The sequence below is a fragment of the Mesorhizobium erdmanii USDA 3471 genome, from assembly GCF_000472705.1.
GTDB lineage: Bacteria > Pseudomonadota > Alphaproteobacteria > Rhizobiales > Rhizobiaceae > Mesorhizobium > Mesorhizobium erdmanii.
The window spans coordinates 1-113,255 of the sequence record NZ_KI421453.1 but is presented as its reverse complement, the minus strand read 5'-3'; the positions used below and the strand labels follow the sequence as shown (position 1 = coordinate 113,255).

At 62.9% G+C, this 113,255-nt stretch carries 108 protein-coding genes (1 of these 108 running past the window's edge); 45 read left to right on the top strand and 63 right to left on the bottom strand.

Annotated elements, in window-relative coordinates:
• On the bottom strand, positions 1-167 hold the beginning of the coding sequence (locus tag A3AU_RS0127990; protein ID WP_027055819.1) for a sugar-binding transcriptional regulator. It extends 799 nt beyond the left edge of the window; the window shows 167 of its 966 coding nt (coding positions 1-167); its start codon is at positions 165-167; the stop codon falls past the left edge of the window.
• A 201-nt stretch (positions 168-368) separates the two neighbouring features.
• Between A3AU_RS0127990 and A3AU_RS0127985 the strand changes: the two genes are divergently transcribed.
• From A3AU_RS0127985 to A3AU_RS0127970, 4 genes are all read left to right on the top strand, one after another.
• The gene (locus tag A3AU_RS0127985) at positions 369-2,009 is read left to right on the top strand and encodes an acyl-CoA synthetase (RefSeq protein ID WP_027055818.1); all 1,641 of its coding nucleotides are present in this window, start codon (positions 369-371) and stop codon (positions 2,007-2,009) included.
• Between the two features lie 435 nt (positions 2,010-2,444).
• On the top strand, positions 2,445-3,050 hold the full coding sequence (locus A3AU_RS0127980) for a TetR/AcrR family transcriptional regulator (RefSeq protein WP_027055817.1): 606 nt from the start codon (positions 2,445-2,447) through the stop codon (positions 3,048-3,050).
• Positions 3,051-3,098: 48 nt separating this feature from the next.
• Positions 3,099-4,241: an efflux RND transporter periplasmic adaptor subunit gene (locus A3AU_RS0127975; protein ID WP_027055816.1), complete on the top strand. Its 1,143-nt coding sequence runs from the start codon at positions 3,099-3,101 to the stop codon at positions 4,239-4,241.
• Positions 4,242-4,484: 243 nt separating this feature from the next.
• A complete protein-coding gene (locus A3AU_RS0127970; protein WP_027055815.1) occupies positions 4,485-7,625 on the top strand; it encodes an efflux RND transporter permease subunit in 3,141 nt (1,046 codons plus the stop codon).
• Between the two features lie 233 nt (positions 7,626-7,858).
• Here A3AU_RS0127970 and A3AU_RS0127965 read toward each other — a convergent pair whose 3' ends face one another.
• From A3AU_RS0127965 to A3AU_RS0127890, 16 genes are all read right to left on the bottom strand, one after another.
• Positions 7,859-9,568, bottom strand: a complete 1,710-nt coding sequence (locus tag A3AU_RS0127965) for an APC family permease (RefSeq protein WP_027055814.1) — start codon at positions 9,566-9,568, stop codon at positions 7,859-7,861.
• Between the two features lie 254 nt (positions 9,569-9,822).
• The gene (locus A3AU_RS0127960; RefSeq protein WP_027055813.1) at positions 9,823-12,192 is read right to left on the bottom strand and encodes a DUF1989 domain-containing protein; all 2,370 of its coding nucleotides are present in this window, start codon (positions 12,190-12,192) and stop codon (positions 9,823-9,825) included.
• 283 nt (positions 12,193-12,475) lie between these two features.
• Entirely contained in the window at positions 12,476-13,099 is a 624-nt protein-coding gene (locus A3AU_RS0127955) for a sarcosine oxidase subunit gamma (RefSeq protein WP_027055812.1), read from the bottom strand.
• Positions 13,092-16,073: a sarcosine oxidase subunit alpha gene (locus A3AU_RS0127950; RefSeq protein ID WP_027055811.1), complete on the bottom strand. Its 2,982-nt coding sequence runs from the start codon at positions 16,071-16,073 to the stop codon at positions 13,092-13,094. Before A3AU_RS0127950 ends, A3AU_RS0127955 begins: the two co-directional genes overlap by 8 nt.
• On the bottom strand, positions 16,073-16,348 hold the full coding sequence (locus A3AU_RS0127945) for a sarcosine oxidase subunit delta family protein (protein ID WP_027055810.1): 276 nt from the start codon (positions 16,346-16,348) through the stop codon (positions 16,073-16,075). The genes A3AU_RS0127950 and A3AU_RS0127945 overlap by 1 nt, the downstream gene beginning before the upstream one ends.
• A 9-nt stretch (positions 16,349-16,357) precedes the next feature.
• Entirely contained in the window at positions 16,358-17,611 is a 1,254-nt protein-coding gene (locus A3AU_RS0127940) for a sarcosine oxidase subunit beta family protein (protein ID WP_027055809.1), read from the bottom strand.
• Between the two features lie 37 nt (positions 17,612-17,648).
• Positions 17,649-18,956, bottom strand: coding sequence for a type III glutamate--ammonia ligase (gene glnT / locus A3AU_RS0127935; RefSeq protein ID WP_027055808.1), 1,308 nt, complete (start codon positions 18,954-18,956; stop codon positions 17,649-17,651).
• Between the two features lie 33 nt (positions 18,957-18,989).
• Positions 18,990-20,318: an FMN-binding glutamate synthase family protein gene (locus A3AU_RS0127930; protein ID WP_027055807.1), complete on the bottom strand. Its 1,329-nt coding sequence runs from the start codon at positions 20,316-20,318 to the stop codon at positions 18,990-18,992.
• Between the two features lie 6 nt (positions 20,319-20,324).
• Positions 20,325-21,047, bottom strand: a complete 723-nt coding sequence (locus A3AU_RS0127925) for a GltB/FmdC/FwdC-like GXGXG domain-containing protein (RefSeq protein WP_027055806.1) — start codon at positions 21,045-21,047, stop codon at positions 20,325-20,327.
• A gap of 5 nt (positions 21,048-21,052) precedes the next feature.
• Positions 21,053-21,949, bottom strand: coding sequence for a class II glutamine amidotransferase (locus tag A3AU_RS0127920; RefSeq protein ID WP_027055805.1), 897 nt, complete (start codon positions 21,947-21,949; stop codon positions 21,053-21,055).
• 103 nt (positions 21,950-22,052) lie between these two features.
• A complete protein-coding gene (locus A3AU_RS0127915) occupies positions 22,053-22,382 on the bottom strand; it encodes a hypothetical protein (RefSeq protein ID WP_027055804.1) in 330 nt (109 codons plus the stop codon).
• On the bottom strand, positions 22,379-23,068 hold the full coding sequence (locus A3AU_RS0127910) for a hypothetical protein (protein WP_027055803.1): 690 nt from the start codon (positions 23,066-23,068) through the stop codon (positions 22,379-22,381). The genes A3AU_RS0127915 and A3AU_RS0127910 overlap by 4 nt, the downstream gene beginning before the upstream one ends.
• Before the next feature lie 45 nt (positions 23,069-23,113).
• Complete coding sequence (locus A3AU_RS0127905; protein ID WP_027055802.1) at positions 23,114-24,508, bottom strand: APC family permease; 1,395 nt, start codon at positions 24,506-24,508, stop codon at positions 23,114-23,116.
• A gap of 14 nt (positions 24,509-24,522) precedes the next feature.
• Positions 24,523-24,684 carry a hypothetical protein gene (locus A3AU_RS1000000139995; RefSeq protein WP_027055801.1) on the bottom strand — a complete coding sequence of 54 codons (162 nt, stop codon included), beginning with the start codon at positions 24,682-24,684 and terminating at the stop codon, positions 24,523-24,525.
• A 15-nt stretch (positions 24,685-24,699) separates the two neighbouring features.
• Positions 24,700-25,077: a hypothetical protein gene (locus A3AU_RS0127895; RefSeq protein WP_027055800.1), complete on the bottom strand. Its 378-nt coding sequence runs from the start codon at positions 25,075-25,077 to the stop codon at positions 24,700-24,702.
• Positions 25,078-25,088: 11 nt separating this feature from the next.
• Complete coding sequence (locus A3AU_RS0127890) at positions 25,089-25,376, bottom strand: hypothetical protein (RefSeq protein WP_027055799.1); 288 nt, start codon at positions 25,374-25,376, stop codon at positions 25,089-25,091.
• Positions 25,377-25,664: 288 nt separating this feature from the next.
• Here A3AU_RS0127890 and A3AU_RS0127885 point away from each other — a divergent pair, with 288 nt between their 5' ends.
• The 4 genes from A3AU_RS0127885 to A3AU_RS0127870 are packed head-to-tail and all read left to right on the top strand — an operon-like array spanning position 25,665 to position 29,448.
• Positions 25,665-26,798, top strand: a complete 1,134-nt coding sequence (locus tag A3AU_RS0127885; protein ID WP_027055798.1) for an aminomethyl transferase family protein — start codon at positions 25,665-25,667, stop codon at positions 26,796-26,798.
• Between the two features lie 41 nt (positions 26,799-26,839).
• On the top strand, positions 26,840-27,436 hold the full coding sequence (locus tag A3AU_RS0127880; RefSeq protein ID WP_027055797.1) for a dimethylamine monooxygenase subunit DmmA family protein: 597 nt from the start codon (positions 26,840-26,842) through the stop codon (positions 27,434-27,436).
• A complete protein-coding gene (locus A3AU_RS0127875; RefSeq protein WP_027055796.1) occupies positions 27,433-28,398 on the top strand; it encodes a PDR/VanB family oxidoreductase in 966 nt (321 codons plus the stop codon). The genes A3AU_RS0127880 and A3AU_RS0127875 overlap by 4 nt, the downstream gene beginning before the upstream one ends.
• Before the next feature lie 9 nt (positions 28,399-28,407).
• Positions 28,408-29,448, top strand: a complete 1,041-nt coding sequence (locus A3AU_RS0127870; RefSeq protein ID WP_027055795.1) for a heme-dependent oxidative N-demethylase family protein — start codon at positions 28,408-28,410, stop codon at positions 29,446-29,448.
• A gap of 344 nt (positions 29,449-29,792) precedes the next feature.
• Here A3AU_RS0127870 and A3AU_RS0127865 read toward each other — a convergent pair whose 3' ends face one another.
• Positions 29,793-30,512, bottom strand: coding sequence for a helix-turn-helix domain-containing protein (locus A3AU_RS0127865; protein ID WP_027055794.1), 720 nt, complete (start codon positions 30,510-30,512; stop codon positions 29,793-29,795).
• A gap of 263 nt (positions 30,513-30,775) precedes the next feature.
• Between A3AU_RS0127865 and A3AU_RS0127860 the strand changes: the two genes are divergently transcribed.
• The gene (locus A3AU_RS0127860) at positions 30,776-32,134 is read left to right on the top strand and encodes an NAD(P)-binding domain-containing protein (RefSeq protein ID WP_027055793.1); all 1,359 of its coding nucleotides are present in this window, start codon (positions 30,776-30,778) and stop codon (positions 32,132-32,134) included.
• Positions 32,135-32,146: 12 nt separating this feature from the next.
• Here the strand turns inward: A3AU_RS0127860 and A3AU_RS0127855 are convergent, their stop codons facing one another.
• The 7 genes from A3AU_RS0127855 to A3AU_RS0127820 all read right to left on the bottom strand — a co-directional run bounded on the left by A3AU_RS0127855 (position 32,147) and on the right by A3AU_RS0127820 (position 40,743).
• Positions 32,147-34,126 carry an ABC transporter permease gene (locus A3AU_RS0127855; RefSeq protein ID WP_027055792.1) on the bottom strand — a complete coding sequence of 660 codons (1,980 nt, stop codon included), beginning with the start codon at positions 34,124-34,126 and terminating at the stop codon, positions 32,147-32,149.
• Complete coding sequence (locus A3AU_RS0127850) at positions 34,123-35,202, bottom strand: quaternary amine ABC transporter ATP-binding protein (protein WP_027055791.1); 1,080 nt, start codon at positions 35,200-35,202, stop codon at positions 34,123-34,125. The genes A3AU_RS0127855 and A3AU_RS0127850 overlap by 4 nt, the downstream gene beginning before the upstream one ends.
• 77 nt (positions 35,203-35,279) lie before the next feature.
• The gene (locus tag A3AU_RS0127845; protein WP_027055790.1) at positions 35,280-36,254 is read right to left on the bottom strand and encodes an ABC transporter substrate-binding protein; all 975 of its coding nucleotides are present in this window, start codon (positions 36,252-36,254) and stop codon (positions 35,280-35,282) included.
• 441 nt (positions 36,255-36,695) lie between these two features.
• A complete protein-coding gene (locus tag A3AU_RS0127835) occupies positions 36,696-37,460 on the bottom strand; it encodes an SDR family oxidoreductase (RefSeq protein ID WP_027055789.1) in 765 nt (254 codons plus the stop codon).
• A 50-nt stretch (positions 37,461-37,510) separates the two neighbouring features.
• On the bottom strand, positions 37,511-38,056 hold the full coding sequence (locus tag A3AU_RS0127830) for a hypothetical protein (RefSeq protein ID WP_154674687.1): 546 nt from the start codon (positions 38,054-38,056) through the stop codon (positions 37,511-37,513).
• Positions 38,057-38,199: 143 nt separating this feature from the next.
• Positions 38,200-38,997, bottom strand: a complete 798-nt coding sequence (locus A3AU_RS0127825; protein ID WP_027055787.1) for a DUF427 domain-containing protein — start codon at positions 38,995-38,997, stop codon at positions 38,200-38,202.
• Positions 38,998-39,087: 90 nt separating this feature from the next.
• Positions 39,088-40,743: an ABC transporter substrate-binding protein gene (locus A3AU_RS0127820; RefSeq protein ID WP_027055786.1), complete on the bottom strand. Its 1,656-nt coding sequence runs from the start codon at positions 40,741-40,743 to the stop codon at positions 39,088-39,090.
• A 116-nt stretch (positions 40,744-40,859) separates the two neighbouring features.
• Here A3AU_RS0127820 and A3AU_RS0127815 point away from each other — a divergent pair, with 116 nt between their 5' ends.
• Positions 40,860-41,759 carry a LysR family transcriptional regulator gene (locus A3AU_RS0127815; RefSeq protein WP_027055785.1) on the top strand — a complete coding sequence of 300 codons (900 nt, stop codon included), beginning with the start codon at positions 40,860-40,862 and terminating at the stop codon, positions 41,757-41,759.
• A gap of 18 nt (positions 41,760-41,777) precedes the next feature.
• On the opposite strand, the gene A3AU_RS0127810 is transcribed toward A3AU_RS0127815, so the two are convergent.
• The 8 genes from A3AU_RS0127810 to A3AU_RS0127775 form a co-directional block, all read right to left on the bottom strand.
• Positions 41,778-43,835, bottom strand: a complete 2,058-nt coding sequence (locus A3AU_RS0127810; protein ID WP_027055784.1) for an ABC transporter ATP-binding protein — start codon at positions 43,833-43,835, stop codon at positions 41,778-41,780.
• Positions 43,828-44,706, bottom strand: coding sequence for an ABC transporter permease (locus A3AU_RS0127805; RefSeq protein WP_027055783.1), 879 nt, complete (start codon positions 44,704-44,706; stop codon positions 43,828-43,830). Before A3AU_RS0127805 ends, A3AU_RS0127810 begins: the two co-directional genes overlap by 8 nt.
• Complete coding sequence (locus A3AU_RS0127800; RefSeq protein WP_081709697.1) at positions 44,703-45,656, bottom strand: ABC transporter permease; 954 nt, start codon at positions 45,654-45,656, stop codon at positions 44,703-44,705. The genes A3AU_RS0127805 and A3AU_RS0127800 overlap by 4 nt, the downstream gene beginning before the upstream one ends.
• 71 nt (positions 45,657-45,727) lie before the next feature.
• On the bottom strand, positions 45,728-47,392 hold the full coding sequence (locus A3AU_RS0127795; protein WP_027055781.1) for an ABC transporter substrate-binding protein: 1,665 nt from the start codon (positions 47,390-47,392) through the stop codon (positions 45,728-45,730).
• 267 nt (positions 47,393-47,659) lie between these two features.
• Entirely contained in the window at positions 47,660-48,844 is a 1,185-nt protein-coding gene (locus tag A3AU_RS0127790) for a mandelate racemase/muconate lactonizing enzyme family protein (protein WP_027055780.1), read from the bottom strand.
• Position 48,845: 1 nt separating this feature from the next.
• Positions 48,846-49,952 (bottom strand): mandelate racemase/muconate lactonizing enzyme family protein, encoded by a 1,107-nt coding sequence (locus tag A3AU_RS0127785; RefSeq protein WP_027055779.1) that lies wholly within the window; start codon positions 49,950-49,952, stop codon positions 48,846-48,848.
• Positions 49,953-49,987: 35 nt separating this feature from the next.
• Positions 49,988-50,680, bottom strand: a complete 693-nt coding sequence (locus A3AU_RS0127780) for a GntR family transcriptional regulator (RefSeq protein ID WP_027055778.1) — start codon at positions 50,678-50,680, stop codon at positions 49,988-49,990.
• Positions 50,681-50,799: 119 nt separating this feature from the next.
• Entirely contained in the window at positions 50,800-51,588 is a 789-nt protein-coding gene (locus A3AU_RS0127775) for a HalD/BesD family halogenase (RefSeq protein ID WP_027055777.1), read from the bottom strand.
• A 91-nt stretch (positions 51,589-51,679) separates the two neighbouring features.
• Between A3AU_RS0127775 and A3AU_RS0127770 the strand changes: the two genes are divergently transcribed.
• Positions 51,680-52,600, top strand: coding sequence for a LysR substrate-binding domain-containing protein (locus tag A3AU_RS0127770; RefSeq protein ID WP_027055776.1), 921 nt, complete (start codon positions 51,680-51,682; stop codon positions 52,598-52,600).
• A 44-nt stretch (positions 52,601-52,644) separates the two neighbouring features.
• Here A3AU_RS0127770 and A3AU_RS0127765 read toward each other — a convergent pair whose 3' ends face one another.
• Together A3AU_RS0127765 and A3AU_RS0127760 are read right to left on the bottom strand one after the other, a co-directional pair.
• Positions 52,645-53,799: an efflux RND transporter periplasmic adaptor subunit gene (locus A3AU_RS0127765; RefSeq protein WP_027055775.1), complete on the bottom strand. Its 1,155-nt coding sequence runs from the start codon at positions 53,797-53,799 to the stop codon at positions 52,645-52,647.
• A 15-nt stretch (positions 53,800-53,814) separates the two neighbouring features.
• Positions 53,815-57,000: an efflux RND transporter permease subunit gene (locus A3AU_RS0127760; protein ID WP_209444675.1), complete on the bottom strand. Its 3,186-nt coding sequence runs from the start codon at positions 56,998-57,000 to the stop codon at positions 53,815-53,817.
• A gap of 474 nt (positions 57,001-57,474) precedes the next feature.
• Here A3AU_RS0127760 and A3AU_RS0127745 point away from each other — a divergent pair, with 474 nt between their 5' ends.
• The gene (locus A3AU_RS0127745) at positions 57,475-58,065 is read left to right on the top strand and encodes a TetR/AcrR family transcriptional regulator (protein ID WP_027055772.1); all 591 of its coding nucleotides are present in this window, start codon (positions 57,475-57,477) and stop codon (positions 58,063-58,065) included.
• A 331-nt stretch (positions 58,066-58,396) separates the two neighbouring features.
• Here A3AU_RS0127745 and A3AU_RS0127740 read toward each other — a convergent pair whose 3' ends face one another.
• The 5 genes from A3AU_RS0127740 to A3AU_RS0127720 form a co-directional block, all read right to left on the bottom strand.
• A complete protein-coding gene (locus A3AU_RS0127740) occupies positions 58,397-59,419 on the bottom strand; it encodes a LacI family DNA-binding transcriptional regulator (RefSeq protein ID WP_027055771.1) in 1,023 nt (340 codons plus the stop codon).
• A gap of 149 nt (positions 59,420-59,568) precedes the next feature.
• A complete protein-coding gene (locus A3AU_RS0127735) occupies positions 59,569-60,360 on the bottom strand; it encodes an ATP-binding cassette domain-containing protein (protein WP_027055770.1) in 792 nt (263 codons plus the stop codon).
• Positions 60,361-60,363: 3 nt separating this feature from the next.
• On the bottom strand, positions 60,364-61,350 hold the full coding sequence (locus tag A3AU_RS0127730; RefSeq protein WP_027055769.1) for an ABC transporter permease: 987 nt from the start codon (positions 61,348-61,350) through the stop codon (positions 60,364-60,366).
• A 117-nt stretch (positions 61,351-61,467) separates the two neighbouring features.
• Entirely contained in the window at positions 61,468-62,403 is a 936-nt protein-coding gene (locus A3AU_RS0127725) for a substrate-binding domain-containing protein (RefSeq protein WP_027055768.1), read from the bottom strand.
• Between the two features lie 275 nt (positions 62,404-62,678).
• The gene (locus A3AU_RS0127720; RefSeq protein WP_027055767.1) at positions 62,679-63,830 is read right to left on the bottom strand and encodes a fumarylacetoacetate hydrolase family protein; all 1,152 of its coding nucleotides are present in this window, start codon (positions 63,828-63,830) and stop codon (positions 62,679-62,681) included.
• Positions 63,831-64,163: 333 nt separating this feature from the next.
• Between A3AU_RS0127720 and A3AU_RS0127715 the strand changes: the two genes are divergently transcribed.
• The 6 genes from A3AU_RS0127715 to A3AU_RS0127690 all read left to right on the top strand — a co-directional run bounded on the left by A3AU_RS0127715 (position 64,164) and on the right by A3AU_RS0127690 (position 69,490).
• Positions 64,164-65,048: an ABC transporter permease gene (locus tag A3AU_RS0127715; protein WP_051355490.1), complete on the top strand. Its 885-nt coding sequence runs from the start codon at positions 64,164-64,166 to the stop codon at positions 65,046-65,048.
• A complete protein-coding gene (locus A3AU_RS0127710; protein WP_027055765.1) occupies positions 65,045-65,866 on the top strand; it encodes an ABC transporter permease in 822 nt (273 codons plus the stop codon). Before A3AU_RS0127715 ends, A3AU_RS0127710 begins: the two co-directional genes overlap by 4 nt.
• 28 nt (positions 65,867-65,894) lie before the next feature.
• Complete coding sequence (locus A3AU_RS0127705; protein ID WP_027055764.1) at positions 65,895-66,965, top strand: ABC transporter substrate-binding protein; 1,071 nt, start codon at positions 65,895-65,897, stop codon at positions 66,963-66,965.
• A gap of 176 nt (positions 66,966-67,141) precedes the next feature.
• Positions 67,142-67,750 carry a cupin domain-containing protein gene (locus tag A3AU_RS0127700; protein WP_027055763.1) on the top strand — a complete coding sequence of 203 codons (609 nt, stop codon included), beginning with the start codon at positions 67,142-67,144 and terminating at the stop codon, positions 67,748-67,750.
• Positions 67,740-68,825 (top strand): ABC transporter ATP-binding protein, encoded by a 1,086-nt coding sequence (locus A3AU_RS0127695; protein ID WP_027055762.1) that lies wholly within the window; start codon positions 67,740-67,742, stop codon positions 68,823-68,825. Before A3AU_RS0127700 ends, A3AU_RS0127695 begins: the two co-directional genes overlap by 11 nt.
• Positions 68,826-69,136: 311 nt before the next feature.
• Positions 69,137-69,490, top strand: a complete 354-nt coding sequence (locus A3AU_RS0127690) for a SnoaL-like domain-containing protein (RefSeq protein WP_027055761.1) — start codon at positions 69,137-69,139, stop codon at positions 69,488-69,490.
• 99 nt (positions 69,491-69,589) lie between these two features.
• On the opposite strand, the gene A3AU_RS0127685 is transcribed toward A3AU_RS0127690, so the two are convergent.
• Genes A3AU_RS0127685 through A3AU_RS0127675 form a run of 3 tightly spaced genes read right to left on the bottom strand, consistent with a single transcriptional unit; the run spans position 69,590 to position 70,997 of the window.
• A complete protein-coding gene (locus A3AU_RS0127685) occupies positions 69,590-70,069 on the bottom strand; it encodes an SRPBCC family protein (RefSeq protein ID WP_027055760.1) in 480 nt (159 codons plus the stop codon).
• Complete coding sequence (locus tag A3AU_RS0127680) at positions 70,066-70,419, bottom strand: ArsR/SmtB family transcription factor (protein ID WP_027055759.1); 354 nt, start codon at positions 70,417-70,419, stop codon at positions 70,066-70,068. The genes A3AU_RS0127685 and A3AU_RS0127680 overlap by 4 nt, the downstream gene beginning before the upstream one ends.
• Positions 70,420-70,421: 2 nt before the next feature.
• Entirely contained in the window at positions 70,422-70,997 is a 576-nt protein-coding gene (locus A3AU_RS0127675) for a dihydrofolate reductase family protein (RefSeq protein WP_027055758.1), read from the bottom strand.
• A 160-nt stretch (positions 70,998-71,157) separates the two neighbouring features.
• Here A3AU_RS0127675 and A3AU_RS0127670 point away from each other — a divergent pair, with 160 nt between their 5' ends.
• Entirely contained in the window at positions 71,158-71,505 is a 348-nt protein-coding gene (locus A3AU_RS0127670; protein ID WP_027055757.1) for an ArsC family reductase, read from the top strand.
• A gap of 261 nt (positions 71,506-71,766) precedes the next feature.
• Here A3AU_RS0127670 and A3AU_RS0127665 read toward each other — a convergent pair whose 3' ends face one another.
• Genes A3AU_RS0127665 through A3AU_RS0127655 form a run of 3 tightly spaced genes read right to left on the bottom strand, consistent with a single transcriptional unit; the run spans position 71,767 to position 74,392 of the window.
• Positions 71,767-72,123, bottom strand: coding sequence for a DUF488 domain-containing protein (locus A3AU_RS0127665; protein ID WP_027055756.1), 357 nt, complete (start codon positions 72,121-72,123; stop codon positions 71,767-71,769).
• A gap of 23 nt (positions 72,124-72,146) precedes the next feature.
• A complete protein-coding gene (locus A3AU_RS0127660; RefSeq protein ID WP_027055755.1) occupies positions 72,147-73,403 on the bottom strand; it encodes an aminopeptidase in 1,257 nt (418 codons plus the stop codon).
• Positions 73,400-74,392, bottom strand: a complete 993-nt coding sequence (locus A3AU_RS0127655; protein ID WP_027055754.1) for a LysR substrate-binding domain-containing protein — start codon at positions 74,390-74,392, stop codon at positions 73,400-73,402. Before A3AU_RS0127655 ends, A3AU_RS0127660 begins: the two co-directional genes overlap by 4 nt.
• 96 nt (positions 74,393-74,488) lie before the next feature.
• Here A3AU_RS0127655 and A3AU_RS0127650 point away from each other — a divergent pair, with 96 nt between their 5' ends.
• From A3AU_RS0127650 to sbmA, 3 genes are all read left to right on the top strand, one after another.
• Positions 74,489-74,713, top strand: coding sequence for a hypothetical protein (locus A3AU_RS0127650; protein ID WP_027055753.1), 225 nt, complete (start codon positions 74,489-74,491; stop codon positions 74,711-74,713).
• A gap of 118 nt (positions 74,714-74,831) precedes the next feature.
• Complete coding sequence (locus A3AU_RS0127645; protein ID WP_027055752.1) at positions 74,832-75,989, top strand: YbfB/YjiJ family MFS transporter; 1,158 nt, start codon at positions 74,832-74,834, stop codon at positions 75,987-75,989.
• A gap of 114 nt (positions 75,990-76,103) precedes the next feature.
• A complete protein-coding gene (sbmA, locus tag A3AU_RS0127640) occupies positions 76,104-77,363 on the top strand; it encodes a peptide antibiotic transporter SbmA (protein ID WP_027055751.1) in 1,260 nt (419 codons plus the stop codon).
• Between the two features lie 36 nt (positions 77,364-77,399).
• Here the strand turns inward: sbmA and A3AU_RS0127635 are convergent, their stop codons facing one another.
• Positions 77,400-78,401, bottom strand: a complete 1,002-nt coding sequence (locus A3AU_RS0127635; protein WP_027055750.1) for a polysaccharide deacetylase family protein — start codon at positions 78,399-78,401, stop codon at positions 77,400-77,402.
• Positions 78,402-78,616: 215 nt separating this feature from the next.
• Between A3AU_RS0127635 and A3AU_RS0127630 the strand changes: the two genes are divergently transcribed.
• Positions 78,617-79,282 (top strand): tetratricopeptide repeat protein, encoded by a 666-nt coding sequence (locus A3AU_RS0127630; protein ID WP_027055749.1) that lies wholly within the window; start codon positions 78,617-78,619, stop codon positions 79,280-79,282.
• Positions 79,283-79,345: 63 nt separating this feature from the next.
• Positions 79,346-80,785 carry a ribosome biogenesis GTPase Der gene (gene der / locus A3AU_RS0127625; protein WP_027055748.1) on the top strand — a complete coding sequence of 480 codons (1,440 nt, stop codon included), beginning with the start codon at positions 79,346-79,348 and terminating at the stop codon, positions 80,783-80,785.
• 18 nt (positions 80,786-80,803) lie between these two features.
• On the opposite strand, the gene A3AU_RS0127620 is transcribed toward der, so the two are convergent.
• Entirely contained in the window at positions 80,804-81,721 is a 918-nt protein-coding gene (locus A3AU_RS0127620; RefSeq protein ID WP_027055747.1) for a LysR substrate-binding domain-containing protein, read from the bottom strand.
• 119 nt (positions 81,722-81,840) lie between these two features.
• Between A3AU_RS0127620 and A3AU_RS0127615 the strand changes: the two genes are divergently transcribed.
• The 7 genes from A3AU_RS0127615 to A3AU_RS0127585 all read left to right on the top strand — a co-directional run bounded on the left by A3AU_RS0127615 (position 81,841) and on the right by A3AU_RS0127585 (position 87,369).
• Positions 81,841-83,124: an MFS transporter gene (locus A3AU_RS0127615; protein WP_027055746.1), complete on the top strand. Its 1,284-nt coding sequence runs from the start codon at positions 81,841-81,843 to the stop codon at positions 83,122-83,124.
• A 145-nt stretch (positions 83,125-83,269) separates the two neighbouring features.
• Positions 83,270-84,454, top strand: coding sequence for a cell wall hydrolase (locus A3AU_RS0127610; protein WP_027055745.1), 1,185 nt, complete (start codon positions 83,270-83,272; stop codon positions 84,452-84,454).
• Positions 84,455-84,710: 256 nt separating this feature from the next.
• A complete protein-coding gene (locus A3AU_RS0127605; protein ID WP_027055744.1) occupies positions 84,711-85,118 on the top strand; it encodes an AtpZ/AtpI family protein in 408 nt (135 codons plus the stop codon).
• A 57-nt stretch (positions 85,119-85,175) separates the two neighbouring features.
• Entirely contained in the window at positions 85,176-85,934 is a 759-nt protein-coding gene (locus tag A3AU_RS0127600; protein WP_027055743.1) for a F0F1 ATP synthase subunit A, read from the top strand.
• A 61-nt stretch (positions 85,935-85,995) separates the two neighbouring features.
• On the top strand, positions 85,996-86,220 hold the full coding sequence (locus A3AU_RS0127595) for a F0F1 ATP synthase subunit C (protein ID WP_010914827.1): 225 nt from the start codon (positions 85,996-85,998) through the stop codon (positions 86,218-86,220).
• Between the two features lie 62 nt (positions 86,221-86,282).
• On the top strand, positions 86,283-86,867 hold the full coding sequence (locus A3AU_RS0127590; RefSeq protein WP_027055742.1) for a F0F1 ATP synthase subunit B: 585 nt from the start codon (positions 86,283-86,285) through the stop codon (positions 86,865-86,867).
• 10 nt (positions 86,868-86,877) lie between these two features.
• Positions 86,878-87,369, top strand: coding sequence for a F0F1 ATP synthase subunit B (locus tag A3AU_RS0127585; RefSeq protein WP_027055741.1), 492 nt, complete (start codon positions 86,878-86,880; stop codon positions 87,367-87,369).
• A gap of 143 nt (positions 87,370-87,512) precedes the next feature.
• Here A3AU_RS0127585 and A3AU_RS0127580 read toward each other — a convergent pair whose 3' ends face one another.
• Positions 87,513-88,208, bottom strand: coding sequence for a ribonuclease HII (locus A3AU_RS0127580; RefSeq protein WP_027055740.1), 696 nt, complete (start codon positions 88,206-88,208; stop codon positions 87,513-87,515).
• 154 nt (positions 88,209-88,362) lie between these two features.
• Positions 88,363-89,517 carry a PA0069 family radical SAM protein gene (locus A3AU_RS0127575; protein ID WP_027055739.1) on the bottom strand — a complete coding sequence of 385 codons (1,155 nt, stop codon included), beginning with the start codon at positions 89,515-89,517 and terminating at the stop codon, positions 88,363-88,365.
• 150 nt (positions 89,518-89,667) lie between these two features.
• Here A3AU_RS0127575 and A3AU_RS0127570 point away from each other — a divergent pair, with 150 nt between their 5' ends.
• Both A3AU_RS0127570 and A3AU_RS0127565 read left to right on the top strand, forming a co-directional pair.
• Positions 89,668-90,195: a glycosyltransferase gene (locus A3AU_RS0127570; RefSeq protein ID WP_027055738.1), complete on the top strand. Its 528-nt coding sequence runs from the start codon at positions 89,668-89,670 to the stop codon at positions 90,193-90,195.
• Positions 90,196-90,342: 147 nt separating this feature from the next.
• The gene (locus A3AU_RS0127565) at positions 90,343-91,317 is read left to right on the top strand and encodes a hypothetical protein (RefSeq protein ID WP_027055737.1); all 975 of its coding nucleotides are present in this window, start codon (positions 90,343-90,345) and stop codon (positions 91,315-91,317) included.
• Positions 91,318-91,321: 4 nt separating this feature from the next.
• On the opposite strand, the gene A3AU_RS01000000136240 is transcribed toward A3AU_RS0127565, so the two are convergent.
• The 7 genes from A3AU_RS01000000136240 to A3AU_RS0127525 all read right to left on the bottom strand — a co-directional run bounded on the left by A3AU_RS01000000136240 (position 91,322) and on the right by A3AU_RS0127525 (position 95,638).
• Complete coding sequence (locus A3AU_RS01000000136240; RefSeq protein WP_081709695.1) at positions 91,322-91,798, bottom strand: GFA family protein; 477 nt, start codon at positions 91,796-91,798, stop codon at positions 91,322-91,324.
• Between the two features lie 82 nt (positions 91,799-91,880).
• Positions 91,881-92,435: a molybdenum cofactor biosynthesis protein B gene (gene moaB / locus A3AU_RS0127555; RefSeq protein WP_027055736.1), complete on the bottom strand. Its 555-nt coding sequence runs from the start codon at positions 92,433-92,435 to the stop codon at positions 91,881-91,883.
• 1 nt (position 92,436) lies between these two features.
• The gene (locus A3AU_RS0127550) at positions 92,437-93,345 is read right to left on the bottom strand and encodes a 4-(cytidine 5'-diphospho)-2-C-methyl-D-erythritol kinase (protein WP_032918288.1); all 909 of its coding nucleotides are present in this window, start codon (positions 93,343-93,345) and stop codon (positions 92,437-92,439) included.
• Between the two features lie 5 nt (positions 93,346-93,350).
• Positions 93,351-93,536: a membrane protein gene (locus A3AU_RS0127540; RefSeq protein ID WP_027055734.1), complete on the bottom strand. Its 186-nt coding sequence runs from the start codon at positions 93,534-93,536 to the stop codon at positions 93,351-93,353.
• Positions 93,537-93,676: 140 nt separating this feature from the next.
• On the bottom strand, positions 93,677-94,537 hold the full coding sequence (locus tag A3AU_RS0127535) for a S49 family peptidase (protein ID WP_027055733.1): 861 nt from the start codon (positions 94,535-94,537) through the stop codon (positions 93,677-93,679).
• A gap of 79 nt (positions 94,538-94,616) precedes the next feature.
• Entirely contained in the window at positions 94,617-95,414 is a 798-nt protein-coding gene (locus tag A3AU_RS0127530; protein ID WP_027055732.1) for a tRNA1(Val) (adenine(37)-N6)-methyltransferase, read from the bottom strand.
• On the bottom strand, positions 95,414-95,638 hold the full coding sequence (locus tag A3AU_RS0127525) for a putative signal transducing protein (protein ID WP_027055731.1): 225 nt from the start codon (positions 95,636-95,638) through the stop codon (positions 95,414-95,416). The genes A3AU_RS0127530 and A3AU_RS0127525 overlap by 1 nt, the downstream gene beginning before the upstream one ends.
• Before the next feature lie 200 nt (positions 95,639-95,838).
• Here A3AU_RS0127525 and A3AU_RS0127520 point away from each other — a divergent pair, with 200 nt between their 5' ends.
• The gene (locus tag A3AU_RS0127520) at positions 95,839-96,855 is read left to right on the top strand and encodes a polyprenyl synthetase family protein (RefSeq protein WP_019856937.1); all 1,017 of its coding nucleotides are present in this window, start codon (positions 95,839-95,841) and stop codon (positions 96,853-96,855) included.
• Between the two features lie 43 nt (positions 96,856-96,898).
• Here A3AU_RS0127520 and A3AU_RS0127515 read toward each other — a convergent pair whose 3' ends face one another.
• Together A3AU_RS0127515 and A3AU_RS1000000139215 are read right to left on the bottom strand one after the other, a co-directional pair.
• Complete coding sequence (locus A3AU_RS0127515; RefSeq protein ID WP_161633543.1) at positions 96,899-98,797, bottom strand: caspase family protein; 1,899 nt, start codon at positions 98,795-98,797, stop codon at positions 96,899-96,901.
• A complete protein-coding gene (locus tag A3AU_RS1000000139215) occupies positions 98,794-99,408 on the bottom strand; it encodes a hypothetical protein (protein WP_154674684.1) in 615 nt (204 codons plus the stop codon). The genes A3AU_RS0127515 and A3AU_RS1000000139215 overlap by 4 nt, the downstream gene beginning before the upstream one ends.
• Before the next feature lie 161 nt (positions 99,409-99,569).
• Between A3AU_RS1000000139215 and A3AU_RS0127510 the strand changes: the two genes are divergently transcribed.
• From A3AU_RS0127510 to A3AU_RS0127495, 4 genes are all read left to right on the top strand, one after another.
• Positions 99,570-100,238: a GntR family transcriptional regulator gene (locus A3AU_RS0127510; RefSeq protein WP_027055729.1), complete on the top strand. Its 669-nt coding sequence runs from the start codon at positions 99,570-99,572 to the stop codon at positions 100,236-100,238.
• 318 nt (positions 100,239-100,556) lie between these two features.
• Entirely contained in the window at positions 100,557-101,150 is a 594-nt protein-coding gene (locus A3AU_RS0127505) for a biotin transporter BioY (protein WP_027055728.1), read from the top strand.
• The gene (locus A3AU_RS0127500; protein WP_027055727.1) at positions 101,147-101,572 is read left to right on the top strand and encodes a DUF1284 domain-containing protein; all 426 of its coding nucleotides are present in this window, start codon (positions 101,147-101,149) and stop codon (positions 101,570-101,572) included. The genes A3AU_RS0127505 and A3AU_RS0127500 overlap by 4 nt, the downstream gene beginning before the upstream one ends.
• A gap of 192 nt (positions 101,573-101,764) precedes the next feature.
• Positions 101,765-103,540 (top strand): tetratricopeptide repeat protein, encoded by a 1,776-nt coding sequence (locus A3AU_RS0127495; protein WP_027055726.1) that lies wholly within the window; start codon positions 101,765-101,767, stop codon positions 103,538-103,540.
• Positions 103,541-103,633: 93 nt separating this feature from the next.
• On the opposite strand, the gene A3AU_RS0127490 is transcribed toward A3AU_RS0127495, so the two are convergent.
• Positions 103,634-104,095: a GNAT family N-acetyltransferase gene (locus tag A3AU_RS0127490; RefSeq protein ID WP_027055725.1), complete on the bottom strand. Its 462-nt coding sequence runs from the start codon at positions 104,093-104,095 to the stop codon at positions 103,634-103,636.
• 201 nt (positions 104,096-104,296) lie between these two features.
• Here A3AU_RS0127490 and A3AU_RS0127485 point away from each other — a divergent pair, with 201 nt between their 5' ends.
• Positions 104,297-105,241 (top strand): glycine--tRNA ligase subunit alpha, encoded by a 945-nt coding sequence (locus A3AU_RS0127485; RefSeq protein WP_027055724.1) that lies wholly within the window; start codon positions 104,297-104,299, stop codon positions 105,239-105,241.
• Positions 105,242-105,304: 63 nt separating this feature from the next.
• On the opposite strand, the gene A3AU_RS1000000139990 is transcribed toward A3AU_RS0127485, so the two are convergent.
• On the bottom strand, positions 105,305-105,481 hold the full coding sequence (locus tag A3AU_RS1000000139990) for a hypothetical protein (RefSeq protein ID WP_167335252.1): 177 nt from the start codon (positions 105,479-105,481) through the stop codon (positions 105,305-105,307).
• 225 nt (positions 105,482-105,706) lie between these two features.
• On the opposite strand from A3AU_RS1000000139990, the gene glyS reads away from it, so the two are divergent.
• A complete protein-coding gene (gene glyS, locus A3AU_RS0127475) occupies positions 105,707-108,085 on the top strand; it encodes a glycine--tRNA ligase subunit beta (RefSeq protein ID WP_027055723.1) in 2,379 nt (792 codons plus the stop codon).
• A 110-nt stretch (positions 108,086-108,195) separates the two neighbouring features.
• Positions 108,196-108,483 (top strand): hypothetical protein, encoded by a 288-nt coding sequence (locus A3AU_RS0127470; protein ID WP_027055722.1) that lies wholly within the window; start codon positions 108,196-108,198, stop codon positions 108,481-108,483.
• A 79-nt stretch (positions 108,484-108,562) separates the two neighbouring features.
• Here the strand turns inward: A3AU_RS0127470 and A3AU_RS0127465 are convergent, their stop codons facing one another.
• On the bottom strand, positions 108,563-108,952 hold the full coding sequence (locus A3AU_RS0127465) for a hypothetical protein (protein ID WP_027055721.1): 390 nt from the start codon (positions 108,950-108,952) through the stop codon (positions 108,563-108,565).
• 180 nt (positions 108,953-109,132) lie between these two features.
• Positions 109,133-109,696 carry a hypothetical protein gene (locus tag A3AU_RS0127460; RefSeq protein WP_245235588.1) on the bottom strand — a complete coding sequence of 188 codons (564 nt, stop codon included), beginning with the start codon at positions 109,694-109,696 and terminating at the stop codon, positions 109,133-109,135.
• 77 nt (positions 109,697-109,773) lie between these two features.
• Here A3AU_RS0127460 and A3AU_RS0127455 point away from each other — a divergent pair, with 77 nt between their 5' ends.
• The 4 genes from A3AU_RS0127455 to A3AU_RS1000000140540 form a co-directional block, all read left to right on the top strand.
• Positions 109,774-110,748, top strand: a complete 975-nt coding sequence (locus A3AU_RS0127455; RefSeq protein WP_027055719.1) for an L-threonylcarbamoyladenylate synthase — start codon at positions 109,774-109,776, stop codon at positions 110,746-110,748.
• Between the two features lie 9 nt (positions 110,749-110,757).
• On the top strand, positions 110,758-112,188 hold the full coding sequence (locus A3AU_RS0127450) for an FAD-binding oxidoreductase (protein WP_027055718.1): 1,431 nt from the start codon (positions 110,758-110,760) through the stop codon (positions 112,186-112,188).
• Between the two features lie 184 nt (positions 112,189-112,372).
• Positions 112,373-112,939: a DUF6101 family protein gene (locus A3AU_RS0127445; RefSeq protein WP_027055717.1), complete on the top strand. Its 567-nt coding sequence runs from the start codon at positions 112,373-112,375 to the stop codon at positions 112,937-112,939.
• Between the two features lie 117 nt (positions 112,940-113,056).
• Positions 113,057-113,255: helix-turn-helix domain-containing protein (locus A3AU_RS1000000140540; RefSeq protein WP_154674610.1), on the top strand; the 199-nt coding region annotated here is incomplete at its 3' end.

The window sequence follows — 113,255 nt, the reverse complement described above, 5'->3', positions numbered from 1 at the left end:
GAGGTCGAGATGTTGACGATGCCGGTCTCGCGCGCCTTGCGCAGATACATGGCCACCGAAGCACGCGAAATGTTAAGCTGACTTGCAACCTGGTCCTGCCGCAGGCCATGCGCATAATAGAGCCATGCGGCTTTGTGAATGAGCTGTTCTGCCGGTCGGATCGCCATGCCGTCTCCTCGGCTGACATTAGTCACGGCTCTCGACAAAAGTCAAATTGACACGTTTGGGCGTGATCGGCTCTCAGCGAGGCTTATTCGGGATCGTCGTTCTATAAAGCCTGAACACCATGGCATGTTCGACCATTCGGGGGGATGGCCTGACGAGAGGCCTAAGGTTAGAAAGTCGAAAAGGACTTTGGGGAGAACGGGATGGGCAATCCTTACGAACAGGATCTCGACAGGAATGCGGCCAACCATCAGCCGCTGACACCGCTCACCTATCTGGAGCGCGCCGCCAAGACCTATCCCGAGCACATCGCCATCATCCATGGCGGCCAGCGCATCCCCTACCATGATTTCTGGCGCCGCTCGCTGAAGCTTGCCTCGACGCTGCAAAAGCGCGGCATCGGCAAGGGCAATACGGTGACCGTGATGCTGTCCAACACCCCGCCGATGCTGGAGGCGCATTTCGGCGTGCCGATGACCAAGGCGGTGCTGCACTCGCTCAACACGCGCCTCGATGCCGCGGTCATCGCCTTCCAACTCGACCATGCCGAGACCAAGGTGCTCATCGTCGATCGGGAATTCTCCGGCGTTGTCAGGCAGGCATTGGAATTGGCCAAGGTCAAGCCGCTGGTCATCGACTATGACGATCCCGACTATGCCGCCGACGCGCCCTATCCGAAAGGCGAGCGGATCGGCTCGATCGACTATGAGGATTTTGTCGCCGGCGGCGACGAGGCGTTCGCCTGGTCGATGCCCGACGACGAATGGGACGCCATCTCGCTCAACTACACATCCGGCACGACGGGTAACCCGAAGGGCGTCGTCTACCACCATCGCGGTGCCGCGCTGATGGCCTACACCAACACCATCCATGCCGGCATGGCCAAGCATCCGGTCTATCTGTGGACGCTGCCGATGTTCCACTGCAATGGCTGGTGCTTTCCGTGGACGCTGGCCGTCCAGGCCGGCACCCATGTCTGCCTGCGCTGGGTGCGGCCAAAGCCGATCTACGATGCCATCGCCGACCATGGCGTCACCCATCTTTGCGGCGCGCCGGTCGTGATGTCGGTGCTGATCAACGCCAGGGATGAGGACAAGCGCGATTTTCCGCAGACCGTGACCTTCAACACCGCGGCCGCCCCGCCGCCGGAAGCCGTGCTGTCGGGCATGGCCGACGCCGGCTTTGCCGTCACCCATCTCTACGGCCTGACCGAGACCTATGGTCCTGCCGTCGTCAACGAATGGCATGGCGAATGGGACAGTCTCGCGAAAGGTGAGCGCAGCGCCAGGAAGGCACGCCAGGGCGTGCGCTATGCAGCGCTCGAAGGCCTGACCGTCATGGACCCGGAGACCATGCAGGCAACGCCGACCGACGGCGAGACCATCGGCGAGGTGATGTTCCGTGGCAACATCGTCATGAAGGGCTACCTCAAGAACCGCAAGGCGAGCGACGAAGCCTTTGCCGGCGGCTGGTTCCACTCCGGCGATCTCGGCGTCATGCATCCTGACGGCTACATCCAGCTCAAGGACCGTTCCAAGGACATCATCATCTCGGGCGGCGAGAATATTTCCTCGATCGAGGTCGAGGATGCGCTCTACAAGCACCCGGCCGTGGCGTCATGTGGTGTGGTTGCCCGCGCGGACGACAAATGGGGCGAGGTGCCGGTTGCCTATGTCGAGTTGAAGCCGGGCAAGGCGGCGAGCGAGGTCGAGATCATCGAGCACTGCCGGGCGCTGCTTGCCCGCTTCAAAGTGCCGAAAGCCGTGATTTTCGCTGAGATTCCGAAGACCTCGACCGGCAAGATCCAGAAGTTCCGGCTGCGGGAAATGGCTAAGGGGGCGTAGCTGCACCGCATTCTTGCTATGGCCTCGACAATTTGCCGCGGACCTGCCTGACTTCGTCATCCTAGGGTGGAGCAGTCGCAAAGCGACGTCGCGGAAACCCTAGGATCCATTCCGCGACCGCACGCCCGTGCTCCAACGGCTCTTTGCAGGCTGTCGGTGCTGATCCGCGTAACGCTTTGATCCGGCTCATTCTTTGGCCGACGCAACGGAATGGATCATCGGGTCTGCGCGCGTCGCTTCGCTCCTTGCTTCGCCCGTGCACGCCGACGGAATAGGCGCAAACGGCCAATCGCCGTGCCGCTTATCGCGCGCCCCTTCAACTGTCACCATATGTCACTAACTTATACGTGTACGTCGATTTCGCGTTGACATGGCTCACTCTTCAATTTACGACTGACGAAAATTGAAATTCGTCACTTGTCAAACGAAAGAGCCATGTCCGAAGCCGCCAACATGATGGCCGATGCCGCCAGGCAGGAGAATGTGACGCGCATTCTCGACTGCGCCGAGCGCCTGTTCCGGCACTATGGCTACGGCAAGACCAATGTCGCCGACATTGCCCGCGAGCTCGGCATGTCGCCGGCCAATATCTACCGTTTCTTTGCCTCCAAGGTTGAAATCCACCAGGCGGTCTGCGGCCGCATGCTCGGCGCCAGCTACAAGATGGCCTACGAGATCATGCACCTGCCGATCAGTGCCGAGGAGCGGCTGCGGCGCTACATCCATGCGCAATACAAGATGACGCTGGAGGTCATGCTCGACGAGCAGAAGGTCCACGAGATGGTCATCGTCGCGCTGGAGCGCGACTGGGGCGTCATCGACAAGCACGTCAACAGCATTCACGACCTGTTTGCCGAGGTGATCCGCGAGGGCGTCGAGACCGGGGAGTTCAGGCAGCAGGATCCCGAAGCCGCCTCGCGCTGCTTCGGCGCCGCCACCGTTATCCTTTGCCATCCGCAAATGGTGGCGCAGTGCCTTGCCAAGACCAACCGGGCAATGCCCGACGAACTTATCGACTACGCCATCAGAGCCTTGAAATAGCCGCCGGCCGCCGGTTTCGACAGTCCGCCTCCAGTCTGGAGTACCACGATGTCTTTGTCCCATTCCATCACTCGCCGGCTGCCCGCCGTCGGCCTCGTCGTTGCGGCGCTCGCGCTTGCCGGCTGCAGCCAGGAGAAGGCCGAGGTCAAGGAGATCATCCGCCCGGTCAAGGTCGTCGAGATCGCCCAGGCACATGACACCCGCATGCTCTCCTATTCCGGTTCGGTGCGGGCCCGCACCGAAAGCGCCCTGGCTTTCCGCGTCAACGGCAAGATCACCGAGCGTCTGGTCGACATCGGTCAGCATGTGGCGCCGGGAGATGTGCTCGCTCGCATCGATCCCACCGACTATGACCTCTCGGTCAAAAGTGCCCAGGCAGCCCTCGATGCCGCCGAACGGCAGGTCGAGACCGTGGAGCTTGCACGCAAGCGTGCCGAACAGCTTTTCGCCAAGAACTTCGCGCCGAAATCGCAGCTTGAACAGGCGACGCTGACCTATGATCAGGCGGTCGCCACGCGCGACTCCGCCCGCTCGTCGCTCGACCAGGCCAAGAACCAGGTCGGCTATACCGACCTCAGGGCGGACAAGGACGGCATTGTCACCGCTGTCAACGCCGATGTCGGCCAGGTTGTCGGCTCCGGCACGCCCGTGGTCACTGTCGCGGTCGACGGCGAAAAGGAAGTGCTGATCGCGGTCCCGGAAATGGAAATCGCCGAATTCAAGCCGGGCAAATCGGTCAAGGCCGGCTTCTGGTCCGACAATGGGCTGATGCTCGACGGCAAGGTCCGCGAAGTCGCCGGCAGCGCCGATACGCAGTCGCGTACCTTCGCCGTCCGTGTCAGCCTGCCCAACGACCCGCGTGTGCTTCTCGGCATGACCGCCAATATCGAAGCGTCGGCGGCCAACGAAAAGCAGCTCGTATCGATCCCGCTGAGCGCACTGGCCAAGCAAGACAGCCAAGCGATCGTCTGGACCGTCGATCGTGGCGCCGACACCGTTCATGCCCGCCCGGTCAAGGTCGCCGAGTTCGCCGCCGATGGCGTGCGTGTCGCCGAAGGATTGAAGCCCGGCGATATCGTGGTCGCCGCCGGCACGCAGTTCATGACCGAGAATCTGAAGGTCAAGCTCGCCGGTGGCATGGCGCAGCAATCCGCTTCCGCCGAGGGCGAAGACGCCAGCCAGCTGCGCTGACGACAGACAAATCGGCCGCGCGTTCCCGCGGCCGCAGGTTTCCGGGCGGCGTGCGCCCGAAGGTCGAGACGTCGAGGCCGATGTACCCCCGCATCGATCCTAGCGTCCCACCGCGATGAGTGTCTCTCCCCTCGGAAAGCCTCGCCGCCCGGAAGCCAGATCGAGCATGGATGAATTCGTTTCGCGCGCCGCGCTTCTTCGAAGCTCCAGGCGCCGGCAAACAAGCAAAGTGGACGAGTAGCGATGACCAATTCCACTGAAGAAAAGCGGCCCTTCAACCTGTCGCGCTGGGCCATTGGCCATCCCTCCATCGCGCGCTTCCTGTTCGGGCTGATCATCATCGCCGGTGCGCTCGGCTTGATGCGCATGGGCCAGAAGGAAGACCCCGACTTCACCTTCCGGGTCATGGTCGTGCAGGCGATCTGGCCGGGGTCCTCGATCCAGGAGATGGAGGACCAGGTCGTCAACAAGATCGAGCGCAAGCTGCAGGAAACGCCGCATCTCGACTTCGTGCGCTCCTTCACCCGCGCCGGCAGCGCCATCATCACCGTGCAGATCAAGGGCGACACCAACGCCGCCGAGGTGACGGATGCCTTCTATCAGGTGCGCAAGAAGGTCGGCGATATCTCCGGTGACCTGCCGAAGGGCCTGCTCGGCCCCTATTTCAACGACGAGTTCGGCGACACCTTCATCACCCTGCATTCGATCAGTGGCGACGGCTTCTCCTATCCGGAGCTGAAGAAATTCGCCATTCAGGCGCGCGACATGCTGTTGACGACACCCGGCGTCGAGAAGGCCGTCATCATCGGCGACCAACCGGAAAAACTCTATATCGACGTCTCGTCCAAGGCGCTGGCCGAGCGCGGCCTGACGCTGACCGACCTGCAGAACGCGATCAAGGGCCAGAACAATGTCGATCCGGCCGGTGCCGTCGACACCGGCGCCAATTCGGTGCGCATCTCCGTCGAAGGCGACGTGACCAAGGCCGCCGATATCAGGGAATTGCGCCTGCGCGCCGGCGGGCAGGTCACCCGTCTCGGCGACATCGCCACCGTGACCTCCGGGCTCGAAGATCCCTTCCAGCGCAAGTATCGCTTCAACGGTCATGACAGCGTGCAGCTTGGCGTCGTCATGGCCAAGGGGTTCAAAGTCACCGATGTCGGCAAGGACGTCGAGGCGACCTACAAGCGCTTCGAGGAGGCGCTGCCTTATGGCGTGTCGGTCGACCAGATTTCCGACCAGCCGGGCGTCGTCACTGATGCGGTCGCCGAATTCATGCACGCGCTCGGCGAAGCGCTGCTGATCGTGCTTGTCGTCTCGTTCCTGTCGATCGGCTGGCGTTCCGGCCTGGTCATCGCCATCGCCATTCCGCTGGTCCTGGCCGCCACCTTCGCCATCATGTACGAGCTCGGCATCGACCTGCAGCGCATTTCGCTTGGCGCGCTGATCATCGCGCTTGGCCTGCTCGTCGACGACGCCATGATCGTCGTCGAGATGATGGAGCGCAAGCTGGAGGAGGGGCTGGTCAAGGTCGAAGCGGCGAGCTTCGCTTATTCCTCGACCGCTTTCCCGATGTTGACCGGCACGCTGATCACCACCGCCGGCTTCATCCCGGTCGGCTTTGCCGCCTCCACGGCCGGCGAATATGTGCGCACGCTGTTCTATGTCGTCGGCATCGCGCTCATCGTGTCGTGGTTCGTCGCCGTCTATTTCACGCCGTGGCTCGGCAACATGATCTTGAAGCAGCGCAAGCATGCCGGCACCCATCATGATGCGTTCGACACGCGCTTCTACCGGCGGCTTCGTTCGACTGTCGGCTGGGCGGTGCGCCATCGCATCATCGTGCTGGTGATGACGCTGGTGACCTTCGCCACCAGCCTGTGGGCATTTCAGTTCATTCCGCAGAACTTCTTCCCGCAATCGTCGCGGCCCGAAATCCTGGTCGACCTCTGGCTGCCGGAAGGCACCTCGATCAAGGAGGTCGAGACGCAGGCCAAGGCGCTCGAAGCCAAGATGATGGACGACAAGGACAAGCGCTTCATCGCCACCTATATCGGCGAAGGCGCTCCCCGTTTCTTCCTGCCGCTCGACCAGCAGCTCGCCAATCCGAACTTCGCCCAGATGCTGGTGATGGCCAATGACGAGCCGGCGCGTGAAAGGCTGATCGTCAAGCTGCGCACGGTTCTGGCCGAGGATTTTCCCTCGATCCGCGCCAAGGTCGATCGCCTGTTCCTCGGTCCGCCGACCGGCTGGCCCGTGCAGATGCGCATCATGGGTCCGGATCGCCAGGAAGTGCGCCGCATCGCCGACCAGGTGAAGGCGAAGTTCCGCGCGGATCCGCTGCTTGGCGCGGTCCATGACGATTGGCTCGAACCGGTGCCGGCAATGAAGCTGGTCATCGACCAGGATCGCGCCCGTGCGCTCGGCGTCACCTCGCAGCGCATCCGCCAGATGTTGCAGGCGACGATGTCCGGCGCGCCGCTCGACGACTTCCGCGATGGCGAGGAGACGGTGTCCATCGTCGCCCGTGAGCCGGATGCCAGCCGCAGCCTGCTGTCCTCGGTCGACTCGGTCTACATCCCGACCGATTTCGGCGGCTTCGTACCGCTGTCGCAGGTGGCCAAGGTGGTTCCTGTATTGGAACAGGGCATCGAGTGGCGTCGCGACCGTCTGCCGACCATCAGCGTGCGGGCAACATTGCCTGACGGCGTGCAGTCGAACGACGTCGTCACCAAGATGTACAAGGATATGCAGGGCCTGCGTGACGGCCTGGCGCCAGGCTATAAGATCGAGATCCAGGGCGGTGCCGAGGATTCGGCCGAAAGCCAGGCTTCCATTGCCGCCAAGGCGCCGATCATGCTTGCCATCATCGTCGTGCTCTTGATGATCCAGTTGCAGAATTTCGGCAAGGCGATGCTGGTGCTGGCCACCGGTCCGCTCGGCATCATCGGTGCGGCCGCGGCACTCCTGATCAGTGGCGCCCCGTTCGGCTTCGTCGCCATTCTCGGCGTCATCGCGCTGCTCGGCATCATCATGCGCAATTCGATCATCCTGGTCGACCAGATCGACCAGGATATCGCCAGGGGCATGGAGCGCTCGGAGGCCATCATCGGCTCGGCTGTGCGCCGTTTCCGGCCGATCGTGCTGACGGCGATGACGGCGGTGCTGGCGCTGATCCCGATCTCGCGCGCCGTGTTCTGGGGGCCGCTGGCCTATGCAATGATGGGCGGCATCGTGGTCGCCACCGTGCTGACCATCCTGGTGCTGCCGGCAGGCTACGCTCTGTTCTTCGGCCGCGAGCCGAAGAAGGTGGTGAACAGCGAGCAAGCGCCGGAGCCGGAGCTGCCCGCCGAGCGGCCGCAACTGGCTCTCGCGGCGGAATAGAGCGGTTTCATCGCATCATCCGCCGTCGGCGCCGGCGGATGACGCGGCGTGACGCCTGATCCGATCCACGCTGCGCGAGAATCTCGGCCTGAAGCGGCCGCCCGATTGGTCCTTCGAAGAGATGACAATCCGCAAGGCTGGTTGACGGGAGGCTCCGGCTGGTGACCAAAAAGGATCGGGCGCGCCGGAGCGCGCCCGATGTCTGACAAGTCGCCGTGTCAGATGACCAACAGTCAGATGACGAACAGCCAGTTGGCGATCAGCATCACCGCCACGCCGGCGACCAGGGTCAAGTATGGCAGCATGCCTGCTTTCTTCACCGCGAGGTCGGCTCCGGTCATGCCGAGATCGGCCAGCATGTGGTCGGGGAACTTGCCCTTGTCCTGGATGTAGTGGCGGAAGCAGAACACCGGGATGATCAGGGCGGCGGTGATCAGGCCGGCCCACAGCGCCATCGGGTTCCAGACCTTGGCGCCGGCGCCCATGAAGATCGCATTGACATAGGCGAAGATCGCCCCGATCCCGAGCAGCCAGCTCGGCGCGCGCCATGGCCGCGCTATATGGCCGTTGTCGATGCGGTGAATCCAGCCGGCATTGAGGTTGAGGAAGTTGAAGATGATGTAGCCGCAGTTCGACACGGCGAGGATGAAGAAGAAGCTCGTCGCGTCGGCCGAGGCGATGGCCAGCACGATCAGGTTGAAGCAGAGGTCGGTCCACATGGCCCGGGTAGGCGCGCCGTGCTCGTTGACGTGGCTGAGATAGCGCGGCAGCCAGCCGTCGACCGAGCCCTGATAGAGCGTGCGCGAGGAGCCGGCCATCGCCGTCATGATGCACAGCACCAGCGCCAGGATCATCAGCATCACCAGCAGGCTGTGGATGAGCTTGCCGCCTCCGACCATGCCGGCCAGCGCGTCGGCGACGCCCGAGCCGTCGACGATCGGTGTCGCCAGCATGCCGTTCAGGCCGAGCACGCCCTGGAAGGTGAAGGGCACCAGGATGAACAGCAACATGCAGAGCAGGCCGGAATAGAAGATCGCCTTGAATGTGTCGGTACCGGGGTTCTTGAACTCGGAAGTGTAGCAGACGGCGGTCTCGAAACCGTAGGTCGACCAGGCGGCGATGAACATGCCGCCGAGCACCAGCGTCCAGCCGGCGATATTCCAGGAGCCCGGTTCCGGCGCGTATGCGGCGGCCAGCGGCACCAGCGGCGAGAAGTTCGCCCAGTTGATCTGGCCGGTGAAGATCGGCACGACGCCGACGATCAGCATCGGGATGATGACCAGCAGGCCGATATATTTCTGCACATTGGCGGTGCCGAGAATGCCGCGATGCTGGATCGAGAAGATGATCAGCATCAGCACGGCGCCGATGAAGAAGGTCGCGTTGAAGGTGAAAGAGACCGGACCAAGCGTGTGGCTGTACAGCGTCCAGTTGCGGATCGCCGGTGTCGCTGCCGCGGTCACCGCCGTGATGGCGTCCGCGGGCGCCGTTCCGGCGTGTGCCGCTATATAGGCGACGACTTCCGCCGAGGTTTCGGTGAACAGCGGCACCGGCGCCAGTGCGTTGAGGATATAGGCGGCGGCGATCGAGCAGCCGAGCGACAGCACCGGCGACCAGGCGAACCAGTTGCACCACACCGACAGCGGCGCGATGAATTTGGAATAGCGCAGCCAGGCGGTGGCGCCGTAGATCGAGGCGCCTCCCGACTTGTTCGGGAACAGGCCGGCGATCTCGGCATAGGTGAAGGATTGCAGGAAGCCCATGATCATGGACACCGTCCAGATCAGGAAGGCCAGCGTTCCCGTCGTGCCGGCGATGCCGCCGATCGAGAACAGGACCAGTGCCGGAACGCCGCTCGCCACCCAGAAGGCGCCGCGCCAGTCGATATGCCTGAGCAGCTTGCTTTCGGCAGGCTGCTCGAGGGCCGTGCTTATGGTGCTCATGTCAGTGACTTCCCCTTTTTTCGATGTTCCCCGCCGGCGATGCCTCGGCTTTGCGAAGCTTGCTCCCCGGCACGTGACCGAACGACTCCGATGTTTCCACTCAGTCGTATTTTTTTCTTAAGAGTGAAGATTGATCCGGCGCGCTTTCACGTCAAGCGTTTTGTGAAACCATGCACATCACGCTTGCGCGCGTATGCAAGAATACGCCTCGCAGCGCTGCTGATGCGCGGTTCTGCCGGTCCGGAAAGCGGCACTCAGGAACGCGGTTTGGTCTTCTGCGGATCGTAATGGGCGAAGGCGACGACTCGCGCTGGCAGCCGTTTGGCATGGCCGTCGAGCTTGCCGATCTCGACCTCCGTGCCGATGGCGGCATGGGTGACGTCGAGCCTTGCCAGCGCGATGTTCTTGTTCAGCACCGGCGAGCGCATGCCCGAGGTGACGACGCCGATCTGGGCGCGACCGACATGCACGCAGTCGCCATGGCCGACCGCGACATTGCTGTCGATGTCGAGCCCGACCAGTTTCGTCTGCGGATGCTCCTTGCGCCGGATCAGCACCTCGCGGCCGATGAAATCGTCGGCCTTGGTCTTCAGTGGCACGGTGAAGCCGATGCCGGCCTCGAACGGATCGGTCTGGTCGGAAAATTCGTAACCGGCGAAGATCAGCCCGGCCTCGATACGCACCATGTCGAGCGCTTGCAGGCCCATTGGCTTCAGCCCATGCGGCTGGCCGGCCTCCCAGATGGCGTCGAACACCTTTTCGGCGTCGCGCGGATGGCACCAGATCTCGTAGCCGAGCTCGCCGGTATAGCCGGTGCGCGAGACGACGACCGGAATGCCGTTGCCGCCGCCGATGCGGGCGACCGAGAAGCGGAACCATTCGAGCTCGTCCATCGACGGCTGCAGCGGCGAGGTCCAGATCACGTCTCTGAGGATGTCACGGCTCTTTGGCCCTTGCACCGCGATGTTGTGCATCTGGTCGGTGGAGGAGCGCACCAGCACATTGAGGCCGAGCTTCTTGGCCGTCTCGCGCAGCCATTCGCCGGACAGATCGTCGCCGCCGACCCAGCGGAAATTATCATTGCCGAGCCTGAGCAGCGTGCCGTCATCGATCATGCCGCCGTGCTCGTAGCACATGGCGGAGTAGACGACCTGACCGACACCGAGCTTCTTCACGTCGCGGGTCAGCGTGTATTGCAGCAGCGCTTCCGAATCCGGGCCGGTGACCTCGAATTTTCTGAGCGGCGACAGGTCCATGATCACCGCGTCCTGCCGGCAGGCCCAGTACTCGGCGATGGCGCCTTCCCTGGCGAAGGAATTGGCCAGCCAGTAGCCCCTGTATTCGGCGAAGTTGCGCGTGTGCTTGGCGAAGGACGAATGAAAGGAGGTCTCGCGGGTCATTTTCGGTTCCGAATCGGGCGTCATGCGTCTGGCGATCGCTCGCGAGAATTTGTGCTGGCCGGAATAGGTCCGCACATGGACGTCGGTGAGATCCCAGCCATTGGCCGGCGTCGTGTCGTCGGGGCAGGCGGAGGAAACACAGACAATGTCGGTGAGCGCGCGCAGCAGCACATAGTCGCCGGCACGCGACCACGGCTCGTCCGATACCATGACGCCATGCGCGTCGATCGCCGTGTTGAAGAAGAAGTTGATCGCCATCCACCCCGCACGGGGGGTGACGCCCTTGCCGGAAAGCACGCCGTTGAAGTTCTCCGAGCAGTTGGTGTGGCCGGGATAGCCGATGTCGTCATAGTACTTGGCGGCACAGGCAAGCGCGAAGGCGTCGTGCCGGCCGCATGTGTCCTGGATAACCTCGACCAGAGGTTCCATGTCCTGGTCGTAGTATTTCGAATGCAGGCCGGGCATCGGATAGCTGGCGCCCATCAGCGTGCGCGTCGTGGTCACGTCGAGCGGATGGTCGAGCCCCTTGTCCAGCTTGCGCGCCGAAAAGCACTGGAAGTCGGTGCACTGGCGGCCATCGACATCAATGATCTGCAGATAGTCTCCGGCCTTGACGAAGTAGGATTGGGCGGTCGCCGATTTCACCCGCAGATCGAGCAAAGGATCGGCGAGCGGATCGGCAAGCTGGCCTCTCGCCTTCAGCCGGACCGTGGCGCGGCGCACGATGACGGTGAGCGGCGTCGCCGTGTCATGGCCGTCGACCAGCATCGGCCCGCCGGGCGCGGCAACGAGCAGCGCGCCGTCGCGCGCGATGCTGAATGGCTGCTCGGTTCCGGCCGGCGTGGCGCCGCCGAACACACGCACCGCCTTTGGCTCATCAAGCTGCACCTGGCGGCGCTCCAGTCCACGCCGCACGGAAGCGAGGCTGTCATCGTCGTCGATCAACAGTGCCTTGATGCCGGCGGCATTGCTGTTGGTCTTTTCGCCGAGAATGCCAGGATCGCTGGCGCCCGACTTGTCCCAGGCCAGAAGTTCGCAGGCCTGGCCGCCCTCGACGTTGTGCACCGTGATCGTGTCGCCGGCCTCGACGTCGATCAGCACCGCGCCATTGCCCTGGATTGTATAGCGCTCCATCCCAGGTGGCAACGCGATCTGACCGGGCCTCAAGATCAGGCTCGGGCGCGGCGGTCCGGCTGTGACTGTGGGGTAGGGCGACTGGCTCATCTCAGCCTTGCGGTTCGAGAAACAAGTTTGCCTGTGTGTAAAGTTATTTTCGCTGAGAGAATAGCAGGGGAGGCGCATTTGGCAAGGCGGAGATGGTATTCTTGAAGCGGTTGCCAAGGTTAAACCTTACCGATCAAACCTATCTTCCGAACGTCGGCGCCGCCCCTCATCTGGCTGCCGCCATCTTCTCCCCGTAAACGGGGCGAAGGACGCTGTCGTCGCCGATCACGCCAATCGCCAACGTTGCGGAACGAGCGCCGGGGGCGCGGCCAGCTTCTTTCGCCTAAAGCTCCTCGGAATGGCTGATCGTCACGCCATATTCGGCGGCCGAATCAAGCACCGTGTGCCACAGGCTTTCGGCAAAGGTCGCGAACGCAAGCAGGTTGAATACCGCCTGCCCATCCGGTCGATCGTTCCCACGCCAAAGCGTAACGCTGGTATGGTCCATCGACGTGGCAGCCGCCGAGCCGACCGCAAACACATCCGGGTGCAAATCGATCGACGACAGTTTGGCCAGCATCGTACGCGCCTTGGTACCGGCGATGCTGATCAGCACCCGCGCATGCGATTGGTCGGACAGCGAGGCAGAGGAAGCAAACGCTTGGCCAAGCGCCTCAATCCCGTGCTTGCCGCCCTTCGACAGCACCATGAACTGATCAGGTCCCGACCAGATCAGCATGGCATCCGCCGCGCCGACCGCCTTTGGCGTTTCCGGAGCAGCAACGCCGAAGCGTGCCTTGGCGGCCTTGGCCACATCAGCCGCCTTGCCGCGCCGCGCCATCACCTGGACGAGGTCGAAATTGCGGATCTCGGTCAGCGACACGCCGGCATCGCCGCGCGCGCCATGAGGCCCGGCAACGAGCGCGCGATCGAGCGGACTGCGGATGTCCCAGGAAAACTCAGCCACGCTGGCGACCTCCATCCGGATCGTAGAAGACGGGATTACAGAGTTCGACGTCATAGTCTTCGCCGCGTATCGGGTCATGCGCATGGACGATCTCGCCGATGCGTTCGCGGCCGCGCTCGACAAGCGCCAACCCGATCCACTGGTCCGATGTCGGCGAGAAGCAAACCGAGGTGACATAGCCCTGGTCGTTACCTGGTCCGGGTGTCTGCCCTTTCGGGATGATGTGCGCGCCCGAGCGCAGGCGGCGTGCTCTGTCCGTCGGCTTGATGCCAACCACGACCTGCCGGTCCGGCGCGACCAGCGCCTCGCGGCCGGCCATGACGCGGCCGATATAGTCTTTCTTGGTCGACATCATCTTGCCGAGGCCGAGGTCAGCGGCCGTCGTCGTACCGCTCAGTTCCGGCCCGGCGACATGGCCCTTTTCGATGCGCATGACACCGAGCGCCTCGGTGCCGTAAGGCGTGACCCCGAACTGTTTGCCGGCCAGCATCAGATTGCGAGCCATCGCCTCGCCATAGCGCGCCGGCACGGAGATCTCGAACGCCATCTCGCCCGAGAAGGAGATGCGGAACAATCGCGCCTTGATGCCGCCGCGCAGCGCCACTTCGCGCGCGCCCATGAAGGGGAAGCCTTCGTTGGAGAGATCCTCCGTGGGATCGACGATCTCCTTCAGCAGATCGCGTGTCTTGGGGCCGGCGATGGAGAATTGCGCCCATTGGTCGGAGACCGAGGTCAACTGCACGTCGAGTTCGGGAAAGAGCACCTGCCGGCAGAATTCCAGATGCTGCATCACCAGCCCGGCCTTGGCCGTGGTGGTGGTGAGGAAATAATGATCCTCGGCCAGTCGCGACGTCGTGCCGTCATCATAGACGATGCCGTCCTCGCGCAGCATCAGCCCGTAACGCGCCTTGCCCACCGCAAGGTTGGAGAAGGTGTTGATGTAGACGCGGTCGAGGAAGGCGCCGGCATCGGGGCCATGCACGTCGATCTTGCCGAGGGTCGAGACATCGCAGAAGCCGACGCCGCTTCGCACCGCCTTGACCTCGCGCGTCACCGATTCCAGCCAGTCCTTCTCGCCGGCGCGGGGGTACCACTGCGCCCGTTTCCAAAGCCCGGTGTCGACGAAGATCGCACCCTGTTCGGCGGCCCAGTGATGCGACGGCGTCAGCCTTGTCGCATGAAACGTCTCGTCGCGATGATGGCCGGCGAAGGCGCCGATGGCGACGGGCACATAGGGCGGCCGGTAGATGGTGGTGCCGGTCTCTGGAATGGATCTTCCGGTCACAGCCGCCATGATGGCGAGGCCGGCGACATTGGAGGTCTTGCCCTGGTCGGTCGCCATGCCGAGCGTGGTGTAGCGCTTCAGATGCTCGACCGATTCAAAACCCTCGCGCTGCGCCAGTTCGATGTCGGAAGCGGTGACATCGTGTTGCTGGTCGACGAAGGCCTTGCCCTTGCCGGCGATGTGCCAGAGCGGCGTCAGCGAGAACGCCTGGTCATCGGCCACCGGCACCGAACCTGCCGTGCCGCTTCGTCCGGCATCGCGCGCGGCTACAGCACCGGCATCGAATCCTTCCCGCAGGCAGGCGCCGAGCCCAAAGGCGCCATTGGCGGCGCCGGCGGCGACCATGCCGGGAGGCGCACCGTCCGGCACGAAGGCGGCGATGTCGTCTCGCCATTTTGGCCGGCCGCGATGGTAGGAGGTCAATCCGACCGTCGGGTTCCAGCCGCCGGAAACGGCGAGCCCGTCAGTCTCGACCTCGGCGCGCGCACCGCCGGTCAGCGATACCGCGATTTTTCTCACCCCATCCTTGCCGCCGTCAATGCCGCTGACGGCGCCGTGCAGCACCGGGAAGCCGCCCTTGGAGGCGAGCGAACGATGGGCTGGGGAGATATCGGCCCGCGCGTCGATCACGGCGGCAATCTGCAATCCGGCTGCGAGCGCGGTCTCGACCGTTCGCCAGCCGTCCTCGTTGTTGGTGAACAGCGCCATGCGCTTTGCCGGAGTTGCCGCATAGCGGCTGATGTAGCTGCGCATGGCAGACGCCATCATCACGCCGGGCGTGTCGTTGCCGGCAAAGACGATCGGCCGTTCGATGGCGCCGGCCGCGACCACGCAGCGTTTGGCCACGATCCGCCACAGCCGTTGCCGCACCTGATGTTCGGGCGGCGAGGGCAAATGGTCGTTGACCCGCTCCAGCGCGCCATAGGTGCCGCCGTCGTAGACGCCGAACAGCGTCGTGCGAGTCATGATGCGGACATCGGGCATTGCCGCCAGCTCGGCCAGTGTCCGCGACAGCCACTCGGAAGCCGGCAGGCCATCGACCGTGCCGCCATCCGACAGCAGGCGACCGCCGAGCGTAAAATCCTCTTCGCAGACAATAACGCGGGCGCCGCTGCGGCCAGCGGCCAGAGCTGCCGACAGGCCGGCCGGACCGGAGCCGGCGATCAGCACATCGCAATGCGCCCAGGCCTTGTCGTAGTGGTCGGGATCGGCAACGCCTGCCGCGCGGCCAAGGCCGGCGGCGCGGCGGATCGCCGGCTCGTAGATCGCTTCCCAGAATTTGGCCGGCCACATGAAGGTCTTGTAGTAGAAGCCGGCGACGAAGATCGGCGAAAACAGCTGGTTGACCGACATCACGTCGAAGGCGAGCGACGGCCAGCGGTTCTGGCTCGCGGCCTCGAGCCCCTCATAGAGCTCCGCCGTCGTCGCCTTGGTGTTCGGCTCGCGCCGGGCTCCCGTCCGCAGTTCGACCAGGGCATTCGGTTCTTCCGAGCCTGCCGTCAGAATGCCGCGCGGGCGATGGTATTTGAACGAGCGGCCGACCAGCTTGACGCCGTTGGCAACGAGCGCCGACGCCAGCGTGTCGCCCTGGAAGCCGGAAAAGCTCTTGCCGTCGAAGCGGAAGTTCAGCGGCGCCGAACGGTCGATGAGGCCGCCCTTGTCGAGCCGGTTTGTCTGCGCGCCGGCCATTATGCGCCAACCTTCGCCGCACCGGCGCCAGCCGCCGGCTCGACGGCTGAAATCTCGTGCGTCAGCGTGTTGCGGGTGACCTTCAGCCACGCCCGGCAGCCGCCGCCATGGTACCAGTTTTCGCTCATTACGCCGGCGATGTTGTCGCGCAGATAGACATAGTCGTAGACGGCGTCCTCGCCGGCATCCGCCGCCGGCCGCACCGGTTTGGCATCACCGAGATAGGTGAACTCGCCGAGTTCGCGTTCGCCGCAGAAGGGACAGGTGATGCGCATACTGGGCCTTCAGTGCAGGTTCGGTTGGGCGCCCTGGCCCTTTTCGTCGATCATGGCGCCAGTCCGGAAGCGGTCGAGGCGGAACCGTGCGGCTTCTTCGTGCGGCGTGTCGCGGGCCAGCAGATGCGCAAAGACGAAACCGGACCCCGGCGTCGCCTTGAAGCCGCCATAACACCAGCCGGCGTTGATGTAGAGCCCGTCGACCGGTGTCTTGTCGATGATCGGCGAGCCATCCATCGACATGTCCATGATGCCGCCCCACTGGCGCAGCAGCCGTACGCGGCCGATCATCGGCATCAGTGCCATGCCGCCCTCGCAAACATCCTCCATCACAGGCAGATTGCCGCGTTGGGCGTAGGAATTATAGCCGTCGATGTCGCCGCCGAAGACCAGGCCGCCCTTGTCGGACTGGCTGACATAGAAATGCCCGGCGCCGAAGGTCATGACCCCGGGGATCAGCGGCTTGATCGCCTCGGAGACGAAGGCCTGCAGCACATGGCTTTCGATCGGCAGGCGCAGGCCAGCCATATCGGCGACGCGTGAGGAGGAGCCGGCGACGGCCATGCCGACCTTGCCGGCGCCGATCCTGCCGCGCGAGGTCTCGACGCCGGTCACTTTGCCGTTGACGTCCCGGATGAAGCCTGTGACTTCGCAGTTCTGGATGATGTCGACGCCGAGCCCGCTCGCCGCATGCGCGTAGCCCCAGACCACGGCATCGTGCCGCGCCGTGCCGCCGCGCCGCTGCAAGAGCCCGCCTTGCACGGGAAAACGCGCATTGTCGTAGTTCAGGAACGGCATCATCTTCTTGACTGCTGCGAGATCGAGCAGTTCGGCATCGATGCCGTTGATGCGCATCGTGTTGCCGCGCCGCGCATAAGCGTCGCGCTGCGCGTCCGAATGATAGAGGTTGATGACGCCGCGCTGGCTGACCATCGAGTTGTAGTTGAGGTCCTGCTCCATCCGCTCCCACAGCTTCATCGACAATTCGTAGAAGCCGGTATTGCCGGGCAGGCCGTAATTGGAACGGATGATGGTGGTGTTGCGGCCGGCATTGCCGGAGCCGATCCAGCCCTTTTCCAGCACGGCGACATTTTTGATGCCGTACTCGCTGGCGAGGAACCAGGCGGTGGCCAGGCCATGGCCGCCACCGCCGATGATCACGACGTCGTAGCGGTCCTTCGGGGTGGCGTCGCGCCAGGTGCGCTGCCAGTTCTTGTGGCCGGAAAGGGCAGCGCGTGCGAGCGAGAAGATCGAGTATTTCATTCAGTTCATTCCGAGGTCGCCCGCACTGCCGGGATGGCTAGATATCCAGCGTGTGGTCGCGCTCCCATTGCGTGAAGTGCGAAGCATAGGAATTCCATTCCTGGTGCTTCAGCTTTAGATAAGCCGACGAGAATTCCTCACCCAGCGCCGTCTTCAGCGATTTGTCCTTGTCGAACTCGCGCAGTGCGTCGAGCAGGTTGAGTGGCAGTTTTGGCGCCCCCTTCACTGTATGCCCGTGCTGGTACATGTCGATGTCGTAGCGCTTGCCGGGATCGGCCTTGGAGCGGATGCCATCGAGGCCAGCGGCTATGATCACGGCCTGCAGCAGGTAAGGATTGACCGCGCCGTCGGGCAGGCGCAGCTCGAAGCGGCCGGGGCCAGGCACACGCACCATGTGCGTGCGGTTGTTGCCGGTCCATGTCACCGTGTTCGGTGCCCAGGTCGCGCCGGAGATCGTTCGCGGCGCGTTGATGCGCTTGTAGGAATTGACCGTCGGGTTGGTGATCGCGGCGAGCGCCGAGGCATGCTTCATGATGCCGCCGAGAAAATTCTTGCCCTTGGCCGACAGGCCGAGCTCCATCGAATTGTCGGCAAAGACGTTGGTCTTGCCTGACTTGTCCCACACCGAGATGTGGGCATGACAACCATTGCCGGTCAGGCCCTGGAAGGGTTTTGGCATGAAGGTGGCCCGCAGGCCGTGCTTCTCGGCCACCGACTTGACCATGAACTTGAAGAAGGAGTGCTTGTCGGCGGTCGCCAGCGCGTCGTCGAAGGCCCAGTTCATCTCGAACTGTCCGTTGGCGTCCTCATGGTCGTTCTGGTAGGCGCCCCAGCCGAGCGCCAGCATGTGGTCGCAAATCTCGGCAATGACGTCGTAGCGGCGCATCACCGCCTGCTGGTCGTAACAGGGCTTCGAGGCCGTATCGTATTCGTCGGAGATCGCCTTGCCGTCCGGCGAGATCAGGAAGAATTCCGCCTCGACGCCGGTCTTGACGTGCATGCCCTCGCTGGCGGCCTCGGCGATAAGCCTGTTCAGCGTGTTGCGCGGCGCCTGCTCGACATCCTTGTCGTCCATGATGCAGTTGGCGGCGACCCAGGCGACTTCCGGTTTCCAGGGCAGCTGGATGACCGCATTGGGATCCGGCACCGCCAGCATGTCGGGATGCGCCGGCGTCAGGTCCAGCCAGGTCGCGAAGCCGGCAAAGCCAGCGCCGTCCTTCTGCATGTCCGCGATCGCCTGTGCCGGCACCAGCTTGGCGCGCTGGCCGCCGAACAGGTCGGTGTAGGAAATCATGAAATACTTTACGCCCTTGTTTTTGGCGAAAGCGGCGAGATCGTTCCCCATTATAGTTCCTCGCTTTATTGGCAGGCTGAAGGCTTAGAAGGTGTTCTTTCCCGGTATCCAGTTGGTGCCGGCCAGCGGCACCCCGGCCATGGCGGCTGCCTCGATCGTCAACGCGACGAGGTCCTCGGGTTCGAGATTGTGCAGGCTGTTCTTGCCGCACGCGCGGGCAATCGTTTGCGCTTCCAGCGTCATCACCTTGAGGTAATTCGCCAGTCGCCGTCCGGCCGCGATCGGGTCGACCCGTTTCATCAGTTCGGGGTCCTGCGTGGTGATGCCTGCGGGGTCGCGGCCCTCGTGCCAGTCGTCATAGGCGCCGGAGGTGGTGCCGAGTTCGTTATACTCCGCCTCCCAGCGGGGATCGTTGTCGCCGAGCGCGACCAGCGCCGCCGTGCCGATCGAGACGGCGTCGACGCCAAGCGCCAGCGCCTTGGCGACGTCGGCGCCGTTGCGGATGCCGCCCGAGACGATCAGCTGCACCTTGCGGTGCATGCCGAGATCCTGCAGCGCCTGCACCGCCGGCCTGATGCAGGCGAGTGTTGGCTGGCCGACATTCTCGATGAACACTTCCTGCGTGGCCGCGGTGCCGCCCTGCATGCCGTCGACGACGACGACATCGGCGCCGGCCTTCACCGCAAGTGCTGTGTCGTAATAGGGGCGGGCACCACCGACCTTGACGTAGATCGGCTTCTCCCAGTCGGTGATCTCGCGCAGTTCGAGGATCTTGATCTCGAGATCGTCCGGGCCGGTCCAGTCGGGATGGCGCGATGCGGAGCGCTGGTCGATGCCTTTGGGCAGGGTACGCATCTCGGCCACGCGGTCGGAAATCTTCTGGCCGAGCAGCATGCCGCCGCCGCCCGGCTTGGCGCCCTGGCCGACAACGACCTCGATGGCATCGGCACGGCGCAAATCGCGCGGGTTCATGCCATAGCGGGATGGCAGGTACTGATAGACCAGCGTCTTGGAGTGGCCACGCTCTTCCTCGGTCATGCCGCCATCGCCCGTCGTGGTCGAGGTGCCGGCCAGCGTCGCGCCTCGGCCGAGCGCTTCTTTCGCTGGGCCGGACAATGAGCCAAAGCTCATCCCCGCGATGGTGATCGGGATCTTCAGTTCGATCGGCTTCTTGGCATGGCGGGAGCCGAGCACGACTGATGTGTCGCAGCGCTCGCGATAGCCTTCGAGTGGATAGCGCGAGATCGAGGCGCCGAGGAACAGGAGGTCGTCGAAATGCGGCAGCTTGCGTTTGGCGCCGCCGCCACGGATGTCATAGATGCCGGTCGCCGCGGCGCGGCGGATTTCGGAAAGCGTGTAGTCGTCGAAAGTCGCGGATTTGCGCGGCGTGGTGGGCGGGTTGCGATAGGTCATGCTGCCTCAATACGCGTCGGCGTTGTCGATATTGAAATTGTAGAGGGTACGCGCGGAGCCGTAGCGCTTGAACTCCGACGGCTTGACGCCGGTGATGCCGGCGCGGTCAAGCAGGCCCTGCAGCAATTCCAGATGTTCGGGCCGCATCTCCTTGGCGATGCAGTCGGCGCCGAGGCTGTCGACCTTGCCGCGCACGAACAGCCGCGCTTCGTAAATGGAATCGCCCAGCGCATCGCCGGCATCGCCTAGCACCACCAGATTGCCGGACTGCGCCATGAAGGCCGACATATGGCCGATATTGCCGTGCACGACGATGTCGATGCCCTTCATCGAGATGCCGCAACGCGATGACGCATTGCCCTCGATGACCAGCAGGCCGCCCTTGCCGGTGGCGCCGGCATATTGGCTGGCGTCGCCTTTGACCGTTATGGAGCCCGACATCATGTTTTCGCCGACGCCGGGTCCGGCCGAGCCATGCACGGTGATCGCGCTGCCGGAATTCATGCCGCCGCAATAGTAGCCGACGCTGCCGCGCACATCGATGCTGACGGGCTGGTCGACACCGACGGCGACCGAATGGCTGCCCTTCGGGTGCAGCACTTCCCATGCCGTCTCATTGGAACCTGGCGCCAGATTGTGAAGCGCCTGGTTTAGCTCGCGCAGCGACGACACATCGAGATCGAAGACGCGCGCATGGCTTTCGCGCGTTGCCTTGGAGGTTGCCGGCATGAAACTCAATGCTCCCAGAAATAGACGGTTGCGGGCTCCGGTTCCCAGACCCTCGCATTGTCTATGCCGGGCAGCTTGGTCAGCGCGCGATACTCCGAGCCGAAGGCGACATACTGGTCGGTCTCGGCCATGACGGCGGGCTTGCAGGCGATCGGGTCGCGCACCACGCCAAACCCATTCTTGGTGCCGACGACGAAGGTGAAGAAACCGTCGAGATCGGACAGCGTGCCTTCCAGGGCTTCGCCGAGATTCTTGCCATGCGCCATCTGCGAGGAGAGATAGGCGGCGGCGACTTCTGTGTCGTTCTCAGTCTCGAATTTCATGCCCTCGCGCACCAGTTCGCGCCGCACATTGTTGTGGTTGGAAAGCGAGCCATTGTGCACCAGGCACTGGTCGGCGCCGGTCGAGAACGGATGCGCGCCCATCGTCGTCACCGCCGATTCCGTCGCCATGCGGGTGTGGCCGATACCATGCGTGCCGGTCATCTTGCGGACGTCGAAGCGATCGACGACCGCCTCTGGCAGGCCCACTTCCTTGTAGATCTCGACGACGTCGCCGGCGCCCATGATCCGGATGTCGGGACGCAGCGCCTGTATCGCCTCGCGCGCTTCGTCGATCTTGGCGGGCGTTGTCCTGACGACGGCATGGGTCGACTTCACCGCGATCGTCACCGGCGCGCCAATGGCCTTGGCAAGCTCGGTGTCGAGGTTGCCAAAATCGCGCGCCGGCTTGGCTGACTGGATGGTGATCTTGGCTTCATTGCTGGAGGGTGCGCCATAGATGGCGATGCCGGCACTGTCCGGGCCGCGATCGCTGAGCGACACCAGCATCTCCGACAGCATCGCGCCGAGCTTCGGCTCCAGCGACTTGTCCTTCAAAAACAGTCCGACAATTCCACACATGTCAGCCTCCAGGCATTTGTAGCTAAGAGATCGTTTGTAGCTGAGAGATGATGTATCGAATGCGTTACTCGAATTCAATGGTATGAAAAAAATTTTCCTCTGGTTACGTATGCGGCGCAATGCCGCCCTGCGAATTATCGCTGTCCGGCGCGGCCTTGTGAACCCACAGGACGTGGCGGATACGGGCGAGTTTGTAGGCGTCGAGGATCGACAGCGCATAGATCAGGAAGCCGCCGGCATGACGGCCGATGAAACTGGCGTCCGGTGGCGCTACCTTGGCGGTCACCCAGGCCAGGATAACCATGAAGAAAAGGAACTGCAGCCCGCGCACCGGCACGCCCAGAATGACATGGCCGCTCGCCGGCAGCACGATCGCCGCGCCTAGCACGAGATAGGGATTCGGCGGCGCCGGCCGTGTATCTGAACTGGTCATGCGGCTTGCCGTTCGCTTCTGTTGATGGCGTCGCGCAGCCCCGAGAGGGAGGTGAGCAGCCGTTCAACCAACGCCGGATCGATCGGCGCCTCGCCGAACGCGGCCTGCCGGAAAACGCCGTAGCGTGCCCGCTCGGCTTCGGCATGCAGCCAGACGATGCGCACCCCGTTGGGCGTGATCAGCAGTTCCTTGGCGCGCCCTTCCGAAAAGAGCTCCAGATGGTCGGCAATGATGCCTTGCGGAAAACGTGTGCCTCTACGATCCGTTCGCAGCACCGCCTCGGCGGGGAATCCCGGAGCCTTCGGCAGCGTATGCTGGAGATGGTCGAAATTGGAGAAGGTGGTCGGCGAGCCCGGCCGCATCATCATGTCGAACGTCGCTGGCACGGCGACCTTTTCGGTGATCGAAACGCTGAGCCAGCGTGCCGGGAGTTTCCGCGTCGCCAGCGTATCGACGATGGTGCGCAGCTGAACGCGCTGGCCGTTCCACGTGCCTTCCCAGGTGAGGACACCGGCGCTGCCGTCGGAAACATTGGCAGCGTCGGCGATGACGGTGCGAATGCTGGCCTCGTCGGCGGCGAGCGCCGCCAAACCCCTGTTGCGGCCACGCCGCGCCAGCCACGCAAGATGGAGGACGACAGCCAGGACTATGGCCCCGGCGAGCAGTGCTGATGTCACTTCGGACATTTTATCTTGTCCGGCCCGCCAATGATCGGGGCGGGCCGTCTCCCATCAATAGCCCTGCGGTTTCGGCCACGGCATGGTGAACTGGTCGCCACGGCGCACGAATTTGTAGCGGTAGAAATGGAACCACACAGAGATCAGGAAATAGAAGATGGTCATCGCGATCAGTTGCGAGCCGAAGCCGAGGAAGATGGCGAAAAAGGTCACCACGCACAGGCAGAACAGCACGATTGCCGGCAGCGGATGGAACGGGTGCGTGTAACCCCGGCGGATGGTGCCAAGCGGCCATTTCTTGCGGAACATCATGATGTTGATGCTCATGAAGGTGTATTGCAGCACGCCCGACAGGATCGAGAAGGTGATCGCCTGGTTGAGGTCGGCGATGAAGGCGAAGGCGAGCGCGATCGGCAGCAGGAACAGGATCGAACGGTAGGGTGTTCGATACCTCGGATGCACGGCCGAGAACCAGCTCGGCAGATACCGGTCGCGTCCAAGCGAGAACCAGGCGCGCGCCGCGTCGTTGATGCAGCCATTGGCCGAGGCAAGCGCCGCAAGCAGCGTCGCGACGAACAAGAGGTTCTCGAGCAGCGGGCTGCCGGTCAGCTTGCCGGCGTCCCACAGCGGATAATAGGTGATGCCGAGATATTCCCATGGCATCAGGGAAGCGCAGACATACCAGGTCATGGCGGCGGCGATCAGCAGCGTGATCATGCCGGCCATGGTGCCGTAGGGCAGGGAGCGCGCCGGAGAGCGCACTTCCTCGGCGGCCTGCGTGGTGCCTTCGATGCCGAGATAGTACCAGATGCCGAACTGGAAGGCGGCGATGACGCCGATCCAGCCATAGGGGAGCGCGTTGCCCGGCGTCACCAGCTCGTTGAGCTTCAGCACCGCGCCTTGCGTCCATGGACTGACCGAGAAGAACAGGATGACGATCGAGATGTAGGCGATTGCCGTGATGACGAAGTTGACGTTGAGCGTCATCAGCACGCCGCGATAGTTGAGCCAGGCCAGCACCACGATGGTGGCGGCGATGAAGGAATTGTGGGTGAGCCCGTCGACGCCGGCCTTGGCGACGATGGTGTCGCCGAGCAGGATGGCGTCCGATACTTCCAGCATCGTGTAGGCAAAGACCAGGAACAGCGCGACGTTGAAGGCCATCAGCGGTCCGACGATATGCTTGGCTTGCGCATACTGGCCGCCGGCGGCGGCGACCGTCGACGTCACCTCTGAATCGATCATGGCAACCGAGGTATAGAGCAGCCCGACGATCCAGCAGACGATTAGCGCCGCCAGCGCGCCCCCCTTGTCGGCGGAAAAATTCCAGCCGGTGAATTCGCCGACCAGAACGATGCCGACGCCGAGCGCCCAGACATGGGCCGGGCCAAGCACGCGCAGCAGTGAAACCCTGTCTCCGTGGATTGCCGGTTCAAGCGTGATCGTCATTGTTCAATCCCCACTCAGATCCGGTGTTTTTCGGAAACGGCTTCAAGCTCGCCTTCGCGCGAGGAAGTCAGGACATCCTCGGTGTAGGTGGTATCCACCTTGAACCAGTCGTAGAGCATCCACAGCGCGAGCACGATCGATATGCCCCAGCATGCGTAAGAGAGTACCACCCACATGATGCGTCCCCCGATTTACTTATCGTCGAATTTTTCGTTGATGACATCGCGGTATTCGCGATCGGAAGCGCGGAACAGGAAAACGAAATAACCGATCAGCACCGCCGCCATGATGATCAGCGTCGGCCAGTCGATGACGTAGTGAAAGCGATTCTGGATAACGTCATGCGCGGTTTCGGGCGTGTAGCCGAGCTTTTCCCAGATCGCGGCCATGGTCGGGTTCTGGCCAAGCGCTTCCCAGGTCTTGGCGTCGAGCGCGTCGATGGACTTGGCTGCGCCTGCCAAGCCCATTTTCAGCGGCAGCCACAGCGCCACGAAGATGGCGACCACGACGACGGCGATATCGAAGATCTGCCCGGCCTTGCTCTGTTCCGGCGGCGTGTAACGAGGCATGTTTGTGCTCCTCAGGCCTTGCGGTTGCGGGACGCGTCGGCGTTCTTGATGTCGAGCCCGTAGATGAAGTCCTTGTCTTCCTTGTAGTGTTTGACCATCGCCAGGATCGCCGCGGTATTGAAGATCAGCACCAAGGCGGCGGCGATCGCCACCACGACCTTGATCCCGCTGTCCGGGATGTATGGCCATGTCATGAAGAGGACGAAGAGGATCGTCGCCCACAGGCAGATGATCAGGAGCGCGGAACCGCGCACGTCGGAACGGTACAGCGCTTCTATGCGCTGCTGCAGGTCTGACATCGGTTTTTTCCCCTGTTGTCGACGTCCGGCTCCGAATCGACCGCGCGTCGCTCTCTTTCAAGAGAGTGAAATTTTTTTCATAAATTCAGGCCGAATTCCGCAATTGTCAAGACGAATTTACGCAGAGTTAACCGCTAGCCTCGGGTAAACAATTTTGCCTGACAATGAAATTATTTGCTTGAAGGGGATTGCAGGGCTCCCGCGTTTGCGGTCAATATTCCAACCAAAGCTCCGGCCTCGGCGTAAAGGAGCAGGGAACAGCAGAATTATTGGACGGAGGACGATCGGATGACGGCATCCTGGAGATTTTCGACCTTGGCGGATCGCCATCGCGCGCTGGGCTCGAAGCTCGAAGACTGGAGCGGCATGGGCACCGCCTGGACTTACGACAAGGATGCCGACGAGGAATACATCGCCATCCGCACCAAGGCCGGACTGATGGACGTGTCGGGCCTGAAGAAGGTCCACATCACAGGGCCGCATGCCTCGCACCTCATCGACCTCGCCACCACGCGCGATGTTGAGAAGATCTATCCCGGCAAGTCGGCCTATGCCTGCATGCTGAACGAGGCGGGAAAATTCACCGACGACTGCATCCTCTATCGCATCAGCCCGAACTCGTGGATGGTCGTGCACGGCTCCGGCACCGGCCATGAGGAATTGCAGCGCGCTTCCGTCGGGCGTGACGTGTCACTGCGCTTCGACGACAATCTGCACGACCTGTCCCTGCAGGGTCCGACATCGGTCGACTATCTGGCCAAGCATGTGCCGGGCATCCGCGACCTCAACTACTTCCACCACATGCACACGCAGCTGTTCGGCTTCCCGGTGATGATCTCACGCACCGGCTACACCGGCGAGCGCGGCTACGAGATCTTCTGCCGTGGCCAGGATGCCGGCGCGATCTGGGATCGCATCCTCGAGGAAGGCAAGAGCGCCGGCATCATCCCGTGCCGCTTCACCACGCTGGATATGCTGCGCGTCGAAAGCTACTTGCTTTTCTACCCCTACGACAATTCGCAAAAATATCCGTTCGAGAATGAAGGCCCCGGCGACACGTTGTGGGAACTCGGCCTCGACTTCACCGTCAGCCCCGGCAAGACCGGCTTTCGCGGGGCCGAGGAGCATTACCGGCTGAAGGGCAAGGAGCGCTTCAAGATCTTCGGCGTGCTACTAGACGGCAAGGAGCCGGCCGACGAGGGCGCCCCGGTCTATCGCGATGACAAACAGGTCGGCGTGGTGACATGCGCCATGTATTCGCCGCTGGTCAAGAAATCGATGGGCATCGCCCGGCTCGATGTCGGCAGTGCCGTCAAGGATACCAAGCTCGAAATCCGCAACAAGAGCGGCTCGATCAAGGCGACGGCGCAGCCATTGCCGTTCGACGATCCGAAAAAGACCAAGCGCACCGCCAAGGGTTGAGGCATCATCAACAGCGAGAGGTTCGAGGCACGAAGACGTAAATGGCAGCCAAAAGCATTATCAGCCGGCCGGTCTACGGAACGCTCTCTCCGCAGCCCGGCAAACACCATCTTTTCATCGCCGATGCCGAAGGCGCGCTCGCTATTTCAGATATGGCCGCAAGAGCGCCTGCCGGATTTTTCGAAGGCGCCGAAATCGTCTATATCCCGGATCCGGGCGGCAAACACGTCGCAGCGCTCGAAGCGCTGAAGCCGGCGCAGTTTCATCAAGCGCCGTCCTTCGCCAGCCTGCTGCCGCGACTGAAGCAGACGCTGAGCAACGCCCATATGGGCCTGCGTCTCTATCTCGCCGGCACCGAAGGGCTGATCGGCCAGGCGATGCAGGTGGCGCTCGAAGCCGGCATCGACCACACTTCGATGCAGACCGAGCATCGCGGCTCGCTGGCGCGGCGCATGCAGTGCGTGCATTGCAAGGGCATTACCGAAAATGTCACGACGCAGCCGGCCATTTGTGCGCATTGTGGGCTGCTGCTTCTGGTGCGTGATCATTATTCCAGGCGCCTCGCCGCCTTCCAGGGCGTCTGTATCAATGCCGAGGATCGTTCCGAGATGCCTCCGATCGAGGAGGCCTTCCCATGAGCACCGGCACCACCAAGCTCGATGTCGTGGTCAGCGATGTCGTCCCGGTCAACGAGCTGGTCACCCGCTTCCATTTCCGCCGCCGTGACGGGGAGCTTTTGCCGACCTTCTCCGGTGGCGCCCATGTCGTCGTCGAAATGCGCGATGGCGACCGCACCAGGCTCAATCCCTATTCGCTGATGGGCTCGCCGCTCGACACGCGCGAATACACGATCTCGGTGCGGCGCGACGATGTCGGCCGCGGCGGTTCGCTGTTCATGCACAGGTCGGTCAAGGCCGGCCTGGAGATGGTGATCAGCTATCCCGTCAACCTGTTCTCGCTCGACCTCAGGGCGAAAAAACATCTCATGCTGGCCGGCGGCATCGGCATCACGCCGTTCATGGCGCAGACCGCGCAACTGGCGGGAGAGGGCGGCAATTTCGAACTGCACTACACCTGCCGCACCGCGTCGCTCGGCACCTATGCCGACCTGCTACGCGAGCGTTATGACAGGCGCATCAGGCTCTATCACGACGACCTCGACGAGCGCATCGAGCTCGACCGGTTGCTGTCGACGCAGCCGCTCGGCACGCATCTCTATGTCTGCGGTCCAGCCGGCATGATCAATTGGGTGCGCGACCGCGCGGCAAGCCTGGGATGGCCACCGGAGGCCGTGCATTTCGAGCATTTCGCGGCACCCCAGCCCGGCCTGCCTTTCGATGTGACGCTGGCCGTCAGCGGCAAGACGATCCGTGTCGGCGAGCAGCAGAGCCTGCTCGAAGCGATCGAGGCGGCCGGCGTCGATCCACCCTATCTCTGCCGCGGCGGCGTTTGTGGCCAGTGCGAGACCAACGTCATCTCGTACGACGGCAAGTTCATCCACAACGACCACTGGCTGAGCGAGGAAGACCATCGTTCCGGCTGGAAGATCATGCCGTGCGTGTCGCGCTTCGAGGGCAAGTCGCTGGTCTTGGAAAGATAGGAGGCGAAGATGGGCATCACCTTTCGCAAGGAAACGTTCCGCGACGATTTCACCTTCAGGAACAGCCCGGAGCACATCAGGCGGTTCCCATTTCCCTTCCATGAGGACGCCTACATGTATGCGGTCAACATCGAGCCGCATGTTATCGGTCCGAAAGGCTCGGTGCTCGAAAACCTTATCGACGTCGACGAGCACTATGTCGCCGAGATGCAGGACCGGGCGCTGGTGCTGGCCGAGGATCCGCTGCGCTGCCAGTCGCTGCCGCATATGACCTTGGCCGGCTGGGACCTGCTCGAACTGTTGATGGAACAGCAGGCGCTGGGCTATCCCGAGCATTTCACGCTCGAGCGCGATGGCGACCGCTGGCGTTGGATCAATCGGCCGCTCGGCATCGACGACACCTTCACCTTCGGCGACACCTCGACGCTGCCTTACGGCCCGATGGAATACATCACCCGCCAGAGCCAGGGCGATTTCTGCATCCTCGACCAGCGCGACGGCAATCTTTGGATGGATGCCGGCATGGTCACCACCCAGGCCGACTGGTCGCTCGATTTCGACATCGGCATGAATTTTTTCGAGTGGCACGCGCCGGTGCCGCTGGCGCATGAGAAGGGGATTTTCGTCAGGGCGCTGAAATTCCTCACCAACATCCAGCAGGGCAAGCCGGCACGGCGTCTGAACTGGACGATGACCGTCAACCCGCGCCTCGACACCAGCCCTGAGAATTACCACAAATGGGGTCCTGACCGGACAACGGTCACGCCCGAAAATGTCGGCGACAAGGTGCATCTGCGCGTCGAACTGCAAAGCTTCTGGCGGCTGCCGCGCTCGAACGGCATCGTCTTCCCGATCCGCTGCTATCTGATCAAGATGGACGAACTGGTGACACAGCCGAAATGGGCGCGCCGCCTGCACCGCGTCATCCGCGATCTGCCCGAGGAACTGGCCACCTACAAGGGCCTGACCCGTTATCGGCCGACGCTGGTGGAATGGCTGTCGAAGCTGGATGATGGCAGTGCGACGAGCTCGGGATTTGGGCCGGATTGACGCTGCCCGCGAAGCTGCCGATCTCCCCCCTCGTGGGGGAGATGCCCGGCAGGGTAGAGGGGGGCGCGAAGGAACTCGGCCCATCCGTTTCGTCATCCTAGGGCGAAGCAAGGAGCGAAGCGACGCGGCGCAGACCCTGGGATCCATTCCGTGACGTTAAAGCGTTGCAACTGCTATAGAACTCTGCTCCGTTGCACCCTTCGGCGAAGGTCACGGAATGGATCCTCGGGTCAAGCCCGAGGATGACGAAGCGCGCGGTTTGAGCCACTCCAAGCAAAGACATGCCGAGGGGAGCGCCCCTCTGTGCTACCGGACATCACCCCCACGATAGGCAGATTAGCCAATCACCCAGCACTGCCCTGCGGATAACAAATAATCGACAAATACCGCATCGGCAGTTTTGTCAGCTGCTCCGGCCCATGCGGCGCATCGGCGTCGAAGAACAGGCTGTCGCCGGGCTTCATCGGATAGAGGTTGCTGCCGTGCCGGTAAACGACTTCGCCTTCCAGCATGTAGAGGAACTCCATGCCCTCGTGCTGGAAGGTCGGAAACACGTCCGAATCCTCGGTCAGCGTGATGAGATAAGGCTCGACGACCACTCCGCTGGTGTTCGAACCGATATGGCCAAGCAGATTGTACTGATGGCCGGCGCGCGTGCCGCGACGCTCGACATCGAGGCCTTCGCCGGCCTTGACGAAGACAGCGCTGCGCTCCTCCTCGAAGCGGCGGAAGAAGGCGGTGACCGGAACGCCGAGCGCCCGCGACAGCGCCTGCAAGGTGGTCAGCGATGGCGAGGTGATGCCGTTCTCGATCTTCGACAGCATGCCCAGCGAAATGTCGGTGGCGACAGCGAGATCGGCGACGGTGATGCCGAGCTTCTTGCGGAACGCCCGCACCTCGCGGCCGATCGCCACCTCCAGCACTTTCTCGCGCGTGTCGCGGATGGCGTGCGGGTTCTGCGTCAGCGGCGCCCGGATGGTCTTGCCGTCCGCCGAGACTTTCGGGTGCGGCTTGGCCTTGGCGCCGGCAGGGCCGGGCTTGGAATTGGAACCGTCTTTCGCCATGTCGCCCCCGGGATTGCGCCGATTTATTTCACTCAAGGTGAACATATCAGTTGGCGATACAGCAGCACGGCGGTGTCGGCAAGCCGTCTTAGGTTCCACCTGACGATCCCAGGCATTCTGCCAGCGCAGGTTTCTCGACGGGATTCCGTTATGCGCAAACGCTGTTCCCGCAGATGTCTGTTGACAGCACGCAAGCGCCAATTAGTGTCACTGTCAGTGAAATTTGTTTCGCTGGGGAAATCAAAAATGAGGAGGCCCTGGAAATGAAAACTCGCGTTGCCGTCATCGGCGCCGGACCGTCCGGCCTGGCACAGCTCAGGGCCTTCAAGTCGGCTGCCGACAAGGGCGCCGACATTCCCGAAATCGTCTGCTTCGAAAAGCAGTCGGACTGGGGCGGCTTGTGGAACTACACCTGGCGCACCGGCCTCGACGAACATGGCGACCCCGTGCACGGCTCGATGTACCGCTATCTCTGGTCGAACGGTCCGAAGGAATGCCTGGAATTCGCCGACTACACGTTCGAGGAGCATTTTGGCCGGCCCATCGGCTCCTATCCGCCGCGCGCCGTGCTGTGGGATTACATCAAGGGTCGCGTCGAGAAGTCGGGCCTGCGCAAATGGGTGCGTTTCAACAGTCCGGTGCGCATGGTGACCTTTTCGGACGAGACCAAGAAATTCACCGTCACCGCGCATGACCGCACGAACGACGTCACCTATTCCGAAGAGTTCGACAATGTCGTCGTCGCCTCCGGCCATTTCTCGGTGCCCAACGTTCCCTATTTCGAGGGCTTCTCGACCTTCAACGGCCGCATCCTGCACAGCCATGATTTCCGCGACGCGATGGAATTCAAGGGCAAGGACATCCTGATCATCGGCCGTTCCTATTCGGCCGAGGATATCGGCTCGCAATGCTATAAATACGGCGCCAAGTCGATCACCTCCAGTTACCGCTCGAAGCCGATGGGCTTCAAATGGCCGGAGAACTGGAAAGAGGTGCCATTGCTGCAGAAGGTCGTCGGCAAGACGGCGCACTTCAAGGACGGCACCACCAAGGATGTCGACGCCATTATCCTGTGCACCGGCTACCTCCACTCCTTCCCGTTCCTCACCGACGATCTGAAACTCAAGACCGCCAACCGCATGTGGCCAACGGATCTCTATGAAGGCGTCGTCTGGGAGAAGAACCCGAAGCTGTCCTACATCGGCATGCAGGACCAGTTCTACACTTTCAATATGTTCGACGCGCAGGCCTGGTTCGCTCGCGACGTCATCATGGGCCGCATCAAGCTGCCGTCAGCCGAAGCGATGGCCGAGCACGGCGCCAAATGGCGGGCGCGTGAGGAAACGCTGGAGGACGCCGAGCAGATGATCTGGTTCCAGGGCGACTACACCAAGGAACTGATGGACCAGACCGACTATCCCGGCTTCGATGTCGAGGCGGTAAACCAGACTTTCATGGAGTGGGAACACCACAAGGCGGAAGACATTATGAGCTTCCGCGACCATGCCTACCGTTCGCTGATGACCGGCACCATGGCGCCGCTGCACCACACGCCGTGGCTGCAGGCGCTGGACGATTCGATGGAGAGCTATCTCGAGGTTAAGGGGGTGGCCGCGGAATAGCTGCGGCCTCTTCTATCCCAGCCTAGCCCTTGCCTTCGCCGTCCAGGCGCCGAACAGCCTGTCGGCGACGATGCCGATGAAGGCTATGGCCAGGCCGGCGACGATGCCGCGGCCGGAATCGGCTTTTGACAGCGCGATGAACACCTCCTGGCCGAGGTCGCGGGTGCCGACCATGGCGCAGATGATGATCATCGCCAGCGCCATCAGGATGGTCTGGTTGACGCCGAGCATGATTTCGGGAAGCGCCAGCGGCAATTGCACGCGAACGAAGGTCTGGCGCGGCGTGCAGCCGGACACCTTGGCTGCTTCGATCAACGCCGGCGGCACCTGCCTGATGCCATGATTGGTGTAGCGGATCGCCGGCACCACGGCGAAGGCGATCGTGGCGATCATGGCGGTGACATCGCCGACCCGAAACAACATCACCACCGGAATGATGAAGCAGAAGGACGGCAGCACCTGCAACGTGTCGATGACAGGCGTGACGATCTTCTCGAAGCGGTCGCTGCGCGCCGCCATCAGGCCGATTGGAATGCCGATCAGGCAGGCGATGAAGGCCGAGATGCCGCAGAGATAGACGGTGGCCATGGTCTTTTCCCAGAGCCCGGTCATAGCACAGAAGGTAGTAAGTGCCGCAACCAGGGCCGCCAGGCGCAGCCCTGAGAGCTGATAGCCGGCAAGGCCGAGCAGGAACACCGCGCCAAGCCACGGAAAGCCTTCGCAGAAGGCGCGCACCGGATTGAGCACGTTGAGGATCAGCGCCACGCGAAAGGCTTCGATCGCATCGAAGAAGTTGATCGTCACCCAGTTCACCGCCGCCTTCCACAACGGCGCGGTGGTGAAGGTGATCGCCTTCGGCACCGCCGCGAAAGCCGGCACGAACAGGCCGAGCAGCGTGGTGACGGCAAGGATGGCGATGGCCAGCGTCAGGTTGGGATAGCGCTGCCAGATGCTCGGGCTCGCCGCCTGAAGGACATGGCCTTTGGCCTGCTTGTGCGCGATGGCCTGGCTCAGCCGGTCGAGCGCGATCGCCAGCGCCACGATGGCGAGACCGGCTTCCATGGCTTCGCCGACCTTCAGCGCGCGCAGCGCCAGAAGCACGTCGTAGCCGAGGCCGCCGGCGCTGATCATCGAGGCGATGATGACCATGTTGAGCGCCAGCATGATGACCTGGTTGACGCCGACCATCAGCGTGGGGCGGGCCGAGGGTAGGAGCACCCGCCACAGTTTTTGCCGCGCCGTACAGCCGGCCATGTCGCTGAATTCGCCGATCTCCAGCGGCACCCTCGTCAGGCCGAGCATCGTCGCCCGCACCATCGGCGGCGTGGCGAAAATGGCTGTGGCGATCATCGCCGAGACCGGGCTGTTGCCGAACAGGAGCAGCATCGGGATCAGATAGGCGAAGGTCGGGATCGTCTGCATCAGGTCGAGGGCAGGGGAGACGATCAGCCTTTCCGCCCACGGCTTGCGCCACGCCCAGATGCCGGCGAACAGGCCGGTGACGATGCAGAACGGCACCGCGATAGAGATCAGCGCCATCGTCAGCATGGCGCTGGTCCATTGGCCGAACAGCGCGATGTAGAGGAAGCAGCCGCCGACCAGCAGGCTGAGTTTCCGGCCGCCCACGGCATGGCCGGCGAGGAAGGCGACAGCGCACACCCCGACCCACGACAGCCGCGGCAGGACATAGGCATCGGCACCGTGACCGACCTTGAAGTTCTTGGCCAGAAGATCGAGTGCGAAGTCGAGCGGCACGCCCAGCACCGCGGTGATCGAGCGGGTCAGCCACGACAGGTTCGACTTGATCCAGCTCATTAGAGCACTGACCCAGTCGGCGACGGGCACGACGGCGCTGGCCGGATAATTTACTGCCCAGGGCAGGCTTTCCTGCAGCAGGAATAGTGCCAATACGGCGGCGAGTGCCACGGCCCAGACAACAAGCCACCGTTGAAGCGGCGGCCTCGCCTCGCTGGCGCTTGCCGTCACCGTCATGCGCCGGCTCCCGTGTGCTCGATGCCGGCCAAAAGATCGATGACCGCTTGTGGCGAGACTTCGCCGATCGGCTTGCCGGTGCCGTTGACCACGGCGAAAGGCTTCCCGGCTGAAACGATGCTGGCAGAAAAACTGGCGATCTTGGCATCCGGCGCCACCGTTCCGCCATGCTCGGCGCCGTTGCAGGCGCGCATCAGACTGCGCGCCGAGATCACCTTGGCGCGGTCGACGTCGCGGGTGAATTCGGCGACGTAGTCGGTCGCCGGATTGACCACCAGCTGTTCCGGCGTGCCGATCTGGATGACCTCGCCGTCCTTCATGATGGCGATGCGGTCGGCGAGCCTTATGGCCTCGTCGAAATCATGGGTGATGAAGACGATGGTCTTGTGCAGCATCGTCTGCAGCCGCATCAGCTCGTCCTGCATCTCACGGCGGATCAGCGGATCGAGCGCGGAGAACGGCTCGTCAAGGAACCAGATTTCAGGTTTTGTCGCCAAGCTGCGGGCGATGCCGACACGCTGCTGCTGGCCGCCAGACAATTCGCGCGGGTAGAAATGCTCGCGGCCGCTTAAGCCCACGAGTTCGATGACCTCACGAGCCCGCGCCTCGCGCGTTGACCGGTCCTGTCCCTGGATGCTGAGCGGAAAGGCGATGTTGTCGAGCACATTGAGATGCGGCAGCAGCGCGAAATTCTGGAACACCATGCCCATGCGATGGCGCCGCAACTCGATCAGCGCCGCGTCGGAAATCTTCAGCAGGTCCTTGCCCTCGAACTCGACCTTGCCGTGGCTCGGCTCCACCAGCCGCGACATGCAGCGCACCAGCGTTGATTTGCCGGAGCCGGACAGACCCATGATGATGAAGATCTCGCCCTGGCGGATTTCGAGATCGACGGCGCGCACCGCGCCGACCAGTCCGGCAGCCGTGACATCGGCCATGCTGGCCTTGCCGTCGCGCTCACGGATGAAACTGGCCGCGTTTGCCCCGAACAGCTTCCACACATTGCGGCAGGCAAGTTTTACCGGGCGGCTATCCCAACCGGATTGCGCCGATCCCTGTTCAGTCCCGTCCGTCATCCAATCGTCCTTCTGGAGTATCGACAATTGAGACCCGGCCGATCAATGGCCGGGCCTCGCGTTTCCAGTCGGAACGATCACTGCGCCCAGGCTTTCCAGTCGGCCTCGTGGGCGGCGATCCAGGCGGCGGCGACGTCTTCCGGCTTTTTGCCGTCGAGGTCGATCTCGCCGCTCATCTTGTTCAACTCGTCGGTGTCGATCGTGTAGGCCTTGGCCACCTTGTAGGCGACCGGCCATTTGTCCTTCATGCCGTTCCAGGAGTATTTCCAGATTTCGCCATGCGGCTTGCCGCAGTCATATTTGGCGTCGGGGTTCACGCCCCATTTCGGGTCGTTGTAGCACTCGGGCGTGTATTCGGGGAATTGCACCCATTCGCCCTTGTATTTGGCCGGCGCCCAATGCGGCGAATAGATCCACAGCATGATCGGCGCCTTGCGCTGATAGGCGGAATCGAGTTCGGCGAACATTGCCGCATCGGTGCCGGCATGGATCACGGTGAAGGGCAACTTCAGTGCCGCGACGCGCTCGTCGTCAAACCCTTCCCAGGTAACCGGGCCGCCGAGATAGCGCCCCTTCGGCGCCGTCTCCGCCGTCGAGAATGATGCCGCGCATGTGGCGTCGAGCAGCGCATGCCAGTCCGGCAAGGTCGGGCATTTTTCCTTCATATATTCGGGAAACCACCATTCTTCCTTGGCCTTCGGCCCGAGTTTGCCGAGCCGTTCGGTCTGGCCGGTGGCATCGGAAGCCTTCATGGCCTCGCCGGCGGTCGTGTCCCAAAACTCCAGCCCGACATCGATATCGCCATTGGTGAGGCCGGTGGTCAGGCTGGAGAGGTAGTCGGCGGTCGGGTACTCGACGGTATAGCCAAGCTTTTCCAGGATGCCGCCGAGGATCTTGGCGTTGAGGTTGACGCTGGTCCAGTCGAACAGCGCGATCTTGATCGGGTCGTTGGATTCCGGCGCGGCGGCATAGGCCGCCGGTGTGATGGCGCTTGCCGCGGCAAGGGCCAGTGCTCCCATTGAAAGTTTCGAAATCACACTGCGAAGTGGCATTGCTTGTTCTCCTTCAAGCTGTGACGGTTATCGTTCGTTCCCTTCTTGCGTCTTTTCTTGATTGTGTTGGAAAGGCTGGTCGTTGCGCAAGGCCTTTGGTGCCGGCGCGGCGAAGGTCGGCGCAGCCGCGATGGTGCTCGATCTCGGTTATATCTGATGCTGCCGAGGCGGCCAGTCTCATGGCCGATGGATCGCCGCGATAGCGATCATCCGTGGATCAAACGCCAGTCGCGTGGCGCCCTGCAAGGTGCGAGCCATCAAGGTCCCATGATCCAGAGCAATTTCAGAAGAATTGCTCTCGGCTGTCGGCCCGGCAAGCCCCATCTCGCCAAAGCTCTTTCATGGGATGAAATTATATATACCAACGTTCATGTCGTGCAACGGCTAACGCCGCGCGTGTGCACAAATTCAGACTGCAGGCGAAGTCCACCCGATGCGTTCCTACCAGCAGACGTAGCCGCCATCGACGATCAGGTCGAGGCCGGTGACGAAGCTCGAAGCGCGGCTGGCCAGGAATACTGTCGGCCCGACCATTTCTTCCGGCGCCGCCATGCGTCCCATCGGCGTGTCGCGCTTGAAGATCTTGATTTCCTCAGCCACTTCGGGCCGCTTGTTCATCGGCGTCAGGGTGTAGCCCGGGCTGACGATGTTGACGCGCAGGCCGCGATCGGCCCACTCCATGGCGAGGCTCTTCGACATGTGGATGACGGCGGCCTTCGAGGAATTGTAGTGCGCCTGCGTCAGCCCCCGGTTGACGATGGTGGCTGACATCGAGGCGATGTTGATGATCGAGCCCTTGCGGCGCGCCAGCATCTTGCGCGCTTCGGCCTGGCAGGACAGGAACACGCCGGCGACGTTGACATCGTGTACCTTCTGCCAAGTCTCCAGCGCCATCGTCTCGGCCGGTTCCGAACCGGCGATGCCGGCATTGTTGACGGCGACGGTCAACGCGCCGAGTTCGGCCTCGACGCGGTCCATCGCCGCCGCAAGGTCGCTCTCCGATGTCACCGTGCCGGTCAGCACCAGAGCCTTGCGGCCGAGGGCGGTGATCCGCTGCGCGGTCTCGTCCAGCCCACCCTTCGACGCATGGCCGAAACAGGCAACGTCGGCACCCGCCTCGGCCAGCCCGATCGCGATTGCCTGTCCAATGCCGCTGCCCGCCCCGGTGACCAGCGCGACATCGCCGTCCAGCCTGAATAGATCCATCGATCGTCCCCCCGTTTCGCAGGGAGGATATGCGGGATGGCGCCTGTCTATCAACCGGCTCCGAAGGTGCAGGCCCTCGGCCGGCTGCTCGACGACCAGTCTTTGAGGCTTATCGGCTTGAACCGGCGGTTGATCGGCTTTGCCGCTTCAAGGTCTTTCGAGACGGTGCCCTTGCCGGTGAGATAGTTGATGTCGCAACCGCCTAGCGTCGTCTCGACACCAGACGATGTCTGCTGGTTCCAGTCCCAGCTGCGGCTATAGCCGCCGACGAGGAACCGGCCCTTGCGATAGACAATGGTCACCGTCTCTTCCGTCGACCTGCTGGCGCCGCAGCCGAAGCAGGAGGTGATCGCCAGCGATCCCTTGCCGTTGCTTTGGAGGTCGATGACCCTGTCCTCGGTCAGGACCTTCCTGAGCAAATCGGGCTTCCGCGACGGATCTTGCTTCTCCTCGCCCAGATAGATGTAAAGACTGGCCGGACCACCGGGTTCCTGCATGATGACGGCCCGGTCGGTCTCGCCGTCCTGGTCGATATCCAGCTTCAGTTCGAAGGCGGCTGGATTTTCGGCAAGCGCCAGCATGGGCGTCGCCGTCAAGGCGACCATCCCAAGCCAGGCCACTTGATGAAATGCTTTCCTCATCGCCGATCGTCCACAGCGCAATGCAACGTAGCACTGGCGCGAACGCACGCAAATGGCAAACGCCGGCTGGCCGGCGCTGGTTAGCAAGCGCGAGCGGCTCAGAAATAGCCGCTCGAGGCGGCCGTGAATTCCTTCGGGATTTCGACGCCGTCGACCAGGATCTTGTCGACCAGTTCGTGATGGAAGCAGACCAGGCCCTTGATGCGCTCGGCCTCGTGCACCGGCTCGGGATAGTACCAGACGATGTTCTCGTGCCGCTTCTTGGGCGTCGTCACATGATAATAGTTGGAGATGCCCTTGTAGGGGCAGCGCGAAATGTAGCGGCTGGGCGCGAACATATCGAGCCGCGTGTCGGCGATCGGCAGATAGTGGCGCACCGGGTGGCCGGTTTCGAACAGGAACACGCCACGGCGTGAATCGGCGACCTGTTCGCCGTCGAGAATGACCTGCACCCGCCGCGAGGATGGCAGGCAGTCGACGCGGCGGAACGGGTCGCGGGCGTGGACGAAGATCTCTTCGTCCTCCTCGTACCAGTGCGTCATCTTGGGCCAATAGAAGGACATGTAATCAGACAGCAGCGGGGATCCCTTGACCGGATCGAGATAGCGCCAGGCGGCATCCTCGACCAGCGTGATGCCGGTGTTCAGCGAATAATGCGTGGCGACGCCTTTGAACGGGCTCTCGGTCGTCGTCGTGCTGGGCAGCAGGAATTCCTCACGCACATCGCTGATCGGGAAGTAGTAGACCGGCAGATGGTCGCTCTCGTAGAGCACCAGCGCCTTGGTCGTGTCGGCGACGATCATCGATCCCACCTGCACGCGCAGCCGCTTCTGCATCGGCATGGTGAAGGCGACATAGCCCGGTTCGAACTCGTATTGCACGATGGTATCGAGCAAGGGGAAATGCGGTCCGCGACCGCGCAAATGAGGCTTGCGAATGGTAGTCTCCCGTCTTCTTGTCTTCGTGGCCGCGCGGTTGGATACGGGTCACCCTATGGATACACGATCGAGCAGCAGCCCTGCTGCGATCGGCGGCAGGCCGCTGACATTCTTGCGCACCGGCACGAGCAAATCAGGGAAGTAGCTGAAGATCACCGGCGTCTCGTCGAGCAGCAGTTTCTGGATGTCGGAGGCCGCCGCGCGCTGCGCGCCGATGTCGAGTGCCTTGAGGTAGGACGTGACCATGCCGTCATAGGCAGGGTTCTTGAAATGCGCCGCGTTCCAGGGGCCGTCGCTGACCAGCGGACTTTTCAGGAAGACATTCGGCACGCTGCGATGGGCGTAGTCGGTGATCCCCAACGGGCTGTCCAGCCAGTCCGACTGGCCGAACACCGCCTTGCCGTAATATTTGTCCTGGTCCTCGATGTTGAGCGCGATGCGGGCGCCGATCTCCTTGGCGAAATTCTGGAACAGCTGCGCGTAGCCTGGAATGTCGGAATAGCGCAGCGTCGTCAGCGTGATGTCGAAGCCGTTGCCGAGGCCGGCCGCTTCGAGCAGTTGCTTGGCCTTGGCGATATCGTGGACACGCTGCGGCACGGACTTGTCGGTGGCGGGGAAGGCCGGCGCGAATGGGCTGTCATTGCCGGTCGCCGCCATGCCGCGGCACAAGCCGTCGACCAGCTTGGAGCGGTCGATGCTGAGCGCCAGCGCCTGGCGCACGCGCTTGTCGGTGAACGGGCCGGTGTCGCAGCGCATGTGCAACTGGCGATGCGCGGTCGAGGCGACGCGCAGCACGGTGATGTCGGGGCTGTTGAGCACCACCTGGCTGACATCGAGCGGCACGGCGTCGAGGATGTCGACCTCGCCGGCCTGCAGCGCCAGGATGCGGGGCTGCACGTCGCCGTAGAATTTGAATTCGAGCCGGTCGGGCAGGGCCTTCTCGCCCCAATAGTCCGGGTTGCGCACGAAAGTCGCGCCGACCTTCGGCGTGTAGCTCTCCAGCCGGAACGGGCCGGTGCCCTCGAAGGTCTTTTCGTAGTCGCCCTTGTAACTCGCCGGCAGGATGACGGCGTTGTAATTGTCGATCGAAACCGAATACGGAAAGCTGCCGTTCGGCGCATCGAGATGGAAGGCGACGGTGTGGTCGTCGACCTTCTGTGTGCCGCCCTTCGACAGCAGGCCCTTGAAGACCGAAAGCGCGTTCGAGGCGCCGTTCGGGTCGGCGAGACGATCGAAGGTCGCCACCACGTCGTCGGCCTTGAAGTCCTCGCCATTGTGGAATTTCACGCCCTTGCGCAGCTTGAAGGTCCAGACACTGCCATCGGCGTTTGGCGACCAGCTTTCCGCCAGCACCGGCTTCAGGGTGAGATCCGGTTGCGTGATGCAGAGAAACTCGGCGGTCTGGAAGACCAGCTGGTAGCTGCCGCTGTCATAGTAGGTGACGGGATCGATGGCGCCGCCGGGCGTGGCGACGCCGGCGCGCACCGTGCCGCCCGGCTTGCCTTCGGCGCGGGCTTTTTGCGTGCCTAGGCCGGCAGCCGCCACAAGGCCGCCCAGGAACGGCTGGGAAAGGCCCAGAACGCTGCCGTGGCGCAGGAAATCGCGCCGGTCGAGCCTGCCGGCAAGCAAGTCATCGACAGCGGAATTTTCGATTGCGGTCAGATTTTTGCGAGCGGCGTCGATCGTCATGAAATGCCTTGGCATGGCTGCATTCCTCGCTTGCCCTTGGGGGATCGGCCATTTAGGTCATTGTTGAACGCAGGCGGAAAGCGATATTTTTTGATGGGGTCCATCGAAATTTTCGATGCGGGGAGGATGGCATGGATACCGAGAACCTGCGCAGTTTCCTGGAGGTTGCCGAACATGGCAGCTTCACCGTCGCGGCCAGCCGGCTCAACCTTGCGCAATCCACGGTCAGTGCGCGGATCAGGGGACTGGAGGAGCAATTGGGGCGCCGGCTTTTCGTGCGTGACCGTGACGGCGTCACGCTGACGCCGGCCGGCCGCCAGTTCCTGCCTCACGCCTCCTCCATCACCCGCACCTGGGAGCAATCGCGGCAGGACATCGCCGTTCCCGATGGCTATGACAGCCTGCTGCGGCTCACCGCCCCCGCCTATCTGTGGGAGCGCATCACCTCGCCATGGGTCGAGTGGATGCGCGCCAGGCGGCCGAACGTGGCGCTGCGGCTCGAAGGCAGTTTTCCGGATCTGGCCATCGACCAGCTGGCGGAGGGCCTGCTCGACATCTGCATCCTCTATCTGCCGCGCCCGCATCCCGGCATCGTTTATGAGACGCTGGCCGTCGATCAGGTCGTGCTGGTCCAGCACGCTGCGCAGACCAAGCCATGGAGCGAAAACTACATCCTGATGGATTGGGGTCTCGAATTCCGCATCGAGCATGACCGCGCCTTTGCCGGCATGGTCAAGCCGGCAATCTCGGCGGGGCTGGTCTTCATCGGGCTGCAGCATGTGCTGTCGCAGCAAGCGGCGGCCTACCTGCCGCTGAGCGCCGTCAGCGGCCATATCGAGCGCGGCGAGATGCGGCGCATCGACGGCACGCCGGTGTTCCGGCGGCCGATCTATCTCGCCTATCCCGCCAATCCCGTCTCGTCGGATGTGCTCGACGTCGCGCTGACGGGCTTGCGCTCGCTGGCCGGGAACTGGACCAATGATCACGGTTTTTCGGAAGGCGACCGTTCGGTCGGCATGGCCGGTCTGTAGCCGGCCGGAGATGCCTTGCTATGCCGGTTCGGTCACGGCGGCCTTCTGCAGCCTGGCAAGTTCCGGGTAGGGGATATGGCAGCGGATCGAATGGCCGGGCTGCGCCTCTGCCAGCGGCGGCTCCTGCTGCTCGCAGATCGGGCCGATCTTGCGCGGGCAGCGCGTGTGGAACACGCATCCTGTGGGCGGATTGGTGGCGCTGGGGATTTCGCCGTCGAGCCGGATGCGCGCCGTCTCGGTCTGGTCGAGTTTGGGCACGGCCGACAGCAGCGCTTCGGTATAGGGGTGATGTGGCCCGGAGAAGACTTCCTCCGATGGCCCGAGTTCCATGATGCGGCCAAGATAGAGCACGGCGATCTTGTCGGAGAGGTAACGCACGACGCCAAGGTCGTGCGAGATGAAGATGTAGCTGACATCCTCCTTCGATTGCAGATCGGCGAGCAGGTTGAGGATCGCCGCCTGGACCGAAACGTCGAGCGCCGAGGTCGGCTCGTCGCAGACCACGATGCGCGGATCGCCGGCGAAGGCCCGCGCAATGGCGACGCGCTGCTTCAGCCCGCCTGACAGCTGGCGCGGCTTGACGGCCAGGTGCCGGTCGGTGAGGCGCACCGAGCGGACGAGGTCGTCGAGGCGCGCCTCTAGCGCTTTGCCGGAGAGGCCGGCCAACCGCTTCAGGGCGCGGCCGAGGATGTGGCGGATCGAATGCGAGCGGTTGAGTGCGGAGTCCGGGTTCTGGAAGACGATCTGCATCGCCTTGACCTGGTCGTCGCCGCGGTTCTCCAGCTTCGGCGCCAGCGCCTTGCCCTCGAGCTCGATGGTGCCGCCGGCATCGGGCGGCACAAGGCCGAGCAGCAGTCTGGCGAAAGTGGTCTTGCCGCTGCCGGATTCGCCGACCAGCCCCAGCGTCTCGCCGGGGCTGAGATCGAGCGAGACATCCTTGACGGCGCGCAGGGGATGGCCGTGGCTGGCATAGGTCTTGTTCAGTCCGGCGACGCGCAGCACGGGCGCTGCCGCGGGCTTGGGTGCCGCCGCCACGTCGCTCGGTGTCGCGCGCGGCAGGGCCTGCGCCTTGTCGTGGTAGTGGCAGCGCGACAAGCGCTTGCCGCGCTCGTCACTCAGATCATAGAGCGGCGGCAATTCGGTGCGGCAGCGATCGTCGGCGAGCGCGCAGCGGTCGGCAAAGGCACACCCCTTGATGTCCATGCCAATGCCGGGCAGGAAGCCCGGAATGGTATCGAGCCGGCCCTGGTCCTTGCGCTGGCCGCCGCGTGGCAGGCAGCGCAGCAGCGCCACCGTGTAGGGATGGCGCGGATCGTTGAAGACGACGTCGGTCGGTCCTTCCTCGACCAGCATGCCGGCATAGAGCACGCCGACCCGGTCGCACATGTTGGACACTACGGCGAGGTTGTGGCTGATGAACAGGATCGAGGCCGAGAGTTCTTGCCTGAGCTGCGCGATGAGGTCGAGCACCTCGGCTTCGACCGTCGCATCGAGGCCGGTGGTCGGCTCGTCGAGGATCAGCATCGAGGGATCGTTGGCCAGCGCCATGGCGATCGCCACGCGCTGCTGCATACCGCCGGAGAGCTGGTGCGGGTAGCGCTGCATGACGCTTGGCGGATCGGAGATGCGCACGCGATTCAACATGGCGATGGCGCGATCACTGGCTGCCTGGCCCGTGATGCCGCCAAGCTCGAAGATCTCGGTCAACTGGCGGCCAATTCGGATCGACGGGTTCAGCGCCTTGCCGGGATCTTGGTAGACCATGGAAACGCTTTCGGCCCGCGCCCGGCGCAAGGCCTCGCCATCGAGCTTCATCACGTCCTGGCCGTCGAGCGAAATCGCGCCGCCTGTGATCGAGCCGTTCCTTGGCAAATAGCGCACGACCGTGAGCGCCACGGTGGATTTGCCGCAGCCGGATTCGCCGACCAGCCCATAGGCCTCGCCTTGCCTGATGTTGAGGTTGAGATTGCGCAGCACGGCGCGGTTGCGCCCGGCCACGCGATAGGCGACCGACAGATCGCTGAGTTCGAGGGCGTTTTCAGCCTTTGCCGGCTTGGTAGGGGCGGAGTTAGTCATTGAGCGCTCCATGAACGCCGTCGGCCGCAAGGTTGACGCCGATCACCAGCGAGGCGATGGCGAGCGCGTCGAACAGCACCGTCCACCAGAAGCCGCCGCCGATCATGCCGTAATTCGAGGAGATCGACAGCCCCCAGTCGGGCGACGGCGGCTGGATGCCGAAGCCCATGAAGGAGAGCGTGGCGACCGCGAAGATGGCGTAGCCGAGCCGCACGGTGGTCTCGACCAGGATCGGCGGGATGACGTTGGGCAGGATCTCGACGAACATCGTGTGGAAAGCGCTCTCGTGCCTCAGCTGGGCGGCGGCGACATAGTCGAGTTCGCGCTCGGCCAGCACCGCCGAGCGCACGGTGCGCGCAATGATCGGCGCGAAGCTCAGGCCAATGACGACGATGACGGTGGCCTTGGAGGTGCCGAGCGCTACAATGGCGAGCAGCGCGACAATGACCACGGGGATTGCCATGAAGGCTTCGAGGATGCGGCTGACGACATCGTCGACGATGCCGCGAAAATAGCCGGTGAGCAGGCCAAGCGCCGTGCCCGCCACCGTCGCCAGCAGCGTCGCCAAAGGCGCGACGGTGAGGATGTCGCGGGAGCCGACAATGACGCGCGAGAAGACATCACGGCCAATCTGGTCGGTGCCGAACCAATGTTCGCGCGACGGCGGTGCCAGCGCGTTGATGATGTCGTCGGCAAGCGGGTCATAGGGTGCGAAATGTTCGCCGAACAGCGCGCAGGCGACCCAGAACAGCACGATGAAGAGGCCGACAAGGAAGGTTCGCGAGCGCATGAGCGAGAACAGGACTTCCGCCAGCGGACTGCGCCGGCGCGTGTCGTCTTGCGCAGGAGAAGGGGTCTGGACGGCGCTCATTGGTCTGACCCCAGGCGGATGCGCGGATTGAGCACGGAATAGAGGAAGTCGGCGATCAATGTCGCCACGGCATAGACGATACCGATGGTGAGGATGCCGGATTCCAGCATCGGAAAGTCCTTGCCGCGCGCGGCGGTGAAGATCAGCGAGCCGATACCCTGGTAGCGAAACAGCGTCTCGATCACCACGAGGCCGCCGATGAGATAGCCGGTCTGCGTGGCAATGACGGTGATGGTCGGCAACAGCGCATTGCGCAGCACATGGCGCCAGATCACGGTGCGCCAGGGCAGGCCCTTGAGTACCGCCGTTCGCGTATAGTCGGAATCGAGCGCCTCGATCATGCCGGAACGCGCCATGCGCGCGATATAGCCGAACAGCACCAGGAACAGCGGCAGCGACGGCAGGATCAGGTAATAGAGCTGAGTGAAGAACCCGGCATCCTTCGGCCATGCCGCCGAGATCGGCAGCCAGCGCAGCCAGACGCCGAAGATCAGGATCAGGATGATGCCGGTGACGAACTCTGGCAGCACCGTCACCGACAGGCCACCCAGGCTGATGATGCGGTCGAGCGGGCGGTTGAGGTTGAGCGCAGCCACGACACCGCCCAGGATGCCGATCGGCACCACCAGCACGAAGGCGACCGCCGCCAGCTTCATCGAATTGCCCAAGGCGTCAATGACGAAGGGCGCTACAGGCGAGCGGAAGATGTAGGACGTGCCCATGTCGCCACGGACAAATTTCCAGATCCAGGTCGCATATTGGGTGAGCAATGGGCGATCGACGCCGAGCGTATGATTGAGCGCGTCGACGGCGCGCTGGTCGGCAAACGGACCCAGGATCGCGCGCCCGACATTGCCGGGCAGCACCTGGCCGCCCAGGAACACCATGATCGACAGCAGGAACAATGTCACAAGCGACAGCGACACACGCCGTGCAAAGAAGGAGAGAATGGCTAAGACTCCTTGCGGAGCCAGCCCCCATGCGGGAGCTGGCTGTTAGAGGATTGGCTTTCCCTTTTCGCCTAGGCCTTCGATGCCTTTTCGAGGAACAGCTGCGACATGGCGGTCGGCTGCACGCCGGTCACGCCCTTCGCCGTCGCCGTCAGGTAGTCGTAGAAATAGCCGAAGATGACAGGCGTTTCCTCGAGCAGCAGCTTCTGGATCTTGCCAGCGTCGGCCTTCTGCGCCTCGAGGTCGAGCGCCGCGATATAGCTGGTCGCCAGCGCGTCATAGTCCTTGTTCTTGAAGTGCGCCGCGTTCCAGGTGCCGTCGCTCTTCAGCGGCGCGGCAAGGTAGACGTTCGGCACGCCGCGGTGGCCGTAATCGGTAATGCCCATCGCCGAATCCAACCAGTTCGACTTGCCGAACACGGCATCGCCGTAATAGGCGCCCTGGTCGAGGATGTTCAGTTCGAGTTCGATGCCGATCTCCTTGACCCAGTTCTGGATGAGCTGGGCGTATTCGGGGATTTCGAGGTAGCGCTCGGTGGTCAGCGTCATCTTGAAGCCCTGGCCGACGCCGGCGGCTTCCATCAACTGCTTGGCCTGCGCGATATCCTGCTTGCGCTGTGGTATGGTCGTGTCGGTCGACGGGTAGACCGCGGCGAACGGGCTGTCATTGCCCAAGGCCGAACGTCCCTTCATCAGGCCGGCGGCGAGCTTTTCGCGATCGAGGCAGAGGGCGATGGCGCGGCGCACGCGGGCATCTTTCGTCGGGCCTTCGTCGCAGTGCATGTGCAGTTGCTGATGCGCCGACGACTTCAGGCTGATGATTTCGAAGCTCGGATCGTTGAGCAGGGCAACGCCCGCGAGAACCGGCATCTGGTTGATGATGTCGATCTGTCCGCCCTGCAGCGCCAGGATTTGCGGCTGCATGTCGGCGAAGAAGGTGAACTCGGTGCGCTCCGGCAGCGCCTTTTCGCCCCAGTAGTCCTCGTTGCGGACGAAGGAAGCGCCGACCTTCGGCGTGTACTTTTCGATCTTGAACGGGCCGGTACCGTCGAAGCTCTTCTCGTAGTCGCCCTTGTAGCTCGCCGGGATGATGACGGCGTTGTAATTGTCGGACGACACCATGTAGGGGAAGTTACCGTTCGCCGCGTCGAGGTGGAATTCCACCGTGTAGTCGTCGACCTTCTTGGTGGCGCCCTTCTGCAGGATGCCGGTGAACACCGACAACGCGTTGGACGAGTTTGCCGGGTCGGCAAGGCGGTCGATGCTGGCCACGACGTCGTCGGCCTTCATCTCGCCGCCTGAGTGGAATTTCACGCCCTTACGCAGCTTGAAGGTCCACACCGTGCCTTTGTCGTTCGGCTTCCAGCTTTCGGCCAGTGCCGGCTTCAGCACCAGGTCCGGGCCGTCGACGCAGAGGAATTCCGCAACCTGCTGCATGACCACCAGGCCGCCGGCGTCGGCGATGGTGACCGGGTCGATGGTTGCCGCCGGAACGCTGCTGCCGACGCGGATGGTCGCGCCCGGCGCATTCTGGGCGCGGGCGAGCGACGGCATGCCACTGAGGCCGGCAGCCGTGGTGATGCCGCCCAAAAGCGGCAGCGACAGGCCAAGCAGGCTGCCGTGGCGAATGAAGTCGCGGCGGCTGACGCGACCATCGACGAGACCGTCGATGAGATGGTTTTCGAGCGGCGAGCGATTGCGCCGGATCAGGTCGAGAATGCGGTAGTTCTTGCTCATGGGTTTAACCCTTTCCCCTATTTCTTATGGTTGACGAATGCACTTCCAGTTGACGAAATTCCGTGGAGTTCTCCTTGTCCCGGCCATCAACGAAGTCGGTAGACCGGGACTGTAGCATGCGGTTTTTTCCGGTTCATCCGATCCTTGCGGCGCGGTGGTCAGATTTTCTTGAGGCTATGCTTCCACTCGTCCGGTCCTGCCGCTGCCGTCCAATCGCCGCGGCGGGCCCTTGTTGTTGAATCAAGTCTCCTTTCCCTTCTCGTCCTTCTAATTCAGCGGCAGACGGCGGTATGTCCCGGGCTTGGCCGGATCGTGATATTTGTTGCACGGGCCGTTGTCGGTGAAATCGCGATGGCAGGCCGCGAGGTTCTTGCGCGACAAGGTGACGCCGAGGCCGGGGCCTTCCGGCACGCGCACGACATTGTTCCTCGGCGAAAACGGCCCTTCCTCGGTGATATCCATGGGCTGCATGCGAAACAGCGATTGGTTCGGCTCGCGGATCCAGCCGAGCGCGGCGCACAGGTGCAGATACGCCGCGCTGCCGATGCCGCTGTCGCCGCTGTAGCACCAGAAGTCGACGCCGGCGTGCTCGCAGGCGCCGACGAAGCGCAGCAGGCGGCCAATGCCGCCATGCGCCGTCGGATTGCCGACAAAGGCGTCCGGAACCTTGAGGTCCATGGCCCGCGCAATGTCGATGTTGTGGGTTGAGAACGGGATCGAGCAATGCTGCCGCAACTGCCGCATCTCCTCGATCGTGGCCACCGGATCCTCCCAGTTGCGAACGCCGAGTTCTTCCAGCGGCCGCGCCAGCAGCCGCGCCGTGGCCAGCGAATAGGCCTGGTTGGAATCGATGCGGATCATCACCTCGTCGCCGAGTTTCTCGCGGATCAGCTCGACCATTCTCAGCGAGATCTTCGGATCCTCGGTCGAGAATTTGCCTTCGAAGAAGCTCGTTCCATGCGTCTCGTGCAGTTCGACGCAATAGTCGGCGACTTCTTCCGGCGTCGTTTCGCCCTTTACATCAGGCCCATCGCCGCGCAGCGAGAAATAATCGGTGAACGGGATATCCTTGCGCACGGCGCCGCCGAGCAACTGGTAGAGCGGCTGGTTCCACGCCTTGCCGCGCAGGTCCCACAGCGCCATCTCGACGGCGCCGAAAGCCATGATGCGGGTGCGGTCGTTGATCGACTGCACGCCGGTCCAATACGGCAGGCTGACATGCTCGGCGCCGGCAATATCGAATGCATCGCGGCCGACCAGGCGATCGGCCAGAACACCATTGACGATCGAGGCCGCCGCCGGTGTAGGCGCTTCGCCGAGGCCGATCAGCCCATCCTCGGTCTCGACCTCGACAATGGTCTGCGAAAACCCGTCGAGCTCGCCGAACACCCAGCCATAAGGCGCTTCGAGGCGAAGATTGATCGGCGTGGCCCTGATGCTGCGGATCTTCATCTCAGCCGCCGATCTCGAAGAACGGCACGCCGATCAGGTCGGGAACGACGTCGATGCCGAGGCCTGGCCCGTCCGGAATGCCCATGCGGCTGCCGGTGACCGGCGGCTTGTTCGACGCGGTGCGCACCGTCACCCATTCATGGAAAGCGATGGCGTGCAGCCGGCGTTCCTCCGGCGTCGACAGCGACAGATGCGCCATGGCTGATGTGTCGATCTCGGCGCCGCCAGTGTCCTCGACCGTGATCATGAAGCCGAGGTCGACGGCGACGTCGCGGATCTGGCGCGTCTTGGTCACGCCACCGAGCCGCGAGATTTTCAGCGTCAATCCGTCGGCTGCGCCCAGGCGATGGATTTCCAGCATTGCCTCGAGCGAGGTGACGGATTCGTCGAGCACCATCGGCTTGTCGAGCATGCGGCGCACCGACATGTTCTCGTCGATCGTCGTGCAAGGCTGCTCGAATGTGTAGTCGATGGCGCGTGTGGCATCGGCGAACTGCCGCGCCTGATAGGGGGTCCAGCCGGCATTGGCGTCGCAGAAGATGACGGTGCCATTCGGCACGGAGGCGGCGACCGCTGTGACGCGCTCGATGTCATCATGGACATTGCCGCCGACCTTGACCTGCAGCCGGTGGAAGCCGTCCCTGACGATGCGCTTTGCCAGCGCCGCCATGGCGTCGACGCTGCCGTGAGTGACCACCTTGTAGAGTTCGGCCGTCTCGCTTTCCTTGCCGCCCAGCAGTGTCACCAGCGGCACGTTGGCGGCGCGCGCGGCGAGATCCCAGCAGGCCATGTCGAGCGCTGATTTGATGTAGGGATGGCCCTTGAACACCGTGTCCATCAGCCGGCCGATGCTGGCCAGGCCGCGCGGATCGTGGCCGATGAGATGCGACGCGATTTCCGGCACGCCCGCGCGCGTTCCAGCGGGAAACGCGGCCGAGTAGAAATTGCCAAGCGGCGCCATCTCGCCCCAGCCGGTCAAGCCGCCGTCGGCTGTGATGGCGACGATCACCGCGTCGAAAGCGTCGGCTTCGCGCCCCTTCGACATCCGGTAGGGTCCGTCCACGAAGGGCTGCACGACATGGTAGGCTTTGATGGTTTCGATGCGCACGTGTCTGTCCGTTGGCTGCAAAGTCTGGGAATTGATCAGGCGCCCCTCGATGGGCGCTGTTCGAGGCCGCGTGCGTAGGAAAGCAGCTGTTCGAAATCGAGGTGGATATGCTCGCGGGCATGGCGCTGGGCGGCGCCCATGTCGGTGCCTTTGAGCAGCCGCACGTAAGTCTCATGAACGTCTTCGGCCGGCACCGGCTCGTTGCGCGCATGCTGGTGCAGCGCGAAATACATCTGCAGCCGGCTGATCAGCCGCTGCCAGGTTTCCAGCAGCACCGAATTGTCGGCCCATTCATAGATCAGCCCATGCAGTTGCAGCGCCGTCTCGATCTGCCTTGTTGTGTCGAGGTTGCGGGTCGCCTGCTTCACCGCTTCGTGGCGCCGGTCAAGCTCATCGAAGAAGCGCTGGTCGCGCAGCGGCCAGGTGCGCGCGATGGCGAATTCGTCAAGCACCTGGTTGAGCGAATAGGCATCGTCAATGTCCTTGGCGGTGACGTCGATGACGAAGGTGCCGGCATAGGGAATGCTGGAGAGGAGGCCTTCCTGCACGAGCTCACGCATCGCCTCGCGCAATGGCGCGCGGCTGACCCGCATCTGCTCTGAAATCCTGAGCTCGTTGAGCTTCTGGCCGGGTCCCAACTGACCGGTCAGGATCGCCCGCCGCAGCAGCGCGACGATTTCGGCGCGGCGCGTCGTGTCGGCAATCGGGCTGAACTCCGTCTTCACCATCCGGCCCACTCCAGCGAGAACAGAAGGCAAGACAATCAGATTGTCGACAATCTAACAAGATGTCATTTTTGGATTCTTTCATCGTCTGCGCAATCTGATCCGGATGCGGTGGGGCGGGGTCAGGCCGCGCGGCCATAGAAGCCGACCCGTTCCTCGGCGCTGAACATCACGCCTGGCCTCTCATAGTAGGAAAACACCGCGATCATGCGTTCGCGCTCGCCTTCGACCGTGGTGACCCGGTGCGCGGTGTTCTTGCCGCGGAACACATTGAGTGTACCCGGCTTCATGCGCAGGATTTTTGCGTCGGGATCACGGCCTTCCAGCAGTCGGGCGACGCCGTCATAATTTGGATCATCGTCCGATCTGAGATCGGTGCGATATTCGAGGTCGCCACCGCTCTGCGCCTGCTGCAGGAGGAGGGTAGTGGTGAATTCCGAGCGGTCGAAATGCCAGTTCAGCGCTTCGCCGGCGCGATAGGCCATGACGTTGGTGCGGGCCAGCGGGTCCTGCATGACGTGCAGCTTTGCCTTGCCCATCGTCGCCGCGAGGAAGCGCACAAGCGGTTCATACTCGTAGATGGCAAGCACGGTGCTGCCCGGAATCTGGTCGGCACAGACGGTATGGCTGATGGTCTCGACCTTGCGCAGCGCCGGATGGTCGGGGGCGAGTTCGGGAATGCTGGGCTTGAAGTAGATGTTGTGCATCCTCTTGTGGACATGGGATTGCGTGTCCATCACCGGCGTGATTTCCCGCACCGCCCGTTCGGCGACGCCTGGCCGTAGAAAACCTTCTAGATTGAACATGCCGTCGGCTTCGAGCGCAGCGATCGATTGTTCGACGAGATGCTTCCATTCGGCGCTGCCTTCGCGGTCGAGCGGGAAGCGGTCGAGATCGAGAATGTCTTTCATGGTCATCGGCTCCAAGGTTTCGAGTGCATGAGACGGCAAAAAATTCTTTCTCTCAACGTGGAAAATTATTAGGATCAGCCAAGAAAAACTTATGGAGTCTGATTTGGAAAAGCTGCCGCCGCTGAACGCGATCAAGGCCTTCGAGGTCGCCGCCCGCACCGGCAGCTTTACTTTGGCGGCGAGCGAACTTGGTGTGTCCTCGGCCGCGGTCAGCCAGCAGATCCGCAACCTCGAGACCTGGTTCGGCAAGCAACTGTTCGTGCGCACGGGCAACCGCATCACGCTGACCGACGCCGGCCATGCCATCTATCCGCAGACCGCGCGTGCGCTTGGCGACATCGCCGCCATCGGCCAGCGCATGCTGGAAGGCGGTTTGAGGACGCGTCTGGTCGTCAGCGTGCCGTTTTCGCTGGCCGAACTATGGCTGGCGCCGAGGCTGGCTGAGTTGCTCGATGCCTACCCGCACATGGCGATCGATGTCCGGGTAGAGGACGATCCGATCGACCTGTTGCGCCAAAATGTCGATCTGCGCATCTCCTATGGCGACTATCACTACCCGGGCCTGCGCATGGTCCGCCTCGTCCATGACGATGTGCTGCCGGTTTGCGCGCCGGAATTCTGGGACCGGCACCGCAAAGGCGTTTCCGGTCTCACCGACCTGCATGAGAGCCTGTTCATCCACACCAATTGGGGGCCGAACTATGCTTCGCACCCGACCTGGACGGATTGGTTCGCGGCATGCGGCGGCAGCCGTTCGCCCGACCCGTCGCATGGGCGGCGAGTCGGTCTTTCAAGCCTAGCGATCGCTTCAGCGAGGCTGGGTCTGGGCATTGCCCTTGGTCAGCGTGTGATGGCACAGGCCGATCTGGAGGCAGGGCGATTGATCGCGCTCTCACCAGTCTCGGTGCGTCTCGGTCATCCCTATTGCGCCTTCATGCCGCCGGCCAAGGCCGATCGAGCCGATGTCGTCGCTTTGGTCGGCCTGCTCGTGAAAACGGCGCCCGCGACCTGAGAAAAGGTCGGGGGCGCCGCGCGGAAACCGGGCCTGCGGGGGATTCAGGTAGCCGGTTTCTGTGGCAGTGGCGAGATCGGCATTCCGGGTCCGATCTTCTGCAGATTGCCTGTTATCACCTGGTCGCCCTCGGAGACGCCGCTGAGGATGGCCACCAGGTCGCCGCTGGTCGGGCCAAGCGAGACTAGCCGCTGGTCGACCGTGTTGCCCTTGCCGACGACGTAGAGGTACTTGCCGAGCTGGCTCGAACCCAGCGCTGTCTGCGGCACCATCAGCGCATCGGGCTGCTGCTTGATATGCAGACGTACGCGAACATACTGGCCGGGCATGAGCGAAAACTTCGCATTGCCGATCGTGGCGCGGGCAGTGATAGTTCCCGTCGAATGGTCGACCGTGTTGTCGATGAAGGTGAGTTCGCCCTTCTGGCTGGACTCGGTCGTGCCCGGCAACAGAACCTCGACCTCGATCGGCCCGGCCGCGCGGGCCTGCTCGATCTCGGCCAGATCCGTCTCGCTCGGATTGAAGGTGACATAGATCGGATCGAGCTGGACCAGCGTGTTGAGCACGGTGCCGGCGACGCTGACCAGCGTTCCGACCGAGGCCTGGTTGCGGCCGAGGCGCCCGGCGAACGGAGCATGGATCTCGGCGTAGCTCAGGTTGAGTTCCGCCGTGCGTACGGCCGCCTGGTTGAGCGCCAGCGACGCCTGCGCCTGGCGCAAGGTACTGGTGCGCTGGTCGAAACTGTCCTTGTCCAGGTAACCGCTCTTGGCGAGCTCGGAGCCGCGGCCGAGATTGGAACGCGCATAGTCGAGCGTCGCCGTATCGCGCTGCACCTGGGCTCTCGCCTGATCGAGCGCAGCCTGGAAGTCGTCAGGCGAGATCTTGTAGAGAAGGTCGCCCTGGCGGACATCGGCGCCGTCTTGCGCTGTCTGTTCCTGCAGGTAGCCAGGCACGCGCGCCTGCAGCGTGATGCTGCGGATAGGCTCGATGCGGGCCGCGTAGTCGAGATAGATCGGGATCGTCTTCTTGACCACGCTCGCCACCGGCACCGGCATCACGAATGCCGCCGGAGCCGGCGTCGCCGCCCCGGCCGTAGCGCCGCTCAGCCTGAGATTGCCCATGTCGAGCAGGTGAACGCTGGCCACCGAGATCGCACCCAGCGCGACAGCCGTTCCCAACGCGATTTTCCATTTACGCATGATATTTCTCCAATCTTATTCGGCCGCTTGCGCCAGGGGAGGGAAGGCGGGTTCGGCGGTTGGTTCAGTGTGCTTGGAGGCGGGTTCGCCGCTTTCGCGGCGCTCCCGCAGCTGTTCGATGACCGCGTAGAAGACCGGCACGAACACCAGCGACAGGATGGTCGCGGCGACCATGCCGCCAAAGACGGTGGTGCCGATCGATTGGCGGCTGGCGGCACCGGCGCCGGTGGCGAACATCAGCGGCAGCACGCCGAGGATGAAGGCGAAGGCCGTCATCAGGATTGGCCGCAGTCTCAGCCTCGCGGCTTCCATCGCCGCCTCGATGATGCTCAGGCCTTCCTCGCGCCGCCGTCTTGCGAACTCGACGATCAGGATCGCGTTCTTCGCCGCCAGGCCGATCAGCATGACGAAGCCGATTTGCGAGTAGACGTCGATCTGCATGCCGCGTGCCCACAGTGCGGCGAACGCGCCGAACAGAGCGAGCGGCACCGCCAGCAGCACCATGAACGGCATCGCCCAGCTCTCGTACTGCGCCGCCAGAATCAGGAAGACGAAGACGATGGCGAGGCCGAAGACGACGGACGCGATCGATCCTGCCTTGAGCTCCTGGAAGGTGATGCCGGTCCATTCGAAACCGAAATCCCTGGGCAGCGCGGTGGCAGCCGCCCGTTCCATGGCAGCGACCGCCTGGCCCGAGGAGAAGCCGGGTGCGGCACCGCCATTGATCGAGGCGGAGGCGTTGTTGTTGTAGTGCGGCACGGTTTCCGGGCCGACGAACGGCACCAGCTTGCCCAGCGTGCTGAGCGGCACCATACCGCCCGACGCGTTGCGCACATAGAGCCGTGAAATGTCGGCCGCACCCGCACGTGCATCCTTGTCGGCCTGGATGGTCACCCGGAAGGTGCGGCCAAACAGGTTGAAGTCGTTGACGTATAGCGAGCCGAGATAGATCTGCAGCGTGTTGAAGACGTCGGGCAGGTTGAGGCCGAGAAGCTTGGCCTTGCTTCGGTCGAGGTCGTAGTTGAACTGCGGCGTCGAGGTCGAGAACGGCGAGAACAGCTGCTGCGGATTGATTTCGGGCTGCTTGCGCGCCTCGGCGATCACGGCTTGCGTCGCATCGTTGAGGGCGTTGCTGCCACGGCCGGTTAGATCCTCGACGACAAACTCGAAGCCGCCCGTGGTGCCGATACCCGGGATCGAAGGCGGATCGAAGGAGAGCGCGAAGGCTTCCGGTATCTGCAACAGCTTGCCGCGGACATCGGCAACGAGCTTCGATGCACTCTGGTCGGGAGTACGCTCCTCCCAGGGCTTCAGGATGGCGAACTCGACCGCCGAGTTCGACTGCGCCGCACTGGTCAGGAAGTTCAGGCCACTGATCGAGCCGACGATGTCGACACCGGGCGTTGCCTGCAGGATGTCACGCGCCTTCTGCGCCACCGCGTCGGTGCGTTCGAGCGAGGCACCGTCAGGCAACTGGATGACGACGAAGAAATAGCCCTGGTCCTCGACCGGAAGGAAGGTCGAGGGCAGCTTCTGCCAGACGAAGTAGGTGGCCACCAGTCCGGCCGCGAACAGGCCGAGCATGATCCAGCGCAAGCGGATGAGGAAGCGCACGCCATGGGCGTAGGCATGCGACATCCTGTCGAAGCCGGTGTTGAACCAGCGGAACAGGAAGAACTGTGGCCCGTGCCGATGGCGCAGGAAAGCGGCACTGAGCGCGGGGCTCAGCGTCAGCGAATTGAAGGCGGAAATGCCGACCGAAATCGCCACCGTCAGTGCGAACTGGTTGTAGAGCTTGCCGGAGACGCCGGGAATGAAGGCGACCGGCACGAACACCGCCATCAGCACGGCGGTGGTGGCGATGATCGGACCGGTGACTTCGGCCATGGCGGCCTTTGTCGCCGCCAGCGGTTTGAGCCCCGCCTCGAGCTGTCGTTCGACATTCTCTACCACGACGATGGCGTCGTCGACGACAAGGCCGATCGCCAGCACCATGCCGAGCAGAGAGAGCATGTTGAGCGAGAAGCCCATCATCTCCATGACGACGAGCGTCGCCACCAGCGACACCGGAATGGCGATGGTCGGGATGATCGTCGTGCGCCAGCTCTGCAGGAAGATGAACACCACGGCGACGACCAGCACCAGCGCTTCGCCGAGTGTGATCAGCACGTCATGCATCGAGGCCGAGACGAAGCGCGTCGTGTCGTAATGCATGGCGTAGGAGACGCCCTTCGGGAATCGCGTCGACAGCTCCTGCATCTTGTCCTTGACGCGCTGCTGAAGGTCGAGCGCGTTTGAACCGGGCATCTGGTAGACGGCGAGAACGACGGTAGGGTCCTTGCCGAAGAAGGCCGAGGACGAATATTGCAGCGCGCCGAGTTCGATGCGCGCAACGTCGCGCAGCCGCACCAGCGACCCGCTATCGGTGTTGGCGCGCACCACGATGTCGCCGAATTCCTTCGGGTCGCTCAGGCGGCCGACGGCATTGACCTGCATTTCGAAAGCGGTGCCGGCGGGCGCCGGCGACTGGCCGATCTTGCCGGCCGCCACCTGGACGTTCTGCTCGGCGATGGCATTCTGCACGTCGACGGCGGTGATGCCGAGATTGGCGAGCTTGTCCGGGTCGAGCCAGACGCGCATCGAATAGCGCCGCTCGCCGAAAATCTGCACGTCGCCGACGCCTTGCAGACGCTTCAACGGATCGACGACCTGCAGATAGGCAAGGTTCGAGAGCGCCACCGGGTCGACGGAATTGTCGGGCGAGGTGAGGTTGACGATGAGAACGAAGTTCGGGTTCTGCTTCTTGATCGTCACGCCGCCCTGGTTGACGATCGCCGGCAGCGACGAGGCCGCTTGGCTGACGCGGTTCTGGACGTCGACGGCGGCGGTGCTAAGGGAATAGCCGACATCGAAGGTGATGGTGATGGTCGAGGAGCCGTCATTGGAGCTCGTCGACGACATGTAGGTCATGCCTTGCACGCCGTTGATCTGCTGCTCCAGCGGCGTCGTCACCGTGTCGGCCACGACTTGCGCGCTGGCGCCCGGATAATGGGCGCTGACGACGACCTGTGGCGGGGTGATGTCGGGAAACTGCGAGACCGGCAGCAGGAAATAACAAATCGTCCCGGCGAGCACCATGATGATGGCGATCGCCGAGGCGAAGATCGGACGGTGGATGAAGAAGTTTACCACGACACGCATGCCTCGCCGGCTGCTGTTGCCCGCCCGAAGGCGCTGGCAACCCTGGACAACTGGCCGTGCCCGTCACGGGAGGCTTCCCGTGAACGCAGCAACGGCACCTCACGACGCTTGGCAAGCGAGCGAAGCATTGACTCGAAGGCGCGGGGGTCGACCCCATCTGCTTTCATGACCAGCCGGATCATTGGATCCCGGACGGCCTCTTCTATGGTAAGATCGCGGCGCTGTGGCATTGGCCGGCTCCTTGTCTGTCGATTCGCAGCCCATGCTCGCGAACCGTTTTTCATTTCCTCACCGGCCGAAGCCGCATGATTGGCAGTTTTTCCGTCGCTCTCGTCTGGCAGGACCAGTTCACGGCCTTGTTATTGACGATCGACGACATAGGTGTTACCAGTAAGTAACATTTGCATAGTTACAGACCGGTAACACCCTAGTCAAGAGGTGGCCGTGGTTTTTAGGAAACGAAAGGAGATCATGATGACAGAAGGCGTCGTGGAACGCTCGCGTCCCCGGGATCGAATCCTGGAGACGGCGCGTGACATGTTCCACAAGCACGGCATCAAGGGCGTCGGCGTCGACGCCATCACCGAAGCCGCTGGCACGAACAAGATGACGCTCTATCGTCACTTCGAATCCAAGGACGATCTGATCGTCGAGTGCCTGCGCGCCAATGCGGCCAAGGCCGGCGCGATGTGGGAAGCATTCGAGGCTGAATTTCCAGGCGACAAGCTCGCCCAGCTGCATGCCTGGGTCCGCAAGGCGGCTGCAATGCTCAATGCCGACGGCCGTGGCTGCGACATGGCCAATGCCGCCGCTGAGCTGACCGAGCCGGACCATCCGGCCAGGCTGGTGATCAAGGAGCTCAAGGAAGCCCAGCGCGAGCGCCTTGTGACGCTGTGCCGGGATGCGGGCATTGGTCAGGCCGAACTGCTCGCCGATACGCTGTCGCTGTTGTTCGAGGGTGCCCGCGTCAGCGTGCAGACCGTGGGTGCCGAGGGCCCGAGCACGCAGTTCGTGCGCATGGCCGAGGGACTGATCGTTTCCTTCCGAGGCACCGCCGCCGGTTGAAATCCGCCGCGACTGCTGGTGATTTACCGGTCGTATGAGCGAGGTGACGCCCGGCCCTTCGGCGCGGGCGGCGGACGAATTCCCCACACCGAACGAAAAAAGCCCGCTGCCGGGAGGAGGTGGCAGCGGGCTCGATTTCGAATGCGGCGCGGGAGGAGGTGCACCCCATTCAGCGTCGGCATCGCATCTGGGAGGAGTAGATGGCCGACAACCAGAACCTACGAGTTGCCCAATGATTCGGCAACAATGAATTGTGCATAGCAGCTGTGCAGATTTGCCGTGTCAATTATCCTACAAATGCCACAGGCCAGCGTTGCCAACCCGCCCTGCCTCACTGCACCGGTACGTTTTCCCTGAAAATCAGGCGCGGCTCGATGAATTTCCGGGTGAGATAGGGCGCCGATGAGGCAATGGAGCCGAGCAGGCGGATAACCGACTGTTCGGCGATCAGCCGGGCGTTCTGATCGATGACGACATCAACGAGATCATCGACGAGATAACCGCGCGTCTCTCGCGTCAGGTCGTGGCAGATGAACACCGGCTTGCGATTGGGCCTGGCTTCGCGGATGGCCTTCGCGACACCGGAGCGCCCGGCGCCGACACAATAGATGCCGAGCAGATCGGGTTCGTTGCGCAGCGCCTTCATGGTTTCGGCGTAGCTGGCATCCGGCTCGTCGTTGATCTCGACGGCGCTGGTTACGGTGAGGTTGGGAAATTCTTCGCCAAGCACCGAGCGGAAGCCCATTTCACGCTCCTCGTGACCGCGATAGGAGCGCGAACCGACGACCATCGCCAGATGACCCTCGCATCCGCCGAGGAAACGCCCCATCAAAAGGGCCGCCGTTCGCCCCGCCACCCGGTTGTCAATGCCGACATAGGCCGAGCGGGGAGCGGCCGGAATATCGGACACCAGCGTCACCAGGCGGATGCCGGCCTCGACGATGTCGCGAAGGATGTTGCGGGTTCGTGGATGGTCTATGGCGATGACACCGACGCCGTTGGCCTTCAGCGACAGGCTTTCGACCGCTGTCTGCAGCGCGCTCGGCGAGATGCCGGCGAGGTTGTGGATCCGGCAGGAGGCGACCAACGGCAGGCGCGATGAATAATCCTCGATGTGCTTTGCCAGATCCTGCATGAAGGCGTTGCTGCCGATCGGCAGGAAGAATTCGAGGTTCGCGGGTTTCGAGGGAAGCGTCACCTGGTCGGCGACCGGCAGATAGCCAAGCTGCTTGGCGGCCTCCATGACGCGTTGCCGGTTGGCGGCGCTGGCACCGGGGCGATTGTTGAGCACCCTGTCGACCGTCGCGGTCGAGAGCCCGCAATTCCTGGCGATGTCGGAGACGGTGGCTTTCATGCCGCAAACCTATGCGCCGATGCGATGGCGCGCCAGACAAGCAATTGAGCAGCTGATGTACAAGGCGATGCGATCCGAGGGAGGGATGATCGGCCTCCATCACCCCGACGCGCATTCGGCTGCTTCGCCAAGACGGCCTCCACCCGTCCTCAGTGCGATGGTTTGCCGTCGGCGACGGCGTCGCGGATTTCCTTGTCCGACATGCCGGTGATGATCCTCTCGACTTCCGTCACGGTTGTCGTCTTCGGATCGATGTCGTCGGCAACCACCTTGCCCCTGCGCATGACGACGATGCGGTCGACCACCTGGAAGACGTGATGGATGTTGTGCGCGATGAAGATGCAGGAATGACCGGAATCACGGGCGCTGCGCACGAAACTCAGCACGCCTTGCGTTTCAGCGACGCCGAGATTGTTGGTCGGCTCGTCGAGGATGATGAGGTCGCTGTCGAAATGCATGGCGCGCGCGATCGCCACCGCCTGGCGCTCGCCGCCGGAGAGCGAGCCGATCGGCGTCGTCGGCGGAATGTTCTTCGAGATGCCGACCTGTTTGAGCAGGTCGCGGGCGACCGTGTTCATCGCCTCCTGATCCATGCGATTCAAGAAGCGCGGCGGTTTGATCGGTTCGCGCCCGAGGAACAGATTGCGCGCGATCGACAATTGGGTGACCAGTGCGGAATCCTGATAGATGGTCTCGATGCCCTGAGCGATGGCGTCGCTGGTGCTGCGCAAGGTGACCTTCTTGCCGCGAATGAAGATGTCGCCGCTGGTCAGCGGCACCGCGCCCGACAAAACCTTGATCAGCGTCGACTTGCCGGCGCCATTGTCGCCGAGCAGGCCGACGATCTCTCGTTCATTGACATGGAAATTAGCGTCCTCGAGCGCCTGCACGCGGCCGTAGGACTTGCGGATGTTCTGCATGCGGATCAGTGGCTCGGCCATGGTTCAAGTCCCTGCCTGATGCCGGCGTTCCAGCCATGAGTGGAGCGCCATCATGCCAAGGATGATCGCGCCGATGAAGATGTTGTAGGCGAGGCCCGGCACGCCGATCAGCACGATGCCGTTGCGCATCACGCGCAGGATCAGGATGCCGAGCACCGTGCCGATGATGGTGCCGCGTCCGCCGGTCAGCGCCGTGCCGCCGATCACCACCATGGCGATGACTTCGAGTTCGTAGCCGGTGCCGCTGTTGGGGTTGGCGGCGGAGGTGCGCAGCGAGGAAATGACGCCGGCTAGCGAGGCCATGAGCGACGACAGCACGAACAAGCCGATCTTGACGCGGTTGACATTGACGCCGCGGGCGCGCGCCGCATTGGGATTGCCGCCTGCCGCCTGGATCCAGTTGCCGGTCCGGCTTTGCGTCAGCACGTAGCCGAGAGCGATCGCCGCGGCGATGAACCAGAACAACGACATGTAGATGCGGAACGGCCCGATGAAGAAGTCGCCGACCAGCGCTTCCGCCAGCCAACTGCCCTCCGCGCTCCACGTGCGCTGCGGAAAGCCGTCGGTGATGAAAAGCGCGCTGCCTCGCACCACCAGGAGCATGCCGAGCGTCACCAGGAAGGACGGGATCTTGAGCTGGGTGACGAACCAGCCATTGACCAGGCCGATCAGCGCGGCGACCACCAGCGCGACGACGAAGCCCATTTCCAGCGAGGTGACGCCGCTGTTGAACAGCGTCCACATCAGCACCGGTGAGAAGCCGAACAGCGAGCCGACGGACAGATCGAATTCACCCGATGTCATCAGCAAGGTCATTGCCAGCGCGATCAACCCGAGTTCGACGGTGAAGGCCAGCGTGTTGGAGATGTTCTGCGGCGACAGGAAGTCGTGGTTGAAGCCCCAGAAGACGCCGATCTCGACGACGAGCAGCACGAAGGGACCGAATTCAGGCCGCGCGATCAGGCGTTGGATGAGCGAATGATTTTCCACAGGGAATCCGCGACATGATGGGAATGGCTGACACCTGCGCCGGATCGGACGAGGCTCGGCGAATGGACAAGACAGTCGCGACCGTGGATAGGGTCGCGACTGTTTGGGGCCGGGATGTTACTTGCCGGACAGGATCTTGTCGTAGACCGCGGCGGTGTCCTTCTCATAGAGCGCGCCGGTGATCACGTTGAAGCCAGGAGGAATGCCTGACGCGGCCATGTTGGCGAGCGAGAGCGCGACATAGCTGGTCGCCTGCGGGTCCTGCCACTGGCCGGCATTGACGTAGCCGTTCAGCACTTCCTGGGTGGTATCGAGCGAATTGCCCCAGCCGACGACCGGGATTTCGCCCGGCTTGACGCCGACCTGGTCGAACACCCGCTTGATCGAGCCGGTGACGAGGTCGCCGAGGCCGATTATGGCTTTGACCTTGCCCTTGTGGGCGGTGAGGTAGTCGACCATGCGGTTGATGACCTCTGCCTGGTCGAGCGTCGCCTCGGTCACTTCATAGGTGATGCCGAGCGGTCCGAAGACGCTCTTGATGCCTTCCTCTTCCTGGACGCCATAGGTGGCGCCGGGGATCTCGACCGGCATCCAGACGAAGTCGCCCTTCTTCACCAGGCCCTTGTCGACCAGATACTGTGCCCAATGCTTTCCGAAGGTGACGTTGTCGCCGCCGACATAGGCATTGAAATTGGCCTTGGGATCGGGCGTGTTGAAGTTGATGATCGGGATATTGGCGGCGCGGGCTTCCTTGACGATCTCGACGAGGCTGCCCGGATCGGGGCTGGTGGTGACGATGCCGTCGGCCTTGGCGGAGAGGGCGGCGCGAACCGCTTCCTGCTGGGAGGCGACGTCGCCATTGTGGAACGAGGTGTTCACGGTGTTGCCGGTGTCCTTGGCCCATTGCTTGGCGCCGGCCAGGAAGTAGGTCCACACCGGATCGGCCGGGCCGCCATGCGAAATCCAGTAGAAGGTCTTGGCCTGTGCCGCGGCCGGAATGACCGTCAGCGCGACCAGCAAGCCGTAGAGCACAAGTCTCAGTCTTGTCAGCATTTGATTTCCTCCCGGTTGAAGATGATCCGTCCCTTGTTCCGGCTTCAGCCGGATCCGCGTCTTTTGCCAGCGCCGCTCGGATGCCACAGAGCATTCCCTTTTTCGACGGATGGCAAGCCTCCATCTGCAGATGTAGTTGGCGGCTGACGCCGCGCCATCAGCAGACCCATCAGATTGCATCAGCCGGGGTGACTTTTCAGGGCAGTCGGATGATCGGTGAAGGGGCCGAGCCCGCCAGCACCTTTGTCAGCGTCGATTTGCCGGCGCCGCTTTCGCTAGATGAGATCGGCCTTCGCCAGGTCGCGCATCAGATGGCTGGCGCCGTAGGTCCAGTGCGGGCAATCGGGCGACAACCGCACCCGGTTGACCAGCGCACCGAATTTTTCCGACGAGATGGTGACGATGTCGCCGACCTTGTGGGTAAAGCCCTTGCCCTTCTCGCCGCGATCCTTCGACGGCACGAACATGGTGCCGAGATAGAGCGCCAGCCCGTCCGGATACTGGTGGTGCGGGCCCATGGCGGCAGCAACAAGTTCTTCGGGCGAACGGCTGATCTCGGCCATCGAGCTTGCACCCTCCAATGAGAAGCCATCCTCGCCCTCTACCTTGAGGCGCACGACAGCCTGCTTCACGTCGTCGATGGAGAACGTGTCGTCGAACAGGCGGATGAAGGGCCCAAGCGACGCCGAGGCGTTGTTGTCCTTGGCCTTGCCGAGCAGCAGTGCCGAGCGCCCTTCGACGTCGCGCAGATTAACGTCATTGCCGATGGTCGCACCGACGATCCTGCCGCTCGAGGCGGCGATCATGGCGATCTCCGGCTCGGGATTGTTCCAGGTCGACACTGGGTGCAGGCCGACATCGGCGCCGAAGCCGACCGAGGCCATCGGCTGGCACTTGGTGAAAATTTCGGCGTCGGGGCCGATGCCCACTTCCAGATATTGCGACCAGGCGCCACGCGCGATCAGCTTGGCCTTGATCTCCATGGCTTCCGGCGAGCCGGGCTTCAGCTTCGAAAGATCGTGGCCGATCAGCCCGGCAATGTCGGCGCGGATGGCGTCGGCCTTTTCCGCCGAGCCGCGCGCCTGTTCCTCGATGACGCGCTCGAGCAGGCTGACGACGAAGGTCACGCCCGACGCCTTGACCGCCTGCAGGTCGACTGGGGAGAGGAGACTGGGTTTGGCCGGATCGCGCCTGGCCTCGAAACTGTTGGCCGCGATGTCGTCGAGCGAGCCGATCGGCTTGCCCTTGGCCGAGCGCAGATAGCCGGCCGGATCGGCCATCTCGCAGATGTCGCGCACGGTCGGAGCCGCCGTCGAGGTGATGTCGAAGACGGCGCCGTCGCGCACCGTGACCACAAGCGGATGCGACGCGCTTTTGGCGCGGCCGACAAAAAGGCCTTCGGCAGGCAGATGTGTCGGGTTGGTCATGCGTGCAGTCCTCTGATCACCGAAAAAATGCGGGCGTGCCGGGTCGGCGCGGCACTTTCACCGGATTCCTTTCAAAGGTCCATCCCATCGATGGCGATCAAAGGTGCTGTGTTTTGGCCATGAATCCGGGCTTTAGGCACCGCAGAAACTGAATGGCGTTTTCAAGAGCATGAAATTTTCGGCGGAGTTTCATGCGGTGCATCCAATCCTGTCGCCTTGCATCGGGCGGCGTGAGACGTTGACCGCAACCATTTCTGGCGGCCGAATTCCGCTTGACAGTTTCATGAGTATGAAAAATGCTTAGTCAATTTCAAAATGTCGGTGAGTAGGTCGATGTCGACCATCGTTGCAACGCAAGCCCAAGAGGCCCGCTCTTCATCGGGCTTCCGGTTTGCCATGCTGCTCCCGGGGGCGCTGGTCACCTTCCTGCTGATCCTGTTTGCGCTGGGCCTTGTCCTGTTCCTGGCCTTCCGCGGCAATGACGGTTCGCTGCTCGGCGTTGGGTTGACCATCGCAAACTTTGCCACCGTGGCGACAGATCCGCTCTACTGGACTGTGACGCTGCGCTCGTTGGTCATCGCCGGCCTCGTGACGCTGGCAACGGTCGTCACCGCCTATCCCGTCGCCTACTATCTTGCTTTCCATGCCGGGCGGCGGCGTGGCCTGCTGCTGTTCCTGGTGACGCTGCCGTTCTGGACCAGCTATCTCCTGCGCGTCTTCGCCTGGAAGATCGTGCTCGCCTACAATGGCGTCCTGAACTCGGCGCTGATCGAAAGCGGCATCTGGTCAGAGCCGACTTTGGCCTTTCTGAACACGCCGGCGGCGGTGGTCGTCACGCTCGCCCACGCTTATGCGCCCTTCGCCATCCTGCCGATCTATGTGGCGCTGGACACCATCCCGAAATCGCTGCTCGAAGCCGCCTCCGACCTCGGCGCCCGGCCATTCACCGCGTTCCGTCGCGTCGTGCTGCCCAATTCGATGCCAGGCGTGCTGGCCGCGGCGCTCGTCGTCTTCGTGCCGACGGTCGGCGACTATGTCACCCCGGCCATGGTCGGCGGCCCGGGGAGTACCATGATTGGCACGCTGATCCAGTCGCAGTTCGGCAAGGCCAACGACTGGCCGTTCGGCGCGGCACTTTCGGTCTGCGTCATGTTTGTCATCCTGGTCGTGGTGCTGGTCGCGCGCGGCGCCGACCGCCGGTTTGGCAGCCGCACATGAGAGTCGAACGCGCCATCACGAAACGGGATGGAAGCTGGCTCGGCCTCTACGTCCTTGCCTATCTCGTCTTCCTCTATCTGCCAGTCCTGCTGATCCCGCTGTTTTCCTTCAACGATTCCATCCAGGCGGCGTTTCCGCTGCAAGGCTTCACGCTGCAATGGTACCAGACGCTCTACGGCAACCCGGCGCTGTCGGGCGCGCTGTTGAACAGCCTCGTCATCGGCGTCATCGCGGCTTGCGGCGCCACGCTGTGCGGCATCACCGTTTCCTACATGGACCTCTACGGCCGCTCGCCATTGGCCGCCACCATCAGCGCCATCGCCCGGCTGCCGATCCTCATCCCCGGCGTCATTGTCGGCATATCGCTGCTGATCCTGGTCAATCTGATCGGCCTCGGGCCGTCACGCGTCGCCATCGTGCTCGGCCACATCCTGGTGGCACTGCCGACCACGGTGGTGATCATGCGCAGCCGTTTCGCCGCCATCCCCAAGACGGTTCGCGAGGCGGCGCTCGACCTCGGCGCTTCCGACTGGACGACGTTCCGGCGCGTCATGCTGCCGCTCAGCCTGCCTGCCGTGCTGTCGGCCTTCATGCTCGCCTTCCTGATCTCCTTCGACGAATTCATCGTCGTCTTCTTCCTTGCCGGCACCGAGCCGACCCTGCCGCTCTACATCTGGAGCCAGCTGCGCTTCCCCCGCTCGCTGCCGACCGTCATGGCGCTGGGGACAGTGATCCTGGCGGTGTCCTTCATCATCGCCGGCACCGCCGAGATCCTGCGCCACCGCGGACTCGGCGCCCAGCGCCGCAATTCAGCCTGACCACAACAACAATGAGAGGAGAACGAAAATGGCATTCCACATGAGATCTCTGACCGGACAAAAGGCCCGCGCCGGCCTCGCCGCATTGGCGCTCGCCCTGTCTTCGACCGTGGCGCTGGCCGCCGAAAAGCTGCAATATTTCACCTGGTCGGGCTACGAACTGCCCGACTTCAACAAGAGCTTCCTTGCCGCCCACCCTGACGGCGTCGAGGCCTCGATCTTTGGTGACGACGACGACGCCTTCACCAAGGTCAAGGCCGGTTTCCGGCCCGACATCGCCCATCCCTGCTACGACAAGGTGGCGCGCTGGAACAAGGAAGGCCTGCTGCAGCCGATCGACACCAAGCGCATCAAGAACTGGGATTCGATCTTCCCGGTGTTCAAGAACCTGCCCGACCTTCAGGCCGGCGACGGCAAGGTCTGGATGGTGCCGTGGGACTGGGGCAACACCTCTATCCTCTACCGCACCGATCTGGTGAAGAACCCCGAGGCGAGCTGGAACCTTCTGTGGGACAAGCAATATGCCGGCCGCATGGCGACAATCGATGCCGTGCACGACACGCCGATCGTTGCCGCACTGCTCGCCGGCGTCAATCCGTTCGACATGACACCCGAGCAGATGGACAAGGTCGCGGCAAAACTGCGCGAACAGCGCCCGCTGCTGTCGAGCTATACCACCGACATGACTTCGGTCGAGCAGGCGCTGGCCAGCGGCCAACTGGTTGCCGCCATGACCTGGAACGCGTCCGCCACCTCGCTGAAAAAACAGGGCGTGCCGGTCGAATTCATGAAGCCGAAGGAGGGCATGCTGACCTGGGCCTGCGGCTTCGTCATGTTGAAGGACGCCAAGAATGTCGATCTCGCCTATGACTTCATCAACAGCCGGTTGGATGCCGATTCGGGCAAGTTCCTGATCCAGTCCTACGGCTACGGCAGCTCGCTGAGCACTGCCTTCGCCGGGGTATCCAAGGAGGAACTGGAGAAGCTGCAGCTGCCGGCCGACCCGGATGTCATGTTGAAGAGCACGATCTTCACCGGCCCGATGAAGCAGAATGACGATATGGCGAAGATGTTCGAGAAGGTGAAAGCCGGCGGCTGAGCGCGATCTTCCCTTCTCCCCTTGTGGGAGAAGGTGGCCGCGAAGCGGCCGGATGAGGGGTGCTCCGGGGAACGCAAGCGTCTCACTCCGCTGGAACACCTCTCATCCGTCTCGGCGCTGCGCGCCGATCCACCTTCTCCCACAATGGAGAAGGGAAAGACAACAAGGACCAACGGATGGACATAGTCGACGAAGCCGCCGAAAAACCCAAGGACGATGCCGATATTCGCGTCGGCCGGCGCGTGCGGGCGCTGCGGCTAGAGCGCCGCCTTTCGCTGGCCGAACTGGCGGCAAAGGCCGGCGTGTCGATCGGAGCGCTGAGCCAGATAGAGCGCGGCATGTCCTCGCTGCGCGTCAAGGTGATCTGGCCACTCGCCGCCGCGCTCGATATCGAGCCGTCGGCGCTGATCGCGGACGGCAACGACGCGGTCAACGACCTCTATTGCGTGCGCGCCGACAAGCGCCGAGCGATTCCGGTGAAGTCTGAAGGCATAGCCAAGGCGCTGCTGTCACCGCCGGGCGCGACGCTCACCGGCATGCTGGTGACGGTGGAAGCCGATGGCGGCACGGCGGAAGCCTATGCCCATGCCGGCCATGAATTCGGCTATGTGCTTTCGGGCGAGGTCGAACTGGTGGTGGATTCGACAAGATACGGGCTGAAGACCGGCGACAGTTTTGCCTTCAAGAGCACGCTGTTGCACGCTTTCCGCAATCCCGGCGCCGAGCAATGCCGGATCCTCTGGGTCAACACCACGAAACCCTCCGAGGTTCGCGATGGCGCCTGATCCACTCGTCAGGCTTCAAGCCGTCTCGAAGGTTTTCCCCGGCGGCATCGTGGGACTCGATGCCGTCGACCTCGACATTTTCAGCGGCGAGTTCATCACGCTGCTCGGGCCGTCGGGCTGCGGCAAGACCACCAGCCTGCGCGTCATTGCCGGCTTCGAAAGCCCGTCGAGCGGCAAGGTCTTGCTCGACGGCCGCGACATCACGGCCCTTCGGCCCTTCGATCGGCCTGTCAACACCGTGTTTCAGGACTACGCGCTGTTTCCGCACATGAACGTCGCCGAAAATGTCGGCTTCGGCCTGTCCCTGCGAAAACTCACCGGCGCCGAGCAGGCAAAGCGCGTCGGCGAGGCCCTGGACATGGTCGGCCTCGCCGACAAGCTTCGCGCCCGCGTCTTGGAACTCTCGGGCGGCCAGCGCCAGCGTGTCGCGCTCGCCCGCGCCATCGTCTGCGAGCCGCGCGTGCTGTTGCTCGACGAGCCGTTGTCGGCGCTCGACGCGCATCTTCGCGAACAGATGCAGGTTGAACTGAAGCGTCTGCAATCGCGCCTCGGCACCACCTTCGTCATGGTCACCCACGACCAGACCGAGGCGCTGTCGATCTCCGACCGCATCGTCGTCATGAACAAGGGCCGCATCGAGCAGATCGCGCCGCCGGCGACACTCTATGACCGGCCCGCCACCAAGTTCGTCGCCAGCTTCATCGGCACGATGAACCTCCTGCAGTCGCGCTTTCTCGGCCGCGATGGCGAGCGTTTGCGCTTTGCCGCCGGTGACCTGCCGCTGGAGGCTATATCAGACAATGGCGAGACGCCGGCCGCGGGCGACACACGTACCATCGGCGTGCGCCCGGAGGATTTGCTGGCGGCCGCCGAGGCAGCCTACGGCACCGCGCCGGCGCGGGTGAGCGGTGTCGTCTTCCACGGCCGCACGTTGCGCCTTCACGCCCAGATAGGTCAGGGGACCTCCATCGTCATCGATGCCCCGCGCCAGGCCGAAGGCTTTCGATTCAGCGTCGGCGACGTAGCGCATATCAGCCTGCGCCGTGGGGCCAACTGCCCTGTGCTGCCGGGCTGACCACCTTCGCAAAGTCGCCGCACAGCTGCGCGGGCACATGCTGCAAGGAGCGGTGTCGGCCCCGGTTTTTGCTTGTTGGTCCGGATTTCGTGCTGATCCACAGTCTCATCGGCAAAGGCGTCTACGAGGAGTGTGGACGTTGGCAATTGACCGGTCAGGACGATTCTCTGGCCAGTATGTGAGAAATCGTCGTCACACAGCTGCGCTATCTCGATCGTCCTGACACGGGTTGTCAGCTGTCATGCGGGCACAGGTGGCGGGCCGGCAAGCGCTTCCCTACTTCGAGTGCGTCTGAACAGGAGGAACACAAAATGACCATTACGGACATTGCAAAGGATTTCACCGAGCTCCTCAAGCAGGGAGACCACAACGGTGCTGCCGAGAAGTACAATGCCGATGACATCGCCAGCTACGAAGCCATGGAGGGGCCGATGGCCGTCAGCCACGGCAAGGAGGCCCTCAGGCAGAAAAGCCAATGGTGGCAGGAGAACCACGAAGTCCATGGCGGCTCGGTCGAAGGCCCTTATGTCAATGGCGACCAGTTCGCGGTGCGCTTCACGTTCGACATCACGCCCAAGGCCACCGGCCAGCGTGTAACCATGGACGAGGTTGGCCTCTACACGGTCAAGAACGGCAAGATCACTGAAGAGCGTTTTTACTACTGAGGCCGGAAATTCCAGCCCTTCTTGGAGCCTGCGCTCTCCGCTGCAGGGCTGAAAGACGAGCATGGCGGCAGGGGCAATCCCTTGGCCGCCATGTGACGCTCACATCGTCTTTACATACTCTGCAAGCTGGTCGGCCACCGTGCCCCAGCCGTCGAAGAAACCCATTTCCTCGTGACTGTCGCGGGTTGCCTCGTCGCGGTGTATGGCGGTCGCGGTATAGCGCGTGCCCCTGCCTTCGGGCGTGAGCGCGATGACCGCTGTGATGAAGGGCTCGCCTGACGGGCGATAGCCCGACTGCAGCGCATCCGTCCACACCAGCCGCTCGTTCGGCGCGATCTCCAGATAGCAGCAATGGCGGTCGCTGACTTCCTTGCCGTCGGGCGACTGCATGCGTGTCCTAAACAGTCCGCCTGGCCGCAGATCGATCTCGCAATCGGTGATCAGCCAGGGTTTTGGCGTGAACCATTGCCTGACATGCTCCGGCGTCGTCATGGCGCGCCACAAAAGTTCGCGCTGCGCGTCGAGCACGCGCTCCAGCACGAGGTCCAGTCTGGGATCCGGCTTGAAGGGGTAGCTCATTTTTCCTGCTCCTTGAGGGTCATCACATAGGCGTCAAACTGATCGAGGCGGCGCTCCCACAGTGTCCGCTGTTCGGCCAGCCAGTTCTCGGCGAGCTTCAGCGGTTCGGGCGCCAGTTGATAGGTTCGGGTGCGGCCGCTCTTTTCCGATCGCACCAGCCCGCAGCCTTCCAGCACCTTGAGGTGCTCGATGAAGGAGGGGAGCGCCATCTCGAAAGGCTGCGCCAGTTCACTGACCGAGGCTGGGCTCCTGTTCAGCCGTTCGACCACGCGGCGACGCGTCGGGTCGGCAAGAGCTCGGAAGATGCCGTCGATCGGCGGTGGGCCGAGGCTGGCGGTCTGCAGGCTCATCGTCAGATTTCCCCGCCCTGCAGCACCTGGTAGACGAGCTCGACCGCGCCGTTCGGGAAGGTGTGCGTGGCGGTGAGCCGCAAATTGGTCGCGTCCTCGGTCCGGTCGAAGAATGCGGCGCCGCTGCCCAGGATGACGGGAAACACCATCAGCCGGTATTCGTCGACCAGGCCGTGTCGGCGGAGCGCGTTGGCCAGCATGCGGCTGCCGCCGACGAGAATGCCGCCCTTCAGGCTTTGCTTGAGCCTGGCCACGGCCGCCATCGGCTCGCCCTGCAGAACGATGGTATTGTTCCAGGCTGGATCTTTAAGTGTCGAGGAGACGACATATTTCGGCATGCCGTTCATGCGGTCGGCAAATGGCCCCTTATAGGCCGGCCAGGCGCCAGCGAAGCTTTCATAAGTCACCCTTCCGATCAGCAGTGCCTCGTGGTCGAGCACTTCCTTGAATTTGTGCTCGATCTGCTTGGCCTCGTGGCGCTTGCCCACCCAATTGGTGTGCCGGTAGCCAGGCTCGCCGCCCGGCGCTTCCGACACGCCGTCGATCGATATGAGTTCCGCAACGACAAGCTTGCCCATGATTTCTCGACCCATGATCCGATTTGGTTGGAGCAAATACTTAGGAAAAAACCTTAGTATTGGCAAGAGCCAAATTCGAACGATCGCGAAACACTGGCAATGCGGATAGGGCAAGCCTAGGCTCGGCGAGATTCGAAATTTCATCCGAACGAGGTCATTCGTGACGATCACCATGTACGGCATCACCACCTGCGACACGATCAAGAAGGCGCGCGTGTGGCTGGAGGGCCATGACGTTGCCTATCGCTTCCACGATTTTCGCGCGGAGGGGTTGGACGCGAAGCGGCTGGATGGCTGGGTCGGCAAGGTCGGTTGGGAAAAGCTGCTCAACAAGGGCAGCACGACGTTTCGCGAATTGGCGGACAAGGACAAGCAAGGCCTTGATGAGAAGAAGGCCAAGGCGCTGATGCTCGCCAAGCCGACGATGGTCAAGCGGCCGGTGCTGGAGGTTGGCGACACTATTTTGGTGGGGTTCAAGCCGGAGGCTTATGCGGCGGCGGTGAAGTAGGGCACCCCCCTCACTTCGTCATCCTATGGCGGAGCAAGGAGGGGAGCGACGCGGCGCAGACCCCTGGAGCTGCTCTGCAGCCCAAGGGATCCATGCCGGGACTCATGAGCGTTGCAACGGTGCAGATTATAGCTCCGCTGCGCCCTTCATTGAGGCCGCGGCATGGATCCTCGGGTCAAGCCCGAGGATGACGAACGCGTAGTGGCCGATCGCTAATTGTGAATGCTTTCGCATGCCGCTTTTGAAGCAGTCCCCCGTCCTTCACCCTGTCCCGCGCAGATACGCCGCCAACGCCACCGCATTGTTGTGCGCCTCATCATGCGCGCCATAGAGGAGCGTCACCCGACCTTTGCCGAGGAGGGCACGAAGCTGCGCGACCGCCTCACCGTTGCCATCCAGTTCGGCCCCGTACCGCTCCTGAAATTCCGCCCAACGCGCCGGTACATGTCCGAACCACTTGCGTAGATCATCGCTCGGCGCGATCTCCTTCAGCCACAGCGTCAGCGCGGCATCTTGTTTGCTGATGCCGCGCGGCCAGATGCGGTCGACCAGAACCCGCTGCCCGTCATCGGCTGCGGGTTGCTTGTAGATCCGCTTCACCATCAGGTCGAAGGCCACCGGACCCTCCCGCAAGCCTGCCCTCAGACCCACTCGCCCTTGCGCATCACCGGGACGCGGCCGCCGTCCTTGTGGACGCCGTCTATGTCGATCTTGTCCGAGCCGATCATCCAGTCGATGTGGATAAAACTCCTGTTGCCGCCGCGCGCCGCGATCTCGTCCTGGCTGAGCGAGGCGCCATCGACGAAGCATTTCGAATAGCACTGGCCGAGCGCGATGTGGCAGGCTGCGTTTTCGTCGAACAGCGTGTTGAAGAACAGCAGGCCGCTGGCCGAGATCGGCGAGGAATGCGGCACCAAAGCCACTTCGCCGAGACGGCGCGCGCCCTCATCGGTGTCGAGCACTTTCTTCAAGACATCCTCACCCTTTGAAGCTTTAGCCTCGACGATGCGCCCGCCCTCGAAACGCACCGAAATCTCGTCGATCAGCGTGCCCTGGTAGGAGAGCGGCTTGGTCGAGGAGACATGGCCCTCGACGCGCCTGGCATGCGGTGTGGTAAAGACCTCCTCGGTCGGAATGTTGGGATTGCAGGTGATGCCGTTCTTGGCGGTCGAGGCGCCGCCCATCCATTCATGGCCATCCGCCAGCCCGACCGTCAGGTCGGTGCCCGGTCCGGTGAAATGCAGGGCGTGGAAGTTATGGCCGTTCAGCCATTCGGTGCGGCCTCTCAGCGCTGCATTGTGCGCCGTCCAGTTTGCGATGGGGTCTTCCACGTCGACCCGTGACGCCGCGAAGATGGCATCGGCGAGCTTGACCACCGCGACATCGTCGGCATCGCCTGGAAAGACCTGCCTGGCCCAGGCGAGGTCCGGATAGGCGACTATGTTCCAGTTAATGTCGAAGCCGGTGATCTTCTCCAGCGCCGGCTGGTAGGCCATCGAATTCGCCTTGTTGGCGCGCGCCACTTTCGCCGGATCCTGTGCCGACAACAGTGACGGATCCTCGCCGCGCACGGCAAGCCGTGCCGCATTGTTGGAAAAAGCCTTCGCCATGCCTTCATAGAGCCAGCCGGCGGCATGGTCGAAACCCGCGTCGGCGCCATAGCGGTAGCGCGCCAGCGTCATCTCGTCATCGTTGAAGATCGGCGTCACCAGTCCGGCGCCGGCCTTGTAGGCGTGCTCGACGATCCGTCTGGTCAGCGGCAGGGCCGCGATTGAAGAGGTCAGCACCAGATCCTGCCCGGGTTGCAATTGCAGTCCGACCTTGATGGCGACTTCCGCCAGCTTGTCGAGCTTCACCGGGTCGATCGTTGCGGAAACGCCGCGCGAATGTGTGGTCATGGTCCTGCCTGTCGTCGTTGGATTTCTCGATCTACATAGACCGGCGACACGGTGCTTTCCACCGCGATCGCACCGGCGGGCCTTGCGGTCGCCGATCCGAACCGCGCCATCGTTGCCTCGATCTCTTCCTTGATCCAGGCCTTGAAGTCCCGGACCTTGCGGCTTTCCGTCTTGGCTGACGAGGTCACCAGCCAATAGCCGAGCCCGCTCTGGGCGCGGATGCCGAACGGCGCGACCAGCCGACCGTCGGCCAGCGCATCCGCGGCCAGCAATTGCCAGCCCAGCATCACGCCATGGCCGGCGATCGCCGATTCCAGGCACAGCATCGGGTCGGTGAAGCGCGCTCCTTTCTGGAAGGTGACCGGTGGGACGCCGGCAGCCGCGAACCAGCTTTCCCAGTTGATCATCGCCCGCTCGTCCGTGATGGCGCAGGTCTGGGCGAGGTCCTCGATCGAGCCCAGTTTCCTGGCGATCACTGGGGCACAGACCGGAAAAACCTCCTGTGCCAGAAGCAGTTCCGATCGCCCGCCCGGCCATTTGCCGTCGCCGAGCCGGATGGCGATGTCGATGTCGGAATGATCCAGATTGGCCAGCCGCACCGACGCATCGATGCGCAGCAGTACATTGGGATGTCTATCGAAGTGACGCGACAATCGCGGCAGTAGCCATTTCGAAGCGAAGGCGGGTGCCACCGAGACGACCAATGTGCATTGGGTCGCTTCGTCGGCCAGCGCCACGGCATGGGCAAGCTCGCGAAAGCCGGCGCCGAGGCGGGTCGCGAAAACGGCGCCGAACTCGGTCAGTACCAAACCGCTCGCCGTGCGCTCGAACAGCGCCTGGCCGAGCTGCTTCTCGGTACGGCTGATCTGCTGGCTGACGGCACTGACAGAAACGTTGAGTTCGCCGGCCGCCGCCGCGAGCGAGCCGAGACGGGCAACGGTTTCGACGGCGCGAAGGCCGTTGAGATGGACGCGGTTGAGCATGGCCATTTGAGATTTTCTAAACTGTTCCGTCTGAAATCTCAATTGAAACACATGCCGAAACGGCAGACCTTGTTGGTGGGAGAGAGACCCGTGGAGCCGGAAATGCTGAGCATGCTGTCATCGCTGAAGGGTCTGTTCGCCGTCGGCACGCCGTCCGGGTCATGCTCGCGGAGCGATACGCAGACATGGCTCACCGATCCGCTCTCGCATCCCGTGCTGGACACCATGTCGGAGCGTGAACTCGGTGATGTGCCGTTCAGGCTGACGGCGCGACGGACCGTACATGAGACCGCTTCATTGCGCGACCGTTCCGGCGGACACTGCTGAGCGGACGCCGCACCCATCCATTTAAGGAAAAGTCGAGGCGATCGCGCCGCCTCGCGGTTGTACTGGCCCAACAAAAGGCGGATTGTTTCACCGTGTCGCGCACTTATTGTGCGCCGCAATGACATCGGCCTCGACAGCGCTGCGTTTTACCTTCGCCGGCATGATTGCCATGGCCGTTGCCATGGGCATCGGCCGCTTCGTCTACACCCCGATCCTGCCTGGCATGATGGAGGAACTCCATCTGTCGCCGGCCAATGCCGGGTGGATCGCTTCCGCCAACTATCTCGGCTACCTCATCGGCGCACTGGTCGCGGCGGGCGGCTGGGCGCATGGGCGTGAGCGCCTGCTGATGCTGGCGGCTCTTGGCGCCAGCACTGTCCTGGCCGCGCTGATGGGCCTGTCCGACACGATGGTCGCCTTTCTCCTCATCCGCTTTCTGGCTGGTCTGGCGAGCGCCTTCGTCATGGTGTTCATGGCCAGCATCGTTTTCAGCCATATCGCCGCCGCCGGCCGCGGCGACCTGCAGGCGTGGCATTTTGGCGGTGTCGGCCTCGGCATCGCAATCTCGGCGGCAATGATGGCACTGCTGGTCACCGAACATGCCGGCTGGGCGGCGGGCTGGCTGTGGTCGGCGGCGATTTCGGTTTGCGGCTTCGTGGTCGTCGCGCTGCTGGTCAATGAAGGCCCGCTCGCCAGTGGTGAAGCCGTCCGTGAGCCGGCGCTGCCGAGAGACCGGTCACTGATGAAGATCATCATTGCCTATGGCCTGTTTGGCTTTGGCTATGTGGTGACCGCGACGTTCCTGGTCGCCATCGTCCGGCAAGGCGGCGGCAGCCGCGTCTTCGAGGCCATGGTGTGGCTGGCCGCCGGTCTTGCCGGCTTTCCCTCGACCTGGCTGTGGCAGAAGATCGCCACGCGCATCGGGCTTTACGCCGCCTATGCGCTGGCGTGCATCATCGAAGTGATCGGCGTCACCGCCAGCGTCGCCCTTGGCGGACATGCAGGGCCGCTGCTTGGCGGTCTGCTGCTCGGCGTTACCTTCATTGCCATCACGGCGCTTGGCCTGCAGGCGGCGAGGCAGCAGGCGCCAAGGGCGCCCCGGCGCATCTTTGCCTTGATGACGGCGTCCTTCGGTCTTGGCCAGATCATCGGTCCGATCGCCGCCGGCCTTTTGGCACAGATGTCAGGCGATTTCTTCCTCGCTTCGATCGTCGCCGCGGCCATGCTGGTTGTCTCCGGCGCCATCACATGGTCGGCTGCGCCAAAATCGCCATGATTTGTCGTCTTGCTCGACACCGGGCATCGGACAGGCATTTGCTTTCCCCCTAATGTGTGACTTTATGCCCGTCGCAGTCCGCTGATTTGCCCATCGAGTAAGGAATTCGCCACAGTGTTCGTATCCTTCTTTCCGCAGCCGAAGCTGTTCTTCTCTTCGGCCGCCATCTGGAGCCTTGCGGCGATCCTGTTCTGGTTTTTCGGCGGCGAGCAATTGGGCGCCGTCCTTGGCCTCCCGCCTGCGGCAGCCGGCGCGCCGCCGATCATCGGCATCGCCGTTCTCGTGTCGAAGCCGTTCATCTGGTTCTACATCTACTTCGCGCTTTGCGTGGCCATCTTCTATGCATTCTGGAGCTGGTATTCGCCGCATCCCTGGCAGCGCTGGTCGATCCTGATGACGGCGATCATTCTGTTCTTCATCTATTTCAATGTGCAGGTCAGCGTCGCCGTCAACGCCTGGTACGGTCCCTTCTTCGACTATGTGCAAGGGCTGATGTCGGGGACCGGAAAATCGACCAACGGCGAATTCTACACCGGACTGGCCGACTTCTCATGGCTGGCGCTGGTCGGCATGAATGTGCAGGTGGTCAATGCCTTTATCGTCAGCCACTGGATCTTCCGCTGGCGCACGGCGATGAACAACTATTTCATCGAGAACTGGAGCAAGCTGCGCCATATCGAGGGCGCCTCCCAGCGTATCCAGGAAGACACGATGCGGTTCTCGCAGATCATGGAGGATCTCGGCTCCAGCTTCGTCCAGTCGATCATGACCCTGATAGCCTTCCTGCCGGTCATGATCCAATTGCAGGCCCATATCAGCGAACTGCCGATTGTCGGCGCAATCCCGCAGCCGCTGGTGGTCGCGGCACTTGCCTGGTGCCTGTTCGGAACGATCTCCGTGATGATTGCCGGCCTGAAGCTTCCGGGGCTGCAGTTCCGCAACCAGCGCGTCGAAGCCGCTTATCGAAAGGAGTTGGTTTACGGTGAGGATCATGCGGACAGGGCGCAGCCGGCGACCACCGCCGAACTGTTCGCCAATGTCCGGCACAATTATTTCAGGCTCTATTTCCACTACATCTACTTCAACGTCGTCCGGTACACCTACCTGCAGGCCGACAATATCTTCTCGCTGCTGATCCTTGGGCCGTCGCTGGTCGCGCACAAGATAACCTTCGGTGCCCTGAACCAGATATCGAATGCATTCGGCAAGGTCACAGGTTCGCTGCAGTTCCTGCTCACCTCCTGGTCGACCATTGTCGAGTTGCAGTCGGTCCACAAGCGCCTGCGCGCCTTCGAGGCCACGCTGCTCGGCGAGCCGCTGCCCGATATCGACCAGCGCTATATGGCAAGGCAGAGCGCCGAGGATCCGGCTTAGGACCCTTCAGGGATCGATGCGAATGAGGTTGGCGGCTCAGCCGCCGACCGAGGCCTGCTTGGCATCCTGCCGCGAAAGATAGTCGCGAAAACTGATGCACTCGACGTCGGCCTTTACGCAGACCTCGCCGGCAAAGCGCTCCAGCGCGTTCCAGTAGGCGCCGTCATTCATCAGCGTGAAGTGGAAGCCGAGTTCCAGCGGGATGCGTTTGCCCCGATACTGCGTGTCGAAAGCGGCGCGAAAGGCCTGATAGGTCCGGTCCGCGAACTCGTCCGCCTGGCTCGGCCGCTCGAAGCCGCCGGAATGTCTGACGTAGAGATTGTAGTCCATGGCGATCACCGGCCGCGCGTTCGGGCCTTCCGGGATCTGGGGCAGCGAAAAGCGGGTGATGCCGCCGGCGGTCGGCGGCTGGGCAGGGCCTTGTGAAACGCCGCTGGCGTCGAACCGGTAACCGGCTGCGGGCAAGGCCTCGTAAAGCGCCTTGCCCGTCGACAGGTAGGGCGCGCGGAAACCGACAACCGCATGCCGCGCGAAATCGCGCCAGCCCTGTGGTTCGGGCGTAATGCCGTTGATCGCATAGGCGTTCTCGAGAATGTGCTTGAACGAGCCGAATTCCTTCAGCCAGTCGGCCTTGCTCCAGTCCTTGCCGTCGAAATGGCCGCAGGCGTGGCTGGCAATGTCGTGGCCCTCATGCGCGGCAAGGCCGATTTGTTCGAGCCGCTCGGCCACTTCCTGCTTTGAAGCGGCAAAGCCGATATTGGATTTGCCGGCCGTTTTGCCAGGCGCGGTGTATTCCTTGCGTGTCTCCTGCGACAACAGGAAAACGCAGGACAGAAAATAGGTGAAATGCGCGCCGGTGCGCTGTGCCAGCGCCCGGCTGCGCTTCCACTGCGAGATGTCGCGGGCGCTGTCGAACGAGATGATGACCACTTGCTTCGGCTTCGCCTGGGTTGGCGGAGCAGGTGGGTCGGCGAGAGCCACCCCTGTGACGGCGAGCGAGGCAAACGAAAACGCAACAACGCGAGACAAACAAGGCATAGGCAATCTTACAGGCTCCGGCGGTCACCAAGCCGGCTATCTCCGAAATGTGGCGTGGGTGCGATTGGCCTTGTGGGCCGTTTGCCCGAGGCAAACATCCGTTTGCCCCCCGCAGAATAGGCGAATTTCCGTTCGAACCCCTTCCATGCCGACAAAATTTCGCTAAAACGCGGGCTCATGAACCGCCCCGGCCTGGGGCAGGAATGGTTTGATTGATGTCCGACGACAGTTTTATCCGTGAAGTCAATGACGAGATGCGCCGCGAGCAGGCGCAGAAGCTATGGGACCGTTTTGGCCCCGCTTTGCTGGCTATCGCGATCCTCGTGGTGCTCGGCACCGCCGCCTTCGTCGGCTACCGCTATTGGGACGAGACGCGCGCCAACCGCTCCGGCGACGCCTTCTCGCAAGCCTTGAAGCTCGCCAATGACGGCAAGAACGACGAGGCGCTGGCCGCGCTCGATCAGCTGGAGAAGGATGGCTACGGCGCCTATCCGCTGCTCGCCCGCATGCGTGCCGCTACCGTCAAGGCGAGCAAGGGCGACACCGATGCCGCCGTAAAGGATTTCGACGCGGTCGCCGCCGACACGGCCATTCCCGCCGGCATTCGCGATATGGCACGGCTCAGGGCCGCGCTGCTGCTCGTCGATCACGGCTCCTTCGCCGACGTCTCCAGCCGCGTCGAGGCGCTGACATCGGACACCAACACGCTGCGCCACACGGCGCGCGAGGCGCTAGGCCTTGCCGCCTGGAAGGAAGGCAAGACCCAGGACGCGCTGAAACTGTTCGACCAGATCGCTTCGGATGACGGCGCTCCGCGCAACATCCGCGAGCGGGCGACCTTGATGTCCGAGCTGATCCGTGGCTCGGGCAACGCGTCGTAAATGCATGTCGCCCAGAAGTGTCCAGCGGCTTTGGGGCAACGACATGCATGATTGTGGGACGGCATGAGCTTCAAAGTCGCCATCATCGGCCGGCCTAACGTCGGCAAATCGGCTCTTTTCAATCGGCTGGTCGGAAGGAAGCTGGCGCTCGTCGACGATACGCCCGGCGTCACCCGTGACCGCCGCGTCCATGCCGCCAAGCTTTACGACCTGCATTTCGACGTCATCGACACTGCCGGTTTCGAGGATGCCGGCGCCTCGACCTTGCCCGGCCGCATGCGCGCGCAGACCGAGATCGCCATCCGTGAAGCCGACCTGATCTTCTTCACCATCGATGCCAAGTCCGGCCTCCTGCCGGACGACAGGACCTTTGCCGAAATCGTTCGCAAATCCGGCAAGCCGGTGGTGCTGGTCGCCAACAAGGCCGAGGCCAGGGGCGCCCAGGGCGGTATGCTCGAGGCTTGGGAACTCGGCCTTGGCGAACCAATCCCGGTCTCGGCCGAACATGGCCAGGGCATGCCCGATCTGCGCGATGCGGTGATATCGGCGCTTGGCGAGGCCCGCGCCTTCGGCGAGGAAGAAGAGGGCGACGACGACGAGATCGCCTCCACCGAGGTGCTGATTGGCGAGGACATTGCCGATCCTGACGCCGAGGATGCGCATGGCTATGACGACACCAAGCCGATGCGTATCGCCGTCGTCGGCCGCCCGAATGCCGGCAAGTCGACACTGATCAATGCGCTGATCGGTGAGGAGCGGCTTCTGACCGGGCCGGAGGCCGGCATCACCCGCGATTCGATCTCGGTCGACTGGGACTGGCGCGGCCGCCAGATAAAACTGTTCGATACGGCCGGCATGCGCCGCAAGGCCAGGATCCATGAAAAGCTCGAAGTGATGTCGGTGCAGGATGGCCTGCGCGCCATCCGTTTCGCCGAGATCGTCGTCATCGTGCTCGACGCCACGATCCCCTTCGAGAAGCAGGATCTGCAGATCGCCGACCTGATCATCCGAGAAGGCAGGGCGCCGGTGATTGCCTTCAACAAATGGGACCTGATCGATAATCCGCAGGAGCTGCTGGCCGAACTGCGCGAGAAGACCGAGCGGCTGTTGCCGCAGGTGCGCGGCATCCAGGCGGTGCCGGTCTCGGCCGAGACCGGACGCGGCCTCGACAAGCTGATGGATGCGGTGCTGAGGACCCACAAGGTCTGGAACAGCCGCGTCTCGACCGGCAAGCTCAACCGCTGGCTCGAAGCCATATTGGCGCATCACCCGCCGCCCGCCGTTGCCGGGCGCCGGCTGAAGGTCAAGTATGTGACCCAGGCCAAGACCCGGCCGCCGGGTTTTGTCGTCCAGTGCTCGCGGCCGGAGGCGATGCCGCAATCCTATGTGCGCTATCTCTCCAACAGCCTGCGCGAAGCCTTCGACATGCCGGGCGTGCCGATCCGCATCGCGCTGCGCACCTCCGATAACCCATTCGCCGGCCGGGCCAAGAAGCGCGGCTGAGCCCTGTCGCTCGTCCGCTCAGGCCACGGCACGCAAGCTGGTGGTCCGCGCATTGTCCGGCAGTGCCTGCCGCGCCGCATCCAGCAAGATGTCGGCGAGGCGCGCCGCCACCGGCTCGGGTTCGGCATCCCGGCGATGCAGGTAAAGTGCCATCTTGGGCAATGCCGGCAGGCCGGCGATCTCGGGCGTCATCGCGCTGACGCTGGCCGGCAGGCCGATATCGGTGCGGATCGTCAGCCCAAGTCCAGCCGCCACGGCCGCCCAGATGCCGCCAAGGCTCGGGCTGGAGAAGGCCATGCGCCAGGGTAGCCCGGCGCGGTCGAGTGTTTCCGTCGCCACCGTGCGCAACAGGCATGGCGCTTCGAGCGCCACCAGCGGCAGCGGTTCGCCCTCGCGCAGGCTGGTCTCGATGCGTTTTGCCGGGCCGATCCAGCGCATGGGAACGTCGGCGACATGCTCGCTGTAGGGCAGCGTCTGGCCGCTGTGCCAGGCGAGCGCGATGTCGAGGCTGCCTGACATCACCCTTTCGGCAAGGTGGTGGCTGCGCGCGATCCTGGCCTCGATCTTGACCTTGGGATGGGCGCGGGCGAAGCGTCCAAGAACGTCGGGAAGCACGGCCTCGCCGAAATCCTCCTGCAGGCCGAGCCGCACCCAACCTTCCAGCTCGACATCATGGATCGCCGCCGCCGCCTCGTCATTCAGCTCGAGCAGCCGGCGCGCATAACCGAGCATGGTTTCGCCGGCCTCCGTCAAGGCTAGGCCGCGCCCGGCTTTGCGGAAGATCGGCGTCGCTGCCTGTTCTTCCAGTTTCCTCAATTGCGCGCTGACCGCCGAGGTCGACCGACCAAGCCGGTCGGCGGCCTTGGCGAAGCTGCCGAGTTCCATGCCGGTGACGAAACTGCGCAGAACGTCGAGGTCGAATGTCACGCGATGCATAAGAATGTCCTGTTTTTCAGGATCGATAGTCCAAAACTTCCTGATTTTAAGGATGAAGTTATGGCGCTAGAGAGATGCCGTCAAGGTCCGGGCGACTGGACCACCACGGGAATGAAGCCATGTCCGCCATTGTCGACTGCACCGACCAACAGCCTAAGAAAATCCTGAAAGACAGGGCCACCGGCCGCGCCGCAAGGGTATTCAGCCCAGGTCATCGCTGGAAGGTTCTTGGCATCGGTGTCGCCGCGAACGCCAGCTTCTCGGCCACCTTCTCCGGCATACCGGCAACGGCGGTCGTGCTTCGCCAGGGCTATCAGTTGAGCAATGCCGAACTTGGCGTCGCGCTCGGCGTCCTTGGCTTGGGCGTTGCGCTCAGCGAATTGCCATGGGGCCTGCTCACCGATCGCTGGGGCGACCGCCGCGTGCTGCTGACGGGGCTTGGCGCGACGGCCGCATGGCTCCTTGCCATGGCCATGCTCGTCGTGCCGACGAGGTCGGCCGTTCCCGATGTGGTGCTCCTGTCGGCAAGCCTGCTCATTGCGGGACTGCTCGGCGGCAGTGTCAACGGCTCGAGCGGCCGCGCCATCATGGGCTGGTTCCGGGAGAATGAGCGCGGCTTCGCCATGAGCATCCGGCAGACGGCGGTACCGCTTGGCGGAGGCCTCGGCGCGCTTGTCCTGCCGTCGCTCGCGCTCGCTTTCGGCTTCTCCGCCGTGTTCGGGCTCCTCGCAGGCGCATCCGCGCTGTTCGCCTGGCGTTGGCTGCATGAACCGCCGGCGGCGGGCCACGTGCTGTCGTCCGCGGTGGCCGGACCGGCCCCACTGCGCAACATCGAGGTCTGGCGCATCGCCACCGCAATCGGCCTTCTCTGCTTTCCGCAGGTGGCGGTGCTCACTTTCGCGTCGGTGTTTCTGCACGATTTCGCCGGGTTGGGGACGGCGGCGATCAGCGCGAGCCTCGCCGCGGTGCAGGTCGGTGCTATGGTCATGCGGGTCTGGAGCGGCCGTTTCACCGACCGCCACGGCAACCGGCGTCAGTTTCTGCGTTCTTGCAGCGCGCTCAGCGCGTTGGCATTCGCCGTGCTTTGGCTGCTGGTTCTGGCCAGCCCCGTCATGCCTGGCGGCCAGTCCTTGCTGATCGCGGTCCTTCCCTTGGTGCTCATCGTCGCGGGCGTCTCGGTGTCCGCCTGGCACGGGGTCGCCTACACGGAGCTTGCCACGCTTGCCGGCGCCGGCCATGTCGGAACCGCGCTCAGCCTGGCCAACACCTTCGTTTTCGTCGGCTTCTTCCTGGTGCCGGTAGCCATTCCCGGACTGCTGCACCTGTGGTCCTGGTCCGGCGTATGGCTGTCGGCCGCCATATGCGCCGTGGTCGCGTGGCCGATCTTCCTGCGGCCGGCCTGAATGTTCCTGCCGCAAAACCGCCCGACTTCGAAACCACCACCTTGAGCCGACTGAGAAAACCCGATCGATCCCGTTAACGTCCCATCAAGGTTAATGCATCATTTTGCTCTCCAGTGGGGTCAGTAGCGTTCCTGGAGAGAGTTCCGTGCATCGACGCGTCTTGAAGCGGCTTGTTGCCGCCGCCGGTGAGAAGAAACGCAATTTTGTGTCTCCTTTCATCATCGGCCTCGGCATCTGGATCGGCTTCCCGACCGTCGCCGCCTACCAGGACATGACCAGCCTGGTTTCCGGCTTGGAATCGCCCACCGCGCGCTGGAATTCCTATGTCGAGAGATCCGTCGCTGGTTCGGTGCATGCCGCCGAGATGCCGTTCGTCGATTCCGACGTCACCGGTTCGATCTCGGGATCGGGCATTCACCTGGCGGGCGTCGGCAATGTCTCGTTTCGCGGCAAGGGCGGCAAGGTCAGCGCCACCCCCGACGAGGATCGCGTCGTGCGCGCCGACAAGAAGGGCCGCATCGTCCAGGTGTCTCCCGTTGCGCCGCCGAAGAACTTCAACGCAGGTTCGATCTTCCAGCGGACTTCCTCCTTGATGCGACCGAGCATGGATGGCGGCCTGAAAATGGCCTTCGCCAAGCCGCAGCTCAAAGGCAAGCAAATCCAGATCGCCGCGGAATTCCATGCGCGTGAAGACAAGAAGCCGGATCCGGGCGTGCCGGCCATGCTTGCCGCTTTGGTCAACAACGACCATCCCGATGTCCTGGCGACGGCCTATGCGCAATCCGAGCCGGACTATGCCAAGGCCTCGCCCTTCGAAGCCCTGCTGCAGGATGAGCAGCCCAACAGCGGCCGCTTCATTCCGCCGATGGCCAAGGGCGACCATTGGTGGATCCAGAACCCGCTGCCAGAAAGCGTCTTCTCCAAGAAGGAGCAGGCATGCCTGGCCAACGGCATCTATTTCGAGGCGAGAAGCGAATCGGTGCGTGGACAGGCCGCCGTCGCCCAGGTCATTCTCAACCGCGTCCGCAATCCGGCCTATCCCAATTCGATCTGCGGCGTCGTCTACCAGAATGACAGCTGGTTCAATCGCTGCCAGTTCTCCTTCGCTTGCGACGGCAGGAAGAAGCGCATCGAGAGCCCGGTCGCCTACAAGACCGCGCAGGACATCGCCATGGCCGTCACCGCCGGCAAGATCTTCATCCCGGAGGTCGGATCGTCGACCCATTACTACGCCCAGTATGTCCATCCCGGTTGGGCACGCACGATGCAGAAAATGACCAAGATCGGCCTGCATATCTTCTACCGCACCTATGGCGGCGGCTGGAGTTGAGCGGCCGTCAGTCTCCGATCTTTTCTCGCGCCCGCGCGGCTGATCGGGGAGCCATTGCCTGGGGGATTCGCACGGCGCATCCCCATCCTCGCGGCGGGCACGATGTCGCACCTCTCTAATTCTTTGATTTCATTGCGCAAAATACAAGGCAATGAACTTCCGCCCGTGGCTTGACGGGCGCAAACCCTCTAACTATGTTGCCGGCGACTTTAGAAGCGGACGGACGGTGACGGTCTGACCGGGCAGGGGGGTTGCGATGGCCGACAAGAATGGGCCAGACGGAACCGGAGAAACCGGCCCCGGCACTCAGCATGAAACCGGCATCCGCGACGACGATCTTGAGCGACGTCGGCGTGAACTTGAAGCATCGCTTGCGACAAGGCTGCCGAACCGGCTCGAGGGGAAAGACGACGCGAAAGCGGGCAGTGCGGCCGGATATGGCCAGGCGGTCAAACTCTCCAGTGAATTTATCGCTGGCGTGGTGGTGGGCGCTGGCATCGGCTGGATCATCGACCGTATGGCGGGGACATCGCCATGGGGTCTGATCGTTTTCCTGCTGCTTGGTTTCGGCGCCGGCGTGCTCAATGTCATGCGTTCCGCGGGCGTTGTGGCAGAATTCGGACAGGGCAACACATCGCGCTCTGACCGGGACGACAGCAAGTGACCGCCCTTCAGGCGGCAATGGTAATTTGGCCGTACGCGGCATTGACGGGGTTAGAACGTGGCAGCTGACAAGGTCGATCCGATCCACCAGTTCCATATCATCAAGCTGGTTCCGATTAACATCGGCGGCTACGATCTGTCCTTCACAAATTCGGCACTGTTCATGGTCGCGACGGTGATCGTCGCGGCGGCTTTCCTCTATCTCACCACGTCGAGCCGCAGCCTGGTTCCCGGCCGGATGCAGTCGGTCTCCGAGATGGCCTACGAATTTGTCGCAAACATGTTGCGCGATGCAGCAGGCACGCAGGGCATGAAGTTCTTCCCTCTTGTGTTTTCGCTGTTCATGTTCGTGCTGGTCGCCAACCTGCTCGGCCTGTTCCCTTACTTCTTCACCGTCACCAGCCACATCATCGTCACCTTCGGTCTGGCTATCCTGGTGATTGGCACCGTCATCGTCTACGGCTTCATGAAGCATGGGCTTGGCTTCCTGAAGCTGTTCGTGCCGAAAGGCGTGCCTCTCGTGATGATGGTGCTTGTCGTTCCGATCGAAGTCATTTCCTTCGTCTCGCGCCCGATCAGCCTCTCGGTTCGTCTGTTCGCCAACATGTTGGCCGGCCACATCACGCTGAAGGTGTTTTCGGGCTTCGTCGTTAGCCTCTCCGCGCTCGGTGCGGTTGGCGTGGCGGGCTCGATCCTGCCGCTGGCAATGGCGGTTGCGCTGACGGCACTGGAGCTGCTCGTCGCCTTCCTGCAGGCCTACGTCTTCGCGGTTTTGACCTGCATGTATCTCAACGACGCCCTGCACCCCAGCCACTAAATCTCACCGGCGCATGACGCCAACCACAAATCTGCAACAACGGAACCACAAGGAGTTTGACATGGAAGTAAATGCAGCAGCTGCAATCGGCGCCGGTATCGCTTGCCTGGGCATGGGTGGCGCGGGCATTGGCCTGGGCAACATCTTCGGCAGCTATCTCTCTGGCGCGTTGCGCAATCCGTCGGCTGCCGATGGCCAGTTCGGTCGCCTGATCTTCGGTTTCGCCGTGACCGAAGCCCTGGGCATCTTCTCGCTCCTGATCGCGCTCCTCCTGGTGTTCAAGTAAGAAACACAGGCTGACGAAGGGGGGCGCATGGTGCGACCTTACCTTATGGACAGGGGAATGAGATGTTCGTGACATCTGCCTTTGCGGAAGAGACCGCGCCCTCGGTGACGGGAGGCGAAACGCATTCCGGCACAGGCGTGCCTGCCGAAGCGCACGGCACGTTCCCGCCATTCGATCCGGCGACGTTTCCGTCGCAGCTTCTGTGGCTGGCTATCACCTTCGGGCTGTTCTACCTCTTCTTGAAGAAGGTAGCGATGCCGCGCATTGGCGGCATCATTGACGTCCGTAACGATCGCATCAGCCAGGACCTTGACCAGGCATCGAAGTTGAAGGGCGAGGCCGACGCCGCGGTTGCTGCTTACGAGCAGGAACTGGCGGAAGCCAAGAAGAACGCCAACTCGATCGGCCAGCAGGCAAACGATGCGGCCAAGACGGAAGCCGATACCGCGCGCAAGAAGATCGAGGCCGCGCTCGACGAGAGGCTCGGCGAGGCCGAGGCGCGCATTTCTTCCATCAAGGCCAACGCCATGAAGGAAGTCGGCAGCATCGCAGAGGACACCGCTTCGGCGATCGTCGAGGCACTGGTCGGCGGCGGCAAGGCCAGCAAGGCCGATATCGCGGCCGCGGTCAAATCCGTGGCCCGGTGAGGAGCGCATCATGGACGCTACATCTCTCGCAACGCTCTGGGCAACGATAGCCCTGATCATCTTCCTGGGCGTCGCCATCTACATCAAGGTGCCTGGGCTGATCGCCAAGGCGCTGGATGCCCGCGCCGCCAGGATCAGCAGTGAACTAGACGAGGCACGCAAGCTGCGCGACGAGGCCCAGCAGCTGCTCGGCCAGTACAAGAAGAAGCGCAAGGAAGCCGAGCAGGAGGCTGCCGACATCGTTGCCGCCGCCAAGCGCGAGGCCGAACTGCTCGCCGCCGAAGCGCACAAGAAGACCGAAGACTATGTGGCCCGGCGTACCGCATTAGCCGAACAGAAGATCGGCCAGGCCGAACGCGATGCGGTTGCCGAGGTGCGCGCCAGTGCCGCTGACATCGCTGTCGAGGCCGCCCGCGCGCTGCTGGCCGCCAAGATCGATGCCAAGGCCGGAGCAGACCTGTTCAAGGCTTCGCTCGCGGATGTGAGGGCCAAGCTGAACTGAGCCGAGAGCATCGAGGAAATCAGAAGCCGCCCGGGCAACCTGGCGGCTTTTTTGTTGGGCGGTCCACCGAAGCCGCCGATCTCCCCTTTGTGAGGGAGATCACCGATGCTCTCGCTAATTACCGAGAGGAAATGCTCTTCGGCTCAGTCCAGCCCGGCCAGGCTCTCTTCTTCCGCCACCTCAACCCCGCCCAGCCTGAACGGCGCGAACGACACGCGGTGCAGGCGCGCGACCGGGCCATGGGCTTCGATCGCGGTGCGATGGCGAGCCGTGGCATAGCCCATATGGACCTCGAAGCCGTAGCGGTCGTGGTGGTTGCCGCAGCCGCACATCATGCGGTCGCGCATCACCTTCGCCACGATCGAGGCGGCGGCGATCGACTGCGAACGCTGGTCGCCCTTGATCAGCGCGCGGCCGTCGCACGGCAATCCAGGCGGAACGTCGCGTCCGTCGGCAAGGGCAAGCTTCGGCCGCACGGACAGCCCGACCAGGGCGCGCCGCATGGCCTCGAGACTGGCCTTGAGGATATTGCTGCCGTCGATGCCTTCGGCGCTAATCGAGGCCATCGAAACCGCTTGCGCCGAGCCAAGGATGCGCAGGAACAGTGCCTCGCGCTGCAAATGGCTGAGCCGCTTGGAATCGTCGAGACCTTCGGGAATGTTGGCAGGGTCGAGCACCACCGCCGCAGCGACCACCGGCCCGGCCAGCGGCCCGCGGCCGGCTTCGTCCATCCCAGCCACAGGCCACAGGCCGTCAGCCATCGCCTTCGTCTCGAAGGAGAAGTCGGGTTTCTCGACGATTTCGAAGAGAAGCGGAGAATCGGAACGCGCGCGAGCCATGTTGCGGCGAGGTTCGCATCGGCTCCGATTCTCCGCAAGTCCCTCCGGGTCGGGTGGGGCGCCGGACCGGGAGGGCACCGTCTACAGGCCGGGGCAGGCCGGACGGGATTCCTTGCTGTCGCTGCGGCGAGACCGCCGGCAGCGATGGGTCTTCTCAGAGCAGCATCAGCTGTTCCTGGTCCTTGCCGGCCGCGACGAACTGGTCGGTGCGCAGCGTACGCCGTTCGGCATTGAGGCCGAGCCGTTTGGCGGTGATCTCGAAGCGGCGGCCGATCTGCCAGGCATAGGGTCCGGCGCCCTTCATCCGCTTGCCCCATTCCGAATCGTAGTCCTTGCCGTCGCGCATCGAGCGGATCAGCGACATGACGTGGCGATAGCGGTCGGGATAGTGGCGCAGCAGCCAGTCCTTGAAGATCGGGCTGACTTCCAGCGGTAGACGCAGCACGACATAACCCGCCTCGCGTGCTCCGGCTGCGCGCGCCGAATCGAGGATCCGTTCCATCTCCTGGTCGGTGAGGCCGGGGATGATCGGCGCCACCATGACCGAAGTCGGAATGCCGGCATCCGACAGCTGCCGGATCGCCTCCAGCCGCTTGGTCGGCGTCGACGCGCGGGGCTCCATCGTCCTGGCCAGCATGCGGTCCATCGTCGTCACCGACAGCGCCACCTTGGCCAGCCCGCGTTCGGCCATGCGCGACAAGATGTCGATGTCGCGCGTCACCAGGGCGGATTTGGTGACGATGCCGACCGGGTGGCCGCGCGCTTCCAGCACTTCGAGGATCTCGCGCATGATCCGGTACTGTTTCTCGATCGGCTGGTAGGGATCGGTGTTGGTGCCGATGGCGACGGTGCGCGGCTGGTAGCCGTCCTTCGACAGCTCCTTGTCGAGCAGCCGCGCCGCATCCGGCTTGGCGAATAGCTTGGATTCGAAGTCCAGCCCCGGCGACAGGCCCATGAAGGCGTGCGTCGGCCGCGCGAAGCAATAGACGCAGCCATGCTCGCAGCCGCGATAGGGATTGATCGACCGGTCGAAGGAAATGTCGGGCGATTCGTTGCGGGTGATGATGGTGCGCGGCTTTTCCACCTGCACCTCGGTCTTGAACGGCGGCAGTTCCTCCAGAGAACTCCAGCCATCGTCGAACACGTGCCGGCTGACCGGTTCGAAGCGGCCGGACGGATTGATGCCCGCCGAGCGGCCGCGATTGCGGTCCGGGCGGATACGCATGCCACTCTGCTCGATCATCGCATTGGCCATCTCGGCTCGTCCTGCTCCGAAGGCTGCAATGTCGGCGCGCACGATCGGTTCCATCTTGGCCCGCTCCCAGGGACTGTCCATATTCTGTCGAATCGCTCTACTCATGAAATTATTCCTATTTCCCGTGCGAGAACAAAGCAAGAACTTTCTATGCTGCGCCGCAAAAACTGGCGCTGTGCGCGGCTTTCCGCTATTCGGCTAAACATGCTCAGTGTTCTCATTGAAACGCGCAATGACGAGGAGGCTCTCGCCCGCACGCTCGCCTCGCTGATTGGCGGCGCGGTCGAGGGCGTGGTGCGTGAGGTCGTCGTTTGCGATACCGGCTCCACCGACCAGACGCATCATGTCGCCGAGCATGCCGGCTGCCACTATGTGGCGAGCGGCGGTATCGCCGCGGGGATCCGGCAGGCCAAGGGTGACTGGCTGTTGCTGCTCGAGCCGGGCGCGCGGCTGGTGGAAGGCTGGATCGAAGCGGTCGTCGCCCATACGGCCAGGCAAACCATGGCGGCGCGATTCGTCCGTGCACGCGGCAGCCGCACGCCATTCCTGGCCCGGGTCTTTTCGGGAAACCGCGCGCTTGCCGACGGGCTGGTGATCAGCAAGCCCCAGGCTGCGTCCCTGTCGAAAAGTGCCGGCAGCGCCGAGGCTTTGGCGCGCGGCCTGGCGACAAAGAAGCTCGATGCCGAGATCTGGGTGGCGCCGCCGAAGCAGCAGCACCGCGCCCCGAAGTGATTTTTTTGCAACTGCTCTGTTTATTGTGCATTGCACAAAATCTGACGCGGGGTTAGCGTTCGGTCGAAGCGGGTGAATTGGGTTTGGGTCATGCGAATGGTGGGCACCGATGCGGCATCGGGTGTCACCCTCATGGACGAGGACCCGATGAACCTTTCGACATCAGACAAATCCGGCGCCGCCAGCCTCGAGGCCATTGCGCGCAATGGCAGCCTGCTGCGGCGCATCGCGGTTCGCATTCCGACCTATTTGACGGACCTGCGCGAAAACCCGGCCTGGCTGCCGATGTTCATGCTGGCGCGCACGATGCCTGGGCGCCGGATGCATTGGCTGGGCGCAAAACGCGCCCGGCCTGCCGATAATGCGGGGGATACGATGTTCGGCGGTGTCGAGCGGGCGGCGGTGGTCGATGCGCTGCGGTCCGACGGCCTGTTTTCCGGCCTTGTCCTGCCGCCGGAGGTCCACGGGGAGATCGCGGATTTCGCCGGGCGCACGCCTTGCTTCGGCAATTTCGATCGCCGTCTCGAATTCATGCCGGGCGAGCATGCCCAGGCCGAGAAACGCCTGGGCCGCTCGCTGCTCAGCGGGCACTATTTCGAACGCATCCTCGATTGCCCGGCGGCAACAGCCATACAGCGCGATCCGCTGCTTCTCGACATTGCCGCGCACTATCTCGGAGCTCAGGCGAAACTGATCACGACGCGAGTGTGGTGGAGCTTTCCAACCGGCGAAGCCTCCGACGCCGACAAGAACCTTGCCTCGCTGGGCAAGTATCACTTCGACCTCGACGACTGGCGCATGCTGAAATTCTTCTTCTACCTCAAGCCCGTCGACGCCGACACCGGTCCACATGTCTATGTCAGGGGCAGCCACAACAAGCGGGCCATAAAGCACCAGCTCACCTTGCTGGTCGGCCATCCCGCCCAGGAGGTGCTGGACGTCTATGGCGAGGAAAGCCCGGTGACGCTGACCGGCGAAGCGGGCCTCGGCTTCGTCGAGGACCCCTTTGGTTTCCACATGGGCACGGTGCCGGCGCGCACGCCGCGGCTTATGATGGAAGTCGGCTTCGGTGTTTCGCGCCCCTCGCGCCGGCGTTTTCACGGCGAGCCGGTCATCCGTTGAAGGCCTAGAGAATCTCCACCGGCATCCAGCGCGCCCGTCGCCGGGCAACACGGCCTTCCCGGCTCTCGGCATCATAGTCCACGGCGACCGGTTCGCAGACGAACAGCGACCGGTCGTCCAGCGCATTGACGATGACGATTGCCCTTGGCTTCCTGTCATCGCTGGTGACCGCCGCGACATAGACGCCGCAGTCACGGCAGATCAAATAGTCGGCCGTGCGCAACCCGAACCGGTATCTGTGCAATCGGGCTTCGTCCTCGACCGCGACGATCAGCCTGCCATCCGGATCGGCGATGGCGCGCGAGCCGTGTTTGATGCAAAAGTCGCATTGGCAGGCGCGGACTTCGATTTGCGAAGGATCGAGCTCGGTTGAAAATCGAAGGCGTATGTTGCCGCAATGGCATCCGCCGCCATGCTCGTTCATCGCATCGTCCTTGTCGGGGTCGGCTGTTGCCTCCACGAGAAAGTACTTTCGCCGCATGCGGTTTGAAATGGCCTTTCGAAGGCAAAGGCGCCGTTTTGCCTGGCAAACGCGGTGTGCAACCGGCGGTTCAGCTTCGGTGCTACGGAGCCGACTTGCCGCGCCGCAGATGTTCGTCCAAGCGCGGCATGATCTCGACGAAGTTGCAGGGCATGTGGCGATAGTCGAGCTGCGCCTTGAGGATGCCGTCCCAGGCGTCCTTGCAGGCACCGGGCGAACCCGGCAGCACGAAGACGAAAGTGGCGTTGACGACGCCTCCGGTTGCCCGGCTCTGGATCGTCGAGGTGCCGATCTTGTCGTAGGAAATGCGGTGGAACACTTCCGAAAAGCCGTCCATGCGCTTTTCGAAGATCGGCTCCAGCGCCTCGGGCGTCACGTCACGGCCGGTGAATCCGGTGCCGCCGGTGGTGATGACGACATCGATGGTCTTGTCCCGGGACCACGCCAGGACCGTGTCGCGGATATTGTCGCGGTCATCGGTGACGATATCGCGGGCGGCCAGGATGTGGCCGGCCTCGGTGATGCGGTCGGCCAGCGTCTGGCCGGATTTGTCGTCGGCAAGGCTGCGGGTGTCGGAAACCGTCAAAACCGCGATGCGCACGGGAATGAACGAACGGCTCTCGCTGATCCCAGCCATCTCACTCAACCTCCGATGTCATGCTGCGCGTCGCCGCGACGAACCAGTCGGGCTGGCGGCCGCGTATCTCTGCCGCCGCGCGCTTGGCGACATTGCCGGTCTCGAACAGGCCGAAACAGGTCGCGCCCGATCCGGACATGCGTGAAAATCCCGATCCGGCCTTATCGAGCCATGACAGCGCCCTGCCTATGGCGGGCTGCAGCGCCAGCGCCACCGGTTCGAGATCGTTGCGGGTCGCCTCCAGCCAGTTGCGCAGGCTGTGAAAATCGATGCTGCGCGGCAGCGGCGGCAGGGGTTCGTTGTCGCGGCGGGAAAGTGCCGCGAAGACATCCGCCGTGGAGACCGGCATGCCTGGATTGACCAGCACCAGCCCTAGCGCGGAAAAGTCCGGCACCATCGACAGCTCGTCACCAATGCCGCGCGCCACCAGCGGCTTTGCCGCCAGGCACATCGGCACATCGGCGCCAAGCGACAGCCCGATCCGTGCCAGTCCGGCGTCGTCAATGTCCAAGGCCCATGTCTGCGCCAGGCCGCGCAATACGGCCGCCGCATCGCTCGACCCGCCGCCGACACCGGACGCGACCGGCAGGTTCTTTTCGAGCTTTATGGAGACGGGCGGAGTGCGCTCGGAGCCGGCCTCGCGCCGCAAGGCATCGCGCGCCTTGAGCACCAGATTGCTGGCGTCGACCGGAACCGCCGGTGCATAGCGGCCGGACACGATGAAATCGTCGCTGTTCGCAGGCGCGATCTCGACCCGGTCGCCAAAACGCGTGAACACCGCCAGGCTTTCGATCAGGTGATAACCGTCAGGGCGCCGGCCGGTGACATGCAGCGCCAGATTGATCTTGGCATGCGCATGCCAAATACGCGAACCGATGTCGGTGTCCGCCGCGACTGATGTAAGCGAAATGATGCTCAGTCCTTGGCCAGCCGGTATTCGCCGGTCTTTGGATCCTTGACCAGCGTTCCCATCGCGCCATTGGCCGCCTGCTTTTCGGTGCGCCGCACCTTTGCCGTCACCCGCTCGGCTTCGCGCACGAAGGTGCGGTAGCCGAAATAGGCGGCGACGCCGACGGCGGTGAAGAAAATGATCTGCGGCATACCAAAACTCCTCCCACGCTGGGCCGGCGAAGGCGGCCGGTCGGGTCGGTTAATGCATGTCGCCCAAAACTGTGTCCGGTTTTGGGAAAACGGCATGCATAGGACTAGAAGCTCTTATGGTAGACGGTTCTGCTAAGTTTTCAAAGCCCGAAGCGAGCCCACAATGCGCGCTCTTCCGCCGCATCGATAACGCCGCTGGCGGCAGCTGCGGCAATATCGGGCGCTGAAAAGCCCTTGTTCGAACCGAACAGACCGAAGCGACTGAGGAAACCGCGCGGCGCCGAGACCAATCTCAGCTGGGTCTTGGACCCGAACCGGGTCTTCAGCACGGTGCGCATGTCGCCGAGCGCATCGACGAGGCCGAGTTCCAAACCCCTCTTTCCGGTCCAGAACAAACCGGTGAACAGGTCCGGATCGTCCTTCAGCTTCGTGCCGCGACGTTCCTTGACCAGATCGATGAAGGTATCGTGCACCTCGAGCTGCAGCGCCTTCAGCCGCTCGATATCCTCCTTCTTCTCGGGCTTGAACGGATCGAGTACCGCCTTGTTCTGGCCGGCGGTGTGGACACGGCGCTCTACGCCGATCTTCTTCATCAGCTCCGGAAAGCCGAACGATGCCGAGACTACGCCGATGGAGCCGACGATCGAGGACGGATCTGCAAAAATTTCGTCGCCGGCAACCGCGATCATGTAGCCGCCCGAGGCCGCGACGTCCTCGACGAAGACCAGAACTTGTCTGTTCTTTTCAATCGCCAGGTCGCGGATGCGCTTGAAGATCAGCCGCGACTGCACCGGCGACCCGCCGGGCGAATTGATCGAGATGGCGACTGCCGGCGCATCGAAGGAAAACGCCTTTTCGATGAGGCCGGCCGTGGAGGCCAGCGACAGATTCTGCCGGAACTGGCCGCCGGCCATGATTGTACCTTGGAGCCGGATGACCGGAATGGTGACGACAGTGGAGCGCCAGGATTTCGGCAGCAGTCGGTTGAAAAGGCGTTTCACGAGGGCGCGGTCTCCGGTCGATGGGTTGCTGGCATGTAGGGATTTCCCGGCCAACGGCAATGCGGCGGCCAGGAATAGCTCAATCTCCAAACAGCGAGGCGAGGCCGTTGGTGATCATTTCGCTGCGCTCGTCAGGCCCGTTGCCCGATTGCGCGTGAAGCATCAGCGGCGGGCGGATGGCGAGCTTTCCGCGCGCGCCTAGCGCTGCCCGCACAATGATGCGGATCGCCGCGGCGTCGGGGCGAGGGTGCACGGCGAGCATTTCGGCATCGCCGAAACGGCCTGACATCGCTTCGAGAATGGCGCCGAGCTGTTCGGGGCGCGCGATGACGGCAAGCCCGCCGCGCGGCCTGACCACCGCCGCCGCACTGCGGATCCAGCGCTCGAACAGCCCGTTTTCCATGACATGCGCCTCTTTTCGCAGCCGGTCAGGCGTGGCGCGGTCCCGGGCGGCGTTGAAGGGCGGATTCATGATGACGTAGTCGAAGTCATTGTCGGCCAGACCGGCAGCTCCTCTGGCCTGGCCCGAAACCGCGACATCGGCGACAAGCACCGATGCGCGATCACTGAGATGGGCGTTGCCGGGATGGGCAAGGGTGGCCGCGGCAAAGGCCGCCATTTCCGGCGCGCGTTCGACGAGCACGGCCTTGGCGGCCGGGCAGCGCGACAGCACCGCCAGGCCGGCAGCTCCCGCCCCGGCGCCGAAATCGGCCAGGCGTCCGTCAAACGAGGATGGCACCGATGCCGCCAGCATCATCGCGTCCATCCCGGCACGATGTCCGCCATGCTTGGGCTGTACTAGCCAGAATCGGCCTCGATGGAACGCGTCGACCGTGTGGGCCGGCGTGTCCGGGGCAAGGGCGGCGGCTTCAGCCATTACTTCTGGCGGATTTCGTTTTCGATGCCGGCATCTTTCAGGATACGCCGCGCCGCATCGGCCTGGTCGGCGTCGATCATGACGCGCTTTTGCAAAAGACCGATCGACCCTTCGAGAATGCTCATATTCTGATCGGCGACAAAGCAGGCGATGCCGGCGTCGCGCATCAGCGACTCGACAAAGGAGATGATCACGGCATCGTTGGTGCGGACAAGCTCTATCATCGTATGAAACTCGCAGTTTGCGCCATTGATGTAAACGGCCGGGGAATGCCGTGGCAGGGCCTGTTCCCACCGCGATCGTTAACAGGCTGTCACCACGCCGCGCCAATTCGCCACTTGCCGTGGCCGTATCCGCCGCCATAGAGTTCATATTGGGACTAAGGGTGCCGTCGCACGCGTTATACCAAGACGGGAGTGATTTCGTGGGTGTCGTTCTCAACATCGAAAACGGGAAGCGGGAACCCGCCTCCATCAAGGACCTCATCGATCTGACGGCGGCCGATATGGGGCGCGTCAACGAATTGATTCTGTCCAAGGCCGGCTCCGATGTCGAGATGATCCCGGAAGTCGCCAATCATCTGATATCGTCCGGCGGCAAACGGCTGCGGCCAATGCTGACGCTCGCTGCCGCGCAGATGTTCGGCTATGCCGGCGAAGGGCACGTCAAGCTCGCCACCTCGGTCGAATTCATGCATACGGCGACGCTGCTCCATGACGACGTCGTCGACGAGAGCGGCATGCGCCGCGGCAAGAAGACCGCCCGCATGATCTGGGGCAACCAGGCGAGCGTGCTGGTCGGCGACTTCCTGCTTGGCCAGGCCTTCCGCATGATGGTCGATGTCGGCTCGCTGGAAGCGCTCGACATCCTGTCGAGCGCGGCCTCGATCATCGCCGAGGGCGAGGTCATGCAGCTTGCCGCCGCCAAGAACCTCGAAACCACCGAGGACGAGCATTTCGCCGTCATCAAGGCCAAGACCGCGGCGCTGTTTTCGGCTGCCGCCGAAGTTGGACCGGTCATCGCCCAGGCGACCCGCAACGATCGCGCCGCCCTGCGCTCCTACGGCATGAATCTCGGTCTTGCCTTCCAGCTCATCGACGATGCGCTGGACTATGGCGGCACCAGCAAGGATCTGGGCAAGAATGTCGGCGACGATTTCCGCGAGGGCAAGGTGACCTTGCCGGTCATCCTCGCCTACCGGCGCGGCACCAAGGCCGAGCGCACCTTCTGGAAGCGCGCCATCGAGGACAATGTCGTCGACGACGCGGGCCTCGAAAAAGCGATCGGCCTGATGACCCGCCACGGCGCCATCGCCGACACCATCGGGCGAGCCCGCCATTTCGGCGAGATCGCCCGCGATGCACTGGCGCCGCTGGAAGAAACGCCGCAGAAGTCCGCGCTGATCGACGTCATCGACTTCTGCATCAGCCGGGTGAACTGAACGATTCGCGTTTGAACTCGCTCTGAAATCCAATCAATCGACCTCAGACGACTTTAAACACAAAATTCTTTGGCTCTGGCAACGCGATGCTTGATGCCACCACGAACCACGGCACTCGGTCTTCTAGGGCGAGTGCACTCCACAGCGTGGCATAGAAATTCTCTTTTGAGGGCGACAAGAACTTTTCTCCTAGCCCATCACGCCACTCTCGCCGAAAATCGGCACAAGTCCAAATTCCATTTCCGATGGCATATCCGCGGTTAATACCCTCTAGAGGGCCTGTTTCTCCAAGTTGATGGACGTCCTGTGGCTCGAAGAAATTGAGTGCGAGGTGGTCGACGAGTATCATTTGGCTGTCGACCACATCGTCCAAGCCAGTCAAGGCTGCAAAAGCGACGATTACCGTTGCCAGATCAGACGGCTGTTGAAACAGCCGTCTATCTGGATTACGAAGCGGTTGATACCTCCTCCTCAGCACGGCCAACGCGTCTTGTCCACCGAGATCGTGGTGGGCTACGAGTCCGTGGTTCGCTACAAGATCTGCGAATAGTCTGCAGATGACCTCCTCATGAATGTCTTGCCAGCCGCGAAGGTGTGCTGCGCTTAGAAAAACGGCGAGGGGCGCGGCTTGCTCCTCGCTAACAGTTAAAACGGAATTTCCGTAAATTTTTAGGAGAAGGGTGGTCAGTCGCTCAAGAAACTCTAGCTCGGCCTCGTCTTCTGTAGCGACAGATAAGGCACCGATTTGCCCCAGCAAGGCCGAAATTCGAGGTGGAAGGTAGAACAATTCGGGAAGGCCTTCGCGGGATAGCAGGCCAAATTCATGCTGATCCAATTTTTCTAGCACTAGCCGAAGCGCCGCCCGATCGACCTCAAGAATACGCCGCGTAATTTGGGCTATGTAGATTTGAGCTGACGGAACCACATTCACAATGCGAACTAGCTGACCAGCAATCAGGCTCAGTACCCGTTGCTCTGCAAATGGGTCGGAGCTGTTCCGTGCAGCTTCCGCGAAACCCTCGGCGAGACCTCCGAGAAAATCCGGTACGCTTCCCAAGGGCAGTTCAGACGTCACGCGCTCGATCAAGCCTGCAATCTTCATAGCATCGACTTCGTCAGGTATCTCTAAAGCGATGCGTTTCAGAGCTGAAATGTTTGCCGACCCTATGTTTAGCCGTTTGCCAAGTGATTCAGCTGCATGATCGGGATATCGCGACGGTGATCCTTCGTAATGTTGATTCAGGCAGAATCGGTTCGGGCCTTGCAAATTTAGCACCCAGACTGACACTGTTTGCTGGTCAGCTCGTCCTTCCGATACTCTGATCACGCTGCCTATTTCGGCCAAGTCTAGATAAGGTTTCGATCGTTGGACGATTTCTGAACCCTGAAGGATAGCAAGGAGGTTCCCGGTAAAAACCCCTCCATTGCTATTCTCAAAGGCTGCTTCGTTGGCTGCAGCGGCTGCCAGGGCAGAGAAGCCGGTGTTTTGGGCGGTGCCTGTTAGAGATTGTGTCAGGATCGAGTGTAGGTCAAAGCCCAATCCGCCGCTATGACACGCATCCAGCACGAAATTGGCCTGCAACGGCTGAGCGGCCACAACGATCTTCGCCAAATCGGCGAAGCTTAGACCGGTCAATGCAATCTTACTTACGTCCGTGTCAGCTAGCGCTAGGTAGAATGTGTCCAGGAAAACTCCGCCGTGTCCCGCAAAAAATATAGTGACGTCAACTATCTTAATCTTAGAAGAGTACAGTAAATCGTCAAGTGCAGATCGCACTTGAGCGAGTGTTGGTGAGAGGAGAAGCCTAGAATGTAATGGATCGTATTTTCCAATGTCGGGATTCGTCAATACGTGGAAAATTCTGGTGGCGTCCGTTTCGGCAGACGCTAAATTACCTATAAATTGATAGCTATTGCAGCCTATGCAAATGGCAACTCTCACGGGGTCCACCGAAATCTACGAATGCGTTCGACCTCATCAGATGTCGCCTCGGCCTCTTTGACAGCTGTTGTTATTTCCCACTCTTCTAGCTCTTGCCTCGTTTGCTTGGATTCCATCTCTTTTAGTTTTTTTGCCATCGTTGGGTGAACAACTAAAGTTGGCCCCGTTGGTCTGCCATATCGATCGGTTCCGAACCGAACTTTGCGAAGGGCTTCCAGCATGCTTGCGCCGACGTTGGGTCCAGATACTACAACATTTCCCGTTTTAGCGGTTACCTCATCTGCTAAGGAAATGACGCTTTGAAACATAAGTTTCTCGTGTCCGTCCGCCAAATCGGAGATGTATTTATCGATGGAGGATATGTTATGGTCTATTATATCCGATCTCCGGATAGTTACTTCCATACTCGCTTCTGAAAATTTTGATATTTCATCCGGGTTGGCTGATTGTTGCAAAGACCAATTGCGTCCATGGCGATAGACCATAACGTTTTCTCCCGAGATCGCAAATTCACGTCGTGCTTCAGCAGCGGCTCGGACTGCGTCATTGATAGCCTCGAACAATTCGCGCTGTTTTTTGGGCCTGTTAAAAGGTGAAAATGACTTGCTCAATGAGGACGACCGTTCGATTCTTGTGGATGGTGGGTACAATAACATCTCTCAGTCGGAGAAATGTAGTGGAATGGCGGGAGCTGCTTAAATTCTTATCCGTTGGGGTGATATGTCTCGCCGCCGTCTCGACAAGCGGCCTTGCCGCAAATTATCTATAAAACATGGCAAAGGGCACGGACGACACCATCGCGGTGCGCATCAGCAAGACGCTGGCGGATCGCATCATCTCGGGCGCGATCGAGCCTGGGGCCCGGCTGCGCCAGGATCATATCGCCGAGGAGTTCCACACCAGCCATGTGCCGGTGCGCGAGGCGTTCCGTCGGCTTGAGGCGCAAGGCCTGGCCGTCAGCGAACCGCGCCGCGGCGTGCGCGTCGCGGCTTTCGATCTCGGCGAGGTCAAGGAAGTCGCGGAAATGCGGGCCGCGCTTGAGGTGTTGGCGCTGCGCCATGCCGCGCCGCATCTGACGTCAGCCATTCTGAACCTGGCGGAGGAGGCGACCAAGGCCGGCGACAAGTCCCGGGACGTCAGGTCCTGGGAAGAAGCCAACCGCGCCTTTCATCGCTTGATCCTGGCGCCTTGCGGCATGCCGCGTCTGCTCGCCACCATCGATGATCTGCATGCGGCCAGCGCCCGCTTCCTGTTCGCGGCATGGCGCTCGGAATGGGAGGCGCGCACCGATCAGGACCACCGCGCGATCCTGACCGCCTTGCGGCAGGGAAACACCGAATCGGCCGCCGCGACGCTGGGGCGTCATGTCCAGTGGATCGGCCGCAAGCCGGTCAAGACCGCCTCCGGCGGGGTGCGCGAAGCTTTTGCCATCGTCGGGTAGGTCGGAGGTTGACCGGGTCACAGAGACTTCGTCATCCTTGGGCGTAGCGCCGCGAAGCGGTGCGCAGACCCAGGGATCCATTCCGTGACCTTGGTGGAGGATGCGGCTGAACAGAATTCTGCAGCGTGGCGACGCCTCCATTTCGCGGAATGGATCCTATGGTCTTCGCCGCGTCGCTTCGCTCCTTACTTCGCCATAGGATGACGAATTTGCACTGTCCAAAAGTCATTGCACTTGCCATCTCCTCCGAAATGTGGATTCGATAATAGATCGAAATCAGAAATTATCTATAATTTCAAAACGGTCGAAGGAATCCCCATGACAGATGTCGCGTTCTCGTCCAGCAAGCCGTCGTTCAGCCCGCTCCGGCTTCAGGATCGCTCCCTCGCCTGGCAGGCCGGCGCCGTCGCGCTCGGCACGGCGTTCCTGGCGCTGTCGTCATACATCGAGGTGCCGATGGTGCCGGTCCCGATAACCATGCAGACCTTCGCCGTGACCCTGATCGGCGCGCTCTATGGCTGGCGGCTTGGCGCGGTCACCATCGCCGCATGGCTTGTCGAAGGCGCGGTCGGTTTTCCGGTTCTGGCTGGAGGCGCTGCCGGCGTGGCACATTTTGTCGGGCCGACCGGCGGCTATCTCTTCGCGTTCCCGGCCACCGGCGCGCTGGTTGGCTGGCTGGCCGAACGCGGCTGGAACGGCAACAGGGTGGTGCTTGCCTTCGCCGCCATGCTGCTCGGCAACCTTGCCTGTCTGGCGCTCGGCACGGCATGGCTCGCCGCCATGATCGGGGCGGAACAGGCCATCACTTTCGGCTTCCTGCCGTTCATCGTCGGCGGATTGCTGAAGTCGGCACTTGGTGCCGCGACACTGATGGCGCTTCGCGGCGGCAAGGCGAAGCCGGCCAATCCGTGACTATTAGGCTGCGCGCCCATCACCTCCTTTGCCTGCTCACCTATGTGGGCAAGGGATACAGCCCCGCCTTCACCGCCAATTATGACGCGATCGCGGAGCGCCTGAGCCGGGGCGAGGACATCCTCCTCGTCTCCGGCCCGGACGATGTCTGCGCGCCCTTGCTCGATGAACCGGAACTGCATTGTCTCAACGACAGCGTCATCGAACGCGACCGGCTGGCTGCACGCGATGTCGGGGTGCTGCTGGCCCGGCCGATCCGGGCCGGCGCCCGCTTGAGCCTCGACGCGGCAACGCTCGCCAGCCTGCGCGCGGCCTTTTCAGCCGGCGTGACGCGCGAAGCCTGCCAGGGTTGCGAGTGGGCAAGCCTGTGCACCATTGTGGCGGCAGGCGGGTATCGCGATGTCAGGGTTCCCACTCTGTAGTTCCCAGGCACGATCTGCTATCGTGCCGAACCGATAGTGTTGTGCGTCGCCATGGTTTGTTAATCGGGTGACCCGATTGTGAATTTCAGGCGGATTGAAGCGCGACCCCAAAAAGGCCATGCTTTGCCCGGAAAGATCGAGTCTACGTCGATCCCGCTGACGCGGAGATGGCGCGTGGCTGAAAGGGATATGATGCAGCAAGGACGTGCGCGCTGGCTGACAAGGCTGGCAATTGTGACGGGCATGGCGATCTCGGCTTTGCCGGCCTATGCCAAGCAATCCACCGAACCGGTCAAGATCTCGTCGTTCTCGGGCGCCTATCTGGCCGCCCGTATCGCCGAAGGCGACAACGACCTCGACAGCGCCATCGCCTATTACAAGCAGGCATTGGCCTTCGATCCGAGCGACACTGGCCTGCAGCAGAGCCTGATGTTGTCGCTGATCGCGCAAGGCCGCTTCGATGAATCCCTGGTCTATGCCGACAAGCTCAAGCAAGTGCCCGATGTCGAGCGTTTCTCGCGCCTGGCGCTGGCGGTCGATTCCTTCCACAAGAAGGATTTCGCCAAGGCGCAGTACTGGCTCAAGCTGTCGCTGGAATCCGACCTCGACCGATTGATCTCCGGCGTCATGTCCGGCTGGGCGCAGCAAGGCGCAGGTGAGGCCGCCGATGCGATGGCTTCCATCGATAAGCTGCAGGGGCCGGACTGGTTCGGCCTGTTCAAGTCCTTCCACCGCGCGCTGATCGCCGATGCCTCCGGCATGCCCGAAAAGGCCGAGGCGATCTACGCCGCGACGATGCAGGATACCACCGCCGGCGGTGCCGCGCCTGAAACCTGGATTCGCAACGCGCAGGCCTATGCCTCGTTCCTGGCCCGCAAGGGCGAAAAGGGCAAGGCGGTCTCGGTGCTCGACCAGGCCGAGGCGTTTTCGCCGGGCAAGCTGGAAATCGTCGCCTTGCGCGACCGGATCGCCAAGGGCGACAAGATCGCGCCCTTCGTCTCTGGCCCGTCTGACGGCGCTTCCGAAATCCTGCTCGATCTCGCCACCGCGCTCAACCGTGGCGGTGGCGAGCCGTTCGTTCGCCTTTACCTGCAATATGCCTTGGCCCTGCGGCCAGACAGCGACGCGGCTCTCGTGCAGCTCGCCGCCGTCGCCGAACAGTTGAAGGACGGCGAGGGCGCCATCGCGCTCTATCGGCGGATTCCTGATACCTCGCCACTGAAGGAGCTTTCGGACCTGCAGCTTGGCCTCAACCTTGCCGATCTCGACCGTCATGACGAGGCGATCACCCATCTGAAGGCGTTCGTCGAGGCCCACCCCAACGACATGCGCGCCTACTTGGCGCTCGGCGGGGTCTATTCCTCGAAGGATGATTTCCGCTCGGCCGCCAACCTCTACGACAAGGCTGTCGAGGTGCTGAAGACGCCGACCGCGGCCAACTGGAACATCTTCTATCAGCGCGGCATCGCCTATGAGCGCCTGAAGGAATGGCCGAAGGCCGAGCCGAATTTCCGCAAGGCGCTGGAACTGCAGCCCGATCAGCCGCAGGTGCTGAACTATCTCGGCTATTCCTGGGTCGACATGAACACCAACCTGAAAGAAGGCCTGGCGATGATCCAGAAGGCCGTCGACCTCAGGCCAAGCGACGGTTACATCGTCGATTCCCTGGGTTGGGCCTATTTCCGCATGGGCAGGTTCGACGACTCTGTGCGCGAGATGGAGCGCGCCGTATCGCTGAAGCCGGAAGATCCGGTTCTCAACGATCATCTCGGCGACGCCTACTGGCGCGTCGGCCGCAAGCTGGAAGCCACCTTCCAATGGAATCAGGCCCGCGACTTGAAGCCCGATCCCGATGTGCTCGCCACCTTGCAGCAGAAGCTGATGAAGGGTCTGCCGCCGATCGAGTCCAACACGGCGCAGGAAACCCCGAAGGTCAAGCCCGAGCCGGTGCCTGCTCCGAAGGGGTGAGCAAGCTCATTGTAATGATGCGAACGGGGCTCTCGGAGCCCCGTTTCCGTTTTGAACCGCCGTCCAACGCCCGCCGATGCGCCGAAAACTGGGTTAGAACAGCTTTCGATAGACTACAAATCCGGAGCGCTCGCCGATCTTGTCATAGAGCTTCATGGCCGTCTCATTGGTCTCGTGCGTCAGCCAATACACCCGGCCTGAGCCGGCGGCCTGGGCGCGCTCGTAGACGCCCTCGATCAGCGCCCGGCCTATGCCTTTTCCACGCGAAGCCTGCGTGGTGAAAAGGTCCTGCAAGTAACAGTTCGGTGCGATCGCCGTCGTGCTGCGATGGAAGAGATAATGCACGAGGCCGAGGAGTTGTCCCTCGCTTTCGGCCACCAGCGCATGCACCGGCTCATAGGCATCGAAGAAGCGCGACCATGTCATGGTAGTGATCTCGCTTGGCAGTGCCGTGTCGCCTGAGCGGCCATAAAATGCGTTGTAGCCGTCCCATAGTAGCAACCATCGGTCGAAATCCTGGCGTGTGACGGAACGGACGATGATGGAACTGGACATGGCTGAACCTGTGCGTCGGGTTGTAGAGAGATCGAAATGACCGCAGCCTCTCGAGGCGGGCAATGGGCCAGTCTCCGGCGAACCTTCAACATCGCGCAGCAAAGCCACGATTGCTACGCATCCGACGCGCCTTTGCTTGACGCTTCAACGCCGTGTCTCTAGGACGTGCCGGCAAGCTAGCCTTTGCTGTCGAGGCCACCCGTGACGATTGAAATCCCCGCCCACATGCACCCCAACCGCTCGTTCCAGGGGCTGATCCTGACCTTGCACAATTACTGGGCGGCCTATGGTTGCGTCATCCTGCAGCCCTACGACATGGAGGTCGGCGCCGGCACGTTTCATCCGGCAACGACGCTGCGCGCGCTCGGACCAAGGCTCTGGAACGCCGCCTATGTCCAGCCTTCGCGCCGTCCCAAGGATGGCCGCTATGGCGAAAACCCGAACCGGCTGCAGCATTACTACCAGTACCAGGTGATCCTGAAGCCGAACCCGCCGAACCTGCAGGAGCTTTATCTCGGCTCGCTGGCGGCGATCGGCGTGGACCCGTTGCTACATGACATCCGCTTTGTCGAGGACGACTGGGAAAGCCCGACGCTCGGTGCCTGGGGGCTGGGCTGGGAGTGCTGGTGCGACGGCATGGAGGTCTCGCAGTTCACCTATTTCCAGCAGGTCTGCGGCATCGAATGCGCGCCGGTGGCCGGCGAGCTGACCTATGGGCTGGAGCGGTTGGCCATGTATGTGCAGGGCGTCGACAATGTCTACGACCTCAACTTCAACGGCCGTGAGGGCGCTGACAAGGTGACCTATGGCGACGTTTTCCTGCAGGCCGAACAGGAATATTCGCGCCACAACTTCGAATACGCCAACACGGCGATGCTGCTCAGGCATTTCGAGGACGCCGAGGCCGAGTGCAAGGCACTGCTTGAGGCCGGTGCGCCGGCATCGAACGACAATCTGCCGATGCACAAGATGGTCTTCCCGGCCTACGACCAGTGCATCAAGGCCAGCCATGTCTTCAACCTGCTCGACGCGCGCGGCGTGATCTCGGTCACCGAGCGGCAGAGCTACATCCTGCGGGTGCGCAATCTGGCGAAAGCCTGCGGCGAGGCGTTTTTGAAGACGCAGGCGGGTGGATTGGCGGCCTGAGCAATTCCAGGAAGAGTGCGAAGCGGTTTTCCCACGGGAATTGCGTCCAAACAAAGCTCTGCTTCAGGTCCCCTTCGTCATTTCGAGGGAAGCGCTGATCGGCGACAGGATCTGGCCACTCGGGCCAGCCATCGTCCGCAGCGCCTGCCGCACGCCCGGCATCGAGAAGGCGCCGTGCACCTGCGCGGTGAAGCAGGCGCTGAGCGCGACGATCTGCAGAAGTCTGGATGCCGTTTTCATGATCGTTCAGCCAATAGTTTCCTGCCTGAGCGTGTGTCGCTTCAGCGCTGCGTTCGGTTCATGGAAATCTTTGATCCAAGGACGGGCCGGATCATCGCTGCCCGACAGGGCGGCCACAATTTCTGGAAATCAGCCGAAGTCGGCGATCGTCGCGCGGAAAGGGTGACAGCGGCCAGCCGAGTTGCTATGCCCCGCGCGGACCACTCTCCCGCATGAGCTGACCCTATGCCCGACCTGCTTCTAGAACTACGTTCCGAGGAAATCCCCGCGCGCATGCAACGCAAGGCGGCGGGCGACCTGAAGAAGATGCTGACCGACGGTCTGGTCGAGTCGGGTCTGACCTATGAGGCAGCGCGCGAGTATTGGACGCCGCGGCGTCTGACGCTTGATATCCGTGGCCTCACCGCCCGTTCGAAGGATATTCACGAGGACATCAAGGGGCCGTCGACATCGGCCCCGGAACAGGCGGTCCAGGGGTTCCTGCGCAAGGCCGGGCTGTCCTCGGTCGCCGAGGCGCATGTCCATTCCGACCCGAAAAAGGGCGATTTCTATGTCGCCCACATTTCGAAGCCGGGCAGGGCGGCCGAGGAGATCATCGCCGAGCTGGTGCCTGGCATTATCCGCAATTTCCCCTGGCCGAAATCCATGCGCTGGGGGCCGGCCTCGGCCAAGCCGGGGTCGCTGCGCTGGGTGCGGCCGCTGCAATCGATCCTGTGCACTTTCGGGCCGGAGACCGAGGAGCCGGTCGTGGTCGATTTCGAGATCGACGGCATCCGCTCCGGCAACGTTACCTATGGCCACCGTTTCCTGGCGCCCGGCGAAATCATCGTCCGCCGCTTCGACGACTACGTCTCGAAGCTGGAGGCGGCGAAGGTCGTGCTCGACGCCGACCGGCGCAAGGAGATCATCCTTGCCGACGCCCGCAACCTTGCCTTCGCCAACGGGCTCGACCTGGTCGAGGATGAAGGCTTGCTGGAGGAAGTCTCCGGGCTGGTCGAATGGCCCGTCGTGCTGATGGGCGAGTTCGAGCAGGCGTTCCTTGCCATTCCGGCCGAAGTCATCCGGCTGACCATCCGCGCCAACCAGAAGTGCTTTGTCACGCGCCCGCAAGGTGAAGGCGAGGCGTTGTCCAACCGCTTCATCCTCACCGCCAACATCGAGCCCAAGGATGGCGGCAAGGAGATCGCCCACGGCAACGGCAAGGTGGTGCGCGCCCGTCTCTCCGACGCGCTCTATTTCTGGACGACCGACCAGGGCGATTTGCCTGATCTTGCTGAACTCGAGACATCGGCGAAAAAATTCGAACTCGATCTGAAGAAGCCGCTCGACCAGCGCATGGCCCGGCTCGATCATCTCAATGTGACGTTCCACGCCAAGCTCGGCACGCAAGGCGAGCGGGTGGAGCGGATCAAAGAACTAGCCGAAGAACTGGCGCCGACCGTCGGAGCAGATCGGATGCTGGCTGCTCGCGCTGCCGTCCTCGCCAAAGCCGATCTGACCACCGAAGTGGTCGGAGAGTTTCCCGAATTGCAGGGCGCCATGGGCCGCAAATACGCGCTGCTCCAGGGCGAGCACCGGTCCGTGGCCGCTGCCGTCGAGGAACACTACAAGCCGCAAGGCCCCTCCGATTACGTACCGAGCGATCCGGTGTCGGTTGCGGTGGCGCTGGCCGACAAGCTCGACACACTGGTCGGCTTCTGGGCGATCGATGAAAAGCCGACGGGGTCGAAGGATCCCTACGCGCTGCGAAGGGCGGCGCTTGGCGTGGTGAGGATCATTCTGGAGAACAAGCTGAAGCTCTCGTTGGCCATTGCCATTGCTGCTTCAGTCTCTTCCGCCCTTGCCGTGTATGAACAAAAAGGCGAAGGGGCAGAGAGCCGTGGCGTGGTCGCGATGCTCGATGCCCGGATTCGCGAATACAAGGGGACCAGCCGACTGTTGTCGGAAGCGGGCCTGATTTCGAACTTGTTGAAAGGCGGGTTGGCGAAGGCAAGTGCAGAGACTTTTGGCTCGGCCGATCAGGAGCGAGAGTTCTTCGACGGCCAGCGCCTGATGGAGCTGACGGCCTCGTTGTCGCCGTTCATCGCCGACCTTCTCTCGTTCTTCCACGACCGCCTCAAGGTCTATCTGCGTGATCAGGGCGCGCGGCATGATCTCATCGACTCGGTTATCACGCCGCAGTCGGATGACCTTTTGCAGATCGTGCGCCGCGTCGAAGCACTGGGCTCCTTCCTCGACACCGAGGACGGCAAGAACCTGCTCGCCGGCACCAAGCGCGCGGCCAACATCCTGGCCGCCGAGGAAAAGAAGAAAACGGCGATCGCCGACACCGTTGAGCCGGCTTTGTTCAGGGAAAATGCTGAGAAATCGCTGTTTGCGGCGGTGAATCAGGCCGAGAAGCAAGCCGGCGAAGCGATTCAAAACGAAGACTTTTCCGCCGCCATGCTGGCGCTTAGCGCGTTGCGCGAACCCGTTGATTCATTCTTCGAAGGTGTTCTAGTGAATGATGAGGACTTGGCGGTGCGTGCCAACCGTCTGGCGCTTCTCACGCGCATCCGCGCAGCCACCGGTCAGGTCGCGGATTTCTCGAAAATCGCTGGTTGAGAAGCCACCAAAAATATCTTCGAGCCGACCGTTCGAGCCGGCTTACAGTCATATGACGATGATCTCTCCGTGGCAAAAGGGACATGTTCCCCAACCCAACGGAGGCTTCCATGAATTCCGATCACGAAATCGAAGTGACTGAAGAAACCTCAGGCCAGGCCGAGGCGCTTGAATCCGCTTCCGAAACCACCCTCGATCATGCCGCTGCCACGGCTGTCGAGGCCGCCGATCATTCTGACGCCGAGGACGGTGACGAGGAAGAAGGCGACGACGAAGACGGCGAAGAATCCGATGAAGACGACGCCGACATGAAGGCCGAAGGCGATGACGCCGAGGACGAAGAAGAATCCGAAGACGGCGAGTCCGAAGAAGACGACGAAAAGGACGAAGCGGCCTGAGAGTTCAACCTGGCTCTGTCGAAAGAGAGGGCGGCGCATCAGCGTCGCCCTCTCTTTTTTTGAGCCCAGATTGCCCGGATCAGTTCTCCAGGATGCTGACGCGCACGCTGTTTTCGTAGACGTCGACCTGGATCAGCGGCTCGCCATTGACGATGGCGCGCTTGGTCGAGGAACTCATCGCGCCGGGGCGCTCCAGCATGCGCTGCAGGTCGGCGCGCTGGTCGTTGGTCCTGAACCAACCATCACCCTGATCGTCGCTGTCGCGGCGATGGAATTTGTGCCAGTTGGCGCGGTCCTGCCGCACCATCTGCGCGGCGCTGTCCAGCGCATAGCCGTCGCTTGCCTGATGGTCGCGATGGGAAATGCGCGCGACATAGGATCCCAGCATGGCATCGGCTTGCGCCGAACTGGCGCCAAGCAGCGACGCCAGCAGAAGCCCGGCCACCGTAACGGTCTTGGATAGTCTCATGATCAACCCCCCTTTTTGACGGCGAAGTCCGTCTGCCAGCCGCCCCTTTGCCTGAATCGCTTGACCAAATTCAGGCGGCGGCCTCGACTGGCCAGATATGACGGGACGAGCTCGCGCGGCAATGGTGCGCAGGGCGCCGTCAAGCTGTCAACGATCTGCCAGCCCAACAATCGTTGGCCGCTACTTGACCTTGCCGACCCCGGGAGCGGGGGGCGATGCGGCTGCCGGTGCGGCCCGCTTCTTTTGCGTGGCCGGTGCTGGAGCCGCCGATGCGGTCGTCTGGGCCGGCGCAGGAGCAGCGGCGGTGGTCGCGGCCGGGGCCTTGGCTTGTGTCGGTGGCGTGAAATCGCCGCCGACGACGCCACCGCGAATGATCATCGGGCCTCGCATGAAGCCGTGCCGTGCCTCGGGTGCGCTGGGGATCGCCGCCACCTTCTCATCGGTGACATCGGGCTCATAGGTGACATCGGGCTCGCCGAGCGCAACGACGGACACCACATCGCTTGCCCTGGTCTCGGCTGCCTTCAGTGCAAGGATCGAGGGCGTCTTGGCCGGCGCGTCGGGAAAGACCAGTGAGGAGGCCTGAACTCCACCGCTCAACGCGGCCAGGGTGACGATACCCAGCAAGATACGCCCAGACACGATGACCTGCTCCCCTTTGCCCAGAAGCTGCTCATATAGCAGGCCGGAATTGATGCCGGCTTTCGCGGGAATGTAGCATTTTAGGAATTGATAAATCGCCAAGGCCCTCTCCGGCCAACAGCCGGCTTGCCCAACAGCCGACATCGTACTACGCAGCCGGCATCTGCGAGGTGACGAGAGTGGCTGAGATACTTGCCGTCGGCGAAGCGTTGGAGCGGGCGCTGGCTTTGCTTCAGGGCGGCGATGTCGTCGCCATCCCGACCGAGACCGTCTACGGGCTTGCCGGTGACGCCACCAACGGTATCGGCGTGGCGCGTATCTTCGAGGCCAAGGGGCGGCCGCGCTTCAACCCATTGATCGCCCATGTGGCCGATATGGCGATGGCCGAGCGCATCGCTGTGTTCGATCCGCTGTCGCGGAAACTGGCGCAGGCGTTCTGGCCGGGCCCGCTGACGCTGGTGCTGCCGCAACGGCCCGGCAACGGCATCCATCCGCTGGTCACGGCCGGGCTCGATACGATCGCCTTGCGCATGCCGAGGGGCTTTGGCGGCGATCTCATCGCAAAACTCGGCAGGCCGCTTGCCGCGCCCAGCGCCAATTCGTCCGGCAGGATCAGCGCGACGACGGCGCAAGCGGTGGCGGCGGATCTCGGCGCACGCATCAGGCTGGTGGTCGACGGTGGCGCGACGCCGGTCGGGCTGGAATCGACCATCGTCAAGGCCGAAGGGGAGAGGTTGCGACTGCTGCGCCCGGGCGGTGTTGCCGCCGAAGATATCGAAGTGGTCATCGGCGCGGAACTGTTGCGCGGCCATACCGCCGGCATCGAGGCGCCGGGCATGCTCGCCTCGCATTACGCGCCGGGCGCGGCTGTTCGGCTCAATGCCGGACATGTTGACGAGGGTGAGGCGCTGCTTGCCTTCGGCGATCAACGGGCCGAAGGCTGGCGCCGTGCCGTCGCCTTCCTCAATCTGTCCGTATCCGGCGATCTGCGCGAAGCGGCGAGCAATCTTTTCGCCTACATGCAGGAACTCGATCGCAGCGGCGCACGCACCATCGCCGTCGAGACGGTTCCCTTCGATGGACTTGGCGAAGCCATCAACGACCGGCTCTCGCGTGCCGCCGCTCCGCGTGACAATGCACAGCTCACGACATAGTTTTCCCACATGACCGAAATTTCGCGAAAACCAGATCCCGCTCTCATCGACCGCTTCGCGGCGATTGTCGGCGACAAATACGCGCTGCGCGACGAGCAGGACATCGCGCCTTACCTCATCGAGCGGCGCGGGCTCTGGCATGGTGCGACATCGCTGGTGCTGCGGCCGGGCAGCGTCGACGAGGTCAGCCGGATCATGCGGCTGGCGACCGAGACGGGAACGCCGATCGTGCCGCAAAGCGGCAACACCGGTCTGGTCGGCGCCCAGGTGCCGGACAGATCCGGCCGCGAGATCATCCTGTCGCTATCGCGGCTGAACCGCATCCGCGAGATCGATGTCCTCTCCAACACGGTGACGGCGGAGGCCGGCGTCATCCTGCAGACGCTGCAGGAGGCGGCAGACGCCGCCGACCGGCTGTTTCCGCTGTCTCTCGCCGCGCAAGGCTCCTGCCAGATCGGCGGCAACCTTTCCTCCAATGCCGGGGGCACAGGCGTGCTGGCCTATGGCAATGCGCGCGAACTCTGCCTCGGCGTCGAAGTGGTGCTGCCGACGGGCGAGGTCTTCGACGATCTGCGCAAGCTGAAGAAGGACAATACCGGCTACGATTTGAAGAACCTGTTCGTCGGCGCCGAAGGCACGCTCGGCATCATCACCGCCGCCGTGCTGAAACTGTTCCCGAAGCCGAAGGGGCGCGAGGTCGCGTTCGCCGGCCTGTCGTCGCCCGAGGCAGCACTGTCGCTGTTCAGCCTGGCGACGGACCGGGCCGGCGCTTCGCTCACCGCCTTCGAACTGATCGGCAGGAGACCTTACGATTTCACGCTCAAGCATGGGCAAGGTATCGTGCGTCCGCTGGCCGACGACTGGCCCTGGTATGTCCTGATGCAGGTTTCCTCCGGCCGCTCGGAAGACGACGGACGCGCGCTGGTCGAGGAGGTGCTGGCGGACGGTCTCGAGAAAGGCATCGTTGGCGATGCGGTGGTCGCGGCAAGCCTTGCCCAGGGCGATGCTTTCTGGAATTTCCGCGAGACGCTGCCCGAATGCCAGAAGCCTGAGGGCGCTTCGATCAAGCACGACATTTCGGTGCCGATCGCATCGATCCCGCGTTTCATCGAAGAGGCGGCCGGCGTGGTGGCTTCGGTCAGTGCCGGTGCCCGCGTGGTCTGCTTCGGCCATATGGGCGACGGCAATCTCCACTACAACATTTCCCGGCCCGTCGATGGCGACGACGAGACGTTTCTCGCCCTCTACCATCCCATGAACAAGGCCGTGCACGACGTCGTGCGGTCCTTCCACGGTTCGATCTCGGCCGAGCACGGCATCGGCCAGCTGAAGCGCGACGAACTGATCGCCACCGCGCCGCCGATGGCCATCGATCTGATGCGCCGGGTAAAGACCGCATTCGATCCAGCCGGCATCATGAATCCCGGTAAGGTTATCTGATCCTTTCGACATCTTGTGGTCGGTGGCATTCCGATAACCATCCCTGAGATCAGCAAAATTTAACCGACTTTCTTAAGCGCGGCGGTAAGGAGCCCGCGCTACTGTTTCCCCATAACGAGGCCGGGAAAACTGGCCCGGAGAGAACCGGACACCGGCTCTCAGGAGACAGACAGGAAGGCACTCTATGAACACCGGACTGAAGCCAGTCTGGGCGGGACGCAACATGCGCCTCGACCCATTCCGACTGCCCCAGATGGTCAGCTACGCCACGCGCGACGATTACGGCGACGTGACGTTCACCATCGACCACCGCGGTGCAGTGATCCGCCGCCTGCTCGAGATGAGCGGCGTGCCGGCGATCATCGCTCTGCCGGCCAATGCGTTTCGCGGCGTTGCCGCCCGCGCCATGGAGGATCCGGACGGCAATGTCACGGTGACCCTCGAACTCCTGCACAACGATCCGATGCTGTCGGTGCCGCTTTTGGTGGCAGACGATCTCGACGATGTCGCCGCCGACTGGCGCGCCTGGGCCGATGCCTACCGTCTGCCGATGCTGTTGATCGAATCGGATGGCGTCGCCCGCACCCTGGAAGAATCGCTCGGCGCCGCCATCAAGACGCTGCCGCCGCAGGATCGCCGCAAGGGCCGCGTTTCGACCACGCGCCGTCCGCGTTTCCTCGCCCGCCGCAGGGCTGGTGACCTTGGTCTGAGGCTCGTCATCGACGGCGAGGAGATTATTTCGCGGGATTAGCCACTTCTCCCCGTCACTATACGGGGAGAAGTGCCCGGTGTCCGAACCGGATAGATAGGTAACAGAATGGACTGATTAGATGGGTGACAGTTTTCTTGTCCGCCGGGAGGACCGGCGATGGTTTGGCGAGAGACTGGCATCATGGATGAGCGGCTCCGGTTTGTTGTGGACTGCCTTTCTGGCGAGGAGACGATGACGCAGCTGTGTGCGGCCTACGGCATCTCGCGCAAGAGCGGCTACAAATGGCTAGGGCGTTATCGGGAGTTTGGTCCGGAAGGTTTGCACGATCGGCCGCGAGCGCCGCTCAATCACGGCC

Excerpts from the sequence above, each read along its gene's own strand:
- A3AU_RS0127985 (WP_027055818.1), top strand. The coding sequence starts at position 369 with ATGGGCAATCCTTACGAACAGGATCTCGACAGGAATGCGGCCAACCAT.
- A3AU_RS0127980 (WP_027055817.1), top strand. The coding sequence starts at position 2,445 with ATGTCCGAAGCCGCCAACATGATGGCCGATGCCGCCAGGCAGGAGAAT.
- A3AU_RS0127975 (WP_027055816.1), top strand. The coding sequence starts at position 3,099 with ATGTCTTTGTCCCATTCCATCACTCGCCGGCTGCCCGCCGTCGGCCTC.
- A3AU_RS0127970 (WP_027055815.1), top strand. The coding sequence starts at position 4,485 with ATGACCAATTCCACTGAAGAAAAGCGGCCCTTCAACCTGTCGCGCTGG.
- A3AU_RS0127965 (WP_027055814.1), bottom strand. The coding sequence starts at position 9,568 with ATGAGCACCATAAGCACGGCCCTCGAGCAGCCTGCCGAAAGCAAGCTG.
- A3AU_RS0127960 (WP_027055813.1), bottom strand. The coding sequence starts at position 12,192 with ATGAGCCAGTCGCCCTACCCCACAGTCACAGCCGGACCGCCGCGCCCG.
- A3AU_RS0127950 (WP_027055811.1), bottom strand. The coding sequence starts at position 16,073 with ATGGCCGGCGCGCAGACAAACCGGCTCGACAAGGGCGGCCTCATCGAC.
- A3AU_RS0127945 (WP_027055810.1), bottom strand. The coding sequence starts at position 16,348 with ATGCGCATCACCTGTCCCTTCTGCGGCGAACGCGAACTCGGCGAGTTC.
- A3AU_RS0127940 (WP_027055809.1), bottom strand. The coding sequence starts at position 17,611 with ATGAAATACTCGATCTTCTCGCTCGCACGCGCTGCCCTTTCCGGCCAC.
- glnT (WP_027055808.1), bottom strand. The coding sequence starts at position 18,956 with ATGGGGAACGATCTCGCCGCTTTCGCCAAAAACAAGGGCGTAAAGTAT.
- A3AU_RS0127930 (WP_027055807.1), bottom strand. The coding sequence starts at position 20,318 with ATGACCTATCGCAACCCGCCCACCACGCCGCGCAAATCCGCGACTTTC.
- A3AU_RS0127925 (WP_027055806.1), bottom strand. The coding sequence starts at position 21,047 with ATGCCGGCAACCTCCAAGGCAACGCGCGAAAGCCATGCGCGCGTCTTC.
- A3AU_RS0127920 (WP_027055805.1), bottom strand. The coding sequence starts at position 21,949 with ATGTGTGGAATTGTCGGACTGTTTTTGAAGGACAAGTCGCTGGAGCCG.
- A3AU_RS0127915 (WP_027055804.1), bottom strand. The coding sequence starts at position 22,382 with ATGACCAGTTCAGATACACGGCCGGCGCCGCCGAATCCCTATCTCGTG.
- A3AU_RS0127910 (WP_027055803.1), bottom strand. The coding sequence starts at position 23,068 with ATGTCCGAAGTGACATCAGCACTGCTCGCCGGGGCCATAGTCCTGGCT.
- A3AU_RS0127905 (WP_027055802.1), bottom strand. The coding sequence starts at position 24,508 with ATGACGATCACGCTTGAACCGGCAATCCACGGAGACAGGGTTTCACTG.
- A3AU_RS1000000139995 (WP_027055801.1), bottom strand. The coding sequence starts at position 24,684 with ATGTGGGTGGTACTCTCTTACGCATGCTGGGGCATATCGATCGTGCTC.
- A3AU_RS0127895 (WP_027055800.1), bottom strand. The coding sequence starts at position 25,077 with ATGCCTCGTTACACGCCGCCGGAACAGAGCAAGGCCGGGCAGATCTTC.
- A3AU_RS0127890 (WP_027055799.1), bottom strand. The coding sequence starts at position 25,376 with ATGTCAGACCTGCAGCAGCGCATAGAAGCGCTGTACCGTTCCGACGTG.
- A3AU_RS0127885 (WP_027055798.1), top strand. The coding sequence starts at position 25,665 with ATGACGGCATCCTGGAGATTTTCGACCTTGGCGGATCGCCATCGCGCG.
- A3AU_RS0127880 (WP_027055797.1), top strand. The coding sequence starts at position 26,840 with ATGGCAGCCAAAAGCATTATCAGCCGGCCGGTCTACGGAACGCTCTCT.
- A3AU_RS0127875 (WP_027055796.1), top strand. The coding sequence starts at position 27,433 with ATGAGCACCGGCACCACCAAGCTCGATGTCGTGGTCAGCGATGTCGTC.
- A3AU_RS0127870 (WP_027055795.1), top strand. The coding sequence starts at position 28,408 with ATGGGCATCACCTTTCGCAAGGAAACGTTCCGCGACGATTTCACCTTC.
- A3AU_RS0127865 (WP_027055794.1), bottom strand. The coding sequence starts at position 30,512 with ATGGCGAAAGACGGTTCCAATTCCAAGCCCGGCCCTGCCGGCGCCAAG.
- A3AU_RS0127860 (WP_027055793.1), top strand. The coding sequence starts at position 30,776 with ATGAAAACTCGCGTTGCCGTCATCGGCGCCGGACCGTCCGGCCTGGCA.
- A3AU_RS0127855 (WP_027055792.1), bottom strand. The coding sequence starts at position 34,126 with ATGACGGTGACGGCAAGCGCCAGCGAGGCGAGGCCGCCGCTTCAACGG.
- A3AU_RS0127850 (WP_027055791.1), bottom strand. The coding sequence starts at position 35,202 with ATGACGGACGGGACTGAACAGGGATCGGCGCAATCCGGTTGGGATAGC.
- A3AU_RS0127845 (WP_027055790.1), bottom strand. The coding sequence starts at position 36,254 with ATGCCACTTCGCAGTGTGATTTCGAAACTTTCAATGGGAGCACTGGCC.
- A3AU_RS0127835 (WP_027055789.1), bottom strand. The coding sequence starts at position 37,460 with ATGGATCTATTCAGGCTGGACGGCGATGTCGCGCTGGTCACCGGGGCG.
- A3AU_RS0127820 (WP_027055786.1), bottom strand. The coding sequence starts at position 40,743 with ATGCCAAGGCATTTCATGACGATCGACGCCGCTCGCAAAAATCTGACC.
- A3AU_RS0127815 (WP_027055785.1), top strand. The coding sequence starts at position 40,860 with ATGGATACCGAGAACCTGCGCAGTTTCCTGGAGGTTGCCGAACATGGC.
- A3AU_RS0127810 (WP_027055784.1), bottom strand. The coding sequence starts at position 43,835 with ATGACTAACTCCGCCCCTACCAAGCCGGCAAAGGCTGAAAACGCCCTC.
- A3AU_RS0127805 (WP_027055783.1), bottom strand. The coding sequence starts at position 44,706 with ATGAGCGCCGTCCAGACCCCTTCTCCTGCGCAAGACGACACGCGCCGG.
- A3AU_RS0127795 (WP_027055781.1), bottom strand. The coding sequence starts at position 47,392 with ATGAGCAAGAACTACCGCATTCTCGACCTGATCCGGCGCAATCGCTCG.
- A3AU_RS0127790 (WP_027055780.1), bottom strand. The coding sequence starts at position 48,844 with ATGAAGATCCGCAGCATCAGGGCCACGCCGATCAATCTTCGCCTCGAA.
- A3AU_RS0127780 (WP_027055778.1), bottom strand. The coding sequence starts at position 50,680 with ATGGTGAAGACGGAGTTCAGCCCGATTGCCGACACGACGCGCCGCGCC.
- A3AU_RS0127775 (WP_027055777.1), bottom strand. The coding sequence starts at position 51,588 with ATGAAAGACATTCTCGATCTCGACCGCTTCCCGCTCGACCGCGAAGGC.
- A3AU_RS0127770 (WP_027055776.1), top strand. The coding sequence starts at position 51,680 with ATGGAGTCTGATTTGGAAAAGCTGCCGCCGCTGAACGCGATCAAGGCC.
- A3AU_RS0127765 (WP_027055775.1), bottom strand. The coding sequence starts at position 53,799 with ATGCGTAAATGGAAAATCGCGTTGGGAACGGCTGTCGCGCTGGGTGCG.
- A3AU_RS0127760 (WP_209444675.1), bottom strand. The coding sequence starts at position 57,000 with ATGCGTGTCGTGGTAAACTTCTTCATCCACCGTCCGATCTTCGCCTCG.
- A3AU_RS0127745 (WP_027055772.1), top strand. The coding sequence starts at position 57,475 with ATGACAGAAGGCGTCGTGGAACGCTCGCGTCCCCGGGATCGAATCCTG.
- A3AU_RS0127740 (WP_027055771.1), bottom strand. The coding sequence starts at position 59,419 with ATGAAAGCCACCGTCTCCGACATCGCCAGGAATTGCGGGCTCTCGACC.
- A3AU_RS0127735 (WP_027055770.1), bottom strand. The coding sequence starts at position 60,360 with ATGGCCGAGCCACTGATCCGCATGCAGAACATCCGCAAGTCCTACGGC.
- A3AU_RS0127725 (WP_027055768.1), bottom strand. The coding sequence starts at position 62,403 with ATGCTGACAAGACTGAGACTTGTGCTCTACGGCTTGCTGGTCGCGCTG.
- A3AU_RS0127720 (WP_027055767.1), bottom strand. The coding sequence starts at position 63,830 with ATGACCAACCCGACACATCTGCCTGCCGAAGGCCTTTTTGTCGGCCGC.
- A3AU_RS0127715 (WP_051355490.1), top strand. The coding sequence starts at position 64,164 with ATGTCGACCATCGTTGCAACGCAAGCCCAAGAGGCCCGCTCTTCATCG.
- A3AU_RS0127710 (WP_027055765.1), top strand. The coding sequence starts at position 65,045 with ATGAGAGTCGAACGCGCCATCACGAAACGGGATGGAAGCTGGCTCGGC.
- A3AU_RS0127705 (WP_027055764.1), top strand. The coding sequence starts at position 65,895 with ATGGCATTCCACATGAGATCTCTGACCGGACAAAAGGCCCGCGCCGGC.
- A3AU_RS0127700 (WP_027055763.1), top strand. The coding sequence starts at position 67,142 with ATGGACATAGTCGACGAAGCCGCCGAAAAACCCAAGGACGATGCCGAT.
- A3AU_RS0127695 (WP_027055762.1), top strand. The coding sequence starts at position 67,740 with ATGGCGCCTGATCCACTCGTCAGGCTTCAAGCCGTCTCGAAGGTTTTC.
- A3AU_RS0127690 (WP_027055761.1), top strand. The coding sequence starts at position 69,137 with ATGACCATTACGGACATTGCAAAGGATTTCACCGAGCTCCTCAAGCAG.
- A3AU_RS0127685 (WP_027055760.1), bottom strand. The coding sequence starts at position 70,069 with ATGAGCTACCCCTTCAAGCCGGATCCCAGACTGGACCTCGTGCTGGAG.
- A3AU_RS0127680 (WP_027055759.1), bottom strand. The coding sequence starts at position 70,419 with ATGAGCCTGCAGACCGCCAGCCTCGGCCCACCGCCGATCGACGGCATC.
- A3AU_RS0127675 (WP_027055758.1), bottom strand. The coding sequence starts at position 70,997 with ATGGGCAAGCTTGTCGTTGCGGAACTCATATCGATCGACGGCGTGTCG.
- A3AU_RS0127660 (WP_027055755.1), bottom strand. The coding sequence starts at position 73,403 with ATGACCACACATTCGCGCGGCGTTTCCGCAACGATCGACCCGGTGAAG.
- A3AU_RS0127655 (WP_027055754.1), bottom strand. The coding sequence starts at position 74,392 with ATGGCCATGCTCAACCGCGTCCATCTCAACGGCCTTCGCGCCGTCGAA.
- A3AU_RS0127650 (WP_027055753.1), top strand. The coding sequence starts at position 74,489 with ATGCTGAGCATGCTGTCATCGCTGAAGGGTCTGTTCGCCGTCGGCACG.
- A3AU_RS0127645 (WP_027055752.1), top strand. The coding sequence starts at position 74,832 with ATGACATCGGCCTCGACAGCGCTGCGTTTTACCTTCGCCGGCATGATT.
- A3AU_RS0127635 (WP_027055750.1), bottom strand. The coding sequence starts at position 78,401 with ATGCCTTGTTTGTCTCGCGTTGTTGCGTTTTCGTTTGCCTCGCTCGCC.
- A3AU_RS0127630 (WP_027055749.1), top strand. The coding sequence starts at position 78,617 with ATGTCCGACGACAGTTTTATCCGTGAAGTCAATGACGAGATGCGCCGC.
- der (WP_027055748.1), top strand. The coding sequence starts at position 79,346 with ATGAGCTTCAAAGTCGCCATCATCGGCCGGCCTAACGTCGGCAAATCG.
- A3AU_RS0127620 (WP_027055747.1), bottom strand. The coding sequence starts at position 81,721 with ATGCATCGCGTGACATTCGACCTCGACGTTCTGCGCAGTTTCGTCACC.
- A3AU_RS0127615 (WP_027055746.1), top strand. The coding sequence starts at position 81,841 with ATGTCCGCCATTGTCGACTGCACCGACCAACAGCCTAAGAAAATCCTG.
- A3AU_RS0127605 (WP_027055744.1), top strand. The coding sequence starts at position 84,711 with ATGGCCGACAAGAATGGGCCAGACGGAACCGGAGAAACCGGCCCCGGC.
- A3AU_RS0127595 (WP_010914827.1), top strand. The coding sequence starts at position 85,996 with ATGGAAGTAAATGCAGCAGCTGCAATCGGCGCCGGTATCGCTTGCCTG.
- A3AU_RS0127590 (WP_027055742.1), top strand. The coding sequence starts at position 86,283 with ATGTTCGTGACATCTGCCTTTGCGGAAGAGACCGCGCCCTCGGTGACG.
- A3AU_RS0127585 (WP_027055741.1), top strand. The coding sequence starts at position 86,878 with ATGGACGCTACATCTCTCGCAACGCTCTGGGCAACGATAGCCCTGATC.
- A3AU_RS0127580 (WP_027055740.1), bottom strand. The coding sequence starts at position 88,208 with ATGGCTCGCGCGCGTTCCGATTCTCCGCTTCTCTTCGAAATCGTCGAG.
- A3AU_RS0127575 (WP_027055739.1), bottom strand. The coding sequence starts at position 89,517 with ATGGAACCGATCGTGCGCGCCGACATTGCAGCCTTCGGAGCAGGACGA.
- A3AU_RS0127570 (WP_027055738.1), top strand. The coding sequence starts at position 89,668 with ATGCTCAGTGTTCTCATTGAAACGCGCAATGACGAGGAGGCTCTCGCC.
- A3AU_RS0127565 (WP_027055737.1), top strand. The coding sequence starts at position 90,343 with ATGAACCTTTCGACATCAGACAAATCCGGCGCCGCCAGCCTCGAGGCC.
- A3AU_RS01000000136240 (WP_081709695.1), bottom strand. The coding sequence starts at position 91,798 with ATGCGGCGAAAGTACTTTCTCGTGGAGGCAACAGCCGACCCCGACAAG.
- moaB (WP_027055736.1), bottom strand. The coding sequence starts at position 92,435 with ATGGCTGGGATCAGCGAGAGCCGTTCGTTCATTCCCGTGCGCATCGCG.
- A3AU_RS0127540 (WP_027055734.1), bottom strand. The coding sequence starts at position 93,536 with ATGCCGCAGATCATTTTCTTCACCGCCGTCGGCGTCGCCGCCTATTTC.
- A3AU_RS0127530 (WP_027055732.1), bottom strand. The coding sequence starts at position 95,414 with ATGGCTGAAGCCGCCGCCCTTGCCCCGGACACGCCGGCCCACACGGTC.
- A3AU_RS0127525 (WP_027055731.1), bottom strand. The coding sequence starts at position 95,638 with ATGATAGAGCTTGTCCGCACCAACGATGCCGTGATCATCTCCTTTGTC.
- A3AU_RS0127510 (WP_027055729.1), top strand. The coding sequence starts at position 99,570 with ATGGCAAAGGGCACGGACGACACCATCGCGGTGCGCATCAGCAAGACG.
- A3AU_RS0127505 (WP_027055728.1), top strand. The coding sequence starts at position 100,557 with ATGACAGATGTCGCGTTCTCGTCCAGCAAGCCGTCGTTCAGCCCGCTC.
- A3AU_RS0127495 (WP_027055726.1), top strand. The coding sequence starts at position 101,765 with ATGCAGCAAGGACGTGCGCGCTGGCTGACAAGGCTGGCAATTGTGACG.
- A3AU_RS0127490 (WP_027055725.1), bottom strand. The coding sequence starts at position 104,095 with ATGTCCAGTTCCATCATCGTCCGTTCCGTCACACGCCAGGATTTCGAC.
- A3AU_RS1000000139990 (WP_167335252.1), bottom strand. The coding sequence starts at position 105,481 with ATGAAAACGGCATCCAGACTTCTGCAGATCGTCGCGCTCAGCGCCTGC.
- glyS (WP_027055723.1), top strand. The coding sequence starts at position 105,707 with ATGCCCGACCTGCTTCTAGAACTACGTTCCGAGGAAATCCCCGCGCGC.
- A3AU_RS0127470 (WP_027055722.1), top strand. The coding sequence starts at position 108,196 with ATGAATTCCGATCACGAAATCGAAGTGACTGAAGAAACCTCAGGCCAG.
- A3AU_RS0127465 (WP_027055721.1), bottom strand. The coding sequence starts at position 108,952 with ATGAGACTATCCAAGACCGTTACGGTGGCCGGGCTTCTGCTGGCGTCG.
- A3AU_RS0127450 (WP_027055718.1), top strand. The coding sequence starts at position 110,758 with ATGACCGAAATTTCGCGAAAACCAGATCCCGCTCTCATCGACCGCTTC.
- A3AU_RS0127445 (WP_027055717.1), top strand. The coding sequence starts at position 112,373 with ATGAACACCGGACTGAAGCCAGTCTGGGCGGGACGCAACATGCGCCTC.